We start from the raw sequence: 110812 nt of genomic DNA on the forward strand, positions 1-110812 counted from the left end.
GTGAGATTCAAGCTGCCGAACGGTCCTTCTCGCGCTCGCGGTCTCTTTCGCGTTCTCGCGCCTTGTCGTCGTAGGCCCAGAGCCGCTGGTTCGCGAACACGGCGTTCGGATACGGCGACTTGCCGCGGCTGCCGTTGTAGCGGCCGAGGGTCATGTACAGGTCGCCGTTCTCGCGGTCGAGGTAGTGGCGCAGGATCACGCAGCCAAAGCGCAGGTTGGTCTGCATGTGAAAGAGCTTGGCCGAGTCGCTGTCGCCGATCACGCGTGTCCAGAACGGCATCACCTGCATGTAGCCGCGCGCACCGGCGCTCGACACCGCGAACTTGCGGAAGTTGCTCTCGACCTGCACCAGCCCGAGCACCAGGCTCACGTCGAGCCCCGAGCGCTTGGCTTCGTACCAGGCGGTCTGCAGGAATTCCTTGCGCGAGGGCCAGTCGGCGATCTTCTTCTTGAGCCGCTCGCTCATTTCGCCGAGCCAGCGCAGGTAGGCCAGGCGCGCCTCGGTGGTCGTGAACTCGGGCACCGGCGGCGCCTTGTTGTGGATCGCCGAACTCAGCGCGGTGCGTACCGAGTCGATCAAGGGCTCTTCGATCTGTGCGCCGGCGAAAGCGGTCTGCGGCAGCGCCGCCAGCGACAGAACGCCCGAAGCCGCGGCAACACCAAGGCACTTGCGCCGCGAGATGGCTGTGCCATCCGCCGTAGCGGTTGCCCCTGGGTCGTCGTTGCAACGGCCGGTGAAGCTCATGCAGCGAGCTTGCCGGCGATGAAGTCGGCGATGTCGGCCGACGGCACCTTCGTCGCAGCCGTGTCGCGGCGATGCTGGTATTCGAGTTGGCCTTCCTTCAGGCCACGGTCGGAAATGACCACGCGGTGCGGCACGCCGATCAGTTCCCAGTCGGCGAACATCGCGCCGGGGCGCTCGCCGCGGTCGTCCAGCAGCACGTCGACACCCTTGGCGAGCAGTTCTTCGTAGAGCGCTTCGGCGGACACCTTGACCTCGGGGCTGCGGTCCATGCCGATCGGGCAGACGACCACGGTGAACGGCGCCAGCGCGTCGGGCCAGATGATCCCGCGCTCGTCGTGGTTCTGTTCGATGGCGGCGGCCGGCAGGCGGGTGATGCCGATGCCGTAGCAGCCCATCTCGAGGAACTGCGGCTTGCCGCCTTCATCGAGGTACGTGGCGTTCATGTCCTTGCTGTACTTGGTGCCCAGCACGAAGACGTGGCCGACCTCGATGCCGCGCTCGATGGCCAGCACGCCCTTGCCGTCGGGCGAGGCATCGCCCGCCACCACGTTGCGCAGGTCCGCCACGATTTCCGGCTCGGGCAGGTCGCGGCCCCAGTTGACGCCGGTCATGTGGAAGTCGACTTCGTTGGCGCCAGTGATCCAGTCGGCCAGCACGGCAGCCTCGCGGTCGGCAACCAGCTTGACTGGCTTCTTGAGGTTCAGCGGGCCGAGGTAGCCGGGCTTGCAGCCGAAGTGCTCGTCGATCTCGGCGAGGGTCGCAAAGCGGAATCCTTGGTCAAGGCCCGGCACCTTGCTGACCTTGATCTCGTTCATGTCGTGGTCGCCGCGCAGGAGCAGCAGCCAGACCTGCGAACCCTTCGGGTTGCCGGCCTCATCGACGATATCGGTGGCCAGCACCAGCGACTTGATGGTGGTCGCGAGCGGCACGCCGAGCAGCTCGGCCACGTCGGCACAGGTGCTCTTGCCGGGGGTCGGCGTCTTCTCGAGCGCCTTGGCGGCTGCGGGGCGCGGACCGGCCGGAGCGAGCGCTTCGGCCTTTTCCATGTTGGCGGCGTAATTGCTGTCGGGGCAGTAGACGATGGCGTCTTCGCCCGTGGCGGCGATCACCTGGAACTCTTCGCTCAGGTCGCCGCCGATGGCGCCGCTGTCGGCCGCCACAGCGCGGTAGCGGAGACCAAAACGGTCGAAGATGTTGCGATACGCCTGCGCCATGATCTGGTAGCTGGCCTTGGCCGCGTCGAGGTCGCGGTCGAAGCTGTAGGCGTCCTTCATGATGAATTCGCGCCCGCGCATCAGGCCGAAGCGCGGACGGCGTTCGTCGCGGAACTTGGTCTGGATCTGGTAGAAATTCTTCGGCAGCTGCTTGTAGCTGCGGATTTCCTGGCGCGCGATGTCGGTCACCACTTCTTCGCTGGTGGGCTGGATCACGAAGTCGCGGTCATGCCGGTCCTTGATGCGCAAGAGCTCGGGGCCCATCTTCTCGAAGCGGCCGGTCTCCTGCCAGAACTCGGCCGGCTGAACCACCGGCATCGTGAGCTCGATGGCGCCGGCGCGGTTCATTTCTTCCCGAACGATCGCCTCGACCTTGCGGATCACGCGCAGGCCCATCGGCATGTAGGTGTAGATGCCCGTGCCGAGCTTCTTGATCATGCCGGCCCGCATCATCAGCCGGTGGCTCGCCACCTCGGCATCGGCGGGCGCTTCCTTGAGGGTGGAGACAAAAAATCGGGAAGCTTTCATCGGGATCGTGGTGATGGAATCGCTGGATTCGACGTTCGGAAGTGGGGAACTGCTCCCCCGGAGAGACCCTGAGAGACTGGCATCGCGCTTGCCGAGGGCAACCCGGCATGCATAATCGACTCAGTTCAAAAATTGGGGTTTGATTATGCTCGACCGGGACGGCTTCAGGCCCAACGTCGGCATCATCCTGCTCAACCAGAGAAACCAGGTTTTCTGGGGCAAACGCATACGCACGCATTCCTGGCAGTTTCCGCAAGGCGGCATAGACCGCGGCGAAAGTCCCGAGCAAGCCATGTTCCGGGAACTGCACGAGGAAGTGGGGCTCCATCCGGAGCATGTGCGCATCGTGGCCCGTACCCGCGACTGGTTGCGCTACGAGGTGCCGGATCGGTTCATCCGCCGTGACGCACGGGGCCACTACAAGGGCCAGAAACAAATCTGGTATCTGCTGCAACTCGTCGGCCACGACTGGGATCTCAACCTGCGTGCAACCGACCATCCCGAATTCGACGCCTGGCGCTGGCATGACTACTGGGTGCCGCTCGACGTTGTCGTCGAGTTCAAGCGCGGCGTCTACGAGATGGCGCTCACCGAGCTTGCTCGCTACCTGCCACGGCAGGATTTCCGCAACCGCTTTCTGCGCAGCAACGTGCGCGCCCGAGAATTCGAGCGCCATTCGCTGGACGCCGGAGCTCCCGCGGGTCTGGACTTGCCGCCCGGCGGCAGTTTCGATCCGCATCCCGACATTCCTTCTGCGAGCGATGAACCTTCTCTTCCCAACGACACGCACGGCAAAGCGCCCTTCTTTCCGACGCAACGCTGAGCGCGTCCTGCTGCTTGCGTGCTTCGGCATCCTCGCCGGCTGCGCCTCCGGCAAGTACGACACCGACAACCCCGACTGGGCACAGGCGGGTTCTGCGCCTCCTCCCAAGCGGTCCGAGACGGACAAGGAATGGGAAGAAACAGCAGCACCACCGCCGCCGGCCTTCAGCGAAAGCCGTCTGCTGCCGATCGAGATGCCCCCGTACATGACCCTTAAGTTCGGCATCGATCCGGCAACGATCACGATCACGCCCGATGGCATCGTGCGCTACGTGGTGGTGGCCAGCAACCGCAGCGGCGGCGCCGTCAATGCCTTCTACGAAGGCGTACGTTGCTCGACTGCCGAGATGAAGAGCTATGCGCGCTACAACAGCGGCGCATGGCAGGAAGTGAAGAAGCAGGAATGGAAGCGCATCAACGACCTGAACTCGCGCTACACGATGGCGTTGTCCCGCCAAGGAATCTGCCGCGGCAACGCGCCGCGCAGTTCGGTCGGGGACATGGTGCAGAACATTCGCAATCCGATTCGCGAACTGCAATAAGCAGCAAATCAATGCCGAGATGAACGAACGGGGCCTCAGGGCCCCGTTTTACTTTGCCGATCAGCTGGGCATCAGCACCATGTTGTCGCGGTGGACCATCTCAGGCTCAGCGACGTAGCCCAGCAGGCGCTCGAACTCGGCAGACGGCTTGCGGCACAAGAGCCGCGCCTCGACGCTCGAATAGTTGGCCAGGCCCCGGGCCAGTTCGACGCCATCTGCATCGCGCACCGCGATAACGTCGCCGCGCGAAAACTCGCCCGACACGCCAGTCATGCCGATGGGCAGCAGGCTCTTGCCTTCGGCGCGCACCTTGGCGGCGGCGCCTGCATCGACGACGACAGCGCCACGCAGTTGCAGGTGATCCGCCATCCAGCGCTTGCGCGCCTGGTGCTTGGCCGTCTGCGCGACCAGCAGCGTGCCGATCGATTCGCCGCGCGTCAGGCGCAGCAAGGCGTCGGCCTCGCGGCCCCACGCGATCACGGTCGATGCGCCCGAACCGGCCGCGCGCTTGGCCGCAAGGATCTTGGTGATCATCCCGCCGCGGCCGATGCTGGAGCCCGCCCCCCCCGCCATGGCCTCGAGTGCCGGATCGCCGGCTGCCGCTTCATGCACGAACTTCGCGTCCGGGTCCTTGCGCGGATCGGCCGTGTAGAGGCCCTTCTGGTCCGTGAGGATGATCAGCGCATCGGCTTCGACCAGGTTGGCCACGAGCGCACCTAGCGTATCGTTGTCGCCGAACTTGATCTCGTCGTTGACGACGGTGTCGTTCTCGTTGATGACCGGCACCACGCCCAGGCGCAGCAGCGTGACGAGTGTCGAGCGCGCGTTGAGGTAGCGCTCACGGTCGGCGAGGTCGGCGTGGGTCAGCAGGACCTGGGCGCTGCCGATTTCGTTCTCGCGCAGCTTGGTCTCGTACATCTGGGCCAGGCCCATCTGGCCGACGGCCGCAGCGGCCTGGAGTTCATGAATCTCGTGGGGGCGGGTGCGCCAGCCGAGACGCTTCATGCCTTCGGCGATGGCGCCGCTGGACACCATCACGACCTCTCGCCCGTCGCGCACCAGTTGCGCGAGCTGTCGGCACCACTCACCGATGGCCGCCTCGTCGAGACCGCGCCCCTCGTTGGTCACGAGGCTGGAACCCACCTTGACGACGATACGGCGGGCATCCCGCAAGGCAGTGGATCCGGAATTCGAGGTCATTGAGGGGTGTCGCGGTCGTAAATGCTGCTGCTGATTCTGCTATCTAAGGAAGGGCATCGATTTCGATGCCATGCCGCACTCAGGCCGGATCGGGCGGGAGGGGGACAAAACGCGGATCGACCTCGACCGGCTCCTGTTCCGCCACCTGCTGGGCCTTGACCTGCTGGTAGACAGCCTGCACCAGATGCTCGCAGCCCTCGCGCGTGAGCGCCGATATCTCGAACACCGGGCCCTTGAAACGCAGGCGCTTGACGAAATCCTTGACCAGCGCCGCGCGCTCGTCGCCGGGCACCATGTCGAGCTTGTTCAGCACCAGCCAGCGCGGCTTGTCGTACAGCGCCGCGTCGTACTTTTTCAGCTCGCCCACGATGGCCTTGGCCTGGGCGACCGGGTCGATGGCGTCGTCGAACGGCGCCATGTCGACTACATGCAGCAGCAGCCGGGTGCGCTGGAGATGGCGCAGGAAGAGGTGGCCGAGGCCGGCGCCTTCGGATGCACCCTCGATCAGGCCGGGCAGGTCCGCCACCACGAAGCTTTGCTCCGGACCAACGCGCACAACGCCGAGATTCGGATGCAGCGTGGTGAAGGGATAGTCCGCGATGCGTGGCCGCGCGTTCGAGATGGCGCTGATCAGCGTCGACTTGCCCGCATTCGGCATGCCGAGCAGGCCAACGTCGGCAAGCACCTTCAGTTCGAGCTTCAGGCTTTTCTTTTCACCGGGCCAGCCGGGCGTCTTCTGGCGCGGCGCACGGTTGATGGCACTCTTGAAGCGCATGTTGCCGAAGCCGCCGTCGCCGCCCTTGGCAATGGTGATGACTTCGCCTTCGGTCAGGAGCTCATACAGCACTTCGCCCGTTTCGGCGTCGCTGATGATCGTGCCGACCGGCACCTTGAGCGTGATGTCGTCGCCGGCCGCGCCGAACATGTCGGAGCCCATGCCGTGCTCGCCGCGCTTGGCTTCGTGCCGGCGCGAATAGCGGAAATCGACCAGGGTGTTGAGGTTCGAGTCGGCCACCGCGAACACGTGGCCGCCGCGGCCGCCATCGCCGCCGTTGGGGCCGCCGAATTCCTTGTACTTCTCATGACGGAACGACACGCAGCCGTTGCCGCCATCGCCGGCAGCGATGTCGATGAAGGCTTCGTCGACGAACTTCATGGGATGTCCAGTTTACAAATGAAGAAGCCCCGGCAAAGCGGGGCCTCGGGCTGATCGAAGTGACGCGAGGCTTACGCCGCGGGAGTCACGTTGACCATGTGCTTGTTGAGCGCACCTTTGTGACCGAACGACACGTGGCCGTCGACCAGGGCGAAGAGCGTGTGGTCCTTGCCCACGCCGACGTTCACGCCGGGGTGGAACTGGGTGCCGCGCTGGCGCACGATGATCGAGCCTGCGCTGATCAGTTCGCCGCCGAAGGCCTTCACGCCGAGCATCTTGGGCTTGGAATCGCGCCCGTTTCGCGTTGAGCCGCCGCCTTTTTTCTGTGCCATGGAATGTGCTCCTGTGCCGGATTAAGCGGCGATCGCGCCGATTTGCAGTTCAGTGAACTGCTGGCGATGGCCTTGACGTTTCTGATAATGCTTGCGACGGCGCATCTTGAAGATGCCGACCTTGTCGTGCTTGCCGTGCGACAGTACCGTGACTGTCACCGTTGCGCCGGACACCAGGGGCGTACCAACCTTGATTTCAGCGCCGTTTCCGACAGCCAGAACCTGGTCGATCACGATTTCCTGGCCTACGTCCGCAGCAATCTGTTCTACTTTAATTTTTTCGCCGGAAGCAACGCGATACTGCTTGCCACCGGTTTTTATGACCGCGTACATGTATAACCTCTTAGAAATGAGTCTCCGCGGCGAATTCCGCAGAGCCCAAGATTATAGCGCGGTTTGCGGCCGCTAACACCCATCGCCTCCGCCGAGCCCCGGCATGCAGGCAGGCCTCCCTATAATTTGCGCCTTCCGGCCCCTGGGCCGCCCTCATCTTCAGCAGCGCCCCGCGCCTCCGCTTTGCCAGTCCCCGCCGCCGACACCTCCCCCACCGCCACCGTGCTGGACCTGATTGCCGGCGACATGGTCGAAGTCGACCGCGTAATCGCGCGCCGCCTCGATACGGGCGTGCCGCTGGTCAGCCAAGTCTCCCAATACATCATTTCTGCCGGCGGCAAGCGCCTTCGGCCTGCGCTGCTGCTCCTGATGTCGGGCGCACTGGGTTATACGGGCGAGCAGCGCTTCAATCTCGCCGCCGTTGTGGAATTCATTCACACCGCCACTTTGCTGCACGACGATGTGGTCGATGAATCGACGCTGCGGCGTGGTCGTGCAACCGCCAACGAATCGTTCGGCAATCCGGCCAGCGTCCTGGTCGGCGATTTTCTGTACTCGCGCGCTTTTCAGATGATGTTGGATGCAAACAACATTCGCGTCATGGAAATCCTGGCTGAAGCAACCAACGTGATCGCCGAGGGCGAGGTGCTTCAGCTGATGAACATGCATGACGCATCGCTGGATGAAACAGCCTACCTGCGCGTGATCCGATCGAAGACCGCCAAGCTTTTCGAAGCCAGTACCCGGCTCGCGGCCGTGCTGGCCGGCGTCACGCCGGAGGTCGAGGAAGCCTGCGCCACTTATGGACAGGCATTGGGCACTGCGTTCCAAGTGATCGACGATGTTCTTGATTACGCAGGCGACGCCCATGAAACCGGGAAGAACGTCGGCGACGACCTTCGCGAGGGCAAAACCACACTGCCCCTTATCTTTGCCATGCAGCGCGGGACCCCGGAGCAAAGCGGGTTGGTGCGCGCCGCCATCGAGGCCGGCGACACGGCGCAATTGGGCAAGGTGGTGGAGATTGTTCGCGAAACCGGTGCGCTGGATGCGTCCCGCGCAGCCGCAGCAGCCGAAGCAAAACGCGCAATCGATGCACTGCGCGACTTTCCATCCAATTCGCATGCTTCCGGTTTGCTACAATTGGCGGCTCAGTTGCTTGAGCGACGTGCCTGAAACACCTCACAAGAGTTGGCATCTAGGACGACTTCTTTTTCTTGCAACCAATCGGGGTGTAGCTTAGCCTGGTAGAGCGCTACGTTCGGGACGTAGAGGCCGGAGGTTCGAATCCTCTCACCCCGACCAGCCTTTGGCTGGCACAAATAATGGCCATGCCTGTTGCTGTGTAGCGATTTACAGCACAGGAGCGATGAGCGATGATCGTGAAGCACTTTCTCACATCTTTTGCATTCGCTGAATGGCCGCTGCCGAACTTCCAGTTAAAGAACTCTCGCAAATCGCTCTTCCGGGCTTGGCGCGTGCTCTCGTTTCGGCCGGCAAACTGCCCGCAAAAATCGCAGAGGACATTTACCAAAAGTCCCTGAGCGGCCGCACGAGTTTCATCGCCGAACTGACCGGCACCGGCGCCGTCTCGGCTGCGGACCTCGCCCACACGCTTTCCACAGCATTCGGTGCTCCGCTGCTCGATCTCGATGCGATCGATCACCAGCGCCTGCCCAAGGACCTGCTAGATCCGAAGCTGTGCCTCGCATACCGGATCGTCGTCCTCAGCAAACGCAATAACCGTCTCATTGTTGCGACGGCAGATCCGTCGGACCAACAAGCGGCCGAAAAGATCAAGTTCGCCTCCCAGATGGGGGTCGACTGGGTCATCGCTGAGTACGACAAGCTTTCGCGAATGATCGAAGCCGCTGCGGCAACTGCGGCGGAGAGCATCAACAGCATCGTCGGCAGCGAATTCGAATTCGACGACGTCAGTGCGGATACATCAGGCGATGTCAGCGAGCAGGCCGTCGCAGAAGTCGAAGATGCGCCGGTCGTGCGCTTTCTGCACAAGATGCTGCTCGACGCAGTCAGCATGCGCGCCTCGGACATTCACTTCGAGCCCTACGAGCATCACTACCGCGTTCGTTTTCGGGTCGACGGCGAGTTGCGCGAAATTGCCAGCCCGCCCACGGTCATCAAGGAAAAGCTGGCATCCCGCATCAAGGTCATCTCCCGGCTCGACATCTCCGAAAAGCGCGTGCCGCAAGACGGCCGCATGAAGCTCAAGATCGGGCCGGACCGCGTCATCGACTTTCGCGTGAGCACGTTGCCCACTCTGTTCGGCGAGAAGATCGTGGTTCGTATTCTTGACCCGAGCAGCGCGCGGATGGGCATCGATGCGTTGGGTTACGACGCCGTCGAAAAGGAACGGCTCCTCTATGCGATTGGCCGTCCCTACGGCATGGTGCTCGTGACCGGTCCCACGGGCTCGGGCAAGACGGTGTCGCTCTATACCTGCCTGAATCTGTTGAATCAACCGGGCGTCAACATCGCAACGGCCGAAGACCCGTCCGAAATCAACCTGCCGGGCGTCAACCAGGTCAACGTCAATGAACGGGCCGGACTGACCTTCGCCGCAGCGCTACGCGCCTTCCTACGCCAGGATCCCGACATCATCATGGTCGGCGAAATCCGCGACCTGGAAACAGCCGACATCTCGATCAAGGCCGCGCAGACCGGCCACTTGGTGCTCTCGACGCTGCACACCAACGACGCGCCGACCACGCTCACGCGCATGCGCAACATGGGCATCGCGCCGTTCAACATCGCATCGAGCGTGATTCTCATCACTGCACAGCGATTGGCACGGCGGCTGTGCACCGTGTGCCGCGTGCCGATCGACATTCCGCGTGAAGCGCTGCTCGATGCCGGCTTCAAGGAAGCGGACCTGGACGGCACCTGGAAGCCTTACCGCCCAGTGGGCTGCTCTGCGTGCAGCAGCGGCTACAAGGGCCGGGTCGGCATCTATCAGGTGATGCCGATCACCGAGGCCATCCAGGAAATCATCCTGCGCGATGGCAGCGCGCTCGACATCGCGCAGCAATCCGAAGCCGAGGGCGTGCGTTCGCTGCGCCAGTCGGGCCTCGCAAAAGTCAAGCAGGGCCTCACTTCACTCGAAGAAGTGGTGGCCTGCACCAATGAATAACGAACACTGAATACCGGAGATCGAATGGCAACAGTGGCATCCTCCCGCTCCTCCCAGGTCACGCACAAGGAATTTGTCTTCGAGTGGGAAGGCAAGGACCGAAACGGCAAGCTGGTGCGCGGCGAACTTCGGGCCGCAGGCGAAAACCAGGTGCAGGCCGCGCTGCGACGTCAGGGGGTGCTCGCGAGCAAGATCAAGAAGCGCCGCATGCGCTCGGGCAAGGCCATCAAGCCCAAGGACATCGCGATCTTCACGCGCCAATTGGCGACGATGATGAAGGCTGGCGTGCCGTTGCTTCAATCCTTCGACATCGTTGGACGCGGCAATGCGAATGCCAGCGTTGCGAAGTTGCTCAACGACATCCGCAGCGATGTGGAAACCGGCACATCGCTTTCGGCAGCTTTCCGCAAGTTCCCGAAGTATTTCGATAACCTGTACTGCAATCTGGTGGAGGCGGGCGAGGCAGCGGGCATCTTGGAGGATCTGCTGGACCGCCTTGCCACTTACATGGAAAAGACCGAGGCGATCAAATCCAAGATCAAGTCGGCATTGATGTATCCGACTTCCGTTGTCGTTGTCGCGTTCGTGGTGGTCGCGATCATCATGATCTTTGTGATTCCAGTCTTCAAAGAAGTCTTCACTTCATTCGGCGCTGACCTGCCGGCACCAACGCTGTTCGTGATGGCCATGAGCGAGTTCTTCGTCTCATACTGGTGGCTGATCTTTGGTGCTCTCGGTGGCGGAATCTACTTTTTCATGCAAGCTTGGAAGCGCAACGAGCGCCTGCAAAAGGCCATGGATCGCCTGTTGCTGCGCATTCCGATTTTTGGCGTACTGATCGAGAAGTCTTGCGTAGCGCGTTGGACGCGAACGCTGGCGACGATGTTTGCGGCCGGCGTCCCCTTGGTCGAAGCTCTGGATTCCGTGGGCGGCGCCTCGGGCAACTCCGTCTACGGCGATGCCACGGCCAAGATCCAGCAGGAAGTCTCGACCGGCACCAGCCTCACCGCGGCCATGACCAACGTCAATCTCTTCCCCTCGATGGTGATCCAGATGACCGCGATCGGCGAGGAATCCGGCTCCATCGACCACATGCTGGGCAAGGCTGCGGACTTCTACGAATCCGAAGTGGACGACATGGTCGCTGGCCTCTCCAGCCTGATGGAACCCATCATCATCGTGTTCCTCGGCGTGATCATCGGCGGAATCGTGGTGTCGATGTACCTGCCCATCTTCAAGCTCGGCCAAGTCGTCTGATGCCGGTTTCGCAAGGGTTCGACGCCGTCCTGGCCGGCGTGCTGGGGCTATTGATCGGCAGCTTCCTGAATGTCGTGATCTACCGCACGCCGGTCATGATGTACCGCGACTGGCTGTCCGATGCCGTCGCCAACCTGATGACGTCGAAGGATGTGCCCTCGCTCTGGTCGCTGGTCTTCGGCCCGAAGGCCACACCGCCCGAGGGACTCGAGGCGGCAGCAGACAAGGCCGCCATTGCCATAGAGAAGCTTCCACCGTTCGACCTCACCCGCCCCGCCTCGCGCTGCGGCGCCTGCGGCCACAAGATCCGCTGGTACCAGAACATCCCCGTCCTGAGCTACCTGTTCCTGCGCGGCCGCTGCGCATCGTGCAAGACCTCGATCAGCCCGCGCTACCCGTTGGTCGAACTGGTCACCGGCGCCCTCTTCGCCCTGTGTGGCTGGCGCTTCGGCATTACGCCGACCGGAGCGCTGTGGGCAGCGTTCGCCGCGCTGCTGATCTGCCAGTTCCTGATCGACTTCGACACCCAGTTCCTGCCCGATTCGCTGAACTACACCCTGCTCTGGCTCGGCCTCATTGGCGCAGCCATGGGCTGGACCGGCGTATCCCTGAGTTCGGCTGTGTGGGGCGCCGTGTTCGGCTACCTCAGCCTCTGGCTTGTGTACCATGCCTACCGCCTCGTCACAGGCAAGGAAGGCATGGGTTATGGGGACTTCAAACTGCTTGCGGCATTGGGTGTCTGGCTCGGGGCCGACTACCTCATCGCCATCATCCTTGTCTCTTCGCTGGTGGGCGCGGTGATCGGTCTCACGCTGCGTTTCGTCGGCAAGCTGGCGCACAAGGACATCCCGATCGCCTTCGGGCCCTTCCTGGCCGGTGCCGGCCTCGTCTGCTTGGTGATCGGTCCAGAACTCGTGAGGCAATGGGTTCCCTTCGCGTTCCCGCTCGGCGCGCTCCTCCATTGAGAAGCCGGGCATGGTTCGGCGCATAGGCCTGACAGGCGGCATCGGCAGCGGTAAGAGCACCGTGGCCGGGCTGCTGGTTGCTCAAGGCGCCGTGCTGGTCGACACCGACGCGATCGCGCGCAGCATTGCGCAAGCCGGCGGCATCGCGATGCCGGCCCTGGAGGCCGCATTCGGTCGCAGCGTCATCGCCGCGGACGGGGGCCTCGACCGGGCCGCCATGCGCCAGATCGTGTTCGCAGATGCGGACGCCAAGCGCCGCCTCGAGTCCATCCTGCACCCACTGATCGGCACGGAAACCCAGCGCCAGGCCGCAGCCGCCGACGAAGACGCCGTGGTGGTGTTCGATGTACCGCTGCTCGTCGAATCCGGGCGCTGGCGCGCGATCGTGGACCGGGTGCTGGTCGTCGACGCCACCGAAGCCACCCAGCGCAAGCGCGTCGTCGCGCGTTCGGGCTGGACGCCCGAAGCGGTCGATGCGGTGATCGCCCAGCAAGCCCCGCGCCGGTTGCGCCGGGCTGCCGCGGACGCGGTCATCTTCAACGAGTCATTGACGCTCGCGGAACTCGAAACCGAGGTGCGGGGTCTCTGGAAGCAGTGGGCTGCGGCCACCACGCGATAATCCGAGACCTGCCGCCGCCGCGGCTGCATAACGATTACGACAAAAAGGCGCTCGTCGCAGTGCCCTCCCCGAGATGCTTTTCAACTCGTATCCCTTCATTTTTGTCTTTTTCCCGTTGGTCCTGATCGGGTTCTTCCTGATCGGCAAGCGAAACGCCCGCGCCGCAGCCGGCTTTCTCGCACTGGCTTCGCTCTTCTTCTACGGCTGGTGGAGCGTGCAGGCCCTGCCGCTGCTCTTGGGCTCGATCTGCGTCAACTACTGGTTCGGCCTGCACCTGTCGCCCGCGCCGGGCCGCGACGACCGCAAGCGCAAGACGCTGCTGATTGCAGCACTGGTGGTCAACCTGGGCGTTCTGGCCGTCTTCAAGTACGCCAATTTCTTCCTGGAAAACGTCGACGCCGGGCTGGTCGCGGCGGGCCTCACGCCCATCGATCTGGTGCACATCGTGCTGCCGATCGGCATCTCGTTCTATACCTTCACGCAGATCGCCTTCCTGGTCGACTGCTGGCAGGGCAAGGTGCACGAGCGCAGCTTCATCCATTACCTGCTGTTCGTGACCTACTTCCCGCACCTGATCGCGGGCCCAGTGCTGCATCACGCGCAGATGATGCCGCAGTTCGCGAACAGCGCCACCTACCGGCTCGACCCGAACAAGGTGGCGATCGGCATCGCGATCTTCGTCTTCGGCCTCGCCAAGAAACTCCTGATCGCCGACCCGCTGGGCCAGTACGCCGACATGATGTTCAACGGCGTGCACAAGGGCATCGAGCCCACGCTGTACACCGCGTGGTTCGGTGCGCTGGCCTACACGCTGCAGATCTATTTCGACTTCTCGGGCTATTCGGACATGGCGGTGGGCCTGTCGCTGTGCCTGGGCGTGCAGCTGCCGCTCAACTTCCGCTCGCCCTACAAGTCGACCAACATCATCGAGTTCTGGCGCCGCTGGCACATCTCGCTGTCGACGTTCCTGCGCGACTACCTTTACGTGCCGCTGGGCGGCAACCGCAAGGGCCCGGCGCGGCGCTACTTGAACCTGTTCCTCACGATGCTCCTGGGCGGCCTCTGGCACGGTGCGGCGTGGACCTTCGTGATCTGGGGCGCCCTGCACGGCATCTTCCTCATGATCAACCACCTCTGGAACGCCAAGGTGCGGCGCAACGCGACGCCCGGCCGCATCGCACGGGTGCTGGGCTGGCTCCTCACCTTCCTCTGCGTGGTGGTGGCCTGGATCGTCTTCCGCGCCGACGGCATGCACACGGCCATGGCCATCTACAAGGGCATGCTCGGCCTGCACGGTGCGCCGACGTCGGCGTTCAGCGAGCTGGGCCCGGTGCCGTTCCGCAAGCCCGAGTTCTTCCAGACCCTGCTGGTGGGCATCGTCATCTGCCTGGCGCTGCCGCCGACGATCACGCTGGAGCGTTGGATTCCGCATCCGAAGGCCGTGGCAGGCCGCCCGGTCATGGCGTGGCTCTGCACCGCGGTCCTGGCCATCGGCACCTTCGCGCTGTTCGCCTGGTGCGTCTCGAAGCTGGGCAACTACAGCCCGTTCCTCTACTTCCAATTCTGATTCGACATGACGATGCCCGCGAAAGTCTGGCTGCGGTTCTTCTTCATCGGCTACATCGTGCTGATGGGGCTGTGGATCGTTTCGCTGACCAGCCCCATTCCCTACGGCGACCTGACGCGCATCGGGCGGCTGTCCGAGCGTGAATTCGGCTGGACCGCCCCGCCGCCCAAGGTCGACCCCGCATTGCTCAAGGGCACACCGGTCGATCAGGCCGACATCATGGTCATCGGCGACAGCTTCTCCATGACCTTCCGCTGGCAATCCAAGCTGGTTGCGGCAGGCTATCGCGTCTCGACCAGCTACTGGGGTCAGTACGAAAACGCGCTGTGCGGCGACTTCGACCAATGGATCCAGCGCTCGGGCTTCAAGGGCAAGCTGATCATCATCGAGAGCGTCGAGCGCCTGCTGGGCGACCGCACCAAAGACAGCGCGAAGTGCCAGAAGATGCGCATGCCCTACGACGCCATGCCGCATCCGCTCGTCAATCCGGACGAGACCGTGCCCAACCCCGCGCCCAATTGGAACGTGCAGTTCATGACCGGCATCACCACGTACTACAACACGTGGAAAGCGAAAAAGTCTGCAACCGACACCTACTTCGACTGGAACACCTGGGTGCGTCCGGTGCCGAATGGCTGCAAGTACCTCTCGCACCACGCGTGCGACAAGATGCCGTTCTTCGCCGAAGACGAGGACAACGGTCCACTGACCCTCGCGCACCTCGAGTGGATGAAGAACTTCACAGCGGCGCACACGGCCATCCCGATCATGTGGATGGTGATTCCCAACAAGACCACCGTGTACCTGAAGCCCGACTACTCGAAGGATTTCGAAACGGGCTTCCGCGAATCGAAGTTGACGGGACCCGACCTCTTCGCTTTTACACGTGGGAAACACTCTCAGGTTCGCGATTTCTATTTCTCGAACGACACTCACATGTCGATGCACGGACAGCTCCTGCTCGGCGACCGCATGCTGGCCGCCGTGCGCGAGGTGCTTCCGACGCCCCCTTCCAAATCACCCTGAAGTTATGATCCCGCGACAGGAAACCGGCAAACACGCGTGATCCTTTACGAGTACCCCTTCAACGAGCGCATCCGCACCTACCTGAGGCTGGAACACCTGTTCCGTCGCCTCGGGGAACTGGTGCCCTCGGAATCGCCACTGTCCCATCACTACGCCCTGGTCACGATCTTCGAGATCATGGACGTGGCGGCGCGCGCCGATCTCAAAGCCGATGTGCTGCGTGATCTCGACAAGCACAAGAACGTCTTCAACAGCTACCGGGGCAATCCGGCAATTGCTGAAACCGTGCTCGACCAGGTGGTCGGCCAGCTCGAAGGCAACTTCGCGGCGCTCAACGGCGTCACTGGCAAGGCCGGCCAGTCGCTGACGGAGAACGAGTGGCTCATGAGCATCCGCAGCCGTGCCGGCATTCCGGGCGGTACCTGCGAGTTCGACCTCCCCGCCTACTACGCCTGGCAGCACCGCACGCCGGTCAGCCGCCGCGCGGACCTGGAGCGCTGGTCGAACACGCTCTCGCCCCTGGCCTCCTCCATCTACCTTTTGCTCAAGCTGCTGCGCGATGCGGATGTGCCCTACAAGGTCATTGCGACACACGGGCAGTTCCAGCAGAACCTGCCGCAGGGGCGCAGCTTTCAGTTGCTGCGCCTGCGCATCGATCCCCGGCTGGGCCTGGTCCCCGAAATCAGCGGCAACCGACTCATGGTGTCGGTCCGGCTCATGCGGCACGAGGCCGACGACCGTTTGCACCAGAGCACGGAAGACGCGCCCTTCGAACTGACGCTTTGCGCATGACCGGGAAGGTGAACGACAAAGGCGAGCGGGTCGTCCGCTGCCCCTCGTGCGGCGGCGACAGCGTCTACGCACCCTCGAATATCTACCGGCCGTTCTGCAGCGCGCGCTGCAAGGGCGTCGATCTCGGCGCCTGGGCTAGCGAGGAATTCCGGATGCCCGCCGAAGCACCGCCCGACGACGATCCGTTCGGCGACCCGAAACTCCAGTAAGCAGAGCGTCGCCGCTTCAGCGGCCGCCGTCCCCGAGAAACACCTTGTCCAGATAGCCCGCGTGCTCCCGCACGTAGAAGGGCCGCAGGTGCTCGCGGTCCTTGTAGACCGGCGTGCCGTCCGGCATGGACCGAACGCACTCACCCGATTTACAAAGCTGCGCCAGCACGTCGATGGCCTCCGCGCCGCTCGATTCGGCAATGCGCTTCAACCGCTCGTTGAGCTGCGCCTGCTCGGGCGGCAAGGGGCCGGTCGTGGTGCTGGTCAGCGCCGTCATCTGCCCCATGCGGCTGCCTTCGATCAGGCGGCGCGGCTCGAACTCCACGCTGCGCGCGTTGTCCAGTAGCAGATACACCTTCTTCTTGCTCTGGACCAGCGTGGTCAGCAGCTTCTCGAGCGCGTCGAGCGAACGCCCGAGACCCGGGCCGCCGTTGTTGATCGGATAGGCCGAGGTGCCGTCCTGGAAGTAGAACGCCAGCGGGAAATTCCCGGTGAAGTAGCAGTTCCAGCAGGCGCCCACGACGACCGCGTCGATCTGCGGATCAAGCGCCAGTTCGAGCATGCCGGTGCGCGCCTTGTCGCAGCCTTCGTTGCCATCGGACAGCACGCCCGGCACGGGCGGGCAGGCGCCGTAGGTCGCGAAGTACGCCGTGGCCATCTGCCCCGGCGCGCTGCGTGCGAGTTCCAATGCGCGCGGCGCGTACTGCTGCACATGGCTGTCGCCGATCAGCAGCACCTTGCGCGCGCCGTTGCCGGTGCGCTCGACCTTGTGCGCGCCGAGCTTTTCCTGCTTGAAGCCGTCGTAGTAGTTGTCGTCCACCGTGGCATCGGTCACCTTGCGCAGCAGGTCGCTGCCGTTGCGCGGCGGCATGCCGCCCAGCGCCAGCACGCCGACCAGCGCTACCGCCACGCCGGAACCCGCCAGCGTGCGCAGCATGCCGACGCTCGTGCGCGCACGGGTGAAACGTTCAAGAAAACGGTAGGTGGCCCAGGCCAGCAAGACGCTCGCGACCACCGCGCCCGCACGCACCCACGCCGACGGATGGCCCTCCTCCACGATCCGCGCGTACACCAGGAGCGGCCAGTGCCACAGGTAGAGCGGATAGCTGATGAGGCCGATCCACACCATCATCCGGTTCGACAGCACGTACTTGTTCAGCACGCCGGTCGGGCCAGCCGCGATGCAGCTCACCGCCCCCAGCGTCGGCAGGAGCGCCCACCAGCCCGGGAAGGCCTTGTCGCTGCGCGTCATCACGAGCCCCAGCACGATCAGCGCTACGCCGAGCACCGACTGCAGATGGCTGCGCCACACGTTCGACGCGACAGGCCTCAGGCGCATGCACGCCAGGATGCCGCCTACCATCAGCTCCCAGAAGCGCGACAGCGGTGAATAGAAGGCCGCCTCGCGGAATGGATGGATCGTCGTCACATTGACCAGGAACGACGCCACTGCGATCACCCACAGCAGCCGCACGATCGGCCAGCGCCGCCGCCATGCCACGCCCAGCAGCAGCGGCCAGAAAATATAGAACTGCTCCTCGATGCCCAGTGACCAGAGATGCAGCAGTGGCTTGGTCTCGGCCGCGGTATCGAAGTACCCCGACTCGCCCCAGAAGATGAAGTTGGCCACGAAGGCGGCACCGCCCGCCGCCTGCTTGCCGAGCTCGGCAAACTCCCGTGGCAAGAGCGCATACCAGCCGAAGGCCAGCGTGGCGGCCAGCACCAGCATCAGCGCCGGGAAGATCCGCCGGATGCGCCGCGCATAGAAGTCGCGGTAGCTGAAGTCGCTCGCCGCGTGGCTCTGCATGATGATCGTCGTGATCAGGAAGCCCGAGATCACGAAGAAGATGTCGACCCCGATGAAGCCGCCGGGCAGCGCATCGGGGAACGCGTGGAACGCCAGCACCGACGCGACGGCGACGGCGCGCAGGCCATCGATGTCGGGGCGGTACTTGGGATGCATCTTCGGGGTCAGGCCTCGGGCGACGTCCGGCCGTGGTGCGGCCGGTCGCCCCCATCAGGCCAGCGTCGAGACGGCCAGCGCCGCCGAAGCGGGCAGGCCGCGCTCCTGCACCAGCCATTCGAGCACCGGCAGTGCGCCCGGCAGCACAGGCGCCACGTCGAGCGGCAATTGCTGCCACGCCATCGCCTGGCCTTCGCGCATCTCGAACTCGCCGGTCCACGCCGTCACCTTGCACCAGTGCAGGCGCACCAGCGCATGCGGATAGTCGTGCTCCGTGACCTTCCAGACCGAAGCGCCTGCTATGGTGATGCCGAGCTCTTCCTGCAGCTCGCGACGCAGCGCCCCTTCGACCGTTTCACCCGCTTCGATCTTGCCGCCCGGAAACTCCCAGTAGCCCGCGTAGGCCTTGCCTTCGGGTCGGGTCGATAGCAGCAGCGCATCGTCGGCGAGACGGATCAGCACACCGACCGCGACCTCGGTGTGCTTGCGCGCACCCTTGCCGTCTGCGCTCACGCGGCACCCCGGCCCGCGTAGTCGCGGGCGAACTGGTAAGCCACCCGGCCGCTGCGCGAACCGCGCTCGAGCGCCCAGACCAGCGCTTCGGGCCGCGCCGCCTCGATGGCGGCTTTGTCCACGCCGAACGACGAGAGCCACTGCCCCACGATCGTCAGGTATTCGTTCTGGCTGAATGGGTAGAAGCTCACCCAGAGGCCGAAGCGCTCGGACAGCGAAATCTTCTCCTCGATCACCTCGCCCGGATGGACCTCGCCGTCCTCGGTGTGGGTATAGCTGAGGTTGTCCTTCATGTACTCGGGCAGCAGGTGGCGCCGGTTGCTGGTCGCGTAGATCAGCACATTGGGCGTCGATGCCGCGATCGAGCCGTCAAGAATCGACTTGAGCGCCTTGTAGCCCGGCTCGCCCTCGTCGAAGCTCAGGTCGTCGCTGAACACGATGAACTTCTCGGGACGCTGCGAGACCACCTCGACGATGTCGGGCAGGTCGACCAGCTCGGCCTTGTCCACCTCGATGAGGCGCAGCCCCTGCGGCGCATAGGCCTGCAGGCAGGCGCGAATCAACGACGACTTGCCTGTGCCGCGCGCGCCCGTCAGCAGCACGTTGTTGGCCGGCTTGCCTTCGACGAACTGGCGCGTGTTGCGCTCGATCTTTTCCTTCTGGACGTCGATTTCCTTCAGCGAATCAAGCGCCATCGCGGCCACGTGTTTCACTGGTTCCAGCACGCCGTGGCCGGAATTGCGGCGGCGGTAGCGCCAGGCGATGGAAGCGTTCCAGTCCGTCGGCGCCGACAGCGGTTGCGGCAGGATCGATTCGATGCGGGTAATGAGCTGCTCGGCGCGCTCGATCAGCTTCTGGAACTGCTCGTTCATGACCGGTAGTCGGCGTTGATGGTCACGTATTCGTGGCTGAAGTCGCAGGTCCAGACGGTCTCACTGGCGTTGCCGCGGCCGAGGCCGACGCGCACCGTGATCTCGCTCTGCTTCATCACGCGCTGGCCGTCTTCCTCGCGGTACGAGGGGTTGCGCCCACCCTTGACCGCCACGTGCACGTCGTCCAGGAACAGGTCGATGCCGGTCTGGTCGAGGTCGGCAATGCCCGCATAGCCGACCGCTGCCAGGATGCGGCCCAGGTTCGGGTCGCTGGCATAGAAAGCGGTCTTCACCAGCGGCGAATGGGCGATCGCGTAAGCCACCTGCTTGCACTCGGCAGCGTCACGGCCGCCTTCGACCTGGATGGTGATGAACTTGGTTGCGCCTTCGCCGTCGCGCACGATGGCCTGCGCCAGGAGGCGCGCCACGTTCTGCATGGCCGCCACGAGTGCCTGGCCGTCAGCGGATTCGAGCGAGGTGATGGTCGCGTGCGCCGCCTTCTGCGTGGCGATGACGACGAACGAATCGTTGGTCGAGGTGTCGCCGTCGATGGTCACGCGGTTGAACGAGGCATCGGCCAGCAGCTTGGCCAGCGGCTGGATCAGCGACGGATCGATCTTCGCGTCGGTCGCCATGAAGCCGAGCATGGTCGCCATGTTCGGGCGGATCATGCCGGCGCCCTTGCTGATGCCGGTGATGGTGACGGTGGCGCCGCCGATCTGGACCTTCTGGCTGAACGCCTTGGGGATCGTGTCGGTGGTCATGATGCCTTCGGCGGCACGTGCCCAGTGGTTTTCCGATGCGTCGGCGAGCGCTGCGGGCAGGCCCGCTTCGATGCGGTCCACCGGCAGCGGCTCCATGATCACGCCCGTCGAGAACGGCAGGATCTGCTCGGGCGCGATCTCCAGCTTGCGCGCGAGCGCGATGCAGGTGGAGCGGGTGCGCATGAGGCCGTCTTCGCCCGTGCCTGCGTTGGCGTTGCCGGTGTTGATCACCATCGCGCGAATGCCGTAATTGGCCGCCAGGTGATCGCGGCAGACCTGCACCGGCGCCGCGCAGAAACGGTTCTGGGTGAACACCCCACCGACCGCCGAGCCTTCGTCGATCAGCACGACGGTCAGGTCCTTGCGGTTGGCCTTTCGCACGCCCGCTTCGGCCACGCCGATGCGGACGCCAGGCACCGCGAACAAGGCGGCGGGATCAGGGGCGGACAGGTTCACGGGCATGGGGGTTCTCTCAATGAAAGGTTCGGGACGTCAGCTCAGCTTGCCGTGGCACTGCTTGTATTTCTTGCCACTGCCGCAAGGGCACGGGTCGTTGCGGCCGACGCGCGCGAAGGCGGCGGCTTCGGCGCTCAGGGCGCCCGCACCGATGGCCGCGAGGCGGCGCTGGTTGTCCTCGTCGACGCGCACCTCGACCTCGCCGGTCTCGGTCGGCGCGCTGTAGGTGATGTTGGCCACGTTCTCGCCGCGGCTTTCCATGGCTTCGGCGGCTTCCTCGAGCTGCTCGCCCGACTGCACGCGCACCGTCATCAGTTGGCGCGTGACCTCGTTCTTCACCGAGTCGAGCAACTGGCCGAAGAGCTCGAAGGCTTCGCGCTTGTATTCCTGCTTGGGCTGCTTTTGCGCATAGCCGCGCAGGTGGATGCCCTGGCGCAGGTAGTCGAGCGAGGCCAGGTGTTCGCGCCAGTGGGTGTCGATGCTCTGCAGCAGCACCATGCGCTCGAACTGGGTGAAGTTTTCCTGGCCGATCAGCGCCACCTTGGCGTCGAAGGCTTCGTTGGCGGCCTTGACCACCTTTTCGAGCACGTCTTCGTCGGAGATCGCGTCGGAGGCCTCGACCTCCTTCTTGATCGGCATGTCCAGGCCCCACTCGTTGAAGAGCGCCTTCTCGAGGCCTTCCAGGTCCCACTGCTCCTCGACCGATTCGGCCGGCACGTACTGCCGCACCACGTCCATGAAGCAGCCTTCGCGCAGCGCGGCGATCTGCGCCGTGAGGTCGGTGGCATCGAGGATGTCGTTGCGCTGCTGGTAGATCACCTTGCGCTGGTCGTTCGACACGTCGTCGTACTCGAGCAATTGCTTGCGGATATCGAAGTTGCGCGCCTCGACCTTGCGCTGCGCGCTCTCGATGCTGCGGGTGACGATGCCGGCCTCGATGGCCTCGCCGTCGGGCATCTTCAGGCGATCCATGATCGCCTTCACGCGGTCACCCGCGAAGATGCGCATCAGCGGATCGTCCAGGCTCAGGTAGAAGCGCGAAGAACCCGGGTCGCCCTGTCGGCCCGAACGGCCGCGCAGCTGGTTGTCGATGCGGCGCGACTCGTGGCGTTCGGTGGCAATGATGCGCAGGCCGCCGAGCGACTTTACGAATTCATGGTCCTTGGTCCACTCGGCACGCACGTGCGCGATGTCGGCCTGCTTGGTCGCTTCGTCGCGGCCTTCGTCGTTCTCGATGGCCTCGATCATCTTCTCGATGTTGCCGCCCAGCACGATGTCGGTGCCGCGGCCGGCCATGTTGGTCGCGATGGTGATCATCTTCGTGCGGCCGGCCTGCGCCACGATGTCGGCTTCGCGCGCATGCTGCTTGGCGTTGAGCACCTGGTGCGGCAGCCCCGCCTGCGTGAGCAGGCCGTCGATGATTTCGGAGTTTTCGATGGACGAGGTGCCCACCAGCACCGGCTGGCCGCGTTCGTAGCACTCGCGGATGTCCTGGATGGCGGCCTCGTACTTCTCGCGCGTGGTCTTGTAGACGCGGTCGAGCTGGTCTTCGCGCTTGCTGATGCGGTTCGGCGGAATGATGACCGTCTCGAGACCGTAGATTTCCTGGAACTCGTAGGCCTCGGTGTCGGCCGTGCCGGTCATGCCGGCCAGCTTGCCGTACAGGCGGAAGTAGTTCTGGAAGGTGATCGAGGCCATCGTCTGGTTCTCGGCCTGGATCTCGACGCCTTCCTTGGCTTCCACGGCCTGGTGCAGGCCGTCGCTCCAGCGGCGGCCCGTCATGAGGCGGCCGGTGAACTCGTCGACGATGGTCACTTCGCCCTGCTGGACCACGTAGTGCTGGTCGCGGTGGTACAGGTGACGTGCGCGCAGCGCCGCCGTCAGGTGGTGCATCAACGTGATGTTGGCCGGGTCGTAGAGCGACGCGCCCTCGGGCAGCAGCTTGAATTCGCCCAGGATGCGCTCGGCGTTCTCATGGCCGTCTTCGGTCAGGAAGACCTGGTGCGTCTTCTCGTCGACCGTGAAGTCGCCCGGCACCGTGACGCCTTCGCCCGTGCGCGGGTCGGCTTCGCCTTCCTGCTTCTTGAGCAGCGGCACCACCTTGTTGATGGCGAGATAAAGATCGGTGTGGTCTTCGGCCTGGCCGCTGATGATGAGCGGGGTGCGGGCTTCGTCGATCAGGATCGAGTCCACCTCGTCGACGATCGCGAAGTTCAGCACACGCTGGACCCGGTCGCCCGGCTCGTACACCATGTTGTCGCGCAGGTAGTCGAAGCCGTACTCGTTGTTGGTGCCGTACGTGATGTCGCTGCCGTAGGCTTCCTGCTTCTCTTCCCGCGGCATCTGCGGCAGGTTGATGCCCACCGTGAGGCCCAGGAAGTTGTAGAGCCGGCCCATCCACTTGGCGTCGCGGCTGGCGAGGTAGTCGTTCACCGTGACCACGTGCACGCCCTTGCCGGACAGCGCATTCAGGTACACCGGCAGCGTGGCGGTCAGCGTCTTGCCTTCGCCGGTGCGCATTTCGGAAATCTTGCCGTTGTGCAGCGCCATGCCGCCGAGCAGCTGGACGTCGAAGTGGCGCATCTTCATGATGCGCTTGGAGCCTTCGCGCACCGTGGCAAAGGCCTCCGGCAGCAGGGCGTCGAGCGATTCGCCCTTGGCCGCGCGGTCCTTGAACTCCTGCGTCTTCGCGCGCAGCGCGTCGTCACTGAGCTTCTCGAACTCGGGTTCGAGCGCATTGATGCGTTCCACCGTCTTGCGATACTGCTTGAGGAGCCGGTCGTTGCGGCTGCCGAAGATCTGGGTCAGGAAGTTGGTTGCCATTGGGTGGAGATGGGCGGGCGCCTGACACGACAGGCACTGCGACCGGATTCCCTAAGATATGGTGAAAGCAGTTGGGCGCGCTCGTTTCGAAATCAAGTTCGGCCTCGAGCAGCCTTTTTCCCGGCGCGAACGCCGGCAAACCGGGCATTTTAGCTGTCTTGTTTCTGTCCTCAGGATTACTCATGTATCGCCGCCTCGCCCCCGCCATCAGCCTGCACCAGGCTGCAGAAGGCTCGCCCACGCTGGGCGGCCTGATGGCGCGCGCGCGCGACAGCGCCGAGCGCCTGAAAGCCGTGGAAGGACTGATTCCGCCCGCCATGCGCGGCGCCGTGCAGGCCGGCCCTGCCGAGGGCGACGTGTGGTGCCTGCTGGTCAAAGGCAGCGCCGCGGCCGCCAAGCTGCGCCAACTCGCTCCGATGCTTGTCACGCGGCTCAAGAACAGGGGTTGGGATGTGGCGACGATCCGCATCAAGGTGCACACGGGCCGCTGATCGACCGGCAGGCGCTTTGAATTGATTTTTCGTCTGGAAGTAGATAATATTTCCAGATGACACCCTCGACGTCGCCCGCCGACGCACTCCTCCTGCTGCTCGACAAGCACCAGGTCAACGCCCTCCTCTCTCCCGACGACGTGCTTGATGCCGTGCGCGAGGCCTTCGTTCTTCACAGCGACCGCGAAGGCCGCGTCTTCCCGGTCGTGCGCGAACCGCTCGCCACGGGCGGCGTGTTCGGCATCAAGTCGGGCGACGTACAGACGCAGGGCCTGCTCGGCTTCAAGGCCGCCGGCTTCTGGCCCGCCAACCGACAGCGCGACGGCGAGCCGCACCAGGCAACGATCCTCCTGATCGACCCCGCCACGGGCCGGCCGCTGTGCGTGATCGACGGCAATGCGATCACGACCGTGCGCACCGGCGCGGCGGGCGGGCTCGGCCTCCAGCAACTTGCGCGGCCCGACAGCACGCGGCTTTGCATCTTCGGCACCGGCGTGCAGGCGCGCATCCAGCTCGACTTCGCGCTGCGCCTATTGCCCACATTGCGCGAGGTGCGCTACGTGAGCGCCAATGGACAGCGCAACGCCGCGTTGGAGGAAAACTTCGCGGACCGCTGCAACATCGCGTCCGCCACCGACCGCAACGCCGCGGTCGCAGAGAGCGACATCGTGATCACCGCGACACCGGGCGGTGGCGCACTGTTCGATCTGGACGCGCTTCAGCCCGGCACGCACCTGAACTGCGTCGGTGCCGACACACGCGGCAAGCGCGAACTCCCCGAAGGTTTGCTGACGCGCGCCCGCCTCTTCGTCGACGACCGCACGCAGGCGCAGCAGATCGGTGAAACCCAATGGGCGCCCGATACAGAAAGCACCGAACTGGGCGACCTGCTGAGCGGCAAGACCTCGTTAACTCGCGCTGACGGCGACATCACCGTCTTCGACATGACCGGCCTCGCGCTGCAAGACCTGACAGTCGCGCGCCTGCTCCAAGAGCGCGCGATTGCCACGGGCACAGGCACGCGCCTCGCCTGGCCCTGGTAATTCAGGCGGCAGCGCCGCCGAAGAGCTCGGTCATGAACTGCGTCGACTTCAGGCCGGTGCCCGTCAGCAGCACGACCGTGGTTTCACTCGCCCGGATGTCGCCCCGCTCCGCCAGCACATCGATGGCCGCAGCCGCCGTCGCGGAAGTCGGCTCGGCATAGAGCCCCGTCGAAGCCAACCGGCGCACCGCTGCCGCGATCTGCTCTTCGGTCAGCGCCACTGTCTTGCCATTCGTCTCGCGCAGCGCCTGAAGGATTTCCTGCAGGCGCACAGGCCGCTTGATCGCCGTGCCTTCGGCGATCGTCGGCTTCACGATGCGATCAACCAGCGTGTCCACGCCCGCCACAAAGCTCGCATCCACCGGCGAGCAGTTCAACGGCTGCGCCACGAAGATCCGCGGCAGCTTCGCGATCTGCCCCGCGGCCAGCAGTTCCTTGAAGCCGATCCAGCACCCGAGCACATTACTGCCCGCGCCGGCCGGAATCACCACGTTGTCGGGCGCGACGAAGCCCAGGTCTTCCCAGAGTTCATAGGCCAGCGTCTTCGTGCCCTGCAGGAAGAACGGATGCCAGTTGTGGCTCGCATAGAAGATCGATTCCGACTGGCGCACCGCCTCGTATTCCGACTCCTCGCGCGGTCCCGGCACCAGTTGCACCTCGGCGCCGAAAGCGCGGATCTGCGCCACCTTGGGCGCCGGCGTGTAGCTCGGCGCGAGCACCTTCACCTTGATGCCCGCCGCCGCGCCCGCCGCGGCGATGGCCGCGCCGCCGTTGCCCGAGCTGTCTTCCAGCACCGCGTCGACGCCCAGTTGGCGCAGGAACGAAATCATCACGGACGCACCACGGTCCTTGAAGCTGCAGGTCGGGTTGAACCACTCGAGCTTGAAGTGCGGCTCGAATGCGCCCCAGCGCTTCTGCACAAGCGGCGTACAGCCCTCGCCCATGCTCGCGGGCTGGTCGATCACGACCGGCAGCGCCGCGCGATAGCGCCACACCGAGCGCTCGCGCGCATCGATGTCGTCGCGCGTGATGCCCGGCAGCGGCGTCACCATCATCGGATTGCCGTCGTCGGAGCGCCAGCGGCGTTCCGAAAGGTCGTGATACCGGCCGGTGCGGAGATCGATATAGCGTGCGGGTTCCTGGCGTGTCATGCGCGGTTCTCCTGGAGAATCTTTCTGGATTTGGATAATACATCCAGATATGGACTTTCTGTACAACTTGGATTCTTCGTCCAGAATTGGATACATTCCCGCCATGAAGAAGAAGTCCAACAAGCAGCTCCTGGAAATGCTGCGCAACATGGCCGAAGGCCTCGGCGAAACCTTCGCGCCTTTCTGCGAAGTCGTGGTGCACGACCTCAGCAATCCGAAGAACGCGATCTACGCGATCGAGAACAACCTGAGCGGCCGCGAGGTCGGCCAAGCGGTCACCGAGCTCGGCCTTGCCCGCATCCGCGACCCCGAGTACCCGGCGGTGATTTCGAACTACGCCAACACCTTTTCCGACGGCCGCAAGGTCAAGAGCACTTCCATCGGCGTGAAGGACGAGAGCGGCGAGTACGTGGCCGCGCTGTGCCTGAATGTCGACCTGACACTGTTCCAGAGCTTCCAGGGCGCGATCTCGCAGTTCACGCGCATCGACGAGCGCGAGGTACACGAAAGCCTGGACACCGGCGCTGGCCATTCGGAGCGCATCCATGCGCGCATCGACGAATTCGCCGCGTCGCGCGCCACCAGTTCGCGGTCACTCAAGCCCGCGGATCGGAAGCAACTCGTGCAGGAACTGAAGAAAGCCGGTTTCCTGGAGATTCGCCGTGGCGCCGAGATCGCCGCAGCGCACATGGGCGTCTCGCGCGCCACCGTGTACAGCGACGCCAAGTAATAAATAGAGCGAGAGCGGCCGGGCTTACTGCGGCTGCAGGCCGACCTCGTGCGCCACTTTCTGCCAGCGCTCCGCCTCCGAGCGCAGAAACGCGCGCAGCTCGCCCGGCGTCGAGCCCTTCATCTGCACGCCCAGCACCGCCATCCGCTCCTTCACCGAGGGATGCTCGAGCGCCGCGATGGCTTCGCGGCGCAGCTTCTCGATCACCTCGAGCGGCGTGGTGGCCGGCGCCACCATGGCCCACCATTGGTCGATTTCCATGCCCTTGAGGTTGTTCTCCGCGAGCGCGGGCACGTTCTGCAGGCCGGCGATGTTCACGCGCTGCGTGCTCGTGACGAGCAGCGGCCGGATCCTGTTGCCGCCCGCGAGGCTGGAGCCGCTGGCCAACGTTGCGAAGTGGCCGGCCACCGTGCCGGCCGCCACGTCGGTCAGCGCCGGTGCAGAGCCCTTGTACGGAACCATGTTGAAACGGATGTTCGTGCGCCTCGCGAGCATCTCGGCCGCGAGATGGCTCACAGTGCCCGCACCGCTGTGCGCGATGGCCGGTGGCGACGACTTGGCGGCGGCCGACTTGATGAAGGTCTTGAAGTCCTTGCTGTCCCCGTCCATGCCCGCGAAGAACACCAACGGCGAGGTGCCGATCATGGTCACGGGCGTGAAGTCGCGCAGCAGGTCGTAGGGCAGCTTCGCCGTCACCGCCGGCGCGATCGCATGCGGCAGCTCGACGATTGCGATGGTGTAGCCGTCGGGCGCCGCCTTGGCGGCCGCATCGGTGCCGATCATCCCGGCCGCGCCGGGCCGGTTGTCCACGATCACCGGGCTGCCGATGGTCTGGCCCATGCGCTGCGCCATGGCGCGTGCGATGGCGTCGGTGCTGCCGCCCGCGGCCCATGGCACGACGAGCTTGATGGGCCGTTCGGGGTAGGCGGCCCATGCAGGTCGCGCTGCAGCGAGCAGGGCTGTAGAGCCGGCGGCCAGAAAGGCCCGGCGATGAATCGTCGGCATGGTGGGTTCCTTGGGTTCAGACGGCCGGATCGGGCCAGCTCGGATCGCTCGACGCGTTGGCCGTGAGCATCAGCACCACATGCGCGTCGGCGGCGATGGCACCGCTCTCGCGCAGTTGCCGCAGCGCGGCCAGGCCGCCGGCCGCGCACAGTTCGGCGCTCACGCCGGCAGCCGTGAGCAACCGCCGCGCCGCACGCGCCTCGTCGTCGCTCACCACCACCGCGCCGCCGCCCGTGGCGCTGGCGGCCTGCCACTGCAGGTAGGTCACGGTGGCGCCCGCCGTCGAGAACTGCGCGGTGTGGCCGGGATAGCTGCCGTTGATCGCGCCACCCGCGAACACGCGTGCGAGGCGCGGAAACGGCTCCACCAGCCAGAGCCGCGGCAGGCGCGGAATGCGCCCCGCGGCCAGCAGGTCGCGAAAGCCCGCGTAGATGCCCCAGGCGAGGTCGCCGCGCGCGGTGGGAATCACGATGTGGTCCGGCAGGCCGGCGTCGGCCACGCACTCGGGCGCAATCGTCTTGTAGCCCTCGATGGCCAGCGGCGCACTGCCGAGCGCAGGCAAACGGTAGTTGGTCAGCGCGAAGTAGCCGGGGTACTGCGAGCGCTCGCGCACGAAGGCCCAGCGGCCGGCGTTGTCGGCGAACACATAGCGCCGCGCGCCCAGCGCATCGAGCTGGCGCGAATAGGTCGCCGGCATGCCTTCGTAGGTCGCGACCTCGCAGCGCAGGCCCGCCGCCCACGCGTAGTGCGCCGCCGACACCGCGGCATTGCCCGACGATGCGAGCACCAGCGTGTGGGCGCCGAAGTCCAGCGCCTGCGCCACGCCCACCGCCGTCATCCGGTCCTTGTGCGAGCCGGTGGGGTTGCTCGATTCGTCCTTGAGGCCGAGCCGCGCGACGTCGAAATGCCGCGCAAGCTCCGTCATCTCCAGCATCGGCGTCTGGCCCTCGCCGAGGGTGAAGCCCGACGCATAGGGCATGGGGATCGCATCGTGGCCTTCTGCTCGCTCTGTCTGGTTCCCCAGGTCGGGCAGGTAGCTCGCGCGCAATGCGACGTGAAAGCCCGCGCGCTTGCAGGCGGGGCAGCCGTCGTGCGTCAGCGTGACCGGGTAGAGCGCATCGCAGCGCAGGCACTGCAGGCCCCGCAAGCGCGGATTGCGCACCGGCTTGAGCGTGCGGGCCAGGGCGGAGGCGGCGGGATTCCCCGAACGATGGGCCGAGGGGTCCGCTGGCAAGGCGGCGAACTTGAAGTCCAGAACTGGCGAGGGCGTCACAGCGAGGGGATGGGGTTGGAGGTTGTGCCTAAATCTTATGCATTCGGAAATAAAATTACGCACCTTTAGATACTCAATCGATAAATAAACTTATCGGTGGCCATCCATGCGATTCGCCGAAATAGAGACGTTCCGGGCGCTGATGCGGGGCAGCTCCACCCGCAAGGCCGCGGCCTTGCTGCATGTGACGCAGCCCGCCATCAGCCAGTCGCTCAAGCGGCTCGAAGCGCAGGCCGGCATGCTGCTGTTCCAGCGCACGGGCGGGCGGCTGGTGCCCACGCCCGAGGCGCGCGCGCTGTGGATCGAGGTGGAGCGCGTGTTCATCGGCATGGACGCCATCGAGCACCGCGTGAAGAGCCTGCGCGACTTCGGCCTCACCCAGCTGGAACTCAGTTGCTTTCCGGCCTACGGCCTCGGCTTCATGCCGCGCGCCCTCGCCCGCCTGAAGGCGCACCGCGGCGCGAGCCCCTGGCCGCAGGTGTCGCTGCAGGTGCTCAGCTCCAAGGACGTGCGCGACCGGGTGGCGATGGGCATCTCCGACTTCGGGCTCATGGCCGACGAACTCTCGCTCGAAGGCATCGACCACTCGACCTTCTCGCGCTTTCCCGGCGTGGTGGTGATGCCCGAGGGCCATGCGCTCGCGCGCTTCAAGACCATCAAGCCCGAGCAGTTGGCAGAGGCAGCCTTTCTCGCGCTCAACCCCGAAGACCCCTCGCACCAGCGGCTCGAGGCGGCGCTGGCGCCCTACGGCGTGGCGCTGCGCGTGCTGGTGCAGACGCCTTATGCGGCCAGCGTGTGCGAGATGGCGCTGCGCGGCCTGGGCGTGGGGCTGGTCAATCCGATCACCGCGCTCGACTACGCGGAGCGGGGCCTGGTGGTGCGCCGGCTGTCGATCGACGTGCACTTCACCTGCATCCTGGCGCTGCCGGCGGGCAAGGTGCTCTCGGCCACGGCACGCGACTTTCTCTCGCTCATGCGCCTGCAGCTGGCCGAGGACGAGAAGCGCATGCAGCGCTATCTGCGATAGGGCCTGTTCACTTCCAGCTGAACTCGTGGTTCAGCCCGACCACGAACCCGGTTACGCCCCTCCCGCCCACCGGCCGGCTGCGCGAGGCGCTGATGTCCACGCTGATCAGCGGCGTGAGGCTGAAGCGCCCACCGATGCGCGAGGTCCAGATGCCCGAGGCGCGACTGCGCTCGGCGATCAGCGACACGGCATCGTCGAGCGCCCACTCGGCGGCCAGGCCACCGCGCGGCGTGCGCACGCCGGTGCCGAGCGCCCAGTCGGCGCCGAGGTTGGCGTGCAATTGCAGGCTGTCGACGGGCCGCCAGGTCACCGGCACCACGAACTGCCCACCCATGCGGCCACCGCGCCGGAGATCGGACACGGTGCCCATCGACACCGCCGCGCTGAGCGGCGCATCTGCGGCTTGGCCCAGGAACGTCCACTTGAGCTGCGGCCCGGCGCTGATCGTGTGAACGCGTTGTACGTCCTGAACCGAGAGGCGGTCGACGTTCAGCCCCAGCTCGACAGGCCCGACGCGGCACGACGGCCCGATGTGAAAACCCGTGACCGGCTCGACCCCGGTGCGGCCCCACCAGGTCTCGTACTGGCACTGGCCCGGATCGAGCGTGCCCGCGTCGTCGACGTCGAAATGCCCCGCGGCCTCGGCGCCCATGCTCACCAGCGCGCAGGAAGCCATCCACAGCCAGCCGGGATGCCAGCAGCGGCTCGTTCGTCGGATTGTTGTTCTCTTGCTGCTGTTCTTCATCGCGCACCCCAAGGCCCTCGGACCATTCTAGGGAGGCGGAAAGTCGGCGCGGTGACGCACCGCAGCACGGCTGCGAAGCCTTCTCAGATTTCGAACTGCGGCTGCAGCTCGCGGATGCGCTTGATCGCCACGCCGGCCGCGGCGGTGCGCGTCTCCACACCCAGCTTCACGTACACCCGCTCCAGGTGCTTCTTGGCCGTGGCCGGGCTGCTGCCGAGGATCTCGCCGATGTCCTTGTTGGTCTTGCCCTTGACCACCCAGTACAGCACCTCGGCCTCGCGTGCGGTGAGCTTCAGGCTCAGGCTCATCGCCTCGATCACCCCGGTGTCGGACACCTCGCGCATGATGATCATCCACTCGTCGCCGTCGTCGTCCTGCCCGGTCTGCTGGTGCAGGCGCAGCGTGAGGCTGTTCGCGCCCTGCGCGATCGAAAGCGCCGGCGGCTCGATGCCGCGCTGGCGCGCATCGGGCGTGTGGCGCAGCAGCCATTCGAGCACCGCGGGCGGCGTCTCGGGGGCACGCGTCTCGCAGTAGCGGTGCAGCAGGTCGCGCGCGAGCGCCGTCTGCCAGATGAGGCGCCCCTCGGGCAGCCGCACGGTGATGCTCGCGTAGCCGAAGGCATCGAGCGCATTGCGCGCCTGGCCGGCCTGCCGCGCGTCCTGCCGCGCGCGGCGCGCGCCCTGCAGGTGCACGTTCATGCGCGCGAGGACTTCCTTGGGCTTGATGGGCTTGGTGACGTAGTCGACGCCGCCGGCTTCGAGCGCGGCCACGAGGTGCTCGGTTTCGGTGAGGCCGGTCATGAACACGATGGGAATGTGCGCGGTCGCAGCATCGGCCTTGAGCCGGCGCGCCACCTCGAAGCCGTCGATGCCCGGCATCATCGCGTCGAGCAGCACGATGTCGGGCCGCGCCTGCGCGGCGCGCTGCAGCGCCTGCTCGCCGTTGGTGGCGATGAGCACGGTGTATCCCGATTCGTCCAGCGCGTCGTGCAGCACCGCGAGGTTGTCGGGCACGTCGTCCACGATGAGCACGAGGTCGGCGTTGACGCCCTCGTCGCGCAAGCTTCGTGCGAGGGGCGATGGTTCGGGAGGCGGGGTGGTTGTCATGGCGCACTCACTGCTTCGGCCAGCGCCCGGCTCATGGCCTCGAACTGGAACTGGCGCGCCAGCACGCGCTGCGCCTCGGTCCATGCCATGCACTCGGGCTGTTCGGTGTCGATGTCGTCGAGCTGGTTCATGATGCCGCGGAAGTAGCCCAGGCTCACCGCTTCGTCGAGTGCGCGCAGGCGCTCGCGCGAGGGCGGTTGCATCGTCTTCGGCGCGGCCGGCGCGGGCAACGCGGCTGCGGTGTCGGTCCACTTGAGGCCGAGCCGGCGTTCGAGCCAGTCGAGCAGTTCGGTGTGGCGCACGGGTTTCACGAAGAAGTCTTCGGGCGCGATGCCCACGTCGTTGTCCAGGCCCTTGTCGAACGCATTGGCCGAGACGATGGCCACGGCCTCGTCGGTCAGGCCGAGCTTGCGCGCGCGGCGGATCGTTTCCCAACCATCGATGCCGGGCATCGCGAGGTCGACGAACATCGCGTCGGGCCGGTAGCCGGCGGCGATGAGGTCCAGCGCATCGTGGCCGCTGGCCGCAGTGCGCAGCTCGAAACCCAGCGGCGCGAGCACGTGCTCGAGCAGGTCGCGGTCGGCCTCTTCGTTGTCGACCACCAGCAGACGTCGGCGCGCACCTTCATAGCCGCGGCGAGCGCGCGCCACAGGCACCGGCCGGCTCGCGCCCACCGCCGTGTCGTGCACGCGCGGCAAGAAGAGCCGCACGCAGAAAAGCGAGCCCACGCCCGGCGTGCTCTGCACTTTCATCTCGCCGCCCATCAGGTCGGTCAGCATCTTGGCGATGGTGAGGCCGAGGCCCGCACCCGGCGCCGACGAGGCCGCCGCGTTGCCGCGCGCGAAGGGCTCGAAGATGCGGTCGATGTCCTCGGTCGTCATGCCCGGCCCGGTGTCCTCGATCTCGATGGCCGCGAACTCACGTGCATACGCCAGGCGCAGCGTGACCTGCCCCGCCGCTGTGAACTTGATCGCGTTGCCCAGCAGGTTGATGAGGATCTGCCCCACCCGCTTCTCGTCGGCGCGCACCACCTCGGGCAAGGCGCCTCCGGCTTCGAAGCGGAACTGCAGCCCCTTCTCGGCGGCCTGCAGCTCGAACATGTCGGCCAGCTCCCGCATGGTGTCGGCAAAGCGCATCGGCCGCGCATGCAGCGTGAGCTTGCCGGCCTCGATGTGCGCGATCGCCAGCGTGCCTTCGATGAGCGACAACAGATGCTCACCGCCGCGCTTGATGACCGCCACCGCCTGCTGGCGATGCGGCGGCACCGAGTGGTCTTCGCCCATCAGCTGCGCATAGCCGAGGATGCTGTTGAGCGGCGTGCGCAGCTCGTGGCTGATGGCGCTGATGTAGCGGCTCTTGGCCTGGTTGGCCTGGTCGGCGGCGCGCTGGGCCTGCTCGGCGACGGCCCTCGCCTCTTCGGCCGTTTGCTTGGCAGCCTGCAGGGCGCGGTCGGTTTCGCGGTGCAGCTCGATCTCGCGCAGCAGCAGGTGGGTCTGGCGGTTCGACTCTTCCTGCGCGACCTTGCGGCTCTGGTGCGCGAGCACCAGCCACCACGCCACGATGCCAGCGATGACCAGGAGCGCCATGTACGCCTTGAGAAACCCCGAGCGCAACGCCGACTGCTGCACGCCTGCCCAAACCTCGGACACGCCGGCCTGCGACGCGAGCTCGACCGCACTCTCGGCCAGCGCCCGCAGCTCCTGCTGATAGAGCACGCCGAACACCACCGCCAGCAGCGGCACGATGATCAGCATCAGCAGCAGGAAGTGCCCCAGGCCGGTGTCCAAGTAGCGCCAGCTGCGCCGTGGCAGCAGCCAGCGCAATGCGGCCGACCACTGCGACGACAGGCTCGCATGCGGCTTGCACAGGTCGCCGCAGCGCGCATCGAGCGTGCAGCACAGCGAGCAGATCGCGCCCTGGTAGGCCGGGCAATGCGCCATGTCCGGCCCTTCGTACTCGCGCTCGCAGATCACGCAGTGCTGCACCTTTAGGCGCTGGTAGTTGCCGCTTTCGTCCGATTCGACCTTCGCCCAGCGCACCGCGCGGCCACCCGCTGCCGGGGTGAACGGCACGGCGCCCGTCGCATCGGAGGCCCGCGCCAGGTAGTACTTGCCGCCGGTCGCCCACGCCAGCAGCGGCGAGGCGATGAGCGCGGTGCCCAGCGCGATCAGCGCCGAGAACGCTTGCGCCAGCGGCCCGAACACGCCCAGGTGCGCGGTGATCGACAGCACCGAAGCCAGCGCCATCGCGCCCACGCCCACCGGGTTGATGTCCCACAGGTGCGCGCGCTTGAACTCGATGCCCGGCGGCGAGAGCCCCAGCGGCTTGTTGATGACCAGGTCGGCCACCACCGACATCATCCAGGCGATGGCGATGTTGGCGAAGAGGCCGAGCACATCGCCCAGCGCCTCGAACACGTTCATCTCCATCAGCATGAAGGCGATGAGCGCGTTGAACACCACCCACACCACCCGCCCCGGATGGCTGTGCGCCACGCGTGAGAAGAAATTGCTCCAGGCCAGCGACCCCGCATAGGCGTTGGTCACGTTGATCTTGAGCTGCGAGATCACCACGAACAGCGCCGTCGCGGCCACTGCCCAGCCGTAGTTCGGAAACACGTACTCGTAGGCCGCGAGGTACATCTGGTTCGGATCGACCGCGCGCTCCACCGGCACCATGTGCGTGATGGCCAGGTAGGCCAGCAGCGCCCCGCCCAGCATCTTGAACACGCCCAGCACCACCCAGCCCGGGCCGCCGGCCAGCACGCCCGCCCACCAGAGCCGCCCGGTGGTGGCGGTGCGCGCGGGCATGAAACGCAGGTAGTCGGCCTGCTCACCCATCTGGGTGATGAGCGCGATGCCGACCGTCAGGGCCGCGCCAAACAGGTGCAGATCGAAGCCCTTGGTGCCGGTCTTGACCCCGTTGTAGTGCACGATGCCAGCGAACGCACCAGGATCGCGCACGAGCACGAACACAAAAGGCACCACCAGCATCAGCAGCCAGAGCGGCTGCGTCCAAAGCTGCAGCCGGCTGATGGCCGAAACGCCATGCGTGACCAGTGGAATGACCACCAGCGCGCACACCAGATACCCCCAGACCGGCGGAATGCCCAGCGCCAGCTCCAGCGCATAGGCCATCACGGCCGCTTCGAGCGCGAAAAAAATGAAGGTGAAGCTCGCGTAGATCAGCGAGGTGAGCGTCGAGCCGATGTAGCCGAAACCGGCGCCGCGGGTGAGCAGGTCCATGTCGACGCCGTAGCGCGCCGCGTACACGCTGATCGGCAGCCCCGCCAGGAAAATGATGAGCCCGGTGACCAGGATCGCCCAGAAGGCATTGGCAAAGCCGTACTTCACCAGCAGCGTGGCGCCCACCGCCTCGAGGATCAGGAACGACGCCGCCCCGAAAGCCGTGTTGGCCACCCGCCATTCGGACCACTTGCGAAAGCGCTGCGGCGTGTAGCGCAGCGCATAGTCTTCGAGCGTTTCGCTCGCGACCCAGCTGTTGTAGTCGCGCCGGACCTTGACGATGCGCTGGGGGGCGTCATCGGGGGTGGTTGGCGTATCGGCAGCGTTCACACCGTTTCGGTGCATCTTTCGTGCCATCCGTACGACGTTTGGCGAACAGGGCACGACTGTTGCAAAGAAGAAGGCTTGCCCATAATGGCCGACCCTTCCCCAGCCACCCGATGCCGCTCCCATGGAACTGACCCCGCGCGAAAAAGACAAGCTGCTGATCTTCACCGCGGCGCTGCTCGCCGAACGCCGCAAGGCCCGCGGCCTGAAGCTCAACTACCCTGAAGCCATCGCGCTGATTTCCGCCGCCGTGATGGAAGGCGCCCGCGACGGCAAGAGCGTCGCCGAACTCATGAGCGACGGGCGCTCGGTGCTGACCCGCGCCGACGTCATGGACGGCATCGCCGAGATGATCCCGGACATCCAGGTCGAAGCCACCTTTCCGGACGGGACCAAGCTGGTCACCGTCCACCAGCCCATCGTCTGACCCGACCGCAAAAAAGAACCGTCATGCGCCAAACCACTTCCAAGACCCTCGCCCTGCTCGCCCTCCTCTTGCCGCTCGCGGCCAGCGCCCACACAGGCGTCGATGGCGGCCTGCATCACGGCTTCACCACCGGCTTCCTGCACCCGCTGACCGGCGCCGATCACCTGGCCGCCATGGTCGCGGTCGGTTTCTGGAGCGCACTGGCCGCGCGCCGCGCCTGGCCCGACCTGCTGTGGGCGCCGCTGGCGTTCGCCGGCATGCTGCTGGTGGGCGCGCTGATGGGCCTCGCCGGCGTTCAACTGCCAGCCGTCGAACCGATGATCGCGGCCTCGCTGCTGGTGCTGGGCCTGCTGGTGGTCACGCGCACTCACCTGCCGGCGGCTGTTGCGATGGCGGTGGTCGGCGTGTTCGCCGTCTTCCACGGCGTGGCCCACGGTTACGAGCTCGCAAGCGAGCAAGGCGCCGCACTCACGCTGGCCGGCATGGTCAGCGCGACCGTGCTGCTGCACCTCGCCGGCATCGCGTTCGGCTGGGCCTTGCGCCACGCCAACGCCTGGTTGCCCCGCGTAGCGGGCGCCGCCGTGGTGGTGCTGGGTGCAACGCTTTTGGCGCAAGCCGTCTGATCGCAATGACCCCCGGCGAACTCCTCACCGACAACGGCGACCACACGCTCAACCCCGGCCGCCGCACCCTCACCCTGGTGGTGCAGAACACCGCCGACCGGCCGATCCAGGTCGGCTCGCACTATCACTTCGCCGAGACCAACGGCGCCCTCGGTTTCGACCGCGAAGCCGCGCGCGGCATGCGCCTGAACATCGCCTCGGGCGCCGCGGTGCGCTTCGAGCCGGGGCAGCAGCGCACGGTCGAACTCGTCGATTACTCGGGCGATCGCATCGTCTACGGCTTTCGCGGCCTGGTTCAAGGAAAGCTCTAAAACATGGCCACCATCGGGCGACGCGCCTATGCAGAAATCTTCGGCCCCACCGTGGGCGACCGGGTCCGCCTTGCAGACACCGAGCTGCTGATCGAAGTCGAGGCCGACTACACGCTGCGTGCCGGCGGCTACGGCGAAGAAGTGAAGTTCGGCGGCGGCAAGACGATTCGCGACGGCATGGCGCAATCGCAGCGCACCCGCGCGCAAGGCGCCGTCGACACCGTGCTCACCAACGCGCTCATCCTCGACCACTGGGGCATCGTGAAAGCCGACATCGGGCTCAAGGACGGCCGCATCGCCGCCATCGGCAAGGCCGGCAACCCCGACGTGCAACCGGGCGTGGACATCGTCATCGGCCCGGGCACCGAAATCATCAGTTGCGAAGGCAACATCGTCACCGCGGGCGGCATCGACAGCCACATCCACTTCATCTGCCCGCAGCAGATCGAAGAGGCGCTGTCTTCCGGCGTGACGACGATGCTCGGTGGCGGCACCGGCCCCGCCACCGGCACCTTCGCGACCACCGCCACGCCCGGCCCCTGGCACATCGAGCGCATGCTGCAGGCGGCCGATGCGTTCCCGATGAACCTGGGCTTCCTCGGCAAGGGCAATGCGAGCCTGCCGGATGCGCTGCACGAGCAGATCGAGGCCGGCGTCATCGGCCTGAAGCTGCACGAGGACTGGGGCACCACGCCCGCGGCCATCAGCAATTGCCTCGATGTGGCCGACGCCACCGACACGCAGGTGGCGATCCACAGCGACACGCTCAACGAATCGGGCTTTGTCGAGAACACCATCGCCGCCGTGGGTGGCCGCGCGATCTGCGCGTTCCACACCGAAGGCGCGGGTGGCGGCCATGCACCGGACATCCTGCGCGTGGTGGGCGAGGCGAACTTCCTGCCGTCGTCCACCAACCCCACGATGCCCTACACCGTGAACACGCTCGACGAGCACGTCGACATGCTCATGGTGTGCCACCACCTCGATGCAGGAATCGCCGAAGACCTGGCCTTCGCCGAGTCGCGCATCCGCAAGGAAACCATCGCCGCCGAAGACGTGCTGCACGACCTCGGCGCAATCAGCATGTTCAGCTCCGACAGCCAGGCCATGGGCCGCGTCGGCGAGGTGATCATCCGCACCTGGCAGACCGCGCACAAGATGAAGGTGCAGCGCGGCACGCTCCCCGAAGACAGCGAACGCAACGACAACTTCCGCGCGAAGCGCTACGTCGCCAAGTACACGATCAACCCGGCGATCGCGCACGGCATCGCGCACGAGGTGGGCTCGCTGGAAGTCGGCAAGTGGGCCGACATCGTGATCTGGAAGCCCGCCTTCTTCGGCGTGAAGCCCTTCACCATCCTGAAGGGCGGCACGATTGCGATGGCCGCGATGGGCGACCCGAGCGCGTCGATCCCGACGCCGCAGCCGGTGCACTTTCGCCCGATGTTCGGCGCGTACGGCGGCTCGCTCGCGAAGAGCTCGCTCACCTTCGTCTCGCAGGCCGGGCTCGCCTCGGGCATCAAGGAGCGCTACGGTTTAGCCAAGCACCTCTGCGCGGTGAAGAACATCCGCAACGTGCGCAAAGGCGACCTGATCCACAACGGCTATACGCCGAAGATGGAAATCGATGCGCAGACCTACGCGGTGCGCGCCGACGGGCATCTGCTGACCTGCGAGCCGGCGAAGCTGCTGCCGATGGCGCAGCGGTATTTCCTGTTCTAGATGCTGCGGGCCTCAGGGCGAGCGAGGTGCCATGTGGCCTCGGATCCAATTGGCGAAGCTGCTCTCGTTCATGGCGCTGGCGGCGACGTCGAGCATCACCAGCGTAGCCTCGGCCTGCGTCGCCACCAGTCGCTGGCCGTTCAGGGCAAGGAACAGACCAACGGACAGGAATGCCGCGCGCTTGTTGCCGTCGATGAACGGATGGTTCTTGGCCAGTCCCACGCCGTAAGCGGCCGCGAGGTCTGCCGCGTCGGGCGACTCGTAGCTCACGAGGTTGAGCGGACGCGCAAGCGCGGACAGCAGCATCGTTTCGTCGCGCAGGCCGGAAGCTCCACCATGCTCGGCGAGGCTTTCGTCATGCAACAGGATCAAGGTGCGCCTGTCGATCCAGCGCCAAGTGCTCATTTGGCGAGCTGGTGGAAGGTGTCGCGGAATTCGCGCATGAATTCGCGGCCAAGCTTCAGTTGTTCTTCGATCTCGGGGTCGTATGGCGTCAGGGTAACGCCGTTGGCGGCCTCGGTCAGGAACAGCGTGTCGCCCTTTTCTACCTTGAGCCGCGCCAGCACTTCCTTGGGAAGAATCACACCGACGGAGTTGCCGATCTGGGTCAATTTGAGTGCCGACATGAAGGCCTCCGAAGTTATAACAGACGTTATATTACCGACGTCTCACCGCTAAAAGCAAGTCACCATGCTCACCGCCAACAAACTCATGCCACAGGGCCGGGGCCTCGCGCCCGTGCTGCTCAAGCGCGCCGCCACCATCGAACTCGAATGGGACGTCCGCCAGAAAAGCCGCTTCGACGCCACCGACTCGCAGGGCCGGCAGATCGGCATCTTCCTCGCGCGCGGCACCGCGGTGCGTGGCGGCGATGTGCTGGTGGCCGAAGACGGTTCGCTGATCCGCGTCATCGCAGCACCGCAGCCCGTGCTGCGCATCACGCACTGCACGGCCCACGGCACGCCCTTCGACCTGACGCGCGCGGCCTATCACCTGGGCAATCGGCACGTGCCGATCGAGCTCAAGCCCGACCACCTGAAGATCGAACCCGACCACGTGCTGGCCGACATGCTGCGCTCGATGCACCTGATCGTCGTCGCCGTGGAGGAAGCCTTCGAGCCCGAGGGCGGCGCCTATGGCTCGCACGAGCATTCGCATGGCGGCGGTCATGACCATGCCCACGATCACGGCCATTCGCACGGCGCCAGCAAAGGCCCGAAGCCACTCGTGCTCGCGCCGGAATTGCTCGACGACCATGCCGACCATCCGCACGGTCACGACCACAGCCACCACGGCCACTCCCACTGACATGCCCGAACCGGCCAGCGCCCACAGCCTCCTGCAACTCATCTGGCTGGCCTCCCCCGCCCTGCCCGTGGGCGGTTTCTCGTACTCCGAGGGCGTCGAGGCAGCGGTCGAATGGGCCGGCATCGACTCCGAAGCCAAGGCCGCCGAATGGCTCGCCGACCAGCTGCACCTGAGCTTCGCGCGCGGCGACCTCGCGCTGGTCGCGCAGGCCATCCCCGCTTGGCGGGCGAACGACACACCGCGCATCCGTCAGCTCAACGAATGGGTCATGACCACCCGCGAATCCGCCGAGTTCTTCCTGCAGACCGAGCAGATGGGCCGCTCCTTCGTCGAGTGGCTCAAGCTGCATCACGCGGACACGGCCGAGGTCTTCAAGGACCTGCCCGCGAGCTACCCCGTGGCCTTCGCCTTCGCGCTCGGCCGCAGCGGCGCCACGGTGCACGACGGCTGCCTCGCCTTCGCCTTCGGCTGGGCCGAGAACATGGTGGCCGCCGCCGTAAAAGCCGTGCCGCTCGGCCAGAGCGCGGGCCAGCGCATCCTCGCGCGGCTGGCAAACGAAATCCCCGCGGCCGTCGACCGTGCGATGCAACTGGGCGACGACGAACGCCAAGCTTTTGCGCCCCTCCTGGCCGTGCTCTCGGCCCGCCATGAAACACAATATTCCCGCCTCTTTCGAAGCTGACCGAACCGGACAACGCCCATGACCTCCGCCCTGCACCACATCCCCCACCGCACCAAGAGACTGCCCCCGCTGCGCGTGGGCATCGGCGGCCCCGTCGGCTCGGGCAAGACCACGCTGCTCGAAATGCTCTGCAAGGCGATGCGCGACAAGTACGACCTCGTGGCCATCACCAACGACATCTACACCAAGGAAGACCAGCGCCTCCTCACAGTGGCCGGCGCGCTGCCCGCCGAACGCATCATGGGCGTGGAAACCGGCGGCTGCCCGCACACCGCGATCCGCGAAGACGCATCGATCAACCTCGAAGCCATCGACCGCATGCTCGAGGACTTTCCGGATGCCGACGTGGTGTTCGTCGAATCCGGCGGCGACAACCTCGCGGCCACCTTCAGCCCGGAGCTCTCGGACCTCACCATCTACGTGATCGACGTGGCGGCCGGCGAAAAGATTCCGCGCAAGGGCGGCCCCGGCATCACCAAGAGCGACCTCTTCGTGATCAACAAGATCGACCTTGCACCCTACGTCGGCGCGAGCCTGGAAGTGATGGAGCAGGACACGCAGCGCATGCGCCGCCAGCGGCCCTACGTGATGACGAACCTCAAGACCCACACCGGCGTGGCCGAGGTGGTGGCCTTCATCGAGCAGCGCGGCATGCTCACCGAAGGCTGACAGGCTCTTTCAGCGCTCAGAGTTCGCTGCCGTCCCGCAACTGCCGCGCCTTGTAGACGAGCCGCACGCTCGCACGGCGCGGGTCGCTGACCTGCTGCACATAGACATCGGCGTCGCCGCTCGTCCACGCGGCGTAAGCGCTGCCCGGATCGCGCGACGCGAGTTCGTTGCCGAACACGCCGCGGCCCCATTGCACTAGCTGCCCGAATGCGGAGGCGCCGCTGTCGGGCGCGGACTGCGCCGTGGCCACGTATTCGACGCGCCGCAACTCCGACGCCGCAAAGAAGAAGGTCGGCTCGAACATCAACCCCGCCATCTCCACGGGCGCTGCGCGCCAGCTTCCGAGCAGGCCACCGGTCAGCCGCTTCGGGCGGTGCACGCGCTCGGCGGCGGGTAGTGCCGCCTGCAGTTCATCGGCCGTCATGCCGAGCCGCACGCCTGGCGGCAAGGCTTGCGCATGCAGCGCGCCGGTAGCGAGAAAAATCGCGCTCGCGGCGAGCAGACGAAGAAGAGACAAGGGGGCTGAAATTCGCACGTTCGGCATCGAAAGGAAAAGCGGCGGCACCGTGGGACCGCGAGTATGACGCGGAGTTCCACGGCGCGGCAGCGCACGCCCTTCAAGCCCCAGCGATGGACTCGTGCAAAGGCAGCCGCAGCGTCAGGCCCAGTGCGCCATCGGCGTGCGGCGCCGAATAGATCCGCCCGCCATGGCGGCTCGCAATGCGTTCGCAGGCGCGCGCACTGGCTTGCGACGCGGCGTCGAGGGCATCGAAGAACCGCGCGAGCGGCGGCCGCACATCGTCTGCATCGAGATCGCGCCAATGGACGACGGCATGCCCTCGCTCCACGCGCGCAGAGACCTGCAGCGTGGCACCGGCACGCATCACGCTCGCCGCATGCGCCGCGACCTTGGACAGCAGTTCGCACAACTCCGCCTTGATGGCGAAGACGTGCACGGCTTCAGGCGGAAGCTGGATGTCGAAGCGGATGCCCGCCAAGTCCGGCGCCACACCGAGCAGCGGCCGCAGGTCCTGCACGCTGCTGGCCAGCAGCTTCTGCCTCACATCGTCGCGCGCCTGCTGCGCCATGGTGCGGGCCGATGCGCCCGCCCGCATGTTCACGACGAAGAGAGAACCCATCATCGCGACCACGCCGGCAAGGCCCAGCGCAATGGCCACCGCAATGAAGAACCCAAGACTGCCGGAATACATGTGTGTGCGGCCTTTCCTCAACGCGGCCCGGGCGCACGAAACTCGAGCGCGCCCGAGGCACCGCGCTCGCAGCTTCCCGGCAATGCATCCGCACGCGGCCCCGGCAGCGCAGGCCGCGCACCTTCGGGCTGGCCTTCGCACAGATCCCATCGCGCCATCGGCGGCCCGTGATGCTCTAAGGACATCGGGAAAGGCGGCGGTCCGCCGCGAAACATCGGCGGCGGCCGGAGTGGCATGGGCGGCGGCAGCATGATGCAGCCCGACAGGCCGGCCGCTGCCAGCGCGCCCGCGAAGTGATGGATTCGTCGCGTCATTTTTTGAATCGATTCAAAGCGTTGGCCGCCCGGCCGGTGCGACAGGGCGAACGCCCCGTCGCACCGGCCGGGCCCGTCGTCAGAACGCGTGGCGGATGCCGAAGTCGTAGCCCGTCGACGAGCGAGGCAGGCCCGTGTAGCCCACGCCCGTGCTGCCGTAGCCCGTGGTGGCCGCGGCCGTCAGGCTGCCGGTGTAGGCCGCGTCGTTGCGGTTGTTCACGCGTGCAACGGTGGCGTACAGCGCGGTGCGCTTGGAGAGGTTGTGCACATAGCCGATCGCGAACTTGTTGACGCGCGGGTCGTCGCCGGTGATGCCGACGGCGCCTTCGTTGTATCGCACCGTGGAGTACGACGCGCGGACGAGGCCCGCGCCCACCGGCATGCTCGCACCGATGAGGTAACCGTTGTAGCTGTCGTGGCTGTTGCCCACGGCGAGCGCGAACTTGTTCTGCACGTTCGAGAGTTCGCCGAAGAGCTTGACGGGCCCGAAGTCATACGACGCGCCGAGGTTGATGGTCTGCACCTTGCGCGTGAGCGAAGTGGTGTCGACCGCGACGTTCTGGCCCACCGCCAATGCGACATCGAGCGGTCCGTTCGCGTAGCCGAAGCGTCCACCGACGTAGCGGCCCGCGCTGCTGCTGGTCGCGGCGGTCGTGTCGGTGGCGCTGGTCTTTGTGTTCTCGTTCAGGCTGTACTGGACCTGGCCATAGAAGCCACCGAGGTTCGGCGGCAGGAAGTAGCCGACCATGTTGCTCGCGCGCACATAGTTCGAGTTGGCAAGGCCCGCGCTGCTGCTCACCGAATAGATCGCGCTGGAGCCCGAACCGTTGGTGCCGAACGGATCGAACACCGTGTCGTTCCAGAAGGTGGCCGTGTAATCGCGGCCCAGCCGCAGCTCGCCGAAGCCACCGGAGAGGCTGACGGTGGAGCGGCGGTTGAAGCTCGCGATGCCGGTGGCGCCGTCGTCGTTGCTGATCGGCGATTCGAGCCAGAAGCTGGCGGCCAGGCCACCACCCAGGTCTTCCGTGCCGCGAAAGCCGATGCGGCTGGAGTTGTAGCCGGAGTTGGCAAGACTCCATTGGCTCTGCTTGCTGCTCGCACCCGTGACCGGGGCACGCGACGTGGCGCTCTGGTAGCTCACGCCGGCATCGATGACGCCGAACAAGGTAACGGACGATTGGGCAGAGGCCAGGCCGGTGACGGCCAGCGCGGCGAGTGCCGTGAGGGATTTCTTCATTCAGGTTTCTCCGGGTTTTCAGCTGCTCTACATCGAGCGGCTGAACGGATGGTCTCGTCCAAATTTGGAGGAATCTGGTGGACGCCGCGTGCTTTGCATGCGGTGTTGTTTTGAGCGCACTCACCACGATGCAAGCGGCCGGCACAGCGGGGTTCGCAGCGCCGCAGCGCAGACCGCGCGCCTCCCCAAAGCAAGCACGTACTAAAAGTCTCCCAAAAGCCCAGCAATGCTTCGCCATCCCGAAGGAGTCCACATGACCATTGTTTTGCAAAGCACCCTTGCCGCATCGCTGGGCATACAGCAACTGTCCAACGCGTTCACACCCGCCTTCTCTCACCTGCGCATTCTTCGCAACCTCATCATCCCGATGCCTTCGGGATGCGCGGTTCCCACAGCGCGCATCGACGCCGTCATCGTGTGCGAGACCGGCGTGTACCTGTTCGAGATCAAGGCGTGGCGCAACGCCTTCGTCTATCGGAAGAAATCCGACGAAGCCCCGCCGCGCTGGTTCCTTCGACTCAACGGATGCACGAGAGCACGCGAAGTGAAAGACCCCGCATGGCAAGGCGGCCGCAAGACAACGCAGCTGCGCAGCCTGCTGTCCGACGACCTGCGCCTGCAGTACTTCGTGCTCCTGCCCTGCGAAGGCGTGGCGCTCGAAGGCGTCATGCCTGCCGCCGTCATCACGCAGCAAGACCTGCCCTACATCGCACGCCTCGTGCGCAACAACGGACGCACCGCGCGCACCTATCCGCTGCTCGATGCCCATGCCGTCGAACGCACCGTGCAGCGGCTGCTCGACATCCAGGGTGACCTGTCGATGGAGACGCATCTGCAGAACTGCCGCGAAAGAAGCGAGCAGCAACCGCCGATGCGGTGGCCCGTCATGCGTGCAATGGGATTGCAGTAGCAGCCTTTACAGGCTTTACCAAAGGCGCTGGGGAGCGTCCCATATTTCTCCGACATTGGCGAAGACCATGCGGCGATGCATCTCCCCAAGTCCCTCGCGGCCATCGCTGCACTGCTCGTTTCGATGGCCGCCGTCCCCGCATGGGCCGTCGACCCTTTCACCGTTCGCGACATCCGGCTCGAAGGCCTGCAGCGCGTCGAACCCAGCACTGTTTTCACCACCCTCGGCATCAAGGCCGGCGACAACTACAGCGACGAGCGCGGCAGCGCCGCCATTCGCGCGCTGTTCGAGCTGGGCCTGTTCAAGGACGTGCGCATCGACGTCGACGGCAACGTGCTTGTGGTCATCGTGGAAGAGCGCCCCACCGTCGCCGATGTCGATTTCGTCGGCACCAAGGAATTCGAGAAATCCGCGCTCCAGAAGGCCTTGCGCGAGATCGGACTCGCCGAAGGCCAGCCCTACGACAAGGCGCTCGCCGACCGCGCCGAGCAGGAGCTGAAACGCCAGTACGTGAGCCGCAGCCTCTACAACGCAGAGGTCGTGACCACCGTCACGCCGCTGGAGCGCAACCGCGTCAACCTCACGTTCACCGTCGTCGAAGGCGAGTCAGCACGCATCAAGAGCGTGCGCGTCGTCGGCAACAAGGCTTTCAGCGAAAGCACGCTGCTCGACCTGTTCGACCAGGACAGCGGCGGCTGGCTCGCCTGGTACACCAAGTCGAACCAGTACTCGCGCAGCAAGCTCGCCGCCGACCAGGAAACGCTGCGCTCCTACTACCTCACGCGCGGCTACCTGGAGTTCCGCATCGACTCCACGCAGGTCGCCATCTCACCGGACCGGCAGTCGCTGGACCTCACGCTCAACATCACCGAGGGCGAGAAGTTCGCAGTCGCCGGCGTGCGGCTCGAAGGCAACTACTTCGGCCGCGAAGACGAGTTCAAGACCCTCGTGACAGTGCGCCCCGGCGCGCCCTACAACGGCGAGGACGTGGCCGCCACCACCAAGGCCTTCACCGACTACTTCGGCACCTTCGGCTACGCGTTTGCGCGCGTGAAGGCCGAGCCCGAGATCGACCGGGCCAACAACCGCGTGACGTTGGTGCTGAAGGCCGAGCCCGCGCGCCGCGTGTACGTGCGGCGACTGAACATCGGCGGCAACGCGCGCACGCGCGACGAGGTGATCCGTCGCGAGTTCCGGCAGTTCGAAGGCGCCTGGTACGACGGCAACAAGATCAAGCTCTCGCGCGACCGCGTCGACCGGCTCGGCTACTTCACCGAAGTGAACGTGGAGACCACCGAAGTACCCGGCAGCAACGACCAGATCGACCTCACGGTCAACGTGGCCGAGAAACCCACCGGCTCGCTGCAGCTGGGCGCGGGCTATTCGTCGACCGACAAGGTCTCGCTCACCTTCGGCATCACGCAGGAGAACGTGTTCGGTTCGGGCAACTACCTCGGGCTGCAGGTCAACACCAGTTCGTACAACCGCACGATCTCGCTCACCGCGACCGATCCGTACTTCACGAAGGACGGCATCTCGCGCACGCTCAACGTCTTTCACACCACCACGCGGCCCTACTACGAGGCCGACGGCAACTACAAGCTCGCGAGCGATGGCGGCTCCGTGCGCTTCGGGCTGCCGGTGGGCGAGCTGGACACGGTGTTCCTGGGCATCGGCGTGGAGCGCTATTCGTTCACGCCCGGCACCAACGGTTCGTACACGCTGGTCGATGGCTCCTACGTCTACACCGGCACGCCGCAGGCTTATCTCGACTACTTCAAGTGCACCGGCACCGCGCCGAGCGTGGTGTGCACCGGCAGCAACGTGGTGGGCATTCCCGCGACGGTGGGCTGGTCGCGCGACGACCGCGACAGCGCGCTTGTGCCGACCACCGGGCGCCTGCAGCGCGCGAACCTCGAAGTGGGCGTGGGCAGCGCGCTGCGCTACCTGAAGACCGACTACCAATACCAGCAGTACTTCGCGCTTTCCAAGCAGTACACGCTGGCCGTCAACGGCCAGCTCGGCTATGCAAAGGCGCTGGGCGGCAGCACCTTCCCGATCTTCAAGAACTTCTACGCGGGCGGGCTCGGCTCGATCCGCGGCTTCGAGCAGAACTCGCTCGGGCCGGTCGATGCGGTCACGGGCGGTTCGCTCGGCGGTACGCGCAAGGCGATCTTCAACATGGAGTTCAGCACGCCCTTCCCCGGGGCGGGCAACGACCGGTCGCTCAGGCTCTACACCTTCATCGATGCGGGCAACGTGTTCGCCGACCGCACGGCCAGCATGACCGATGCGCAGTGGAAAGCGCAGAACCGCATCCGCGCCTCGGCGGGCCTGGGCATCAGCTGGATCTCGCCGCTGGGGCCGCTGCGGCTCGCGTATGCGGTGCCGCTGGCGTACCAGAAAGCGGACACCGCCAACGGCATCGCGGCGGACCGCACGCAGCGCTTCCAGTTCCAGATCGGCACCTCCTTCTGAAGAAAGAAAGGACAACGCCATGAGCCGCATCCTGATGGTCGAAGACGGGCGCGACAGCGCCTTTGCGCTGCTGGACCACCTCTGCAACGCGGGCCACGAGGTCGAGCACATCGGCGACGGCGCGGCGGCGCTCGACCGCATCCTGAGTTCGCCGCCTGCGCTGACCTTGCTCGACGTGGTGCTGCCTCGAATCGACGGCCTCGAGGTGCTGCAGCAGGTGCGCTCGCACAGCGACCATCCGATCATCATGCTGACGGCGCGCACGCGCGAGGTCGATCGCCTGCGCGGGCTCGACCTGGGCGCCGACGACTATGTCTGCAAGCCGTTTTCGCCGCGCGAAGTGGTGGCGCGCGTGCACACGGTGCTGCGCCGGCATGCGCAACGCGATGGCGCTTGCGGGGCGCCGTCGAAGTCGGTGTCGTTCCGGGACGCGCACGGCGGCGCGCACCTGGAGGGGCACGCGCTCGATCTCACGCGCCGCGAACTCCTGCTGCTGCGCACGCTGTCGCGGGATCCAGGGCGGGTGTTCACGCGCTCGAAGCTGCTGGAGGCGGCGTTTCCGGAAGCGTTCGATGTGAACGAGCGCGCGGTCGACGGGCACATCAAGAACCTGCGCAAGAAGCTCACCGCCGTGGCCCCCTCGCACGGCTGGATCCGCTCGATCTACGGCGTGGGCTTCAGCTTCGCGGACCGGCCGGCCTGAGCACGGCACACGGCATCGCGCGGTGTGGCGGGGCCGGTGCGCATGATCGGCGCGAGGGTCGAGAGACTCGCGCTGCGCCCCTCGGCCGGATGGCGCTCGCTGCATCCCCCACGCGCGGCGATGCAGGCGCCCAGCGCCAGGCCGCCGAAGGCCAGCAGGCCCATGAAGCGCTGCATCAGCGGCAACCCGCCAGTTGATGGTGTCGCCACGGGATGCACCCAGGCGGTTTCGCTGTGAGACGGCATCGCGGTGTGCAACGCTCAGTCTTCGGTGGATTGCGCGAAGCCACTCATGCGCTTTCCTTCTCGGCTTCGGCGCCCGGCTCCACCGCGCGCGTGGCGCGCGCCTCCGCCCAGACGACCAGCAGCGTCCACACATGGGTGACCACCCAGAAGATCGCCGTGAGCCACAACAGGACCAAGCCCATGCCGTCCTCGGACCAGGCATCGGCCCACGACCAGGCGGGGCGCGTCGGCGCGCAGTGCGCCGGGCTGGCCCAGGCCAGCACGGCGGCCGCGAAGGCGGGGAGGAACTTTTTCGGTGAGCTAAAGGTGGCCGGGTTCATGGGCCCGCATCGTGCGTTTCGAATCGGGAGAAATGTGGGAGGGCCACACCACCGGATTCCATCCGGATTCCTCCCAGATTTCTCCCCATTTGGCCGCCATGATCCGCCGCTTGCCTATGACGCCCGCCTGCCCGAAACGCATGTCGCAGAATGCGGCCATGCCTGCCCAGAGCCCATGCCGCGTCTGACACTCTCCCGCAAGATCTTCCTGGCGCTGGCCGCCTTGCTGGTCGTGTTGCTGCTCAGCTTCGTGGGCTTTTCCATCATCGCGCTGCAGCGGGGCCTGGGCGCCTACGTCGCCGAGATCGAGATCCGGCGCATGGACTGGCTCTCGCAACTTCTCTTGAAGCACTACGCTGCCAACGGCGACTGGAAGAAGCTGCGCGACAACGACGAGGCCTGGCATCGCCTCCGCATGGGCCAACTGGCGGGTGTGCTCGATGGCGCGGCCAGCCCCGACGACCGGCGGCTTCCGCCCTGGTACGAGCGCCGCGCGCCAGGCACGGGCCGGGTCGAAGGCGATGCCGACAACGGCGCACCGCCGCCGGCTCCGGCTTCCTCGTCGCCCACCGGCTCGCCGCAACTCGATCTTCTGCCACGGCGCTTCTCGATGCCGCCGCCGCCCTGGTTCTTTCCCGACCCGCGCGGTGCGGCCGATTCGATCTACCAGCGCCTGGCCGTGCTCGATGCGCAAGGCGCATTGGTGGTCGGCGCCTCCATCGATCTGGAGAATGCCGCGCGCATGCCGATCCGCCGCGGGCGCTCGGTCGTCGGCTATCTCGCGCTTGCGCCGATGGAAGGCCTCGAGAGCGAGGCCGACCGCGCCTTCATCGCGCGCCAGTCGGGCGTGATCGCGCTCACCGGCCTGTGCGGACTCGCCTTCGCGCTCGTGCTGTCGTGGCTGCTCGCGCGCCGCTGGTTCAAGCCCATCGACGCGCTGACGCAGGCCGCGCAGGACGTGGCGCGCGGGCGGCTCTCCACGCGCGTGGCCGTGCATGGTTCCGACGAACTCGCGCTGCTGGGCAAGACCTTCAACGACATGGCGCAGCGCCTGGACAAGGTCGAGGCCTCGCGGCGCGCGTGGCTCGCCGACGCGGCGCACGAGCTGCGCACACCGCTCGCTGCGATGCGCGCGGAAATCGAAGCGCTGCAGGACGGCGTGCGCACCTTCGACGAACGCACCGCCCTGCGCATGCACCGGCAGGTGATCCGCCTCGGCCAGCTGGTCGACGACCTGCGCAGCAGCATGCGCGAGCCGCAGAACGATCTGCTCACCACCGCCGTGTTTCCGCTCACGCTGCTGAAGGAGGCGCTGGACCACACGCGCGACCGCTTCGCGCAGCGCGGCATCGCGGTCGACCGGGAAGCGATCGACCGCATCGCCGCATCGGCCCAGCCGGTGATCGACGGCGACGCGCACCGGCTGCACCAGGTCTTCATGAACCTGCTGGAGAACACGCTGGCCTACACCGACGCGGGCGGCCGGCTGCGCATCGACGTGACCATCGAAGGCGCGTGGACCGGCAACTGCCTCACGCTGCTGTTCGATGACAGCGCGCCGGGCGTGTCCGAAGAAGAAATCCCGCGGCTCTTCGACCGCCTGTTCCGCGGCGAAACCTCGCGCAGCCGCGCGCTCGGCGGCTCGGGCCTCGGCCTCTCGATCTGCCGCGCGACCATCGAGGCGCACGGCGGCAGCATCGAGGCCGCCCCATCGCCGCTCGGCGGACTGCGCATGACCCTCACCCTTCCACTGGCGGCATCCGCATGACACGCATCGTCGTCGTGGAGGACGAGATCGACATCGCCTCGGTGGTGCAGGACTACCTGCGCCACAGCGGCTACGAGACCGCGCACTTCGCCGACGGGCAGAGCGCGCTCGAAAGCATCGTCGCCGCGCCGCCCGACCTGACGCTGCTGGACATCATGCTGCCGCGGCTGGACGGCATCGAGGTGCTGCGCCGCGCGCGCGAGCACACGGCGCATCCGATCATCATGCTCACCGCGCGCATCGAGGAGGTCGACCGCCTGCTCGGCCTGGAGCTCGGCGCGGACGACTATGTGTGCAAGCCCTTCTCGCCGCGCGAACTGGTGGCGCGCGTGCGTGCCGTGCTGCGGCGCACGGCACCAGGGAATGTGCCGGGGGTGCCCGGGCAAGCCCCGCAGAGCGAAGGCCCGGGCCTCGTGCTCGACGACGTGCACTGGCGTGCATCGCTCGAAGGCACGCCGCTGAACCTCACGCGCCGCGAGTTCGGACTGCTGCAGGTGCTGTCGCGGCACCCGGGGCGCATCTTCTCGCGTGCGCGGCTGCTGGAGCTTGCCTACGACGACACGGTGGACGTGACAGAGCGTGCCATCGACAGCCATGTGAAGAACCTGCGCCGTAAGCTCGGTGCGGTGTCGCCTGCGCACGACTGGATTCGCTCGGTGTATGGCGTGGGGTTTGCTTGGGAAGCGCCGCCACAGCCCTGACTGAACGGCCTGGACGTTCGCGGCCTCGTGGCATGCATCGTGCAAGATCGCAGCCATGCTCCCCCTGTCTTCCGATGCGCTGCGCCAGCGCCTGCGTTCCTTTGCCTCCCGCGCGCAGCCGCTGCGCATTCTTCTCACCCTTGGCAGCCTGATGGCGGTGTGCAGCTACACCGGCCACACCGATGCGGTGATCCCCTTGTTCCTTGGCGCCATCGCCAGTGCGCTCGCCGAAACCGACGACAGCTGGCGCGGCCGCTTTCGCGCGCAGCTCGTGACGCTCGCCTGCTTCGCGGTGCTGTCGTTCTCGGTGGAGACGCTGTTCGGCCGGCCGGTGCTCTTCATCGCCGGGCTGGCGTTCGCGGCCTTCTGGCTCACGATGCTGGGCGCGGTGGAAGCGCGCTACAAGGCCATCGCCTACGCGACGCTGATCCTCGCGATGTACGCCACGCTCGGCATCGAGAACCAGGGCGCGCACGGCCACGACAGGGGGCGCGAATCCTTGTTGCTGCTGGCCGGTGCCGCTTGGTACGGCGTGTTCTCGGTGCTCTGGTGCGCGGCCTTTCCGGCGCAGCCGGTGCAGGCGCGGCTGGTGACGCTGTTCACCGTGCTCGGCAACTTCGTGCGCTTCAAGGCGTCGCTCTTCGAGCCGCTGCGCGGCATCGACATCGAACAGAAGCGGCTCTCGCTCGCGCAGCTCAACGCCGAGGTGGTGAGCGAGCTGAACGCCGCGAAGGAAAGCATCTTCCGCCGCATCGGCGCGCGGGCGCCGACCGGTCGCATCTCGCGCTACCGCGGGCTCTACCTGATCGCACAGGACGTGCACGAGCGCGCAAGCTCCTCGCACGACGACTACAACGCGCTGGCCGACGCCTTCTTCCACAGCGATCTGCTCTACCGCTGCCAGCGCGTGCTCGGCCTGCAGGGCCTGGCCTGCCAGCGGCTTGCAAGCTCGATCGCGCGGCGTGAGCCTTTCGAGGTGGGCGAGGAAACCGTGCAGGCGCTGGCCGACCTGCGCGGCGCCATCGAACACGAGCGGGCACGGGCGACCACGCCGGAGCGCCTCGCGCTTCTTGCATCGGTGGAAGCGCTGGCGCGCAACCTCGCGCAGCTCGACGGGCAACTCGCTGGAGCAAGCCAGCCATCCGCCCGCGCCGGACGGACCGAGATGGGCCTCTTCAACCGCTCGCCGCGTTCGTGGCGGGACGCGGTAGAGCGCGTGCGGCGGCAGCTCACGCCGCGCTCGCCGCTGTTCCGCCATGCGCTGCGGCTGGCGATTGCGCTTGCCGTGGGCTACAGCGTGATGCACGTCATCCATCCCGCGCAGGGCTACTGGATCCTGCTGACCACGCTGTTCGTGTGCCAGCAAAGCTTCGGCGACACCATCTCGCGCATGGGCCAGCGCATCGCAGGCACCGCGCTGGGCGTGGTTGCGGGCTGGGCGCTGTTGCAGCTCTTTCCGCAGCCGCTGGTGCAGTCGGTGATCGCGGTGGCGGCGGGCGTGCTGTTCTTCGCGACGCGCGCCACGCGCTACCTGCTCGCGACGGCCGCGATGACGCTGCTGGTGCTGATGTGCTTCAACCAGGTGGGCGACAGCGGCTTGCTGCTTGTGCCGCGGCTGGTCGACACCGCCATCGGCAGCGCCATCGCCGGCCTCGCGGTGCTGCTGGTGCTGCCGCACTGGCAGGCGCGGCGCATCAACGAACTGGCGGCCACGGCGATGCGCAGCCATGCGGGGTATCTGCGCCGGATCGTCGAGCAGTACGGCACGGGGCCGCGCGACCACCTCGACTACCGCCTCGCGCGGCGCAACGACCACAACGCCGATGCGGCGCTGTCGACGGCGGTGTCGGACATGTTCCGCGAGCCGGGCTATGTGCGGCCGCGCGCGGGCATCGCGCTGCGCTTTCTTATCCGGTCGCACACGCTCCTGAGCTATCTGTCGGCGCTCGGCGCGCACCGCGCCGCGTTGCCCGATTCGCCGCACATGGCGGTGCTGCGCGACGCGGCCGAAGCTGCGGCTGCGGCGCTCGATGCGCTGGCCGGCGGGTTGCAGGGCGGCGCGATCGGGGACGACCCTGCTAACGAACCCGCCGTCCGCGCGGCCCTCGCGGCGGCCGTGGCCCCGGCCGGCGATGCCGGCGCGGCTGAACGCACCATCCACACCGAACTGGCCCAGGTCTGGCTGCAGATCGACGCGCTGCGCATCCATGCGCGCGAGTGGCTGCAGCCGGGCGACGACGCGGCGCCCGCCACCCTGGAAACCTGAAACGTCCGACCGCTTGGCTGGGCGAAACAACCCGCCAGGAGGCTGGTCAGGTTGCGCCGGGTAAAATCGCGGCTTCATGTCACGCTGGTTCGCCGCTACTGTCCTCACCCTCATGTTGTCCTGCTACGGCCTTGCCGTGTTCGCGCAGGGCCTGATGGGCGCCGGGCATCACGCGCATGCGGGCGCCGACATGCAGACCTGTGCAACCACCAGCATGTCGTTCTCCGATGCATTCGTGAGCGACGCCATGGACCTGGCGGACGAACTCCCCTCCCATGACGAGGCGGGTTCCGAGCACGTCGAACTGGTCGATGCCCGGCATCCCCTGGCCGTGCCCCTTTTCCTCTCTGAGCAGCCGCGCGGACTCGCCCTGACGCCCGCGCTCTCACCGCTCCTCGATCGGCCCAAGCGGCCACCCCGCGCCGCCGCCCTGGTCGCCTAAGGCTCCGCCGCGACTGGAGCCTTTGCGGCTCCTGCCTTTGTCTCGATTCGACCGCGTCGCCGCATTCCGGCAACCGAGCTCGCATCGCGAACACACCGCTTCTCCCGTGCCACACCGCGTTCCCGCACCGCCGGAACGCCCGATCAAGGAATCAGAATGAACAACGGACAACCCACCTACCACCCCGGCTTCGACGCACCCATCGCATCGGCCCAGGAACGCAACCGCGTTCTTCGCAACACCTACTGGCTGCTCGCGCTGTCGATGTTGCCCACCGTGCTCGGCGCCTGGATCGGCGTTACCACCGGCCTCGCACGCGCCATGTCCCCGGGCATCGGCCTCATGGTGTTCCTCGGGGGCGCCTTCGGCTTCATGTACGCCATCGAGAAGACCAAGAACTCGGCCGCCGGCGTGCCGGTGCTGCTGGCCTTCACCTTCTTCATGGGGCTGATGCTCTCGCGCCTCGTGGGCTCGGTGCTGGGCCTCTCGAACGGCGCGAACCTGGTGATGACGGCCTTCGCCGGCACCGGCGCGATCTTCCTGGGCATGGCGACGCTGTCGTCGGTCATCAAGCGCGACCTGTCGGCCATGGGGAAGTGGCTCTTCATCGGCGCCGTGCTGCTCTTGGTGGCGGGCATCGCCAACTTTTTCATCCAGTCGAGCGCGCTGATGATGACGCTGGCCGTCGCCGCCATCGGCATCTTCTCGGCCTTCATCCTGCATGACCTCAAGCGCGTGAAGGACGGCCTGGAGACCAACTACATCTCCGCCACGCTGGGCGTCTATCTCAGCATCTACAACGTGTTCCAGGCACTGCTCGCCCTCTTGGGCATGGGCGGCGGCCGGGACGAGTAACGTCAAGAAGGGAGCCTTCCATGCGCCTCACCACCAAGGGCCGCTTCGCGGTCACCGCGATGATCGACATCGCCCTGCACGGCCGCTCGGGCCCGGTCACGCTGGCCTCGATCAGCCTGCGCCAACGGGTCTCGCTGTCGTACCTGGAGCTGCTGTTCGCCAAGCTGCGCCGAAACGATCTGGTCGAATCGACCCGCGGTCCGGGCGGCGGCTATTCGCTCAGCCGCAAGGCCGCGCTCATCAGCGTGGCGGACATCGTGCTGTCCATCGAGGACCACGGTAACGAGACCACGCGCCGGCGCGCCGGCGCGGATGTGGACGACAGCGGCCGCTGCGAGGTCGAGGAGCTCTGGGCCTCGGTCAACCTGCGGGCGGTCGAGTTCCTGAAATCGATCTCGCTGCAGAGCCTGGTCGACGAACAAAAGGCCAAGGGCGTGCAGGCCGCCACCAGCGTGGCCGGCAGCAGGCGGACCACCGTGGTCGGCACGCCGGTGCGCAAGCCGTTCGTCGTGGACGCGCCGAACTCGGTGTTCGCACTGGGCCGGCGCCAGCAACGCGCCGGTTAGTTACAGTTCTGCCTCGCCTCGCGAGCGGCGAAGCCGAAGTACCCCATAGCCAGACCGCCGGCCACCGCGCCGGCGCCCCCGCCAACGATCCGGGCAGCCGCAAGGCTGTGCCAGCGTTGGCTTTTTTTCGTTTGCTTGCCTCTACAGAAAGCCGAGCCATGCGGCGTATCGCGCCGCGGCACCCCAGGCAGAATGCACCATTAAGGTGCGAAATCGATGCGCAACCGGGGGTTCCTGGCCTGCGCCGGACAGCGTCGCACCGCGATTCCAGACACTCATGACCTCCAAGCTCCTGCTCTCCCTTTCCCTGCTCGCCTCCCTCGCGCTCGCGGCCTGCGGCGGCAAGCCGGCCCCCGCAGCCGCCGACGCACCGGGCGAAGTCGGCGTGGTGACGCTGCACGCGCGCGACGTGCCGGTGCTCACCGAACTGGCCGGCCGCACGGCCGCATTCCGCGTGTCGGAGGTGCGTCCGCAGGTCAACGGCATCGTGCGCAAGCGCCTCTTCGAGGAAGGCGGCATGGTCCGCGCAGGGCAGGTGCTCTACGAGATCGAGCCCGGCCCCTTCGAGGCCGCGCACGAGCAGGCCGAGGCCTCGCTGGCCACCGCGCAGGCCGGCATCGCGAGCCTGCGCAGCAAGGCCGAGCGCCATGGCGAGCTCGTCAAGGCCAATGCGGTCAGCCGGCAGGAGCACGACGAGGCCCAGGCCGCGCTGGCGCAGGCCCAGGCAGGCGTGAAGGCCGCGCAGGCGGCGGTGAAGGCGGCGCGCATCAACCTCGAATTCACCCGCATCACCGCGCCCATCGCGGGGCGCATCGGGCGCTCGGCCATCACCGAAGGCGCGCTCGTCGCGCCGGGGCAGGCGACGGCGCTGGCGACGATCCAGCGGCTCGATCCGATCTACGTCGACGTCATCCAGTCGAGCCTGGAACTCACGAAGCTCAAGCGCCGTTTCATCTCGGGCGACATGGCGCCGGCCAGCACGCGCGTGACGCTGCGCATGGAAGACGGCCTGCCCTATCCGCACGAAGGCATGCTGAAGTTCACCGAGGTCGGCGTCGATGCCGCGACGGGTTCGGTCACGCTGCGCGCGGAATTTCCGAACCCGCAAGGGCTGCTGCTGCCCGGCATGTACGTGCGCGCACAGGTGGAGGCCGGTGTGGAGCGCCACGCCATCCTCGCCCCGCAGCGCGGCGTGGGCCGCAACGAGAAAGGCGAGCCGACCGCGCTGGTGGTCGGCGCGGGCGACAAGGTCGAGCTGCGGCCGCTCGAAGTGCGCGGCGCGTCGGGCGACCAATGGATCGTGAGCAAAGGCCTGCGCGAAGGCGACCGCCTCGTGGTCGACGGCCTGCAGCGCGCGCACCCCGGCGAGAAGGTGAAGCCTGTGCCGGTGTCCCTCGAGGCGGCCACGGCTGCCACCACGGCCGCCGAATGAAACACAAGACAAGCAGACAGCAGTGATCGCGAATTTCTTCATCCAGCGCCCGGTCTTCGCCTGGGTCATTGCCATCCTCATCATGCTGGCCGGCGGCGTGGCCATTCGCACCCTGCCGGTGTCGCAGTACCCGGACATCGCGCCGCCCACGGTCGTGGTCTCCGCCAACTACCCCGGCGCCTCGGCGCAGGCGCTGGAGACCAGCGTCACGCAGGTCATCGAGCAGCAACTCAAGGGCATCGACGGCCTGCTGTACTTCAAGTCGACCAGCAGCTCCGCCGGCTGGGCCGAGATCAGCGTCACCTTCCGCCAAGGCATCGACCCCGACACCGCGCAGGTGCAGGTGCAGAACAAGGTCAGCCAGGCCACGAGCCGCCTGCCGCAGGCGGTGCAGCAGCAGGGCCTGACGGTAGCGAAGTCGCAGAACAACTTCCTCCTGATCGTGGCGCTCTACGACCAGACCGACCAGCGCACCGACACCGACATCGCCGACTGGATGGCCAGCAACCTGCGCGACCCGATCAGCCGTGTGGACGGCGTGGGCTCGGTGCAGGCCTTCGGCGCCGCGTATGCGATGCGCATCTGGCTCGATCCGCACCGGCTCGCGAGCTACCAGTTGATGCCCTCGGACGTGACGGCCGCCATCGCCGCGCAGAACACGCAGGTGTCGGTGGGCGAGATCGGCGCGCGGCCCTCGTCGGCGAAGCAGCAACTCAACGCCACGGTCACCGCGCTCTCGCGGCTGCAGACGCCCGAGCAGTTCCGCGACATCGTGCTCAAGACGCAGGCCGACGGCGCCGTGGTGCGGCTGGGCGACGTGGCACGCGTGGAGATCGGCAGCGAGTCGTACACCGAAACCACGCGCCTGAACGGCCATCCGGCCGCGGGCTCGGCCGTGATGCTGGCGCCGGGCGCCAATGCGCTCACCACCGCGAACGCGGTGAAGGCGCGCATCGCCGAACTCGAGGCCTCGCTGCCCGCGGGCCTGCGCGTGGCCTATGCGGAAGACACGACGCGCTTCGTGAAAATCTCGATCCAGTCGGTCATCAAGACGCTGCTCGAAGCCGTCGCGCTGGTGGTGGTCGTGATGTTCCTGTTTTTGCAGAACTGGCGCGCCACGGTGATTCCCGCGATCACCGTTCCGGTGGTGCTGCTCGGCACCTTCGGCGTGCTCGCGGCCTTCGGCTACTCGATCAACGTGCTGACGCTGTTCGGCATGGTGCTGGCCATCGGCCTGCTGGTGGACGACGCGATCGTGGTGGTGGAGAACGTCGAGCGCGTGATGCATGAAGAAGGGCTCGACGCGAAGGCGGCCACGATCAAGTCGATGGGCGAGATCACCGGCGCGCTGGTGGGCATCGCGGTGGTGGTGTCGGCGGTGTTCCTGCCGATGACCTTCTTCGGCGGCTCGGTGGGGGTGATCTACCGGCAGTTCTCGGTGACGATCATCGCGTCGATGGCGCTCTCGGTGGTGGTCGCCATCGTGCTGATTCCCGCTCTGTGCGCGCGCTTCCTGAAGGCGGGCACGGCGCCGCGCACACGCGGCTTCCTCGGTGCGTTCAACCGCCGATTCGACGCGGCGCAGGGGCGCTATGTCGGGCTCTTGGGCCGCATGCTCGGCAAGCCCTGGCGCTTTGCCGCCATCTACCTGGCCATCGTGGCCGGCATGGGCGCGCTCTATCTCAGCCTGCCCGGCGGCTTCCTGCCCGAGGAAGACCAGGGCAGCGTGATGGTGCAGCTGACGCTGCCGGCGGGCGCCACGCACGGTCGCACCGATGCGGTGAACCGTGCCGTGGAGAAGCACTTTCTCGAAACCGAGAAGGACACCACCGACACGATCTTCACGATCTCGGGCTGGAGCTACAGCGGCTCGGGGCAGAACCAGGGCATGGCCTTCGTCTCGCTCAAGGACTGGTCGGAGCGGCGCGATGCAAGCAAGCGCGCACAGGCCATCAGCGAACGCGCCGGCACCGCGCTCTCGGCGCAACAGCGCGACGCCGAGGTCCATGGCATGGTGCCGCCGCCCATCGAAGGGCTGGGCGAATCCAACGGCTTCGAGTTCTGGCTGCAGGACACCTCCGGCATGGGCGCCACGCGGCTCGTGCAGGCGCGCGAGAAGCTCGTGCGCGACGCGAAGAAAGACACGCGTCTTCAGTCCGTGCGCGCCAACAGCATCGCCAACACGCCGCAGTTGCAGGTCGACATCGACCAGCTGAAGGCCTCGGCGCTGCGGCTCTCGCTGGACGACGTGAACAGCACACTGGGCACGGCCTGGGGCGGCAACTACGTGAACGACTTCATCGACCGCGGTCGCGTGAAGCGTGTGTACGTTCAGGCCGATGCACCCTACCGCTCGGCGCCGGAAGACATCCGCCAGTGGTCTGTGCGCGGCGCGACCGGCGCGATGACGCCGTTCTCCGCCTTCGCCACCACGCGCTGGAGCCAGGGTGCTTCGCAGCTGGAGCGCTACAACGGCGTGCCGGCCGTGCAGATCCAGGGCGCCGCCGCGCAGGGCATGAGCTCTGGCACGGCCATGGCCGCCATCGAGACGGTCGCGAAGAAGCAGAGCGGCACGGGCTACGCATGGAGCGGGCTCTCCTACCAGGAGCGCCTGTCGGGCGGGCAGGCGCCACTGCTGTTCGCGCTGTCGATCCTCGTGGTGTTCCTGTGCCTCGCGGCGCTCTACGAGAGCTGGTCGGTGCCGTTCTCGGTGATGCTGGTCATTCCGCTGGGCGTGCTCGGCGCGGTGATCGCGGCGGCGCTGCGGGGGCTGTCGAACGACATCTACTTCCAGGTCGGCCTGCTCGCGACCATCGGGCTGTCGGCCAAGAACGCGATTTTGATCATCGAGTTCGCGGAAGCGGCGCTGCGGCGCGGCGTGCCGCTGCTCGAAGCGGTGGCCGAAGGCGCGCGCCTGCGGCTGCGGCCCATCCTGATGACATCGCTCGCCTTCCTGGCCGGCGTGATTCCGCTGGCGCTCGCCACCGGCGCGGGTTCGGGCAGCCAGACGGCGATCGGCACCGGCGTGTTCGGCGGCGTGCTCGCGGCGACGGCGCTGGGGATCTTCTTCGTGCCGCTGTTCTATCTGCTGGTGAAGCGGGCGGCTGCGCGATGGGGCAGGCCGAAGACGAAGGCGGTGCCTGCGGGCTGATCGACTGCGCAGGTCGGCGCAGGTCGGCGCGGTCTCAGCGCGGCCGGGCTGCGGCGGCACCGCGTGACAAACCGGGCAGTTGCCATCCGAACGTCAACCATTGCGAGGCGGCTGCCGCCGCTGAGGCCGCCGGAGATTCCCGGCCGCTGAACGCCGCCGCGCCTGCGGCGAGGGTCATCAGGGCGCGAAGCCCGAGCGGCGCACCACCGGCTCCCATTGCTGGCGGTAGGTCTTGAGCATCTGCGCGGTCTCCGCGGCGGTGCTCACGACCGGCGTGATGTAGAGCGCATCGGCCGCCTTCTGCAGGCCCGGGTCCTGCATGACTTCGCGGATCTTCGTGGCCAGCAGTTGCACCTTCGGCTGCGGCATCGTGCTCGGCGCAAAGAAGGTGTTCCAGCCGTCGGCATCGATCTTCATGCCGGCCTCGCGAAAGGTCGGCACGTTGGGCGCGAAGCTCGCGCGCTTCTTGCCCGACACGGCCAGGATGCGGATCTTGCCGGCCACGTGCTGCGCGTAGAGCGAGTCCATGGTGTCGATGGCGATCGGCAGCGAGCCGCCGCTCAGGTCGGCCGCGAGCGGCGCCGAGCCGCCGTAACCCTTGATCTGCGGCTGCACGCTCAGCGCATCGCCCACCATGAGGCCGAAGAAGTGCGGCAGGCTGCCGGTGGCCGGAACGCCGAAGACCGCTTCTTCCGGATGCGCCCAGAGCCGGCCCACGAGGAACATCGCGCGGTCGAGCTGCAGCTTGTTGCCCACGGCCAGCGCGAAGTCGTAGCTGCTGACCTGGGAGACCGGCACGAAGTCCTTGTCGGGGTCGTAGCCCAGGTCCTTGAACACCAGGGGCGCCACCACCATCACCGCGGGGTTGCCGAGCATCAGCACGTTCTCGCCGGCGGGTGCGCGCTTGATCTGCTTGGCCGCGAGCCGGCCGCCTTCCCCGGGGCGGTTCTCGACCGTCACGGGCACGCCGAGCTTGGGGCTCAGGCGCTCCGCGATGAGCCGCGCCATGCGGTCGGTGCTGCCGCCGGGCGCATAGCCGACGACGAGCACGAGCGGTGCATCCAGGTTTTCCGCATGCGCGGGCACGAAGGCGCCGCAAGCCGCGAAAGAGGCAAGAGCGGCGACGCACCATGCGGTGATTTTTCGCCGGGAAAAAAGAATGGCCACGAGATGTCCTGCTTCCGGCGACAGACCGGTTTCTGTTACTTTGTTTATACGCAGGTAACAAATAGTTGATCTAATCCACCATCGACCGCCGAGGCGGCGCAGCCACAACCCTTGCGATCTCCCCATGTCAGTTTTTCCCGATGCGGGCGCGTTGCGCGCTCCCCGTTCCCTGGACGACCTGCTGCTCTATCGGCTGTCGCGTGCGGCGCGCGCCGGCAGCGGCATGGTGACCCGCATGGTCGAGGGCGGCTTCGGCATCACGCGCCGCGAATGGGGAATGATCGGCACGCTCGCGGAGGTCGGCGAAATCACGCCCTCGGCGCTCGCGCAGCGGCTCGACCTGGACCGCGTGCGCACCTCGCGGGGCCTGCGCAGCCTCACCGAAAAGAAGCTCGTCGAGCGCCGCCAGGACACCGAGGACCGCCGCGAAGTGCATGTGCGCCTGAGCCCTTCGGGTCGGCAACTCTTCGGCGAGCTGTTTCCCCGCGTCGCAAGCCTCAACAGCGAACTGCTCGAAGGCATCGATGCCGCGCACATCGATATCTTTCTCCAGTGCCTGCGGCGGCTCGAAGTGCGCGGCACCGAACTGAGCGCGCAAGGCGTGGTGCCCGAAAAGGCCGACCGCCGCGCGGGCGGCACGCGCCACCACTGGCCCAAGCGCGGCAATTGAGCGGCGCGCGTTCGCGCCCGAAGCCTCGCGCGCCTGCTCATGCACCGGCACATCCCGGTGCTGGTGCTGCTTCAGACCTTAGGCGACGGCCTTTCCAAGCGCCGCCACCACCGCATCGCCCATCTCCTCGGTGCCCACGCGGGTGCAGCCCGGCTGGAAGATGTCGCCGGTGCGCAGACCGTCGGCCAGCACGCGGCGCACCGCGCCTTCCACGCGCTGTGCATTGCCGGGTTGATCGAACGAGAAGCGCAGCATCATCGCCATCGACAGGATCGAGGCCAGCGGATTCGCGAGGTTTTTCCCCGCGATGTCGGGGGCGGTGCCGTGCACCGGCTCGTACAAACCGAAGCTGCCTGCCGCCATCGACGCCGAAGGCAGCATGCCGATGGAACCGGTGAGCATCGCGGCGGCGTCCGAGAGGATGTCGCCGAAGATGTTGCCGGTGACGATCACGTCGAACTGCTTGGGCGCGCGCATCAACTGCATCGCGGCCGCATCGACGAAAAGATGCGTGAGCTCGACGTCGGGATATTCCTTGCCCACGCGCGTGACCACCTCGCGCCAGAGCTGCATCACCTCGAGCACGTTCGCCTTGTCGACCGAACAGAGCTTCCGGCCGCGCGTGCGTGCGGTGCGGAATGCGACGTGCGCGATGCGCTCCACCTCGGGTTCCGAATAGCGCATCGTGTTGAAGGCTTCGCGTTCGCCGTCGGCATTGAGGCCGCTGCCGCGCGGCTCGCCGAAATACACGTCGCCGGTGAGTTCGCGCAGGATCATCAGGTCGAGCCCATCGACCACCTCGGGCTTGAGGGTCGAGGCGCCGATCAGCTCGGGGAACAGGAAGGCCGGGCGGAAGTTGGCGAAGAGGCCCAGTTCCTTGCGCAGGCGCAGCAGGCTCGCACCGGGCCGCATCATGAACGGGATCTCCTCGTCGCCGGGCATGCCCGCCGAGCCGAACAGGATGGCATCGGCCTTCTGCGCAATCTCGCTCGTGGCCGCGGGCAGCGGATCGCCGGCGGCATCGATGCCGGCCTGCCCGATCGCCGCTTCCACCAGTTCGAGCGATTGGCCATGGCCCACCACTGCCTTGAGCACCTTCACGGCCTGCGCCGTGACCTCGCGGCCAATGCCGTCGCCCGGCATCACTGCAATCTTCATTTCAAACCTTTCAGGATCACTGCTTCAAAGAGGAGCCGCGCCGCGTGCGCGGCCTTGCTCGAATGCGTCGATGGCGGCGTGCTGCGCCAGCGTGTAGTCGATCTCGTCCAGCCCTTCGAGCAGGCACTGGCGCGGAAACGGATCGATGTGGAAGGGCTCGACGCGGCCGCCCGGACCGGTGACGGTCTGCGTGCGCAAATCGACGGTCATGCGGGTGCCCGGCGCCGCGAGCAGGTCGTCGAGCATCCGCTGCACCACGGCTTGGGGCAGGCGCACCGGCAAGAGCCCGTTCTTCAATGCGTTGCTGAAGAAGATGTCGCCGAAGCTCGGCGCGATCACCGCGCGAAAACCGCCGTCGTACAGCGCCCAGACCGCGTGCTCGCGCGATGAGCCGCAGCCGAAGTTGGGCCCGGCCACCAGGATGCGCGCATCGGCATACACCGGCGCGTTGAGCACGAATTCGTCGCGGCGACGGCCGTGCACGTCGTGCCGCACGTCGTGGAAAAGATAGTCGCCGAAGTTGTCGGACCGCGGCTTCTGCAGGTAGAGCGCGGGCACGATCTGGTCGGTGTCGATGTTGGCGCGCGCCAGCGGCACCGCCAGCGCGTCGAGTCGTGTGAAGGCTTCCATGGGAGTTGCTGTTCGGTGTTGTCTGTCAGTGCGCGGCGAGCAGGCTGCGCACGTCGGTCAGCCGTCCGGTGATGGCGGCGGCCGCGGCCATCGCCGGGCTCATGAGGTGCGTGCGCGAACCCGGCCCCTGGCGGCCGACGAAGTTGCGGTTGGAGGTCGAGGCGCAGCGCTGGCCCGCGGCCACCTGGTCGCCGTTGGTGCCCAGGCACATCGAGCAGCCGGCATGGCGCCACTGCAGGCCCGCCGCCAGGAACAAGGCATCGAGCCCCTCGGCCTCGGCCTGCTGCTTCACGAGGCCGGAGCCGGGCACGACCCAGGCTTCGACGCCCTCGGCCACGCGCCGCCCGCGCACCACCTCGGCGGCGCTGCGCATGTCCTCGATGCGGCCGTTGGTGCACGAGCCGATGAAGACGCGATCGACCGCCACCTCGTCGAGCATCTGCCCCGCTTCAAGGCCCATGTAGGCGAGCGTGCGCTGCATCGATGCGCGGCGCTCGGCGGTGGCGGCTTCGGCCGGGTCGGGCACGCGGCCGGTGATCGGCAGTGCGTCCTCGGGGCTGTTGCCCCAGGTGACCATCGGCGCGATGTCGCCGGCGGAAAGACGCAGTTCGGTGTCGAACACCGCGCCCTCGTCGCTGGGCAACTGGCGCCAGCGCGCGACCGCCTCGTCCCACGCGGCACCCTGCGGCGCCTCGGGCCGGCCGGCCAGCCATTCGAAGGTGGTGTCGTCGGGCGCCACCATGCCCGCCCGCGCGCCGGCCTCGATCGACATGTTGCACACCGTCATGCGCCCGGCCATCGAGAGCGCGCGGATCGCCTCGCCCGCGTACTCGATGACGTGCCCCGTGCCGCCCGCGGCGCCGAGCCGCGCGATCACCGCGAGGATGATGTCCTTGGCCGAGACGCCGTCGGACAAGCGCCCATCGATCGTCACGCGCAGCGTGCGGGGCTTGCGCTGCCACAGCGTCTGCGTGGCGAGCACGTGCGCCACTTCAGAGGCACCGATGCCGAAGGCCAGTGCACCGAGCGCGCCATGCGTGGCGGTGTGGCTGTCGCCGCAGACGATCACGCTGCCCGGCAGGCTCAGGCCCTGCTCCGGCCCCACCACGTGCACGATGCCCTGGCGCAGGTCGTCGAGGCCGAAGAAGCGGATGCCCGCGGCCGCGCTGTCGTCCCGCAGCGCCTCGGCCATCGCGCGCTTCTCGGGGTCGGCAATGTCGGCGAGCGCGCGCGAACCTGTCGGCACGTAGTGGTCGGGCGTGGCGAAGGCGCGGTCCGGACGGCGCACCGGAAGGCCGCGCTGGCGCAGCATCTCGAAGGCGGGCGCGGAGCCGTCCTGCACCAGGTGGCGGTCGACGTACAGCAGGCTCTGGCCGTCGTCGCGCTGCATCACCACGTGCGGCTGCCAGATCTTGTCGAAGAGGGTGCGGGGAGCGAGGGACATGGGGAAAGAAAGAGATGAAGGAGTGATCAGTCGAGCTTCACGCCGGAGATGCGCACGATCTCCGCATAGCGCCTGGTCTCGCTCGCCATGAAGCGCCCGAAGTCCTCGGGCGTGCCGCCGCCGACCTCGGCGCCGAAGGCGGCCATGCGCTTGTGCAGCTCGGGCGACTTGAGCACCGCATTGGCCTCGGCGTTGAGCTTGTCGATGATGGGACGCGGCGTGCCGGCCGGCGCCGAGAGGCCGTACCACGACGAGGCGTAGACGCCCTTGAGGCCCACCTCGTCGAAGGTCGGCACGTCGGGCAGCGCGGGGTTGCGCATCTTGGATGCCACGGCCAGCGCGCGCATGCGGCCGCCGGCGATGAAGGGCAGGCAGGTGGTGGTGTCGAGCATCAGCGACACATGGCCCGCCGCGAGGTCGGCCTCGGCCGGCGCGGTGCCCTTGTAGGGCACGTGCACGATGTCGATCTTCGCGGCCGCGGCGAACTGCACGGCAGCCAGGTGCTGCGACGAGCCGATGCCGCCCGAGCCGTAGTTGAGCTTGCCCGGGTTCGCGCGCGCCGCATCGATCACGTCCTTGACGGTCTTGAACGGCGAGTTGGCCGGCACCACGAGGATGTTGGGCACGGCCGAGACGTAGACGATCGGCTCGAAGTCCTTCACCGGATCGAAGCCGAGCTTGGTGTACAGGCTGATGTTCACCGCGTTCGGGCTGATCGAGGACATCAGCAGGTTGTAGCCATCGGGCTTCTGCCGCGCCGCGAGCTCGGTGCCGATGTTGCCGCCCGCCCCTGCGCGGTTGTCCACCACGAAGGGCTGGCCGAGGCGATGGCCGAGCAGCTCGGACACGATGCGCGCGGTGGTGTCCACGCCGCCGCCGGCGGGCCACGGCACCATCAGCTTGATGGGCTGCGAGGGATAGTTCTTCACGGCCGCGTCGTCGGCCGACGACGCGGCGTGCGCGCCGAGCAGCACGGCGGTCATCAGGCAAGAACGCATGCAGGCATGCAGTTTCTTCATCGTCATGGCGGTGTCTCCTGTCTTTGTAATGAGCGCATGCTATGCCTCGACCCACCCGCCTCGCAATCACAATAAAGGCATGCAGGCATGAGTAAACTTCATACCCCATGACACGCAAACTGCCCCCGCTCAACGCCCTGCGCGCCTTCGAGGCGGCGGCGCGCTGCGGCAACTTCACGCGCGCCGCGCAGGAGCTGTTCGTGACGCAGGGCGCCGTGAGCCGGCACATCGCCACGCTGGAGGACTGGCTCGGTGTGCAGCTCTTCGAGCGCGGACGGCACGGCATCCGCCTCACGCCCGCCGGCGAGCGCTATTTCGCGAGCATGCGGGTGGCGCTCGACCAGATCGAGCACGGCACCCGCCAGTTGCAGCAGCAAAGTCCCGACGAATGGCTGCTCCGCATCAAGCTGCCGCCGACCTTCGCGATTCGCTGGCTGATTCCGCGGCTCGCGCGCTTTCATGCGCTGCATCCGCGCATCGATGTACAGATCACCACTTCGCACAAGCCGACCGACTTCGACCGCGACGACATCGACGTGAGCATCCATTCGGAGCCGAGCCCGCCGGTCGGTCCGGGCTACCGGCTGCTGTTCCGCGAGACGCTGCTGCCGGTGTGCGCGCCGGCGCTGCTGCGGCGCGAACCGCCGCTCGAGCAGCCGAGCGACCTCGCGCACCAGGCGCTGCTCAGTTCGCTCAACCGGCCGAACGACTGGCAGACCTGGCTCGCGGCCGCCGGCGCGCCCGGCATCGACACGCGGCGGGGCCTGCAGTTCGAGAACGCCGCCATGGCCTACCAGGCGGCCGCCGAGGAGCTGGGCGTGATGGTCGGGCTGCTCGCCTTCGTGCGCGACGATCTCGCCAGCGGCCGGCTGGTCGCGCCCTTCGACCTGCGCGTTCCCACCGAGGGCGGCTACTTCATGGCCTGGCGCGCAGACCGGCCGGTGCCGCAGCGGGTGCGGGATTTCGAGAGCTGGATCGCAGCGGAAGCGGCGACCAGCGAGGCTTGAGCGACCTGCGCTACGAGGAGATGCCCGGCGCCTTCATGTCGTAGGAGATCCGCCCCGCCGGCAGGTAGAACAGCGCGATGACCGCGCCGCCCTTCGCCTCCGGATAGTGATGGCTCCCCGGCGCGGGCGCGGTCCATCCGCCGTAGCACCATCCGTTGGGGCCCGCCAGGGCGGCGCCGTCATTGAGCGGCACCACCATGTTGAATTCGCCGTAGGGGTGCGCGTGGTAGTCGCCGCGAAAGCTCTCTTCGGGGTTGCCTTGCGTGTTGCCGGTGCTGTCCATGTAGACCGCGGTGATGCTGAAGTTGAACGTGCGCGCGGATGGATCGCACAGCCGCGCGCGCCGGTACTTGCGTCCCTGAATCTCGAGATTCGCGGCCCAGCCGTCGCGCACGCCGGCCTTCACCAGCCTGGCCAGCTCGTCGTAAAGCGGCGAGCCCGGTGGATACGTGGCGTTGAGCCATTGCTCCACCTCGGTCCCCGTGGTCATGTTCTGGATTTCCGCGAGAAACGGGAGGCTGGCTTCGATCAGTTGTTCCTGGTCGGTCATGGGTGGTTTTTCCTTTTTTGCTTCGAGAGTTCTTCTTGGCTGCTTCACTCGTCGGCCCGGAATCCGGAGGCCGCGACCACCGGCTTCCATCGCTCCCGCTCGGTGGCGATGAGGCGGGTGCAGTCGGCCGGCCCGAGGTAGGCGGCTTCCAGGCCGATCTGCGACAGGCCCGCAATGAGCGTGCTGTCGCGCGATGCGGTTTGCGTGGCTTCGGCGAGCGCCGCCACGGTTTTCTCCAGCGTGGCGGCGGGCGCGTAGACGCCATAGCTCTCGAGCCCGGTCACGGTGTCGAAGCCCTGCTCCGCGAAGGTCGGCACGCTCTTCAAGAAGCGCGAGCGGCGCTCGCTGCTCGCGGCCAGGAGGCGCAGCTTGCCGCTCTCCAGGTACTGGAGAAAGTCGCCCACGAAGCCGATGTAGGCGGGGATCTGTCCGCCGAGCAGGTCCTGCACCGCGGGCGCGGAACCGCGATAGGCCACATGCGTGAGCGGCACGCCGGCCGCCTGCGAGAAGCGATAGCCCAGGAACTGCGCGAGCGAGCCGGCCGCGGGCGATGCGTAGGTGCGACCCGTCTCCGTTTTCTTGAGCCAGCGCACGTAGTCGGCCAGCGTCTTCACTTCGGGCGGCACGGCCGTGCTCACGGCCAGCACGCAGGTCGCGGAGGCCAGCAATGCGACGGGCCTGAAATCCTTCGCGGGGTCGTATGCGAGGTTGGCGTAGACGTGCGGGTAGATCGTCATCGCCGAGGTGTGCGTGCACAGCAGCACGCTGCCGTCCGGTTTCTCGCGCTTGAGCTGCGCATTGGCGATGCGTCCGGCAGCGCCGGGCCGGTTGTCCACGAGGTACGGCCGGCCCTGCGTGCGCCACGATTCGGTGAGGCGGCGCGCGGTCTGGTCGAGCGTGCCGCCGGGCGGATAGCCGACGATGAGCCGCCCCATCGCTGCATCGGTCTGCGCGATTGCAAGTGCCGGCAACAGCGCCGCGCCCGGCACGAGGCACGCGGCGCGCGCTGCGAAAGTCCGCCGTGAAATGTGATGCACCATGATCGATTGCTCCAGTTGTTTGTCTCGCCCATGTCCCGCCAGGAACGCATGGACGAACGGTGCCACCGCGCATCTGCCACTGGAAGCGATCAATCTGCAACACGACAATGCAGCGCGTGCAACATGAGGAGAAAAAGATGGCCACAGTGAATCCGAACCGCATGGACCTCAATCTGCTTCGCGTGTTCGACGCCGTCTTCGAGGACCAGAACCTCCTGCGTGCCGGCAAGCGCCTGCACCTGAGCCAGTCCGCCATCAGCCATGCGCTGGCGCGCCTGCGCGAAGCGCTGCAGGACGAGCTGTTCATCCGCACCGCCCGCGGCATGGAGCCCACCGCGCGCGCACTCGCAATGGCCGCGCCGCTGCGGGAGGCGCTGCGCAGCATCCACGACACGCTAGGCGTGCAGCCCTTCGACCCCGCGACGGCCTCGCGCACCTTCGTGCTGGCCGCGAACGACTACGTGACCTCGGTGCTGCTCGTCGGCCTCAGCCGCCGTGTGGCCTCCATCGCGCCGGCGGTGAACCTCGTCGTGCGGCCGTCCACGCGGCTGGACCTCGCCGAACAGATCGACGTGGGCCGCATCGACCTGGCCATCGGCATCTTCGCGGAGGTGCCGCCGCGCTTCCAGAGCGGCCCGGTGTGGACGCAGGAAGACGTGCTGGTCATGCGCAAGGGCCATCCGCTGCGGCGGCGCCGGCTGCGCGTCGACGACCTCGCGGAATTTCCGCTGGTGACCGTGTCGCTCGGCGGGCAGGAGGAAGGCGCGGTCAGCGGCTACATCGTCGAGCGCGGGCTCGCGCGGCAGTCCGAGATGTTCGACCGGCAGGCGCTGGAAGATGCGCTCGCGGCCATTGGCCAGCGTCCGCGCTACCGCGTCACCGTGCCGCATTCGCTCGCGGTGCCCGAGCTCCTCGTGGACAGCGACATGCTTTCCATCGTGCCGGCACCGCTCGCACAAGCCTTCGCAAGCCGCGGCGACGTGCATGCGAAGCCGCTGCCCTACGAGGTGGCGAACGTGAGCCTGCGCGCCATATGGCATCGGCGGCACGAGCACGATCCGGCCCATGTCTGGCTCCGGGAACAGCTCGCGCAAATCGCGGAATCGACACGCGGCGAGCAAGGCGCGCGTCAGGGCTGACCCACCCAAATCCGACGCCGTGCATACCCATGCTGCGCAAGTTTCAATGGGCAGCCGCGCACCTGCGTGCGAGCATCGCGCCATGATGAAAGCATCCCCTAAGGACGGCGCAGCGCGAGACGCCGTCGACGCGGTCATCCGCTCGCGCGCGGCGGTTCGCGCCTTCCAGCCGACGCCGGTTCCCAAGGCGCTCGTCGTGGAAATGCTCGAGGTCGCGCGTTGCGCGCCGAGCAACTCGAACACGCAGCCGTGGTTCGTGCACGTGCTCGAAGGCGACGCCAAGCGCCGGTTCAGCGAGGCGCTGCTGCGCTCGCACGAACGCGACGAACTCCCCGCCTCACAGCACTTTCCACCCGAGTTGCCCGCCGAATGCAAAACGCGGCAGGCGGACTTCGGCGCGCGCTACTACGCGGCCCTGGGCATCGACCGCGCGGATGCGGCGGCTCGCTACCGGCAGACGGCGCAGAACTACCTGTTCTTCGACGCGCCGGTGGGCCTGATCTTCACGATCGACGCGCGGCTGATGCCGCACAGCTGGGCCGACTTCGGCATGTTCCTGCAGACCTTCATGCTCGCCGCGAGAGCGCGCGGGCTCGACACCTGTCCGCAGGTGTCGTTCGTGCGGCACGAGCCGGTCATCCGCGAATGCCTGCCGTTGCCTGAGGGCCAGACCGTGGTGTGCGGCATGTCGCTCGGCTGGGCGCAGCCGGGTTCGGCATTGCACCGTCTCGGGATGCCGAGGGAGCCGGTGGAAGCGTTCACCGTTTTCCACGGCTTCGATGGCGGCGCAACCGAGGCATGAATCGGGACTGAAAACGCGTGGAGATTCGGGCAGGCGCCTTCGGACGGACAATCGCAGGAGCCCCATCCGAAATCAAAGCCACGACCATGCCCCGCCTCGACGACCCCCTCCACGACGCCGAAATCGGCTCCCGCGACAGCACGCTCGACACCACACGCATCGACGACGTGCGCATCGGCGCCGTTCGCCCGCTCATGACCCCCGCGCTGCTGCAGGAGCGCGTGCCGGTGCGCGACAACACGCTGGCGCTGGTCGAGAGCAGCCGCGCGGCGATCGCCGATGTGCTGCACGGCCGCGACGACCGGCTGGTGGTCGTGGTCGGCCCCTGCTCCATCCATGACCACGACCAGGCCATCGAATACGCACAGCGCCTGAAGAAGGTCGCCGACTCGCTGCAGGACGACCTCGTCATCGTGATGCGCGCCTACTTCGAGAAGCCGCGCACCACCGTCGGCTGGAAGGGCTACATCAACGACCCGCACCTGGACGGCAGCTTCGCGATCAACGAAGGGCTGGAGCGCGCGCGGCGCCTGCTGCTGGAGCTGACCACGCTGGGCCTGCCGACCGGCACCGAGTTCCTCGACCTCTTGAGCCCGCAGTTCATTGCCGACCTGATCGCCTGGGGCGCCATCGGCGCGCGCACCACCGAGAGCCAGAGCCATCGGCAACTGGCCTCGGGCCTGAGCTGCCCGGTCGGCTTCAAGAATGGCACGGACGGCAGCGTCAAGGTGGCGGCCGACGCCATCCTCGCGGCCCGCGCGCCGCACGCCTTCATGGGCATGACCAAGATGGGCATGGCCGCGATCTTCGAGACGCGCGGCAACGACGACTGCCACGTCATCCTGCGCGGCGGCAAGGCGCCCAACTATTCGGCCGCGGACGTGGAGTCCAGCTGCCAGGCGCTGCTGGCGAACGGCCTGCGGCCGCAGGTGATGATCGATGTCTCGCACGGCAACAGCAGCAAGCAGCACCAGCGCCAGATCGTGGTCGCCGAAGACGTGGCGGCGCAGATCGCGGGCGGCGAGCATCGCATCACGGGCCTCATGATCGAGAGCCATCTCGAGGAAGGCCGGCAGGACCTGAAGCCCGGCGTTGCGCTCAAGCACGGCGTGTCGATCACCGATGCCTGCATCGGCTTTGCGCAGACGGTGCCGGTGCTCGAGGGACTGGCTTCGGCGGTCAAGGCGCGGCGCAAGCTGTCGAAGGCTTGAGACCGAAGGCCTGAATGGAAGAAGTCGTTCGCGGAGTCAGCGTGATGTGGGCCGACGAGAGCCTGCGTCCACTGCTGCTGGGCGCCATCGCGACGGCCATGGTGATCGGCGTCCTGGTGGCCGCCATGCGTCTGTGGGCACAGCACAGAGACCTGGACGATGCGATCGGACACCGGGTGCATCCCGCCATACGTTTTGCGATATCGCTGCTGCTCGGACTGGGGTGCGCCGCGGTGCTGGTACGCGGCGATGTAGCGTGGCCGATCCCCGTGGCCGGCATTGCGCTCTCGCTCTGCTTCATGGCGTATTTCGGACTCAGGGCCTTGCGCGGCCAACCTGAGTAGAAGCGGCCGGACCGACGCGCGTCAGATCGGCGCGTAGCTGCCCGTGCCGCCGGGCCAGGCCGTCAGCACGTCGTATCCCTCGGGGGTTACCGCCACCATGTGTTCCCACTGGGCGGACAGGGACCTGTCCTTCGTCACGACGGTCCACCCATCGGGCAATTGCCTGACGTCACGCTGGCCCGCGTTGAGCATCGGTTCGATGGTGAAGACCATTCCCGCTTCGAGCCTGAGCCCCTCCCCGCGCCGCCCGTAGTGCAGCACCTGCAGGTCCTCGTGATAGACCCGGCCGATGCCGTGGCCGCAGTATTCGCGCACCACGCTGAAATGCTCCCGCTGCGCGACCGACTGGATGGCATGACCCACATCGCCCAGCGTCGCTCCGGGCCTGACCTGGCGGATGCCCGCGAGCATGGCTTCGTAGGTCGTCTCCACCAGGCGACGGGCCAGCACGCTGGGAGAGCCGACGAAGTACATGCGGCTGGTGTCGCCGAACCAGCCGTCCTTGATGACCGCGACATCGATGTTGACGATGTCGCCCTTCTTCAAAATCTTGTCGGGCGAAGGAATCCCATGGCAGACCACCTGGTTGACGGAAGTGAGGATGGTCTTCGGATACCCCTGGTAGCCCACGTTGGCCGGTATGGCGCCCTGCACATTCACGATGTGGTCGTGGCAGATGCGGTCGAGCGCTTCCGTGCTCACACCCGGCACGACGTGGGGCTCGATCATGGCGAGCACCTCCGCGGCCAACTGGGCGGCCCGCCGCGACATCTCGATGTCCTCGGCGGACTTGATGACGATGTCGCGCGCCATCAGCGTTTTCCGTTCGCAGCCGCAGGTGAGCGAGGCTTGCCGGCCTGGGCCGTGACGGCCGAGGCGATGTCCAGCCCTCCGGCGAGTTCAGCCTGTATGAGCAGTTGGCAGACTTCCCGGTAGTCCAGTTCCGGGTGCATCTCGGTCAGCATGCCGACGCGCATCCAGTGCTCGGCCTGCGAGTTGATGGACCGGCTGAGGGCGTTGCCGGCCACTCGCAGGTTCTCGTGCATCAGGTCTGAAATCTTTACGATGCCCATCGGCGGCCTCTATATGGAATATGCGCGAAGTATATATGCTTCGTATATCCCTGGCGTGCTCCAGACACCGGGGGTGTTTGTGCCTACAGGGGAGCGCGCCGACACACCCATTGCATCTTCATGAACACCTTCTCGCGGCGTCGGACGACACACGCCAGGCACCACCGCGGGCACCTTCCACGCAAGAAGGAGCAACGTCATTCATGGATCGCCTGTTCGCCTTGTTCGCCAACAAGACCGCGCATGTCGCGGGCAGCCCGCTCACCTTCCTGGTGTGCGTGGCCGTGGTCGTTGCCTGGGCGGTGGCCGGACCGTTCTTCGGCTTCTCGGAAACCTGGCAGCTGGTCATCAACACCGGCACCACCATCGTGACCTTCCTCATGGTGTTCCTGATCCAGAACACCCAGAACCGCGATGGCGTGGCGCTGCAGACGAAGCTCGACGAGTTGATCCGCTCGTCCAACGCCCAGAACGAATTCATGGGCATCGAGAAGCTCACCGACCATGAACTGACCGCGCTGCACGAGAAATGCGAGGCGGCGGCCAGGAGCAACCAGGCCACGCTGGATCGCACCCGCGCCGAGCGCCGCCGACGCGGTCACGACGGCGAAGCCGCGACCAAGTCCTGAGGCCCGATCCGGCCTGCCTATGACACGGAGGTGACGGGGACGCCCGGCCTCTGGCACTCCGCGCGAAATTCACCCGGCGTCATGCCCTTGATCCGCCGGAAGTGCCGGTTGAAGTTCGAGATGTTGTTGAAGCCCACCTCGTAGCAGATGCTGCTCACCTGCTGGCGCGTCGATGCCAGCAGGCGGCAGGCACGCGCCACGCGCAGGCCAATCACGAAGTCGGTGAAGGTCTGGCCCGTGGCACGGCGAAAGCTGCGAGAGAAAGCGTTCTCGCGCATGCCCACGATCGCGCCGACCTCGGCGAGCGAGAGTTCGTCCACGTAGTTGTCGCGGATGTGGTCGAGCGCCTTGTGGATGCGCGTCGCAGCCATGTGCTCGCCCAGCGAATCGTCGGTGAACGCGGCATCGGCCAGCAGCCGGTACTCGGACCATTGCGAGAGCTCGTTGAGCAGCACGGTGAATTCCGCGAAGCGTGCGAGGCCTTGCAGCATCTCGATGCGCCGCAGCCGCGAAACGATGCCTTCGTTCAGTCCCACGAACTGCACGCCCTGGCGCGCGCGCCAGGAGCGGCGCCGCGTCGCGAAGCTCGGGAAACAGCTCCATGCCGCGGCGCAGCGGCTCGTCGCCGAAGCGCAGCACCAGGCTGCCGGCATTGCCCGCGCCATGCAGCGGGCGGTGCTCGAACACAAGGCTGTGCGGCAGCCGCGGGCCCAGCAGCACCACGGTGCCAGGCGCGAAGCGGTGGGTTTCCTCGTCGATGCCACTGCCCACGCGCAGGCGCGCCGGCGCGGCCCCGATCAGGTGCAGCTCGTGCTCGTGCAGGCAGTTCGTCTCGTTGCCGCGCACCGAGGCCGCAGGAGAGGTCTCGCAGTGGATGGTGGCCCGGGTCTCCTCCGGTGCGGGCACCGCGGGCTCGGATGCCGCGCCGCGCCGCGCATCGAGTGGGCGGGGACGCGCGTTCGTGTACGAGCGCGCGGCGGCCGCATGCGTGCGGGAGGCGGAGGCCGGCGGGATCGTGTTCTGCAAGACCAAATCTCCAACGGACGACAACGATGAACGGTGGGTGGCGGGCGTCAGCTCTTGCGGGCCGGCGGCGGCATCGCCGTCTGCTGCTGGAACGCGGCGAGCAGCCGGTATTCCTCGCCGAGCTTGCGAGGCAGCGACAGGTACACCGGCAGCAGCTGCCGGTAGAGCGCCGCGTTCTTCGCATTGGGCGTGTGGCGGTGCGTGGCGCCGACCATGCCCGCGACCACGTCGAGCGAATCGACATGGCCCAGCGCATAGAGCCCGAGCACCGCGGCGCCCAGGCACGAGCTCTCGAAGCTCTCGGGCACCACCACCTCGCGGTCGAACACGTCGGCCATCATCTGGCGCCACATGCCCGAGCGCGCGAAGCCGCCGGTGGCCTTGATGTGGGCGCTGCGCCCGGCAATCGATTCGACCGCCGGCAGGATGCTGTAGAGGTTGAAGATCACGCCCTCGAGCACCGCGCGGATCATGTGCTCCTTGCGGTGGTGGATGCCCAGCCCGAAGAAGGAACCGCGCAGGTCGGCGTTCCAGTAAGGCGCGCGTTCGCCGGTGAGGAAGGGATGGAACACCAGCCCCTCGCTGCCGGCCGACACGCGCTCGGCGATGCGCGTGAGCACCTCGTAGGTGTCGATGCCCAGGCGCTTGGCGGTCTCGGCCTCGGCCGAGGCGAATTCGTCGCGCACCCAGCGCAGGATGATGCCGCCGTTGTTCACCGGACCGCCCACCACCCAGCGCCGCTCGGCGAGCGCATAGCAGAAGGTGCGGCCCTCGGGGTCGGTCATCGGGTGGTCGACCACGGTGCGCATCGCGCCGCTGGTGCCGATGGTCACGGCCACCTCGCCGGGCGCCACCGCGTTCACGCCGAGGTTGGAAAGCACGCCGTCGTTGGCGCCGATGACGAAGGGCGTGTCGGTTGCCAGGCCCAACTGCGCCGCGACATCGGCCGCAAGGCCCTCGATGTGCCAGGTGGTCGGCACCGGGCGCGACAACTGGTCGGCGCGCACGCCGGCCAGCGCGAGCGCGCCTTCGTCCCAGTCGAGCCGCTCGATGTTGAAGAGCCCCGTGGCCGAGGCGATCGAATGGTCGACCTGCCACTGGCCGAAGAGCCGGAAGAACACGTATTCCTTGATGCCGACGAAGCGCGCCGCACTCGCGAAGAGTTCGGGCCGCTCGTGGCGCAGCCACACCAGCTTGACCAGCGGCGACATCGGGTGGATCGGCGTGCCGGTGCGGCGGTAGATCGCCAGCCCGTCCCATTCGTCGCGGATGCGCTCGGCCCAACGCGCAGCGCGTTGGTCGGCCCAGGTGATGCTGGCGGTCAGCGGCGCGCCCGCACCGTCGACCAGGATCAGGCTGTGCATGGCCGCGCTGAAGGACACGGCGAGCACGTCGGCGGGCGCGGCCTTGCTCTCCTGCACGCAGCCCGCGATGGCCGCGAGCACCGCCTGGAAGATCTGCTCGGGATCCTGCTCGGCGGCGCCGGCTTCGGGCTGCAGCAGCGGGTAGTCCACCGCGTGGTGGGCCAGCACACGCCCCGCGGGCGTGAAGGCCACCGCCTTGGTGCTGGTGGTTCCGATGTCGACGCCGATGACGGTGCGGCCCATGGCTTGTCTCCTTAAGTGATCACATTCAGGCGAACACGATCAGACGAACATGCTCAGCAGCATGATGAACGCAAGGGCCACGACCGAGATCAGCGTTTCCATCACCGTCCAGGTCTTGAAGGTCTCTGCCACCGTCATGTTGAAGTATTGCTTGACCAGCCAGAAGCCCGCGTCGTTGACGTGCGAGAGGATCAGCGACCCCGCGCCCGTGGCCAGCACCAGCAGCTCGAGGTTCACGCCCGGCACCAGGGTGGCGAGCGGCGCGACGATGCCCGCGCCGGTGATGGTGGCGACCGTGGCCGAACCCGTCGCGATGCGGATCAGCCCCGCCACCAGCCAGGCCAGGAGGATCGGCGAGACCTGCGCATTCAGCGCCATGTGCCCGATGGCATTGCCCACGCCGCTGGTCACCAGCATCTGCTTGAAGCCGCCGCCCGCGCCGATGATCAGCACGATGGCCGCGGTCGGTGCGAGGCTGTCGTCCACGAACTTCATGATCTGCTTGCTGGTGAAACCGCGCGCAAAGCCGAAGGTGTAGAGCGACAGCAGCAGTGCCGCCAGCAGCGCGGTGATCGGGTGGCCGATGAAGTCCAGCCACTGGCGCACGACGTTCTTGTCGTCGAGCGCCACGTCGGCAAAGGTCTTCAAGAGCATCAGCGCGACCGGCAGCAGGATCGTGACCAGCGTGATGCCGAAGCCCGGCAGCTCGCGCGCCTCGGGTTCGCGCGCCAGTTGTTCCATCAGTTCGGGCGAGGCCTCGCCCGGCACGTACTTGGAGATGTACTTGCCGAAGATCGGGCCCGCGATCATCGCGGTGGGCAGGCCGACAAGCAGGCCGTAGAAGATGGTCTTGCCGATGTCGGCGCCGAACACGCCGATGGCCAGCAGCGGCCCGGGATGCGGCGGCACCAGGCCGTGCACCACCGACAGGCCCGCCAGGAGCGGAATGCCGATGCGGATCAGCGACACGCCGGTGCGCCGCGCCACGATGAACACCAGCGGAATCAGCAGCACGAAGCCGATCTCGAAGAAGAGCGGAATGCCCACGAGGAAGGCCGCGGACATCATGGCCCAGTGCACGCGCTCCTTGCCGAAGGCATCGATCAGCGTGCGCGCGATGCGGTCGGCGCCGCCCGACTCGGCCATCATCTTGCCGAGCATGGTGCCCAGGCCGAGCACGATGCCCACGAAGCCGAGCACGCCGCCGAAGCCCTCCTGGAAGGACTTCATCACCAGGTCCACCGGCATGCCCGAGGTGAGGCCGAGGAAGCCCGCGGCCAGCGTCAGCGCAATGAAGGGGTGCACGCGCCAGCGCGTGATCAGAAGGATCAGCCCGAGGATCGCCACCAGGGCGTCGACGAGCAGGAAAACCTCTTTGCTCATTCCGAACATGTGTGTGTCTCCTGAAACCGGCTGCCGCAACAGGGGCCGCCGGCGAGTGGGACAGCGCTATCCTGCGCGGTCCAAAAAAACAGCACTCTGGGCGCGCTCGGGTTTGTCCCGAATCGGCGCAGGGCTGGACAGCGCTATCCTAGGACAGCGCTGTCCAATTCAAACTTGGTAATAACCCTTAGAAATCGCCCATGGCCGACGCCCCCGACCGACCCCGCCCCCGTTCCTCCAGCCAGGTGACGCTCGACGATGTGGCCCGCGCCTGCGGCGTGAGCCCGATCACGGTGTCGCGCGCCTTGCGCGGCGCGCGCAATGTGGCGCCCGAGCTTCAGGCGCGCGTGCAGGCGGCGGTCGACCAGCTCGGCTACATCCCCAACGTGGCGGCCCGCGCGCTGGCTTCGGCGCGCAGCTCGCATGTGGCGGTGCTGATCCCGTCACTGACCAACCAGCTCTTCGTGGAACTGCTGGAGGCGGTGCAGGACGCGCTCTCGCCGCACGGTTTCCAGTCGCTCATCGGCGTGACCCACTACGACCCTGCGCAGGAAGAAGCGCTGCTGCGCAGCTACCTCTCGCAGCGGCCGGCGGGCGTGCTGCTGACCGGCTTCGACCGCAGCGAGGCGGCCCTGCGAATGCTCGAGCGCAGCAATACGCCCTGCGTGCACCTGATGGAAACCTCCGACGCGCCCGGCGTCTACAGCGTCGGCTTCTCGCAGCGGGACGCGGGCCGCACGATCGTCGAGCACCTGCTGCAGCGCGGCCGCCGGCGCATCGCCTATGCCGCCGGCCAGCTCGATCCGCGCGTGATGATGCGGCTGGAGGGCTATCGCGAGGCATTGCGCGCGGCCGGCTGCCACGACCCGGCGCTCGAGCTGCTGGTGCCCGGCCCGACCTCCATTGCGCTGGGCGGCCGGCAGTTCGAGGACCTGCTCGCGCGCCACCCCGACGTGGACGCCATCTTCTATTGCAACGACGACCTCGCCCAGGGCGCGCTGCTCGCCGCGCTGCGCACCGGCGTTCCGGTGCCGCAGCGCGTGGCCATTGCGGGCTTCAACGACCTGGGCGGCAGCGACCAGATGCTGCCGCCGCTGACCACGGTGCGCACCCCGCGCCGCGAGATCGGCCGGCGCGCAGCCACCATGCTCTTGGCGCTGATGCGCGCGGCGCCGGTGCCCGAGCGCACTGTCGACCTGGGCTTCGACCTGGTGGTGCGGCGCAGCAGTTGAGGCGAAGGGCGGCGCGCCGCAGCCTCAGCCTCAGCGCGTTTTTTCCATCAACGTGTTCGACGGCAGCGTCTCGTCCAGCAGCTTGCGCGCCGTCTCCACGCCCGCGACCGGCAGCAGCTTCGGATCGAGCAAGCCGACCTGCACCAGCACGCTCGCCTGGTCCCAGTAGATGTGCTCGTGATAGAGCTTGTCGCCGCGGAACTTGATGACCGCGAGCAGCGGAATCTCCACGCGTTTGCCGGTCGGCGCCACGCCGGGAAGCATCCACGGGATTTCGGTCGTGTGCGTGAAGCAGAACAGCATTTCGTCGACCACTTGCGAGGCGCCCACGGTGCGCGAGATCGGCACCAGCGAGGTGTCGGGCGGGTTGCTGTTGACGAAGTGGTTCGTATAGAAGGCGTGCAGCGCCTTGTAGCCCACGCCGCCGGTCATGGTCGGGATGTGGTTCACATACGGCTCGGCCACCATGGTGCCCATCGTGTCGTCGACGTTGCGCGTGCCGAACTCGTACTCGCAATGCTTGTCCCAGAGCGCCGACAGGTCGTAGTTCGGGCCGATCGCGCCTTTCAGCGCCGCGATGCTGCGCTCGTGCGCCATCAGCGCCGAAGGCTTGTGGAAGTGCTCGCCGCCGTGGCGTGCGAAGGCGTGGTCCATGCCGGGGTACACGTAGAGCGAAACACCCGGGCGGCCCTGCAGCGCCTGCACGATGCGGTCGCGCGCCTCGGGCGGGCAGAACTTGTCGAGCTCGGCGATGTGCAGCGTGAGCGGGCGCTTGATGTGGTCGGCTTCGCCAAGCGCGGCATCGATGCCCACGCCGTAGTAGCCGACGGCCACGTCCGCATCGGTGCGGCACGCAGCCAGGTACGCGAGCTTGCCGCCGAGGCAGAAGCCGAGCACGCCGACCTTCTTGTCCTGCACCTCGGGCCGCTGGCGCAATGCGGTGATCGCGGCCTGCATGTCTTCCATGCCCTTGGCCTCGTCGAAGCCGCCGTAGAGCGCGAAGGCGCGCTGCCAGTCGGCCTCGCTGTAGCCGAGTTCGACATCGGGCTCCTGGCGCCAGAAGAGGTCGGGCACCAGCACCACGTAGCCTTCTTCCGCGTAGTAATCGGCCACCTCGCGCATCGTGTAATTGATGCCGAAGATTTCCTGCGCGATCACGAGGCCGGGGCCGCTGCCGGCTTTGGGCAATGCGAGGTAGCCGTTGAAACTGCCGCTGCCGTCGGTGGCCTGGATGCGGATTTTTTGCTGCATGTGAACTGCTCCGTGGATGAGGTGGGGTGGTGAAGCGGGCCGCGTGCTCACTGCTGCATGCATTCCGGATGCCTTGTCGTCACCTGGTAATAGCCTGAATGAAAGACCAGCGGCTCGCCGTCGAAGCGATCGTAGCGCTCGACCTCGCCAATGAAGATCAGATGGTCTCCGCCGTCGTACTGCTTCACGTTGCGGCAGGTGAAGCGGGCGATGACGCCGTCCAGCAGCGGCACGCCGGCTGTGCCCTCACAGCAGTCCACACCGCCGAACTTGTCGGCTTGCGGTGTGGAGAACTGCCGCGACAGGTGATGCTGGTTCGCGGCCAGCACATTGATCGCGAAGTGGCTGGCACCGGTGAAGTCGGCCAGGCTCGGCGCTTGTCGCGCGAGGCTCCACAGCACCAGCGGCGGATCGAGTGACACCGACGAGAACGAATTGGCGGTCATGCCCACGCGGCGGCCGTCGATGGCTCGCGTGGTGATGACAGTGACGCCGGTGCTGAACTGGCCGAGCGCCTTGCGGAAGTCACGCCGGTCGAAGCGGTCGACCACGGCCTCGCGCGCCCGCGCCTCCAGGAAGCGGTCGGCCTCGGCGGCGTCGAACCACCAGGGCGCGAAAGCGCGCGGATCGTCGAAGCCGTTGACGATGGTGCTCGCCACCGCGGGCATGTGGGTCGCGCTCTGCAGCAGCTTCAGGAGGTGCGGCTTCGGCGGTGCGAGCAGGCTGTTCGTCCAGTCGGTGGCCCAGCGCGCATAGCCTTCCCAGTAGCGGTCGAAGGTCTCCTGCATCCATGCGGCATCGAACGGTGCGTCGCCGTGTTCGAGGATGCGCTTGAGGTAGATGTCCGCGCACTTGGCCGCGTTGTTCGCCCCCTGCCCCGTGATCGGATCGTTGAGCACCACCGCATCTGCCAGGCCCAGTACCTGGCGACCCGAGGGCAGCGTGGCGACGGGCTTGCGCACCGTGGGCGTGAAGCGTCCGGTGAGGATGCCGTTGTCGTCGGTCAACTCGATGTGGGTGCAGCGCTCGGCCTCCCACGGCAGGAAAGTTTCGAGAATCCATTTGCTGCGCGCGAGGTGTTCCTGCGGCGTCTTCACGTCAACCCAGCAATCCATCGGCCCGCCGGGCACGCCTTCGAACACCATGATCTCGCACGGCCCCGAGGTGGTCAGCGCCGGGAACACGAAGTACTCGCCCACGCCCGGAATCAGGTTGAAGCACACGCGCGCATACGGCTCGGCGGGCTTCATGCCCTTCACATAGGTGAGCGCCAGCGCGCGCTGCGGCTGGTCGCACGGGGAGCGCGCCTCGTCGCGCTCGAACAGTTTCGAGATCTCGCCCTTGCCGCTCGCCACGACCACGAGGTCGTGCAGTGGCGCGCAGGTCTCCAGGTCGTCGAGGCCCACGTCCTTCAACACCAGCCGGCCGCCGCGTTTCTCGAACTCGTCCATCCACGCGGGAATCTTCAGCCGCTGGTCGACTGACTGCGCCGGCCCGTCGAGCCGCGAGTGCCATTCGATCGCCTTGCCGCCTTCGGGGTTGCGCACCGCGATGCCGATGCCTTCGATGGCGGGGCATTCGTCTGCCCACCCGTCCAGGCCGAGTTCGCGCTCGGTCTGCAGCGCGGTCTCGAACATGCACTGGCTGGACATCACCGGCCCTTCGAGGATCTCCCGCGCCGAGCGGTTCGAAAAAACCGTCACCTCGTGCCCCGCGCGCTGCAGGCCGAGCGCGAGCTGCATGCCGGACTGTCCGGCGCCGACGATGGCCACGCGTTGCTTCATGGGTTCGCTCCGGGCTACGCGACAGCCGCGCAAGTGGCGATGTAGCGCTCCGATTCCGCGGCATCCGCGAACCACGGGAAGAAGGTGCGCGGATCGTCGAAGCCGTTGGCGAAGGCGCTCGCCAGCGGCGGCACCGCGCCGGCACTGCCGAGCAGGTTGAGCACATGGGGCGGCGGCGGCGCGAGCAGCATGTTGGTCCACTGCGTGACCCACTGCGCATAGCCGAACCAGTAGCGGTCGAAGGTCTGCTGCATCCAGGCCGCATCGGCCGCGCCGTCGCCGCGCGCGAGGATGCTCTTCAGATAGGTGTCGGCGCACTTGGCCGCGTTGTTGGAGCCCTGCCCCGTGATCGGATCGTTGAGCACCACCACATCGGCCAGGCCCAGCACCTTGCGGCCCGAGGGCAATGTCGCGACGGGCTTGCGCACCGTCGGCGCGAAGCGGCCCGCGAGGATGCCGTTGTCGTCCGTCAGCTCGATGTCCTTGCAGCGCTCGGCCTCCCACGGCGTGAAGGTGTCGAGGATCCACTTGCTGCGCGCGAGATGCTCCTCGGGTGTCTTCACGTCGGCCCAGCAGTCCATCGGGCCGCCAGGCACGCCTTCGAACACCATGATCTCGCACGGCCCCGTCGTGGTCAGCGCCGGGAACACGAAGTACTCGCCCACGCCCGGAATCAGGTTGAAGCAAACCGCCGAGAACGGCTCGCGCGGCGCCATGCCCTTCACATAGGTGAGCGCCAGGGCACGCTGCGGCTTGTCGTAGGGCGACTTGTGCGCATCGCGTTCGAAGAGCTTCGAAATCTCGCCCTTGCCGCTCGCCACCAGCGTGAGGTCGTGGCTCTGCGTGCAGGCTTCGAGCTCGTCGATGCCCGCATCCTTGAAGACGAGCTCGCCGCCCTTTTTCTGGAACTCGTCCATCCACGCCGGGATCTTCAGGCGCTGGTCGACCGACTGCGCGCTCGCGTTCAGCCGCGCGGCCCAGTCGATGACCTTGGCGCCCTTCTGCTCGGGATGCGGCACGGCCAGGCCGATGCCGTCCACCGTGGGGCAGTCGCTCGCCCAGTGGTCCAGGCCCAGGTCGCGCTCGATCTGCAGCGAGGTGTCGAACATGCACTGGCTCGACATGACCTTGCCGCGGCGGATGTCCTCCCCCGTGCGGTTGCTGAACATCGTGACCTCGTAGCCTGCCGCGAGCAGGCCGAGACCCAGTTGCAGGCCCGACTGGCCCGCGCCGACGATGGCGATTCGCTTCATTGCTTTGCTCCTTGATGCTCCGCGAGGAGCTAGTCCATCAACAGGGGAATGGCGGGCGCGGCCTGCTCGGGGCCCATGGCGGAATAGCCGCCGTCCACCGCGTAGTCGGCGCCGGTCACGAAGCTCGCGTGGTCGGAGCACAGGAACAGCACCACCTGCGCCACCTCGTCCGGATCGCCCACGCGCCCGAGCAGATGGAAGGGCGCGGCCACGCGGTCGGTCTTGGCGCGGTCGTTGCCGCTCAGGCGCTCCATCACGGCCGACCAGGTCCAGCCCGGCGACACGCTGTTCACCCGGATGTTGTCCTGCGCGAGGTCCATCGCCATGTTGCGGGTGAGCTGCGCCATCGCGGCCTTACTCACCGGGTAGAGCCAGCGCCCCGTCTGCGCCACGCGCGACGAGATGCTCGTGAAATTGACCACCGCGCCGCCCCCGGCCGCCACCATGTGCGGGTGCGCCGCCTGCAGCATCGCCACCGCGCTCGCCACGTTCACGTTGAACGAGGTGAGCCAGTCGGCACGCGGCGACTTGAAGCCGTCGTCCACGTACGAGCAGGCGAGGTTGACGAGAAAGTGCACGCCGCCGTGCCGCTCGGCCGCCTCGGCGACGCAGGCGTGCACCTGTGCGTCGTCGGTGATGTCGGTGCGCACGAACCGCACGCCCGCGCCGAGCGAATCGGCGAGTGCCTGGCCGTTGTCGGCATCGATGTCGGCGACGACGACCTTCACGCCGGCCGCGTGCAGCGCGCGCACCACGCCCACGCCTATCAATGTGGCGCCGCCGGTGACGATGGCGCTCTTGCCTGCGAGTCCGTTGAACATGACGCTTGCTCTCCTCGGTGGGTCGATCGGGCAGACCCGGTGGGCCTGTGTGTGGAGCGAACGTTACGAGGGGGCGGGCCTTGGGAGCATCCCGCAAACGCAGGCGATGTCCCTGGCGCGCAGGTTTTTCCGAGGGGAGGCCCGAATTGTGGGCGGGGATGGTTTTTGCTACGGTGCCTTCGCCCCATGGAAACCCTCACCACCCCCTCGTTGCCGCTGCAGCGCTACCGGCTGTTCGAGAGCCACGACATGGACGAGGCACGCGAAAGCGTCGCCCGCGTGTTCTGTCCGCACGGGCTGGTGATGCTCAAGCCGCGCACCGAGTTGGACGCCTGCCACCACAGCGCGCGGCTGCACCGGGACGTGAGCCTCAACTACGTGCAGTACGGGCCCGGCGTGCAGATCGACCCCGGGTACCTGCAGGAATTTTTCCTGCTGCAGATTCCGCTGCGCGGCGGCGCGGAGATCCGCTGCGGCGCGCAGCAGGTGGACGCCACGCCACGGCTCGCGTCGCTGCCCTCGCCCACCGAACCGCTCTCGATGCGCTGGGCCGACGACAGCCCGCACCTGATCGTGCAGCTCGCGCGCTCCGCGCTGCTCTCGCGGCTCGAATCGCTGCTGCAGGCGCCCGTCGGGCAGGCGCTGGTGTTCGACCTCGGCGTGCCGCTGGACAACCCTGTGCTGGCGCCGCTGGTGCATTTCATCGACTACCTGCGGCTCACGCTCGATGCGGGGAATGCGCTGCAGGCTGGCAGCCCGCTGGCCGAGCATGCCGAGGCTTATTTGATGTCGAGCCTGTTGATGTCGGCAGGGCACAACCACTCGCGCGCGCTCGCTGGCGATGCGCAGCGGCGACTATTGCCGCGCGTGGTGCGCAGGGCCCAGGAATACATGGCCGCGCATGCACAGGAGCCGCTGTCGCTGGCCGACGTGTGCCGGGAAGTCGGGTGCAGTGCGCGTGCGTTGCAACTGGCGTTTCGCCAGCATGCGGGGCAGGGGCCGATGGAGTTCCTGCGGGAGATGCGGCTGGACAGGGTGCGGGCCGAGCTGCGGTCGTCGGCCGGCGTCGCCGGAACCGGCGTGCGCGAGGTGGCGCAGAAGTACGGCTTCCTTCACCTGGGGCACTTCGCGGCGCAGTACCGTGCGCGCTTCGGGGAGCGGCCGTCCGAGACGCGGGGACCGCGCGGCGCCTGATGCGCACGCCCCTGCGCACAGGCGGAGGGGCAGGTCAGCGCCCGGAAATCAGGAGCCCGGCATGTGGGGCGGATGCAGTTCCACTGCCTTGGCCGCCTTCTTGCGCATCCGGATGTTGAGCAGCTCCACGCCCACCGAGAAAGCCATCGCGAAGTACACGTAGCCCTTGGGCACATGATGGTCGAAGCCCTCAGCGACCAGCACGACACCCACGACCACGAGGAAGGCCAGCGCCAGCATCTTGATGGTGGGATGGGCGGACACAAAGCGCCCGATCGGGCCCGCGAACACCATCATCAGCAGCACCGAGACCACCACCGCGGCGATCATGACGCGCACGTCGTCCACCATGCCGACCGCAGTGATGATCGAGTCCAGCGAGAACACGAGATCGATCACGATGATCTGGAGCATGACGGAGGTGAAGGTCGCCTTCGCCACGCTCGCCTTCTGTTCGTGCGCGCCCTCCAGCGACTGATGCACCTCGGTCGTGCTCTTCCAGATGAGGAACAGGCCGCCCAGGATCAGGATGAGGTCCCGCCCCGAGATCTCCTGGCTGAACACCGAGAACAGCGGCGCGACCAGCCCGACGATCCAGGCCAGCACCAGCAGCAGCCCGATGCGCATGAACATGGCCATGAACAGCCCTATCCGGCGCGCGAACTCGCGTTTGTCGGGCGGCAGCTTGTCGACCAGGATGGAGATGAAGATGATGTTGTCGATGCCCAGCACGAGCTCGAGCGCCGTCAGGGTGGCAAAGGCAATCCAGACCTGCGGGTCTGTCAGGAGTTCAAGCATCGGGGTTCTTTCAGACGGCCCCACCGGAGGGCGAAGCTGCGCGGATTCTCACCTGCGAGGGCGCATGCGGCAACGAAGAAGGGCCGCAGGTTTTCGGGGTAATTCCGTCAATGAACGAAGCGCCCTCCGGTGCCGATCATCGTCATCTCGACGAAGCGCGAGCCGCTGTGGTTGTCGGGGGTGAAGGACACGAAGAAGCCGCCCGCGTCCCACTTGTTCATCGTTTCCAGGGCGGCCAGAAGCCTCGCGCGCGTGAGATCGCGGCCCGTGCGGCGCAGCCCTTCGACCAGCGTCTTCGCGGCAAGGAATCCTTCCATCGATCCGAAGCTCATGTGCGGCACGCCGGCCTTCTGCATGGCCTGCGCATATTCGTTCTGCAGCACGGACGCCCGGCCCCATGGAAAGGGAACGACTTCGGAAACCATCACGCCCGCGCCCAGGGTGCCCAGCGCGTCGGCCAGTGCCTTGCCGCCAACGAAGGACACGCTGACGAAGCGCCCGGTGTAGCCGGCCTTCTTCATTTCCTTGATGAGTGCCGCGCTGGACACGTAGGAGCTGATCAGCGCCACGGCATCGGGACGCGCCGCCTGGAGCGCCTTGGCGGCAGCCGCCACCTCGGTGCTGTGCCGCTCGATGGCGGTGGTCGCGACGATCGGAAAGCCGCGCTTGGCCGCTGCCCTGGTCATCGCCTCGAGCCCCGCCTTGCCGTAGGCATCGTTCTGGAATAAGACCGCGACGTTCTTTGCACCGGTGACCGCCAACTGCTCGAGGATGTTTTCCGACTCGTCGAAATAACTGGCCCTGACGTTGAAGACCACGCGATTGAACGGCTGGCGCAGTGCCTCGGCACCGGTCACCGGTGCAAAGAACGGCACCTGCGCAGCCACGGCCAGGGGCAGCGCCGCCAGGGTGGTGGAGGTGCCGACATAGCCGAACAGCGCCACGGCGCGGTCCTGCTCCAGCAGGTCGGCCGTGTTGCTCGCGGTCATCTTCGGGTCGTAGGCGTCGTCCTTGGCGTGCAGCTCGATCTTTCGTCCGTGGACGCCGCCCGCCTCGTTGACCATCTGGAAGTAGACGCGCGCACCCACGTTGAACTCCGTGCCCAGTTGCGCGGAAGGGCCGCTGAACGGCGCGGACTGGCCGATCACGATGGTCGCGTCTTCCACTACCTTGTCCTTGGCGACACCCGGCAGGCTGGCAAGCCCCAGCGAGGCGGCTACGCCGGACACCAGGAGGAAACGGCGGGTCCGTGAAGCAGACGGCTTCTCAGGAAAGGGGATACGGCTGGAAGGCATGAGATGGCAGTTGGGTTTTCGAAAGGGAATTCAGCCACTGCCTCATTGCGTGTGGGGCAGGGCATGCATGCGGCGCTACCAGCGCGCCCGCAGGCCGGCAGCCCCTTGCAGCGAGGAACGTGCGAGCGCGTTGCCGCCCAGCGCAAGAAGACGGCCCAGCTAGCCATAAACGCTCGCGACCGGCGAAAGCGGCCAGGTGGAACCACCCGCCAGCGCCACGCTTCGCAGCGTGTTTTTCGATGGTCCGGGGGTGCGGTGCTCAGAAGTCCAGTTGCTTGTCCGCGTCCTGCGTCTTGCGGCGAGCCAGCGCGAGGTTGGAGCGCAGCTTGTCCAGCACGACGTAGATGAACACGCCTTCCTTGGAGACCGAGGGGCGGATGATGTGGTACTGCTTCCCGAGGGTGATCAGGATGTCTTCGACGACGTCGTTCAGGCCGAGGGCCCGCATCGTCTTGAGCTTGGTGCGCACGACCTCGGTGTTGCCGGCCGCGGCGATTTCCAGGTCCAGGCCCGAGCCCGCGGAGCCCAGGATCATTCCGCTGCCGGAATCGACGATCGCCGCGCACATGGCGCCGTCCAGCGACAGGATTTCTTCGAGGGTTTGCTTGATGGATGCCAATTCGTTCTCCAGTTAAAAATAAAAAAGTCTCAGAAAAAAATCAGGTGTCAGGCATGAAAGGGGGACGCGTCGGCAAGCGTCCTGGCGAGCTGGGCGGTCCGGTACGACACCAGCGCCAGCACAGCCGAGTCGCGGGCGATCACGTTGATGACCAGTTCGACATCGCGCCGGTACACGCTGCAGAAAACCGCGAAGCCCGACTCGGTCTGCACGATCACGCTCTTTTGGCGCCCGAGGCGCGCCTCCTCGGACACCACCTCGCTGATCGCCACGATGGAACTGGCCATGGCCGCTACGCGGGCGGGGTCCACGTCGCCGGTGACCGCGGAGGCCACGCTGAATCCGTCGATGGTGGCGATCACCGCGGCGGTCACGCCGTTCAGTTCGTCGACCAGCTTGCGCGCCTCGCGCTGCGCGAGCGCAGTGGCGGTCTTCGACAGGCCATGTGAAACAGTCATTCGTTCTCCCCTCCCAGATCGGCTTCGAGTTGCATGAGCAGCGTGTCGAGCAACAGGATCACGTCGCTGCTGTTGCGCACGTCCACGCTCAAGATCGGAAACACCCGGCCCGTGCCGGCGATCGCCTGCGCGTAGTCGTCCAGGCTGGGCACCGGATGGGTCTCCATGCGGCCCACGCCGACGGTGCAGGGAATCGTGCGCAGCGCCTCGGAAAAGCCGTTCATGTAGAGGGCCAGGTCGGCCAGCGGATCGGGGCGCGAGTTGTCGATGAGGACGACCAGGCCCAGCGCGTTGCGAACGAGGATCTTCCAGAGAAACGCGAAGCGCTCCTGCCCGGGCGTGCCGAACATGCGAACGCGGTCTCCGTTGTCCAGCGTGAGTTCGCCGAAATCCAGGCCGACGGTGGTGCGCTCCTTGGCGATCGACGTGTCGGAATTCCGCACGTCGGTCATGACCGGCGGCACATCGCTCACGCTCCCGATCGCCGTGGTCTTGCCGGCACCCACGGTGCCGGTGAAAAGGATCTTGTATTCCCTCATGACGTACCCAGCCCCAGGTGCCGGCGGATGCCGCTGATGAGGCTGCGCGCGAACGCGCCGCGCACCGGCGCGGACAACCCCTGGGCGCGCGGCAGGTGGTCCGCATGCAGCCGCGCGCTGGACGGCACCACGTGCAGCTCCAGCACGCCCGCCGAGCGCAGCGTCTGAAGAAAGGTGACGCAGCGCGACAGCGGGATCTCGCCCAGGTCGGACAGTTCGGTCGCACTCAATGCACGGCGCACCAGCAGGCTGGCCATCCGCACTTTTTCGGGGTCGTTGCGCAGCAGCAGGGCCGAGGGCCAGCGGCGCAGCGTGAAGCGCACCGACTCGGAGACCTCGATCTTCGGCACCATCTGCTCGGGCGTTACCGCTGGCACGGGCGGCACCGCCAGCAGGGTGCGCTCGGTGCTCTTCAACCATTGCTGCAGCCGGTCGGCGCGTATCGGCCGCTCCAGCGTGTGCGCATGGCTGCCGGAGTTCCTGCGCGTGAGGGTGAGCAGCGAGCCGGCCATGCGGGCAAAGCCGGCGCGCTCGGCCGCGGTTGCGCTCTCGTCGACGAGCAATGCGTCGTACGGCGGCGCGGTGACGAAGGTCCACGGAAAGGAAAGGTCGCTCGCGTAGAGCTGCACGATGGTCCGGATCACGGCGGCCTCGGCCGCCGGCAATCCGTACACACCCATTCTCAGAACGGACATGTCTTGCCCCCCGGTTGCATGAGGGTTCGCATCAGTTCACCGCCGGGACTTCGCGCCAGTTCAGGAGGCGCAGCGAGATGCCCTTGGACAGATCGGCTTTCACGGGCACCGGCCTCCCGTCGGTGCCGACGACGATGCGGGTCGACCCGTCCACGCTCACGAATCTGAGGTCGGTGACGGCGCTCGGGAAGCTCTGGTAGGCGGTTCCGGCGGGCAGCAGCACCGAGCCCCCCGTTCCGTAGTTGATGGCGTAGACCCGGCTCTGCCCCGAAGGACTGCAGGCATCGCCGGTGGTCAGCAGGCTGGAGAAAGCCACGATGCCGTTGAAGGCCGCCGGGCTGGACACAAGACGCCAGCCGACACCGGTGTCCACACCCAGGTCCAGATACCAGCCCGGTGAAGTGTTCGAGAGGCTGATGCCCTTGAGCACATCGTCCACCTTCGTGAGCTGGCTGCGCGTGATGGGCGTGGTCACTGCATTGAAGCCCCCTGCCGTTCCGTCCACGATGGCGTAGAACGACTGCGGTGCCTTCGAATTCACGTCCGAGGCGTCCAGCAGCTTGCCGGTACCGAGCAGCACGAAACGCTTGCGTGTGACGGGGTTGATCTCGATCAGCGGCGCGGTGGTGACCGGTTGGGCGTTGCCCGATGCGTCGGTCAGCGTGGCCAGCAAGGTCGGCGCCGGATAGCTGCTGCCCTTGGCGGCGGTGAGATCGAAGCGCCAGAGCTGCCCGTCGAGATCCGCTGCATAGACGGCATCCGCGGTGTTGTCGGCATGGTCGGCCACGTAGGCGGACGCCTGCGCGAGACCGTTGGAGGCGGTGGGCGTTCCCATCTTCTCGAGCAATGCACCGGTCCTCGGATCGACGATGTACAGGTAGCCCTTGCCGTCGCTGTTGTTGTAGCCCGAGGTGAGGATCACGACCCAGCCGTACTTATCCGTCTTCACGGCCATGGGTGCGCCATAGCTGTAGCCCATGGTGGCGTCGGTGAATTCCCATTTCACCTTGCGTGCCACCGCGGTTTCGCTGTCCATGTTTGCCGGGTCGGTCACGTCGATGGCGTAGTAGCTCTTGCCGCCCTTGCCCAGCCCGCCGACCAGCAGGCTGTGCCACTTGGTGCTGTTGCCGTTGCCGTTGCCGTTGCCGTTGCCGTTGCCGTTACCGTTGCCGTTGCCGTTACCGTTGCCGTTGCCGTTGCCCTTGGTGGTGGAGGCGCCGCCGGCGTTGTTCAGGTCGATGTCGAACACCAGCGGCGTCGCATCCACGTAGTAGCGGTGGGCGTACTTGGGACTTCCAAGCTGCGCCAGTCCATCCACTTGCGGCGTGCCGTTCGGCCCCTGGAACAAGGCGCTCGGCACATAGGCGAACTGCTCGGTCCCGGAGTTGGTGCCGTCGAGGGCGCCATTGAATGCATGCAGCATGCCGTCGTTGGCACCGACGTAGACCATGGTGGGGCGCGCGGCCCACTTGGTCTTGAAGGCCGTGTAGCCCGGGTTGCTCTTCTCCGAGAAACTGGTCGCGGGCGGCCCGACAGGCATGACCTTCGAATTGACGATGTCGCCCAGCAGCAGGGACCGGCTGCGCAGTGCCCGTGTGCTTTCGGCCGCCGTCGAGGTGCCTTCGTTCTTGCGATCGCCGCGCAGGTAGTTGAGGTAGTCGGTGCTGCTCGTGGTGCTGGCGTAGGCGGGCGCGAGGGCGGCCAGTTGTGCCGACGTCACGCTGCCGGCGCGGAAGGCCACGCCCTTGTTGCCGTCCCATGTCGCGACGCGGCGCGCCGTGTCCCAGCCGCCATTGGCCAACTGGGCTTCGAGCGTGGTGCTGGTGGTCCAGACGGGTGCGGCGGACGGCGTACCGTCGCTGGCGAAGGTGAGCTTGCTGGCGGTGACCACGCCCGTCCATCCCTTGGAGTCGTACTGCGATGCATAGGAGGCGCTGCCGGTGGAGGCCGCCTGCGCCGTGGAAAGCGAAAAGGACGTGGTGTAGGCCTTGATGGCGTTGGCGATGTCGGTGAACGCCGCCCTGAGGCCGCTCACCATCTGCCCGGCATTGCCGGCCAGGAAGTAGTTGTCGGGCCGCAGGCGCTTGTTGCCGTTCATGTCGATGCTGTCGCCCGAGGTGTTCCACCATTCCTGCGCGAGCGGCGTGGTGGTGGCCGGGTCGTAGTTCGCGGGCACGCTGAAGCCGCCGTATTTGGTTGCCAGGTAGTACGGGTTCAGGTCTTCGGCCCGCTGGTACTCCATGACGTCCATCCAGTAGGTGGAGATGTTCTGCATGCCGGCCAGATCGGGGCGGATGTCGTTCACGTGCGCGCCGTAGGCCAGGCCGGCGATGTAGTAGGTCGTATCGCTGCCGCCGGTCTTCCACCACGGCGTCGGCGCCTTGAAGCCTTCCATCACCTGCAGGTTCTTCGTCCAGGCATCCGCCTTGTTCAGCGAGTCCGCGGCGACCGTCGCGGGATTGCCTCGCCAGCTCGTCACCGCGCTTCCGCCCACGTTGTAGTCGTAGTGGGTGTGGTCGTCGCCGATGCCCAGAATGAAATTCTTCTGGCACGAATAGGAAATGGGGTCCTTGCCGCTCCAGTCGGTCACTGCGGGAAAACCGTCGAGCTTGGCCTCCCTGCCCTCCACGTTGGCCGCCACCGAGTTGGTCCATTCAGGGACGTTGCCCAGGTTCTCGAAGTACCGCACGGCAGCGTAGTAGAGCTCGCTGACGTTGTCGTACGTCATGTAGTTCTTGGCGGACTGGCCGAACTTGTTGAGGTAGTTCATCACCCCGCTCTGCACGACGCCGCTCGCCGTGGCCGACACCGCGTCGGGGTTGGTGTTCATGATGCCGGTGGCGGCATCCCACTCGCCGCGCGTGTTGGTGACCACCGCGGTGGACAGCGGCTGCGGATACGTCGGGCCGATGAAGCCCATCGGCGCGCGCATCACGCCGCCCTGCTGCGAGATGCCGCCGGCGTTCAGGAACGAGAAGGTGCCGTAGCGGATCTTGTTGGCGTTCTGCTGCAGCAAGCCTTCGGGCTTGTAGTTGGTGCCGTACTTGACGCAGTTGGCCTCCACGCCGCCGGCACCGGCCGAGGTGTCGCAGACCTTGACGCGCACATAGACCTGGTAGATGGCGTCCGTCTTCTTCGCGTCGTTGGCAGCGCCGACATCCTTCAGGTCGCCTCCCGTGCCGTTGGGGTTGCCCGTCCCGGTGAACACCATGGTGTTGCCGCGCGACCAGATGCTCGTATTGAAGTTGCTCCAGTTGCCGAACGGCGTGACCGAGGAAATCGATGCCTTCGGCAGCTTGTGCCCGCCTCCCTGATCGGTGCCGCGCAGCGGGAAATTGGTGATGTTGCCCTGGGCGGAGCCCCAACCCTTCTCCAGGATGGTTTCGCTCGTGGTGTCCACGCTTCGATAGCCGCCCGAGAGCGCCCAGCGGAATGGGTCGATGGTCTGCATCGTGGCCCAGTTCATGAAGTTGCCGCTCCACTGTCCCGAACAACTGTGCTTGTTGGTGCCGGTGGACGCGCCGGCCGGCTGGAAGTAGCTGGCGGATGCAGCGCTGTCCTTCACCGCCGGCGCGACGTAGGTGTACGTGTAGCACTTGCGCGGATCGAAGTAGCCCAGGTACTCCGTGGCGTCGGCGTAGTCGTTGAGGTTGGCCACGCTGATCGCGGTGGGGTATTCCACCGACAGCGCCAGCGCAAGATTTCCCGGCACGTCGGACGAGGCGAACACGGGCTGGTCCGACAGCTTGGCGGTGGTCGCCAGCGCGGCCGGCGACGACAGGCCCAGGCAGATGGCCGCGATCGCCCCGATGCTGGAGACCACGGTCGATGGACGACAAAAAGCGCTTGTCATGGGGATGCGGTGCTTTCGTGCTCTGGCTTGGTGAACGTCGATTGCGTGAACACCTGCGTGTCGCGCGGGCCGGTGACGCGCAGGCTCAGGCGGTAGATCGTGGCGGTGGGTGGCGTCGGGGGCGGCGTGGGACTGGCCGTGCCGCCGGCCGGAGCCGCGGACGACTGCACGCAGCCGGTGCTGGTGGCCGGGCCGGTGCTGGTGCAGAGGCGGTCGATCACGTAGCGGATGCTGATCTGCGCCGCCGCGTCGGTGATGTCGTTGGAATCCTTGCCCACGGCGCCGAAGGCCTTGTCGTCCAGCAACGCCAGCGGTACGCCCTGCGTGTTGGTGTCGAGCTTGGTCGCCTTGAAGTTTTCGCCCGGCAGATCGTCGGTCGCGTTCGCAAGCGCACCGCCGCTGGCCAGCTTGTTGGCCAGCACGAGGGACACGGCCCGCTCGCCCTGGTTCACCAGGTCGCGCCGGAAGGCCAGGTTGCCGGCGGAGGTCAGTGACGTGTTCATGGACCGCACCACCGCGACCCCGCCGGCCAGGAGGATCACGAGCACGATGAGGCACAGCAGCAGGACGACGCCGCGCTGGTGTCGCCTCCGCGGAAAGAAGCTTGGATTCTTCATGGCAGCAGCAGCATGTTGCGCAGCGGGACGGTGAATTCGACGATCCGATGGCGGTAGTGCTGGTCGTCGTCGCCCAGCGTCACGGTCTGTGAAATTGGATTCTTCGCGGCGTCCTGGAAGTCATCGCCGAAGAGCTTCAGCTTGGCGGGCGACACCGCCTCTTTTTCCCTGTTCGCGCTGCGCATGACCAGCGCCACGCGAACGGCGACGATCTTTCGCATCGTCTCGGGCGTCTGCATGACGGTGGCGATGTCGAAGCCCGCGGCGCCCGGGTCCGTCCAGTTGTCGAGCATGCCGTCGCCGTTGGTGTCCACGCCGTAGATGGCGTGCAGTTCGGCCACGCCGTCGGCCAGCGCCTGTGTCGCACCGCCGGCGCCCAGCAGCAGGTCGTAGCCGACGAGCGTGCGGTTGTCGCCCACGCCGAAGAGCTGGAACTGCACGTTGCCGTTCGCGGGATTGCCCAGCGGCGTGACGTAGGTGGAGGTGCTGGCCGCCAATGTCTCCATCGACGTGGACTTGCCGGCCGTGTAGTAGGCACCGCCCAACGTCAGCACCTTCGCCGTGGTGCCAGAGACCTGTTCGAGCAAACAGTCCGTCGTGCCTTGCTGGCTGACCAGCACGAGGTCGCCCGCGGACACGCCGACCGTGTTGTCCATCGCGAGCGTCGTCGCGCTGCCCGGGTCCGTCAGGCCGCGCGGCACGCCGCCGGCCACAGCATCGCCGCCCATGACCACCAGCACGTCGGAGCCGGTATCGGACTGGCTCTTGCCGATGAGCACGGGCGCCACGCGCAGGTCGGACGTGGTGCCGGGCAGAAAGGCCTTCTTGAACGGTGCGGGGAAGGCGCCGGTGGGCAGCAGGGCCGCCGCATTGAGCTTGCAGCCGAACACGCCCCGGTCGGTCGGCTGCACCGACTGGACCAGGCTCGAGCCAGCACTGCGCAGCGCACGATCGAGCACATAGGCCGCATAGGCGCCGGCCTGCTCCATGTCGTTGGTGGAGGTGGTGACGCGCCGATGCGCCTCGCCCACCACGACAATGCTGGCCACGGCCAGCGTCACGATCAGGCCGATGAGCATCGCGACCAGCAGTTCGATCAGTGTGAGACCGCGCTGCTTCATGGGAGCGTCACCCGCGTGGTGAGCGTGCTGCTCTGTTGTTCAGCCTTCGCACCTGAGCGGCCGGGCGCCTTCCAGGTGATGGCGATGTCGGCGCTGTTGGTGGTGCCCGATACCGCGGTGACGGTCACCGCGCCGTTCGGCAAGCCTGCGCTGGCGACGTCGCTCACGCGTTTCTGCCAGGTCGAACCGGCGCCCGTGTTCACTGCAACCGACTTGCCCAGCCACATCGTGCTGGCGATGTCGTTGGCCAGCAGAGCGGCGCGGTTGCGGTCCTGCGCATCCGTCGACAGGCTGATGGCGCGCGCCTGCAAGCCGATCAGCCCGAGGATGCCCAGCGAAAACAACAGGACGGAGACCAGCACTTCCAACAGGGCGACGCCGGACTGCCTCGCGCCGGAGGGCTTCTTCAAAGAGAACTTCTTCATGGGCAACCGTCGGGAGAATCTGCAAGCTTTCGGGCCGGATCGCACATGCGCACCTGCCCCCCCAGGCCGAGCAGCACGCGCAGCGGGCGGTCCGAGCCATTCGCGGCGATGTCGTACGCAAAGACCGGTGAGTCGGTGTTGCAGCTCGCGCCGTCCACGCCGGTATCGCTGTTCGCCACGAGGCGGCCCATGGCGTTGAAGCAGACGGCCGCTGCGCCCTTGACCTGCGCGCCGGCCGCCACATCCGACAGCACGCCGGCCTGCACGAACACGTTGCTTGCGTCCAGGCTCGACTTGGCAACGTTGAGCGACCAGTTGCTTCCGTTAGCCGCGGCGGTCAGGCCGTTCTGCGGCGCGGCGCTGTTCGTGAGCGAGAAGACCATGGGCCGGCTTCGGCGCAGGGCCTCGGTCTGTGCAAGGCGCAAGCCGTTCTGCAGCGAGTCGCTCACCGTGCGGACCTTGTTGTTGGCGATCCAGGTCGTGAACGACGGCATGGCCAGCATCGTCAGGATGCCCAGCAGCGTGACGGTCACCATCATCTCGATCAGCGTGAACCCCAACGCGTGGCGCCGGTGATTGTTCATGTGGGGCACGCCTGGCCTCGCTTGGTCACCCAGGCCTTGTCGCAGCCCTTCCAGCCGGAAACGCTCTCGATCGTGGTGCTTTGAAGACCAAGTTGGTCGACCGTGAAAGTGAACCCCTTGGTGGGTCCGCTGCCGACGGCCTGCAATGTGTAGGTGGTCGATGTGGCAGCGGGCGCCGACGCGCACGACAACTGGAAGGTGCCCGAGACGTTGGCTCTGCTGGTGGTGGCGGTGCAAGGCGGCACGAACGAACCGGTCTTGAGATAGGTCCGGTTGTCCTGGTAGTAGCGCTCCATGTCCGCGCGCATGGTCGCCAGACCGTTGGTGCCATCGACCAATTGGCCGCGCAGCACGTAGTCGCGGTAGCTGGGCAGCGCGATCGACGCGAGGATGGCCACGATGGCCACGGTGATCATTACCTCGATCAGCGTGAAGCCGGCAATGCTCCGGCCCGCGACCACGGCCGCATGTGGCCGCCTCGCCGTCCTCAAGATTTGTATTTGCATTGCTGTTTTCCAACCACAAAAAACCTGACTCTCGTCGGTGTCACGAAGAAACTGATGTGACAATTGTTTGCAGCAACGAATGCTTTCGACTAGATCGATGAATGAAATGCAGCCACTCAGTTTTCAAGGCAATGCCGTGGCTGAACGCTATGCACCAGATGTGGGCGCCCAACCCTGCTGGCTCAGTTTTTCCACCGCCATGTCGGCGAACATCGAAACGGCCAGCGGACGCTGCTGGCGGCTGGGGTAGACAACGCTCAGGCCGCGGCCGGCCCGCGTGTACCCGGGCAGCACCCGCACCAGCCTGCCGGCGGCGATTTCGGGGGCCGTCAGGATCGAGGGCAGCGCGGCAATGCCCAGGCCCGCGCATGCGGCCTGGCGCAGCACCGACTGCGTGTTGCTGTTGAAGCGCCCTTTCACGCGCACGTCCTTCTCCACGCCTTCCGCGTCCTGCAGGCGCCAGATGGCGTTGCCGCTCGCATCGGGCTGCACCACGCACTCGTGCTCGCCGAGGTCCTCCAGGGACATGGGCACGCCATGCGCCGCCAGATATGCCGGGCTGGCGGTCAGTTCGCCATAGCTCGCGAAGATGCGCCGGGCCACATAGCAGGAGTCCTGCAGCGGGCCGCCGCGGAATGCGATGTCGATGCGATCGGCAATCAGGTCGACCAGCAGATCGCTGAGCACGAAGTCCAGGCGCACCTGGGGATGCTCGGCCAGGAACGTGTCCACCCATTCCATCTGGAAGAAATCGAAGAAGCTGGTCGGCGCGGTCACGCGCACCGTGCCGGACGGCTCCGAGTTGTCCGCCACGTGCAGTTGACCGGCTTCGATGAGCTCCTCGACCGCCGGGCCGCATCGCTCGTGGAAGGACTCACCTGCGCTCGTCAGCGTGAGCTTGCGGGTCGAGCGCTGCATCAACCGCGTGCCCAGCCGCGCCTCGAGTTGCTGGATGCGCCGGCTCACCGTGGCGGAAGGCACGCTCAAGCGTCGTGCCGCCTCGGCGAAGCTGCCGCTGCGAGCCACCTGCACAAACATCGCCACTTCATTCAGATCGAGCATGGGATTCTTCCTGTTGTTGTTGCCAGGTTCGAGCCGGCCTTTTTTCGATACGTCTCCAACTTTCCTGAGGGCTTGGGAAGCACCAATCAGGGGCATTCGCGGCGCATCAAAGGGATGCCGGGCGGTTCATTTGAGGTACGTCCCTCACGCAACACGCTGAACGGGAGCTGACATCCCCGGAGGGCTGATGTACTTTGCGAAAAAGCTCGCCGTTCGCAGCAAATTGCCGCAGCATGTCGTCTGTTGCCTGTTATAGAAACATAACGATCATTTGACCTAATCAATTACCGGCAGCTTCATTACGAGCCCTTATCCACATGCGAGCCCTTCCCGATACGACAGCACTGGGCGCACCGCGCGCACTGGACGACCTCTTGCTCTACCGCTTGTGGAACGCCACGCGCTCAAGCAGGGCCATGGCAACGCGCATCGTGGAGGGGGGCTTCGGCATCACGCACCGGGAATGGGGAATGATCGGCATGCTCGCGCAGGTCGGAGAGATCAGGCCCTCGGCGCTCGCCGAGCAGCTGCAGCTCGACCGCGTGCGCACATCGCGGGGCCTGCGAAGCCTCTTCGAGAAGCGCCTGATCGAACGGCGTCAGAACGCCGATGACGGCCGCGAAGTCCACGTGCAATTGAGCGACGCAGGCCAGCAACTCTTCGAAGAATTGTTCCCGCGCATTGCCGGCCTCAACGTCGACCTTCTCGAAGGCCTCGATGCCGAACACCACCATATCCTTCTCCAGTGCCTGTACCAGCTCGAGTCGCGCGGCAACGCATTGAATGCACAGCGCGCAGTGCCGGAGAAAGCCGATCGTCGCGCGGGTGGCACGCGCCACCACTGGTCCAGGCAGGTCGACATCTGCCTGATCTAGCCTGCTGCCGCACGAACAGCTGATCGCTGCTTCAAGGCGCAGCTTCCCCGGAGCGGACGACGCAAAAGCTGGATGGCCGCTTCTGCGTTCGGTACTCGGCATCCGTGCCTATTGCGCTGAACTATTGCGCTGAACTATTGCGCTGAAAACTGAGTGGCTGATTTCCATTTTCATCGCTAGTGGAAAGTACACACTTCTCCAAACAATCGATGCTCACGTTCCTGTGCGACACATGCGAGCCGTCCCTCATGTCCCCTCTTTCCGCGCATCTGCTGCGCGCCACGTTGATTCCCGCTTCTTTCGCACTGACGGCATTGGCTGCATTGCCGGTACACGCCGCCGTCGACACGATGAGCAAGATCCGCGAAACACGCACGATCGTGCTCGGTGTTCGCGAAGCAGCAGCGCCGTTTTCCTTCGTCAATGCACAGAAGCAACCCGTGGGCTATTCGGTGGACCTGTGCATGAACGCTGTCGAGGAGATCAGGCGCGAGCTCAAGCTGCCCGACATCAAGGTTCAGTACAAGCCCGTGTCCGGCCCCGACCGCATTCCCAAGCTGCTTTCCGGTGAGATCGACCTCGAGTGCGGCTCGACCACCAACACGATGGCACGCCAGGAAAAGGTGGACTTCAGCTACACCTTCTTCGTCGCGGGGATGCGCGTGCTGACGAGCCAGAACCTTCATGTGGACACGGTGAAGGATCTGCAGAAGCAGCCGGTCGCGCTGACCAAGGGCACGACGTCGGAGAAGCTTTTCAGGCAACTCGCCGAGGGTGAACTGCGCGACGCGAAGTTCACCACCTACGACAACAACGTCGAAGCCTTCAAGGCCCTGAAGGAAGGCAAGGTGCGCGCGTTCGCGCAGGACGATTCGCTCCTGCAAGGCCTCGTGTCGAACGACAAGACGATCGATACGCTCAGCCTGAGCAGGCTCGCGCTGTCGGTCGAGCCGTACGCCGTGATGGCGCGCAAGGGCGACACCGCATTGCTGGCCGCTGTCGACCGCAGCCTCGCGCAGCTGTATTCGAGTGGCGAGATCAACAAGCTCTACGACAAGTGGTTCAACACCAGCACGCTCACCATCAAGATGGGACGCCTCACACGCGACAGCTTTGTCCGGCCGAACAAGCAGCCCGGCGTTGCGATGGTGCTCGGCCATTCGATCTGAGCGGGAGTGAGTGGGCGGCAGCCCGATGACTCTTCGGGTCCGGCACCGGCTGACATTTCACGGCGCGTCGCAAGTGCCATGTGCCGCGAAACGTCAGCGGCAAGACATGCCTTGTCAGCCCGGGCGTTCTTCTTGCACCGTTTCGCCTTAAAGGCGCGCGATCGATGAGGACGAAACGCACGGCGCGCATGTTGCGGTCCACACGCATCACACATTCTTCTTCGCAATGGATTCATTCGACAACGAAAACACCGCGCCCTTGGACCGTCGCATCTTTTGCCTCAGCGCGATCAGCCTTGCCACTCTGGGCGCGACAGCTTGCGGTGGTGGTAGTGGAGGCAGCGGCTTTGTCGGCGGTGGCATCGCTGCGGGACCGGGGGTACCGACTGCGGTCGCGCCGGCTCCTCCCACAGCAGTCGATCCTTCCGGCGATCCGAGCGCTCCCGCGGTGGCTCCGCCCCCTCCTTCACCCCCTCAGGCACGCAAGTTCGTCCACCCCGGCCTTCTTCACACGGAGAGCGATTTCGAGCGCATGCGCCAGAAGGTCCAGGAGCAGGCGCAACCGTGGCTCTCCGGCTGGAATGCATTGACAGGCAACGGCCGCGCGCAGCTCGGTGCGAAGCCGCGTCCGCTGGCCACGGTGATTCGGGGGGACGTCCCGGGCCAGAACTTCGCGCAGTTCTACATCGACGTCGCGCGCGCCTACCAACTCGCGCTGCGCTGGAAGGTCTCGCAGGACACGCGCTATGCCGACCTTGCGGTGGTCTTCCTGAACGAATGGTCCTCCACGCTCAAGGAGGTCACGGGCAATGCGGACCGCTTTCTCGCGGCGGGCATCTACGGCTACGAGTTCGCGAACGCGGCCGAGATCATGCGCACCTACCCAGGCTGGGCGCCGGCCGATTTCGCGCGCTTCCAGACCATGATGCTGGACATCTTCTATCCGCTCAACAACCAGTTCCTCACCATCCACAACGGCACCCAGTACAGCAGCTACTGGGCCAACTGGGACCAATGCAGCATGGCCTCGATCTTGGCCATCGGCGTGCTCTGCGACCGGCCGGACATCTACGACGAGGCGATCAGCTACTACAAGGCCGGCCAGGGCAACGGCGCGGGCCTGCAGGCGGTCTACTACGTGCATCCCGGCTACCTCGGCCAATGGCAGGAAAGCGGGCGCGACCAGGGCCACTGCACGCTGGGCATCGGCCTTGCGGGCGCCTTCTGCGAGATGGCGTGGAACCAGGGCGACGACATCTACGGCTACGAGAACAACCGCTTCCTGGCGGGCGCCGAGTACGTGGCGAAGACCAATCTTCGCGATGGCACCGGCGCCTTCTACACGATGCCCTACTTCACCAACGTCAACAAGCAAGGCAAGCAGGCCGAGCTGTCGACGGGAGCCCAGGGCCATCGGCGAGGCATCTGGGAAAGCGTGCACAACCACTATGCCAATCGCCTGGGCATCGCGACGCCCTACACCGCCCTGCAAGCCATCCAGATGCGCCCCGAGGGAGACGGCGGCAAAGGCGACGAACTGGGCTTCGGCACGCTGACCTTCACGCGCGATCCGCTGCCGACAGCCGGGCGCCCCAGCGGGTTGACCGCGCGCTTGCGCGGCACGCAGGTTGTGCTGTCATGGTGGGGCTGCACCGGTGCGCAGAGCTACTCGGTGCGCCGCGCGGAGCGGGCCGGCGGCCCCTACAGCGTGATCGCATCGGGCATCACCGACACGCTCACGTTCAACGACACCGCGCTCAGCGCGACCGGCGCGACCGGCGCGACCGACGTCTACCACTACGTGATCGTCGCGGCCACCGCCTCGGGCGACAGCGCGCCGTCCACCGAAGCGCGGGTGTCCGTGGCGCCCGAGCTGCTGCTGCAGTGGAAGCCCGATGGCGGCGCGCGCACGCCTGTCCGCCTGCCGACGGGTCTTGCGAAGAACGCCGCCGACTTCACGGTCTCGGTCCGGGTCTTCCTGGACAGCGCCGCAACGTGGGCCCGCGTGTTCGACTTCGGCTCCGGCACGCGCCGCTACATGATGCTCACGGTCCGCAATGGCGGCGGTGTGGTCCGCTACGGGATCTCCACGGTCCACGGCTTCAACGAGGAGGGGATCGACGGCACGTCGGCGCTTGCCACCGGACGCTGGGTGCATGTCGCGGTCACCCTGTCGGGCACGCTCGGGACGCTGTACGTGGACGGCGTCGTCGACGGCACCAATGCACAGATGACGCTCACGCCCGCCGACCTGGGCGAGACGACGCAGAACTGGCTCGGCCATTCGCAGTTTGCCAAAGACCCCGATCTGCAGGGACGCGTGGACGACCTGCGCTTCTACAGCGGCGCACTCGGCGCGACAGAGATTGCCGCACTGGCGAAGGCCTGAGAAGGAAGGTGTGAACGAACCGCCCACGGAATGCAGGCGCTTCGTTCAGGCCCGGTAACGCGGCCACCGGTGGCGCGTGCCGCCCGCACTGCGACTGGCGCTTTCCGGCACCGCGCCCTTCGCGTTCAATTCGGCTGCACGCAGCTCGATCCGGCTCAGGCATTGAAGAAATATGCCGGCCTGCGCGTCGTCGATGCCGGCCACGAGCTCGGCATCGAGGCGCGCGATGCGCGGAAACAGGTCATCGAAGAGCTGCTGCCCTTGAGGGCTCAGGCGCACATGCACGCCGCGGCCGTCCTCGGCGTCGCGCCGCCGCTCCACCAGTCCCTTCTGGGAGAGGCTGCCCAGGCCGCGCGAGGTGCGCACACGGTCCCACTGCAGATGTTCGGCAAAGGCCGAAGGGGTCGCCTCGCCGATCTGCCTGAGCGCGGCGATCAGCTCCCATTCGCGATGCGTGATGCCGAAGCCCTCGTCGGCAATGCGCGTCGCCATGCCGACGACGGCGCGTATGGCGCACGGCAGCCTGAACAGGAAGAGATCACCCAGGGAACCGGGGGCGGGCGCCCCACCCGCATCGGAGAAAGCTGGCATACGAATCAGAGAGTGGAGGTGCCAGGTCACCGAAATGAGTGCCCGGTAGGAAGCGCCGGATCGCACCGGCTTCCCGACTTGCGCCGCATGGCCCTGGCGGCTCATGCATGCGGGGCCAACGATACGCATCGGTGCGGCCGGGATAAACGTCGCGCTGCGCAATTGCTTATCCCGGAATCCGGAACAAAGGGCTGTCGATGGATCGATTGAGTGCCATGCAGGCCTTCGTGGCGGTGGTGGAGGCCGGCAGCTTCGTGGGTGCAGCCGACGCACTGGGAATTTCGAAGACGTCGGTCTCGCGCCTGATCGTCGACCTGGAGTCGCACCTGGGCACGCGGCTCCTGCAAAGAACCACCCGCCGGGTGCGCACGACGGAAGCGGGAGAGCGCTTTTTTGCGCGGGCGAGCCTGCTGTTGTCCGACCTGGAGGAAGCAGAGTCCGAAGTCACGTGGCGCACGCTCACGCCGCACGGCGTGCTGCGCGTGAGCGTTCCACTGTCGTTCGGGCCGCGCTACCTCGCGCCGCTTCTTCCCCTGTATCGAAACCAGTATCCCGACGTCGAACTCGAGGTTTCCTCGACCGATCACCTGGTCGATCTGGTGGACGACGGTTTCGACCTCGCCATCCGTGGCGCCTGGCAGCACGGAGAGACTTATGTGGCACGGCACCTGGCGCCGCTGCGAATCGTGATCTGCGCGTCGCCGGGCTACGTGGCCATGCATGGCGCGCCGCCGACGCCCGATGCATTGGCCGCGCACAACTGCCTGACCAAGATCTCCGGTGCCGTCTCCGAAACATGGACCTTCTCTCGCACCGGCGACACCGTCGCCGTTCCGGTGCGGGGCAGCATGCGCGCGGACAGCGACGACATCCTGCTGACGGCGGCGCTGGCGGGCGAAGGCATCGTCGCAATGCCGACCTTCATGGCCGGCGACGACATTGCGAAGGGCGACCTGGTGCCGCTGCTGCTCGATTGGCAGTACCCGCCGGCGACCCTCATGGCCGTCTATCCGACCCGGCGCTATCTGTCGGCCAAGGTCCGCACCTTCGTGGAGTTCATGCAGAAGGCTTTCGCGGGCGACCCGGCCTGGGATCGGTGGATGGACATGTTCCCCGAGGCGCGGAAAGACCACGACGCCCCTGGAGCCGCCCTCCCGCCAGGAGGCTGAAGGCCCTCAGGCCACCTGCTTCGGACGATAGCCCGCGAGCTCGTGCTTGGCGATCGCGTTGCGGTGCACTTCGTCCGGGCCGTCGGCCATCCGCAGGTGGCGGGCGTAGGCCCAGAAATTCACCAGCAGCGTGTCCTGGCTCAGGCCCATGGCGCCGAAGGCCTGCATCGCATCGTCGATCACCTGGATGCAGTTGTTGGGCGCGATCACCTTGATCATCGCGATCTCCTTGGCCGCCACCTTGTTGCCCACGGTGTCCATGCGCCAGGCCGCGTGCAGCACCATCCAGCGCGTCTGGTCGATCAGCATCCGGCTCTTTGCAATGCGCTCGCGCCACACGCCCTGCTCGGCCAGCGGCTTGCCGAAAGCCACGCGCGAGACGACGCGCTCGCACATCATCTCCAGCGCCGACTCGGCCATGCCGATCATGCGCATGCAGTGGTGGATGCGCCCGGGACCGAGGCGCCCCTGCGCGATCTCGAAGCCGCGGCCCTCGCCCAGCAGGATGTTGTCCACCGGCACGCGCACGTTCTCGAACAGCACCTCCGGATGGCCGAAGGGCGCGTCGTAGTGATTGACCAGCGCCATGTCGCGCAGCACGGTGATGCCGGGCGTGTCGGCGGGCACGATGATCATCGACTGCTGGCGGTGGCGATCGGCGTTGTCGAGGTCGGTCTTGCCCATCAGGATGAAGAGCTTGCAGCGCTCGTTCATCGCGCCGGTGATGTACCACTTGCGGCCGTTGATGACGTACTCGTCGCCCTCGCGCCGGATGCTGCACGAGATGTTCGTGGCGTCAGACGATGCGACCGCGGGCTCGGTCATCGCGAACGCGGAACGGATCTGCCCATCTAGCAGCGGCTGCAGCCAACGCGCCTTCTGCGCGGCCGAGCCGTAGCGCTCGATCACCTCGGTGTTGCCCGTGTCCGGCGCGCTGCAGTTGAAGGCCTCGGCGCTCCAGTAGCGCCGGCCCATGATCTCGCACAGGGGTGCGTATTCGAGGTTCGTGAGCCCGGCGCCGTGCGCGGTCTCGGGCAGAAACAGGTTCCACAGGCCGGCTGCCCGGGCCTTCTCCTTGAGCTCTTCCAGCAGCGGCAGGCCGGTGTAGAAGCCGCCATTTTTCTGCGCGTTCAGGTAGGACTGGTGCGCCTCCTCCGCCTGGCGCTTTTCGTTCGGGTAGATGTGCGCGTCCATGAAGGCGACGAGGCGCGTGCGCAGTTCCTGGACCTTGGGCGTGTAGGCGAATTCCATGCGGATGTCTTCCGGGTTGGGGGTGATGGGTCGGGGAACGGTTGCGCCATGGTGCCCGGCCCGGGCCCGTCCGTCTGTCTCCTGCATGACGGCGCGCGCCTCGCGCATGCACGCATCGACACCCGCGACCTGGTCTTTGAATTCAGCTAAGAGGCCGAGCGGCCATGCCGGATCGCCTCTCAACGCCTCAGGGCTTGATCGTCCATTGCAACGCGGCCAACAGGTTGCTGTGGTCGTCGGTCCACGTCGCGACGCCGGTGGCATCGATGGCCTCGCCGCGCTCGCGGACGACCGGGTCTTGCAGGAAGCGACCGTCGTTCGTCAGCAGCACGTACTCCGAGGCGTGCTCCAGCGTCGGGTTGCCGGGCGCAGGCTTGAAACCGATGCGCACCCCCTGCATGCCCACGTCTTCGGCCAGGCGCTTGACCACCGGCGCGAGGGCGAGGTGCCGGTTGCTGATGTGGAACGCGATCACGCCCGTGGGCAGCAGGTGCCGGCGATAGAGCGCCATCGCCTCGCGCGTCATCAGGTGCATGGGAATCGCATCGCCCGAGAAGGCGTCGACCACGATCACGTCGAAGCGCTGCGAGCCGTGCGCCTCGAGCTCCTGCTGCATCAGAAGGCGCGCATCGCCCTGTGCGATCTCGACCGTCGCGGCCGAGTCGGCGAGGTAGGTGAAGTGCGAGCGCGCCGCCGCCGTCACGCGCGGATTGATCTCGTAGAAGCGGAACGTATCGCCGCTGCGCCCGAAGGCCGCGAGCGTACCCACGCCCAGGCCGATCACGCCCACGCGCTGCGATGCACCGCGGTTCGTGAGCAGCGCGAGCCCCGCTCCGGATTCCGGCCCGTAGTAGGTGCTCGGCAGGCGCCGCTGCACCGCGCCCTGCAATTGCTCGCCGTGCGAGATGACGCCGTGCATCAGCCGGCGCGACGCGGTCGGCGCGCCCGGAATGCCGAACTGCTCCACGCGCAGCGCGCCGTAGAAGTTGCGCACGCGCAGCATCGTGCGGTTGTCGGCTTCGCGCACGCTGGCGATCGAGAGCCAGGCCACGATCGCCGACACCAGCACACCCGCCAGCCCCGCGCCCGCCGCCCATGAACGCGCACGCCATGCGGTGTAGAGCACCGCCAAACAGGCCAGCGCGGCGATCGAGGCGTAGAAGACATTCGTCGACACCGCGACCGCGTCCATGCGCAGGAACGCGGCAAAACCCACCACCACGGCGAGCGCGAACCCGAACCACACCCACTGCTGGCGCCCGCGCACCAGCCACAGCAGGATCAACCCCGGTGCCGCCAGGCTCGCCGGCAGCTCCCAGTACCCGTTGAAGAAATGCGGCGCGACCACGCCCGCGAAGATGCCGCCCAGCGCGCCGCCGAGCGACAGCAAAAGGTAGAAGCGCGTAAGCCGAGCGGGGCCGGGCCGCGCCCGCGCGAGTTCGCCGTTCGAGACCATGCAGATCGCGAACAGCCCAGCGCAGAAGAGCCCGATGGCCGCGGGAATCGGCAGCGAGCGCTGCGGCGTGTTGAGGTACCAGCCCATCACCGGCGCCAGCACCAGCACCGCGGGCCAGAAGAGCCAGCGCCGATACCAGAAGTCGCTGTCGAAGCACAGCACGAAGCTCAGCAGGTAGAGCGCGAGCGGCACGATCCACAGCATCGGCACCGAGGCGATGTCCTGCGTGATGAAGGCCGACACCGCGAGCAGCGCCACCGTGCCGAGTGCGGAGAGCATGAGCCACAGGGCCTGGTCCGCCCATGAAAGCGGCGATGCCGGCACCGCGGCAGGTGCGTGGATGGCGGCCGCCACCGGCGACGGCTTCGCCCTCGCCACCGCGAGCACCGACACGATCGCCAGCACCGCGAACAGCCCGAAGCCAGCGGACCATGCGATGGCCTGCGCACGCAGCGCGAATACCGGCTCCAGCACGAAGGGATAAACCACAAGAGCGAACAGCGCCGCGAGGTTCGACAACGCGAACAGCCGGTAGACCTTCGCCTGCCGCGGCGCATCGCCGGCATGCAGCCGCGCGACCCAGCTCTGCACCAGCGGCCCGGTGGTGCACACCGCAAGATACGGCAGCCCGATGGTGGCGGCCAGCACGGCGAGCACGCCCGTCGCCGGGTCGCCCTGGCCGGTCGGCTTCCACGCCGCATCGGGAATCACCGGCAGCATCGCGCAGGCCGCAAGCAGCAACAGCGCATGCACGATGGCCTGCGTGCGCAGCGGCCGGCGCGAAAGCCAGTCGGCATAGAAATACCCGACGAGCAGCACGACCTGAAAGAACACCAGGCACAGCGTCCACACCGCGGCCGAGCCGCCGAACCAGGGCAGGATCTGCCGCGCGATCAGCGGCTGCACCAGGAAGAGCAGGAACGCCGAGACGAAGATCGTCGATGCGCAGTGGGCAAGCGCGCCGGAGCCTTCTCCCGCCCTTCTCGTCTCCGCCATCAAGACCCTGCCTGGTTCGGGTTGGGCACCTTGTCCAGCTGCTCCCTGACCGCGTCGCCCCAGAGCGCCGGACAGAAGGAATTGCCGTCGCCCACCTTGTCGGCCAGCGCGTCGACGCCGCGCGCCAGCAACTGCGTGGCCCACTCGGTGCTGCTGTTGCGCACGAAGGCGTAGACGTTGGTCATCAGGTCACCGGGCGCCTCCAGCACGTTGTTGCCGACGTTGGCGCTCCACGCCGGGTCCCACTGCGACTCGATGCTGCGGTCGCCCGTCGGGCCGAACGAATAGAACGGGTGCCAGTACATCGGCGACTCCATGCCCACCACGCCCTCGGCCACCAGCGGGATCTTGCCGTTGGCGATGTAGTAGGCGTCGAGCTGGTTGAGGCGGAAGTCGGTGCCCGGTGCCGCCGCACCGTCGGTGGACAACAGCCGATACCAGGCCTCGCCCACGTATTTGTAGCCCTCCAGCGCCAGGAGGATGATCTTGTTGGCCACCGGAATGCCCAGCCGGTAGCCGTAGTGCACCCGCAGGTGCAGCACGCTCGATTCGCCCAGCGTCTTGTTCGAGGTGGTGCCGCGCAGCTCGGCATCGGGCGGCAGCGGGTCGTTGATGCCCGCGGCGCTGCCCATGGCCTTGGCCTTGTATTCGTAGGGCAGGGGCTTCCGGTAGCGCATGGTGTCGTTGGGGATCTGCAGGATCCAGCGGTTCTCGCCGAAGTTCTCGATGAAGGCCCAGTCGATGAAGGTGGTCTGCGTGGGGTTCAGGTATTCGATGCAGGCCGAATCGATCAGGTCCTTGTTGGTGGCGACCCAGCCCTTGAACATGCCGCCGACGCTCGGGTCGGCCACGTTCAGCGGCATCATTCCCTTGACCAGCCCCTGCCACACGCTGCCGCGGGTGAGCGCGTTGGTGGTGAGCTCCAGCGCCGCGCTGTTGAGCTTGCCCAGCCCCGGCGCCGCGCTGCCGATGCGAAAGACGAAGGGCAGCGGCATGCCGTTGTTGAGCGAACCCGCGCGCGCCGCCTCGTGCGCCGCATATTCGAGCGTGAGCCGCGCGCGGTAGATGAGGCCGAACTGCACCACGCACATCACGAACAGGATCAGCACCGGCAGCGCGATCACGGTCTCGGTCATCGAGATGCCGCGCTGATGCCGCCGATGCCTGTGCCGCTCGGAGCAGCGCGATGAATGAAGGGTGCGATGCATGTCGTTCTCCCGGGGCCGCCTACCAACCCGACAACTTGAGGCCCGGCATCAGCGCCAGGTGGCGTGCCTGGCCGGCGTTCAGCTCGAGCACCCTGGCCGCGCCGGGGCACCAGGCCATGCGCATCGGCTTCAGGCGCTCGACGATGCGAACGATCTGGCCGCTGCGGTCCAGGAAGACGACGTCGATCGGATAGCGCATGCCCACCGTGTGCACCGAGCTGCATCGCGCGATGAGCAGGCCTTCGCTCGCGGCCAGCCGCGGCCGCCCGAGCAGCCCGCGCGTGCGGTCCCAGCCGCGCTCGGCCACGCGCACGGGACCGAAGGGCTGGGCCTGGGGAGAGCGGAGGGAGACGATGCGCATGGTGGTTCCGGAAGCTTCCTGGCGTCCTAGCGTTGGGTCTGGAGAAACTGCATCACCAGCGGAAAGAAGATGATGATGAAAGTGACCGGGAAGATGAAGATCACCAGCGGGCCGATCATCTTCACGGGCGCCTCCATCGCGAGTTTCTCGGCGTGCTGGAAGCGCTCGGTGCGGCGCTGGTCGGAGATTGCCGAGAGCGTGTCCGCCAGGCTCGCACCGAGCGACTCGGCCTGCGTGAGGTTCGACACCAGGCTCTTGATGTGCTTGTTGTCCAGGCGCTCGGCCATGGCGTTGAGCGCGTCCATGCGGCTCACGCCGGTGCGCATCTCGCGCATCATGCGGTCGAACTCGATGCCCAGTGCGCCGCCCGGCCCCTTCTGCACCGCCTGCGCGATCGCGCCGGTCAAGCTCAGGCCCGCCTGGCAGCACAGCGTGATCATGTCCAGGTAGCCTGGCAGCGTGCGCAGGATGTTCTTCTCGCGCTTCTTGCGACGGTCGCGCATCCACATCACGGGGTAGTACCAGCCCATCGCGCACGACATCAGCGTGACCCACACCTTGGTGCCCGCCATCGCGCCGAGGAGGCCCGCCGTCCAGAGGCCGAGCGCGGCCACGACAACCAGCGACACCACCTGCACCGCGATGAACTCCTCGGCCTTCAGCACGAACTCCAGCCCCGCGAGCTGCAACTGGCGCTTGCGCTTGACGAGCATCGAGGTAGGCGCGATCTCCGACACATGGAACTGCAGGATGTTCACCACCGGCCACACCAGCCGCAGCATGCGCGGCAGCGGGTCCATGTGGGTCCGCTCCGAAGGCTTGGCCTTGCGGATCAGCGAGATCATGTAGAGCAGCAGGATCACGCCCACGGTCGCGCACAGGAAGATGATGGCCAGGAGGATCAGCGAGCGCATGGCGATCTCAGATGTCGATGGCCACGATCTTGCGGATCATCGCGTAGCCCAGGAACAGCATCACGCCGATCACGAACAGCACGGCCCAGCCGATC

Annotated in this window: 107 protein-coding genes, 1 tRNA gene and 1 pseudogene (1 of these 109 only partly in view); 47 read left to right on the forward strand and 62 right to left on the reverse strand. The window is 66.8% G+C overall.

Annotated features, from left to right (window positions below; genetic code table 11):
- Window positions 1-7: 7 nt before the first annotated feature.
- Both VARPA_RS24055 and VARPA_RS24060 read right to left on the reverse strand, forming a co-directional pair.
- Window positions 8-745, reverse strand: a complete 738-nt coding sequence (locus tag VARPA_RS24055) for a lytic transglycosylase domain-containing protein (RefSeq protein ID WP_013543192.1) — start codon at window positions 743-745, stop codon at window positions 8-10.
- On the reverse strand, window positions 742-2487 hold the full coding sequence (locus VARPA_RS24060) for a proline--tRNA ligase (RefSeq protein WP_013543193.1): 1746 nt from the start codon (window positions 2485-2487) through the stop codon (window positions 742-744). Before VARPA_RS24060 ends, VARPA_RS24055 begins: the two co-directional genes overlap by 4 nt.
- 145 nt (window positions 2488-2632) lie before the next feature.
- Between VARPA_RS24060 and VARPA_RS24065 the strand changes: the two genes are divergently transcribed.
- Together VARPA_RS24065 and VARPA_RS24070 are read left to right on the forward strand one after the other, a co-directional pair.
- Entirely contained in the window at window positions 2633-3310 is a 678-nt protein-coding gene (locus VARPA_RS24065; RefSeq protein ID WP_013543194.1) for an RNA pyrophosphohydrolase, read from the forward strand.
- On the forward strand, window positions 3249-3851 hold the full coding sequence (locus VARPA_RS24070; protein WP_013543195.1) for a CNP1-like family protein: 603 nt from the start codon (window positions 3249-3251) through the stop codon (window positions 3849-3851). The genes VARPA_RS24065 and VARPA_RS24070 overlap by 62 nt, the downstream gene beginning before the upstream one ends.
- A gap of 60 nt (window positions 3852-3911) precedes the next feature.
- On the opposite strand, the gene proB is transcribed toward VARPA_RS24070, so the two are convergent.
- The 4 genes from proB to rplU form a co-directional block, all read right to left on the reverse strand.
- The gene (gene proB, locus VARPA_RS24075) at window positions 3912-5051 is read right to left on the reverse strand and encodes a glutamate 5-kinase (protein WP_041943027.1); all 1140 of its coding nucleotides are present in this window, start codon (window positions 5049-5051) and stop codon (window positions 3912-3914) included.
- Window positions 5052-5130: 79 nt separating this feature from the next.
- Complete coding sequence (gene cgtA, locus VARPA_RS24080) at window positions 5131-6207, reverse strand: Obg family GTPase CgtA (protein WP_013543197.1); 1077 nt, start codon at window positions 6205-6207, stop codon at window positions 5131-5133.
- Between the two features lie 71 nt (window positions 6208-6278).
- Window positions 6279-6539: a 50S ribosomal protein L27 gene (gene rpmA, locus VARPA_RS24085; protein WP_013543198.1), complete on the reverse strand. Its 261-nt coding sequence runs from the start codon at window positions 6537-6539 to the stop codon at window positions 6279-6281.
- A gap of 21 nt (window positions 6540-6560) precedes the next feature.
- A complete protein-coding gene (gene rplU, locus VARPA_RS24090; RefSeq protein WP_013543199.1) occupies window positions 6561-6872 on the reverse strand; it encodes a 50S ribosomal protein L21 in 312 nt (103 codons plus the stop codon).
- A 183-nt stretch (window positions 6873-7055) separates the two neighbouring features.
- Here rplU and VARPA_RS24095 point away from each other — a divergent pair, with 183 nt between their 5' ends.
- The 10 genes from VARPA_RS24095 to VARPA_RS24140 all read left to right on the forward strand — a co-directional run bounded on the left by VARPA_RS24095 (window position 7056) and on the right by VARPA_RS24140 (window position 16458).
- Window positions 7056-8048, forward strand: coding sequence for a polyprenyl synthetase family protein (locus VARPA_RS24095; RefSeq protein WP_013543200.1), 993 nt, complete (start codon window positions 7056-7058; stop codon window positions 8046-8048).
- A 52-nt stretch (window positions 8049-8100) separates the two neighbouring features.
- Window positions 8101-8177, forward strand: a tRNA-Pro gene (locus VARPA_RS24100).
- Window positions 8178-8289: 112 nt separating this feature from the next.
- Window positions 8290-10023, forward strand: a complete 1734-nt coding sequence (pilB, locus tag VARPA_RS24105) for a type IV-A pilus assembly ATPase PilB (RefSeq protein WP_013543201.1) — start codon at window positions 8290-8292, stop codon at window positions 10021-10023.
- 24 nt (window positions 10024-10047) lie between these two features.
- Entirely contained in the window at window positions 10048-11280 is a 1233-nt protein-coding gene (locus VARPA_RS24110) for a type II secretion system F family protein (protein WP_013543202.1), read from the forward strand.
- Window positions 11280-12245, forward strand: a complete 966-nt coding sequence (locus tag VARPA_RS24115; RefSeq protein ID WP_013543203.1) for a prepilin peptidase — start codon at window positions 11280-11282, stop codon at window positions 12243-12245. The genes VARPA_RS24110 and VARPA_RS24115 overlap by 1 nt, the downstream gene beginning before the upstream one ends.
- Before the next feature lie 10 nt (window positions 12246-12255).
- Entirely contained in the window at window positions 12256-12864 is a 609-nt protein-coding gene (coaE, locus tag VARPA_RS24120) for a dephospho-CoA kinase (protein WP_013543204.1), read from the forward strand.
- A gap of 73 nt (window positions 12865-12937) precedes the next feature.
- Entirely contained in the window at window positions 12938-14431 is a 1494-nt protein-coding gene (locus VARPA_RS24125) for an MBOAT family O-acyltransferase (RefSeq protein WP_013543205.1), read from the forward strand.
- A gap of 12 nt (window positions 14432-14443) precedes the next feature.
- Window positions 14444-15457 (forward strand): hypothetical protein, encoded by a 1014-nt coding sequence (locus VARPA_RS24130; RefSeq protein ID WP_234974826.1) that lies wholly within the window; start codon window positions 14444-14446, stop codon window positions 15455-15457.
- 36 nt (window positions 15458-15493) lie between these two features.
- Complete coding sequence (zapD, locus tag VARPA_RS24135; RefSeq protein WP_013543207.1) at window positions 15494-16249, forward strand: cell division protein ZapD; 756 nt, start codon at window positions 15494-15496, stop codon at window positions 16247-16249.
- Window positions 16246-16458 (forward strand): DNA gyrase inhibitor YacG, encoded by a 213-nt coding sequence (locus tag VARPA_RS24140; protein WP_013543208.1) that lies wholly within the window; start codon window positions 16246-16248, stop codon window positions 16456-16458. Before zapD ends, VARPA_RS24140 begins: the two co-directional genes overlap by 4 nt.
- A 16-nt stretch (window positions 16459-16474) precedes the next feature.
- Here VARPA_RS24140 and VARPA_RS24145 read toward each other — a convergent pair whose 3' ends face one another.
- From VARPA_RS24145 to secA, 5 genes are read right to left on the reverse strand one after another with little or no spacing between them, the layout of a single operon-like run.
- Entirely contained in the window at window positions 16475-18421 is a 1947-nt protein-coding gene (locus VARPA_RS24145) for an acyltransferase family protein (protein ID WP_013543209.1), read from the reverse strand.
- A 54-nt stretch (window positions 18422-18475) separates the two neighbouring features.
- Window positions 18476-18934: an NUDIX domain-containing protein gene (locus VARPA_RS24150; RefSeq protein ID WP_013543210.1), complete on the reverse strand. Its 459-nt coding sequence runs from the start codon at window positions 18932-18934 to the stop codon at window positions 18476-18478.
- Complete coding sequence (locus VARPA_RS24155; RefSeq protein WP_013543211.1) at window positions 18931-19806, reverse strand: ATP-binding protein; 876 nt, start codon at window positions 19804-19806, stop codon at window positions 18931-18933. Before VARPA_RS24155 ends, VARPA_RS24150 begins: the two co-directional genes overlap by 4 nt.
- Window positions 19803-21032 carry a bifunctional glutamate N-acetyltransferase/amino-acid acetyltransferase ArgJ gene (argJ, locus tag VARPA_RS24160; RefSeq protein WP_013543212.1) on the reverse strand — a complete coding sequence of 410 codons (1230 nt, stop codon included), beginning with the start codon at window positions 21030-21032 and terminating at the stop codon, window positions 19803-19805. The genes VARPA_RS24155 and argJ overlap by 4 nt, the downstream gene beginning before the upstream one ends.
- A 30-nt stretch (window positions 21033-21062) precedes the next feature.
- Entirely contained in the window at window positions 21063-23849 is a 2787-nt protein-coding gene (gene secA / locus VARPA_RS24165) for a preprotein translocase subunit SecA (protein WP_013543213.1), read from the reverse strand.
- Window positions 23850-24031: 182 nt separating this feature from the next.
- On the opposite strand from secA, the gene VARPA_RS24170 reads away from it, so the two are divergent.
- Together VARPA_RS24170 and VARPA_RS24175 are read left to right on the forward strand one after the other, a co-directional pair.
- Window positions 24032-24340: a hypothetical protein gene (locus VARPA_RS24170; protein WP_013543214.1), complete on the forward strand. Its 309-nt coding sequence runs from the start codon at window positions 24032-24034 to the stop codon at window positions 24338-24340.
- 56 nt (window positions 24341-24396) lie between these two features.
- On the forward strand, window positions 24397-25383 hold the full coding sequence (locus VARPA_RS24175; RefSeq protein WP_013543215.1) for an ornithine cyclodeaminase family protein: 987 nt from the start codon (window positions 24397-24399) through the stop codon (window positions 25381-25383).
- A 1-nt stretch (window position 25384) separates the two neighbouring features.
- Here the strand turns inward: VARPA_RS24175 and VARPA_RS24180 are convergent, their stop codons facing one another.
- Complete coding sequence (locus tag VARPA_RS24180; RefSeq protein WP_013543216.1) at window positions 25385-26533, reverse strand: threonine synthase; 1149 nt, start codon at window positions 26531-26533, stop codon at window positions 25385-25387.
- 103 nt (window positions 26534-26636) lie between these two features.
- On the opposite strand from VARPA_RS24180, the gene VARPA_RS24185 reads away from it, so the two are divergent.
- On the forward strand, window positions 26637-27263 hold the full coding sequence (locus tag VARPA_RS24185; RefSeq protein WP_041943028.1) for a helix-turn-helix transcriptional regulator: 627 nt from the start codon (window positions 26637-26639) through the stop codon (window positions 27261-27263).
- Between the two features lie 24 nt (window positions 27264-27287).
- Here the strand turns inward: VARPA_RS24185 and VARPA_RS24190 are convergent, their stop codons facing one another.
- On the reverse strand, window positions 27288-28268 hold the full coding sequence (locus VARPA_RS24190; protein WP_013543218.1) for a Bug family tripartite tricarboxylate transporter substrate binding protein: 981 nt from the start codon (window positions 28266-28268) through the stop codon (window positions 27288-27290).
- Between the two features lie 16 nt (window positions 28269-28284).
- Window positions 28285-29541, reverse strand: a complete 1257-nt coding sequence (locus tag VARPA_RS24195) for a threonine synthase (protein WP_013543219.1) — start codon at window positions 29539-29541, stop codon at window positions 28285-28287.
- 106 nt (window positions 29542-29647) lie between these two features.
- Here VARPA_RS24195 and VARPA_RS24200 point away from each other — a divergent pair, with 106 nt between their 5' ends.
- Window positions 29648-30568 (forward strand): LysR substrate-binding domain-containing protein, encoded by a 921-nt coding sequence (locus VARPA_RS24200; protein WP_013543220.1) that lies wholly within the window; start codon window positions 29648-29650, stop codon window positions 30566-30568.
- A gap of 7 nt (window positions 30569-30575) precedes the next feature.
- Here VARPA_RS24200 and VARPA_RS24205 read toward each other — a convergent pair whose 3' ends face one another.
- From VARPA_RS24205 to VARPA_RS24215, 3 genes are all read right to left on the reverse strand, one after another.
- Complete coding sequence (locus VARPA_RS24205; RefSeq protein WP_013543221.1) at window positions 30576-31244, reverse strand: hypothetical protein; 669 nt, start codon at window positions 31242-31244, stop codon at window positions 30576-30578.
- A 152-nt stretch (window positions 31245-31396) separates the two neighbouring features.
- Window positions 31397-32419, reverse strand: a complete 1023-nt coding sequence (locus tag VARPA_RS24210) for a response regulator transcription factor (RefSeq protein WP_013543222.1) — start codon at window positions 32417-32419, stop codon at window positions 31397-31399.
- A complete protein-coding gene (locus VARPA_RS24215; protein WP_013543223.1) occupies window positions 32416-36009 on the reverse strand; it encodes an ATP-binding protein in 3594 nt (1197 codons plus the stop codon). The genes VARPA_RS24210 and VARPA_RS24215 overlap by 4 nt, the downstream gene beginning before the upstream one ends.
- Window positions 36010-36115: 106 nt before the next feature.
- On the opposite strand from VARPA_RS24215, the gene VARPA_RS24220 reads away from it, so the two are divergent.
- Genes VARPA_RS24220 through ureC form a run of 4 tightly spaced genes read left to right on the forward strand, consistent with a single transcriptional unit; the run spans window position 36116 to window position 39074 of the window.
- Window positions 36116-36418 carry an urease subunit gamma gene (locus VARPA_RS24220; protein WP_013543224.1) on the forward strand — a complete coding sequence of 101 codons (303 nt, stop codon included), beginning with the start codon at window positions 36116-36118 and terminating at the stop codon, window positions 36416-36418.
- Window positions 36419-36441: 23 nt separating this feature from the next.
- Window positions 36442-37041 (forward strand): HupE/UreJ family protein, encoded by a 600-nt coding sequence (locus VARPA_RS24225; protein WP_013543225.1) that lies wholly within the window; start codon window positions 36442-36444, stop codon window positions 37039-37041.
- A gap of 5 nt (window positions 37042-37046) precedes the next feature.
- Complete coding sequence (locus VARPA_RS24230) at window positions 37047-37352, forward strand: urease subunit beta (RefSeq protein WP_013543226.1); 306 nt, start codon at window positions 37047-37049, stop codon at window positions 37350-37352.
- A gap of 3 nt (window positions 37353-37355) precedes the next feature.
- The gene (gene ureC, locus VARPA_RS24235; RefSeq protein WP_013543227.1) at window positions 37356-39074 is read left to right on the forward strand and encodes an urease subunit alpha; all 1719 of its coding nucleotides are present in this window, start codon (window positions 37356-37358) and stop codon (window positions 39072-39074) included.
- 12 nt (window positions 39075-39086) lie between these two features.
- Here ureC and VARPA_RS24240 read toward each other — a convergent pair whose 3' ends face one another.
- On the reverse strand, window positions 39087-39479 hold the full coding sequence (locus VARPA_RS24240) for a type II toxin-antitoxin system death-on-curing family toxin (protein ID WP_013543228.1): 393 nt from the start codon (window positions 39477-39479) through the stop codon (window positions 39087-39089).
- Entirely contained in the window at window positions 39476-39700 is a 225-nt protein-coding gene (locus VARPA_RS24245; protein WP_013543229.1) for an AbrB/MazE/SpoVT family DNA-binding domain-containing protein, read from the reverse strand. The genes VARPA_RS24240 and VARPA_RS24245 overlap by 4 nt, the downstream gene beginning before the upstream one ends.
- A gap of 64 nt (window positions 39701-39764) precedes the next feature.
- On the opposite strand from VARPA_RS24245, the gene ureE reads away from it, so the two are divergent.
- From ureE to ureG, 3 genes are read left to right on the forward strand one after another with little or no spacing between them, the layout of a single operon-like run.
- Entirely contained in the window at window positions 39765-40382 is a 618-nt protein-coding gene (ureE, locus tag VARPA_RS24250) for an urease accessory protein UreE (RefSeq protein WP_013543230.1), read from the forward strand.
- A gap of 1 nt (window position 40383) precedes the next feature.
- Window positions 40384-41064, forward strand: coding sequence for an urease accessory protein UreF (locus tag VARPA_RS24255; RefSeq protein WP_041943029.1), 681 nt, complete (start codon window positions 40384-40386; stop codon window positions 41062-41064).
- An 18-nt stretch (window positions 41065-41082) separates the two neighbouring features.
- Window positions 41083-41733: an urease accessory protein UreG gene (ureG, locus tag VARPA_RS24260; RefSeq protein WP_013543232.1), complete on the forward strand. Its 651-nt coding sequence runs from the start codon at window positions 41083-41085 to the stop codon at window positions 41731-41733.
- A gap of 16 nt (window positions 41734-41749) precedes the next feature.
- Here ureG and VARPA_RS24265 read toward each other — a convergent pair whose 3' ends face one another.
- The 4 genes from VARPA_RS24265 to VARPA_RS24275 form a co-directional block, all read right to left on the reverse strand.
- Window positions 41750-42250: a hypothetical protein gene (locus tag VARPA_RS24265; protein ID WP_234974828.1), complete on the reverse strand. Its 501-nt coding sequence runs from the start codon at window positions 42248-42250 to the stop codon at window positions 41750-41752.
- Window positions 42251-42350: 100 nt separating this feature from the next.
- Complete coding sequence (locus VARPA_RS24270; RefSeq protein WP_013543234.1) at window positions 42351-42944, reverse strand: hypothetical protein; 594 nt, start codon at window positions 42942-42944, stop codon at window positions 42351-42353.
- 17 nt (window positions 42945-42961) lie between these two features.
- Window positions 42962-43258 carry a hypothetical protein gene (locus VARPA_RS30805; protein WP_080559411.1) on the reverse strand — a complete coding sequence of 99 codons (297 nt, stop codon included), beginning with the start codon at window positions 43256-43258 and terminating at the stop codon, window positions 42962-42964.
- Window positions 43259-43337: 79 nt separating this feature from the next.
- Complete coding sequence (locus VARPA_RS24275) at window positions 43338-44495, reverse strand: porin (RefSeq protein WP_013543235.1); 1158 nt, start codon at window positions 44493-44495, stop codon at window positions 43338-43340.
- 253 nt (window positions 44496-44748) lie between these two features.
- On the opposite strand from VARPA_RS24275, the gene VARPA_RS24280 reads away from it, so the two are divergent.
- From VARPA_RS24280 to VARPA_RS24290, 3 genes are all read left to right on the forward strand, one after another.
- Entirely contained in the window at window positions 44749-45405 is a 657-nt protein-coding gene (locus tag VARPA_RS24280) for a nuclease-related domain-containing protein (RefSeq protein WP_013543236.1), read from the forward strand.
- 75 nt (window positions 45406-45480) lie between these two features.
- Window positions 45481-47883: an outer membrane protein assembly factor BamA gene (gene bamA / locus VARPA_RS24285; RefSeq protein ID WP_013543237.1), complete on the forward strand. Its 2403-nt coding sequence runs from the start codon at window positions 45481-45483 to the stop codon at window positions 47881-47883.
- A 19-nt stretch (window positions 47884-47902) separates the two neighbouring features.
- Entirely contained in the window at window positions 47903-48586 is a 684-nt protein-coding gene (locus tag VARPA_RS24290; protein WP_013543238.1) for a response regulator, read from the forward strand.
- Here VARPA_RS24290 and VARPA_RS24295 read toward each other — a convergent pair.
- Window positions 48547-48831 carry a hypothetical protein gene (locus VARPA_RS24295; protein ID WP_013543239.1) on the reverse strand — a complete coding sequence of 95 codons (285 nt, stop codon included), beginning with the start codon at window positions 48829-48831 and terminating at the stop codon, window positions 48547-48549. The two genes, VARPA_RS24290 and VARPA_RS24295, sit on opposite strands and share 40 nt — an antisense overlap.
- A 44-nt stretch (window positions 48832-48875) precedes the next feature.
- Window positions 48876-49151: a hypothetical protein gene (locus VARPA_RS24300; protein ID WP_013543240.1), complete on the reverse strand. Its 276-nt coding sequence runs from the start codon at window positions 49149-49151 to the stop codon at window positions 48876-48878.
- Between the two features lie 175 nt (window positions 49152-49326).
- Between VARPA_RS24300 and VARPA_RS24305 the strand changes: the two genes are divergently transcribed.
- From VARPA_RS24305 to VARPA_RS24340, 8 genes are all read left to right on the forward strand, one after another.
- Window positions 49327-50919 (forward strand): ATP-binding protein, encoded by a 1593-nt coding sequence (locus tag VARPA_RS24305; RefSeq protein ID WP_013543242.1) that lies wholly within the window; start codon window positions 49327-49329, stop codon window positions 50917-50919.
- A complete protein-coding gene (locus tag VARPA_RS24310; protein WP_013543243.1) occupies window positions 50916-51620 on the forward strand; it encodes a response regulator in 705 nt (234 codons plus the stop codon). Before VARPA_RS24305 ends, VARPA_RS24310 begins: the two co-directional genes overlap by 4 nt.
- A 55-nt stretch (window positions 51621-51675) precedes the next feature.
- Window positions 51676-53886: a YccS family putative transporter gene (yccS, locus tag VARPA_RS24315; protein ID WP_013543244.1), complete on the forward strand. Its 2211-nt coding sequence runs from the start codon at window positions 51676-51678 to the stop codon at window positions 53884-53886.
- Between the two features lie 112 nt (window positions 53887-53998).
- Window positions 53999-54328, forward strand: coding sequence for a hypothetical protein (locus tag VARPA_RS24320; RefSeq protein WP_013543245.1), 330 nt, complete (start codon window positions 53999-54001; stop codon window positions 54326-54328).
- A 156-nt stretch (window positions 54329-54484) separates the two neighbouring features.
- Entirely contained in the window at window positions 54485-55183 is a 699-nt protein-coding gene (locus tag VARPA_RS24325; protein WP_013543246.1) for a Bax inhibitor-1/YccA family protein, read from the forward strand.
- Between the two features lie 20 nt (window positions 55184-55203).
- A complete protein-coding gene (locus VARPA_RS24330; protein ID WP_013543247.1) occupies window positions 55204-55749 on the forward strand; it encodes an Rrf2 family transcriptional regulator in 546 nt (181 codons plus the stop codon).
- 277 nt (window positions 55750-56026) lie between these two features.
- Window positions 56027-57181, forward strand: coding sequence for an efflux RND transporter periplasmic adaptor subunit (locus tag VARPA_RS24335; protein ID WP_013543248.1), 1155 nt, complete (start codon window positions 56027-56029; stop codon window positions 57179-57181).
- Window positions 57182-57206: 25 nt separating this feature from the next.
- Entirely contained in the window at window positions 57207-60332 is a 3126-nt protein-coding gene (locus tag VARPA_RS24340) for an efflux RND transporter permease subunit (protein ID WP_167330576.1), read from the forward strand.
- 177 nt (window positions 60333-60509) lie between these two features.
- Here VARPA_RS24340 and VARPA_RS24345 read toward each other — a convergent pair whose 3' ends face one another.
- The gene (locus VARPA_RS24345) at window positions 60510-61499 is read right to left on the reverse strand and encodes a tripartite tricarboxylate transporter substrate-binding protein (RefSeq protein ID WP_013543250.1); all 990 of its coding nucleotides are present in this window, start codon (window positions 61497-61499) and stop codon (window positions 60510-60512) included.
- A 124-nt stretch (window positions 61500-61623) separates the two neighbouring features.
- Here VARPA_RS24345 and VARPA_RS24350 point away from each other — a divergent pair, with 124 nt between their 5' ends.
- Window positions 61624-62169: a MarR family winged helix-turn-helix transcriptional regulator gene (locus VARPA_RS24350; RefSeq protein ID WP_013543251.1), complete on the forward strand. Its 546-nt coding sequence runs from the start codon at window positions 61624-61626 to the stop codon at window positions 62167-62169.
- Window positions 62170-62247: 78 nt separating this feature from the next.
- Here VARPA_RS24350 and leuB read toward each other — a convergent pair whose 3' ends face one another.
- Genes leuB through VARPA_RS24370 form a run of 4 tightly spaced genes read right to left on the reverse strand, consistent with a single transcriptional unit; the run spans window position 62248 to window position 66426 of the window.
- Window positions 62248-63327, reverse strand: a complete 1080-nt coding sequence (gene leuB, locus VARPA_RS24355) for a 3-isopropylmalate dehydrogenase (RefSeq protein ID WP_013543252.1) — start codon at window positions 63325-63327, stop codon at window positions 62248-62250.
- A 24-nt stretch (window positions 63328-63351) separates the two neighbouring features.
- Window positions 63352-63957 carry a 3-isopropylmalate dehydratase small subunit gene (gene leuD / locus VARPA_RS24360; protein WP_013543253.1) on the reverse strand — a complete coding sequence of 202 codons (606 nt, stop codon included), beginning with the start codon at window positions 63955-63957 and terminating at the stop codon, window positions 63352-63354.
- 25 nt (window positions 63958-63982) lie between these two features.
- The gene (leuC, locus tag VARPA_RS24365; protein WP_013543254.1) at window positions 63983-65401 is read right to left on the reverse strand and encodes a 3-isopropylmalate dehydratase large subunit; all 1419 of its coding nucleotides are present in this window, start codon (window positions 65399-65401) and stop codon (window positions 63983-63985) included.
- 26 nt (window positions 65402-65427) lie between these two features.
- On the reverse strand, window positions 65428-66426 hold the full coding sequence (locus VARPA_RS24370) for a Bug family tripartite tricarboxylate transporter substrate binding protein (protein ID WP_013543255.1): 999 nt from the start codon (window positions 66424-66426) through the stop codon (window positions 65428-65430).
- A 101-nt stretch (window positions 66427-66527) separates the two neighbouring features.
- On the opposite strand from VARPA_RS24370, the gene gcvA reads away from it, so the two are divergent.
- Window positions 66528-67427, forward strand: a complete 900-nt coding sequence (gene gcvA / locus VARPA_RS24375; RefSeq protein WP_013543256.1) for a transcriptional regulator GcvA — start codon at window positions 66528-66530, stop codon at window positions 67425-67427.
- Window positions 67428-67437: 10 nt separating this feature from the next.
- Here the strand turns inward: gcvA and VARPA_RS24380 are convergent, their stop codons facing one another.
- Window positions 67438-67977: a DUF4863 family protein gene (locus VARPA_RS24380; RefSeq protein WP_013543257.1), complete on the reverse strand. Its 540-nt coding sequence runs from the start codon at window positions 67975-67977 to the stop codon at window positions 67438-67440.
- A gap of 44 nt (window positions 67978-68021) precedes the next feature.
- Window positions 68022-69017: a tripartite tricarboxylate transporter substrate-binding protein gene (locus VARPA_RS24385; RefSeq protein WP_013543258.1), complete on the reverse strand. Its 996-nt coding sequence runs from the start codon at window positions 69015-69017 to the stop codon at window positions 68022-68024.
- A gap of 137 nt (window positions 69018-69154) precedes the next feature.
- Here VARPA_RS24385 and VARPA_RS24390 point away from each other — a divergent pair, with 137 nt between their 5' ends.
- The 4 genes from VARPA_RS24390 (at window position 69155) to VARPA_RS24405 (ending at window position 72513) form a co-directional block, all read left to right on the forward strand.
- A complete protein-coding gene (locus tag VARPA_RS24390) occupies window positions 69155-70156 on the forward strand; it encodes a LysR substrate-binding domain-containing protein (RefSeq protein WP_013543259.1) in 1002 nt (333 codons plus the stop codon).
- An 82-nt stretch (window positions 70157-70238) separates the two neighbouring features.
- Window positions 70239-70958, forward strand: a complete 720-nt coding sequence (locus VARPA_RS24395; protein ID WP_013543260.1) for a nitroreductase — start codon at window positions 70239-70241, stop codon at window positions 70956-70958.
- 86 nt (window positions 70959-71044) lie between these two features.
- Window positions 71045-72169 (forward strand): 3-deoxy-7-phosphoheptulonate synthase, encoded by a 1125-nt coding sequence (locus VARPA_RS24400; protein WP_013543261.1) that lies wholly within the window; start codon window positions 71045-71047, stop codon window positions 72167-72169.
- 14 nt (window positions 72170-72183) lie between these two features.
- Window positions 72184-72513, forward strand: a complete 330-nt coding sequence (locus tag VARPA_RS24405) for a hypothetical protein (RefSeq protein WP_144299031.1) — start codon at window positions 72184-72186, stop codon at window positions 72511-72513.
- A 21-nt stretch (window positions 72514-72534) separates the two neighbouring features.
- On the opposite strand, the gene map is transcribed toward VARPA_RS24405, so the two are convergent.
- Entirely contained in the window at window positions 72535-73326 is a 792-nt protein-coding gene (gene map, locus VARPA_RS24410; protein ID WP_013543263.1) for a type I methionyl aminopeptidase, read from the reverse strand.
- Window positions 73326-73586 carry a ParD-like family protein gene (locus VARPA_RS24415; RefSeq protein WP_013543264.1) on the reverse strand — a complete coding sequence of 87 codons (261 nt, stop codon included), beginning with the start codon at window positions 73584-73586 and terminating at the stop codon, window positions 73326-73328. Before VARPA_RS24415 ends, map begins: the two co-directional genes overlap by 1 nt.
- A 203-nt stretch (window positions 73587-73789) precedes the next feature.
- Between VARPA_RS24415 and VARPA_RS24420 the strand changes: the two genes are divergently transcribed.
- Window positions 73790-74215, forward strand: a complete 426-nt coding sequence (locus tag VARPA_RS24420; protein WP_013543265.1) for a low affinity iron permease family protein — start codon at window positions 73790-73792, stop codon at window positions 74213-74215.
- Between the two features lie 17 nt (window positions 74216-74232).
- Here VARPA_RS24420 and VARPA_RS24425 read toward each other — a convergent pair whose 3' ends face one another.
- From VARPA_RS24425 to VARPA_RS24435, 3 genes are all read right to left on the reverse strand, one after another.
- Window positions 74233-74868 (reverse strand): helix-turn-helix domain-containing protein, encoded by a 636-nt coding sequence (locus tag VARPA_RS24425; protein ID WP_234974830.1) that lies wholly within the window; start codon window positions 74866-74868, stop codon window positions 74233-74235.
- Between the two features lie 420 nt (window positions 74869-75288).
- On the reverse strand, window positions 75289-76848 hold the full coding sequence (gntK, locus tag VARPA_RS24430) for a gluconokinase (protein ID WP_013543266.1): 1560 nt from the start codon (window positions 76846-76848) through the stop codon (window positions 75289-75291).
- A gap of 39 nt (window positions 76849-76887) precedes the next feature.
- Window positions 76888-78240 (reverse strand): GntP family permease, encoded by a 1353-nt coding sequence (locus tag VARPA_RS24435; protein ID WP_013543267.1) that lies wholly within the window; start codon window positions 78238-78240, stop codon window positions 76888-76890.
- Window positions 78241-78431: 191 nt separating this feature from the next.
- On the opposite strand from VARPA_RS24435, the gene VARPA_RS24440 reads away from it, so the two are divergent.
- Window positions 78432-79463, forward strand: coding sequence for a LacI family DNA-binding transcriptional regulator (locus tag VARPA_RS24440; protein ID WP_013543268.1), 1032 nt, complete (start codon window positions 78432-78434; stop codon window positions 79461-79463).
- 30 nt (window positions 79464-79493) lie between these two features.
- Here the strand turns inward: VARPA_RS24440 and VARPA_RS24445 are convergent, their stop codons facing one another.
- From VARPA_RS24445 to VARPA_RS24460, 5 genes and pseudogenes are all read right to left on the reverse strand, one after another.
- A complete protein-coding gene (locus VARPA_RS24445) occupies window positions 79494-80714 on the reverse strand; it encodes a dienelactone hydrolase family protein (RefSeq protein WP_013543269.1) in 1221 nt (406 codons plus the stop codon).
- A gap of 47 nt (window positions 80715-80761) precedes the next feature.
- Complete coding sequence (locus tag VARPA_RS31740; RefSeq protein WP_234975120.1) at window positions 80762-81289, reverse strand: flavin reductase family protein; 528 nt, start codon at window positions 81287-81289, stop codon at window positions 80762-80764.
- Window positions 81266-82498: pseudogene (locus VARPA_RS31915) on the reverse strand (styrene monooxygenase/indole monooxygenase family protein); the annotation flags it as partial. The gene VARPA_RS31740 and the pseudogene VARPA_RS31915, both read right to left, overlap by 24 nt.
- A gap of 14 nt (window positions 82499-82512) precedes the next feature.
- Complete coding sequence (locus tag VARPA_RS24455; RefSeq protein WP_013543271.1) at window positions 82513-83751, reverse strand: styrene monooxygenase/indole monooxygenase family protein; 1239 nt, start codon at window positions 83749-83751, stop codon at window positions 82513-82515.
- A 29-nt stretch (window positions 83752-83780) separates the two neighbouring features.
- Complete coding sequence (locus tag VARPA_RS24460) at window positions 83781-84572, reverse strand: SDR family oxidoreductase (RefSeq protein ID WP_013543272.1); 792 nt, start codon at window positions 84570-84572, stop codon at window positions 83781-83783.
- A gap of 186 nt (window positions 84573-84758) precedes the next feature.
- Here VARPA_RS24460 and VARPA_RS24465 point away from each other — a divergent pair, with 186 nt between their 5' ends.
- Entirely contained in the window at window positions 84759-85766 is a 1008-nt protein-coding gene (locus tag VARPA_RS24465; RefSeq protein WP_013543273.1) for an AraC family transcriptional regulator, read from the forward strand.
- A gap of 48 nt (window positions 85767-85814) precedes the next feature.
- On the opposite strand, the gene VARPA_RS24470 is transcribed toward VARPA_RS24465, so the two are convergent.
- The 13 genes from VARPA_RS24470 to VARPA_RS24530 form a co-directional block, all read right to left on the reverse strand.
- Window positions 85815-86564: a TerC family protein gene (locus VARPA_RS24470; protein WP_013543274.1), complete on the reverse strand. Its 750-nt coding sequence runs from the start codon at window positions 86562-86564 to the stop codon at window positions 85815-85817.
- A 107-nt stretch (window positions 86565-86671) separates the two neighbouring features.
- On the reverse strand, window positions 86672-87793 hold the full coding sequence (locus VARPA_RS24475) for an ABC transporter substrate-binding protein (protein WP_234974832.1): 1122 nt from the start codon (window positions 87791-87793) through the stop codon (window positions 86672-86674).
- Between the two features lie 325 nt (window positions 87794-88118).
- Window positions 88119-88478, reverse strand: coding sequence for a hypothetical protein (locus VARPA_RS24480; RefSeq protein ID WP_013543276.1), 360 nt, complete (start codon window positions 88476-88478; stop codon window positions 88119-88121).
- A 47-nt stretch (window positions 88479-88525) separates the two neighbouring features.
- A complete protein-coding gene (locus VARPA_RS24485; protein WP_013543277.1) occupies window positions 88526-88936 on the reverse strand; it encodes a roadblock/LC7 domain-containing protein in 411 nt (136 codons plus the stop codon).
- Window positions 88933-89475, reverse strand: a complete 543-nt coding sequence (locus VARPA_RS24490; protein WP_013543278.1) for a GTP-binding protein — start codon at window positions 89473-89475, stop codon at window positions 88933-88935. Before VARPA_RS24490 ends, VARPA_RS24485 begins: the two co-directional genes overlap by 4 nt.
- Window positions 89472-90170 (reverse strand): hypothetical protein, encoded by a 699-nt coding sequence (locus VARPA_RS24495; RefSeq protein WP_013543279.1) that lies wholly within the window; start codon window positions 90168-90170, stop codon window positions 89472-89474. The genes VARPA_RS24490 and VARPA_RS24495 overlap by 4 nt, the downstream gene beginning before the upstream one ends.
- Window positions 90171-90201: 31 nt before the next feature.
- Window positions 90202-94023 (reverse strand): pilus assembly protein, encoded by a 3822-nt coding sequence (locus VARPA_RS24500; RefSeq protein ID WP_013543280.1) that lies wholly within the window; start codon window positions 94021-94023, stop codon window positions 90202-90204.
- A complete protein-coding gene (locus VARPA_RS24505; protein WP_013543281.1) occupies window positions 94020-94640 on the reverse strand; it encodes a hypothetical protein in 621 nt (206 codons plus the stop codon). Before VARPA_RS24505 ends, VARPA_RS24500 begins: the two co-directional genes overlap by 4 nt.
- On the reverse strand, window positions 94637-95761 hold the full coding sequence (locus VARPA_RS24510; protein WP_013543282.1) for a PilW family protein: 1125 nt from the start codon (window positions 95759-95761) through the stop codon (window positions 94637-94639). Before VARPA_RS24510 ends, VARPA_RS24505 begins: the two co-directional genes overlap by 4 nt.
- Complete coding sequence (gene pilV / locus VARPA_RS24515) at window positions 95758-96186, reverse strand: type IV pilus modification protein PilV (RefSeq protein WP_013543283.1); 429 nt, start codon at window positions 96184-96186, stop codon at window positions 95758-95760. Before pilV ends, VARPA_RS24510 begins: the two co-directional genes overlap by 4 nt.
- Window positions 96183-96770 (reverse strand): GspH/FimT family pseudopilin, encoded by a 588-nt coding sequence (locus VARPA_RS24520; RefSeq protein WP_013543284.1) that lies wholly within the window; start codon window positions 96768-96770, stop codon window positions 96183-96185. Before VARPA_RS24520 ends, pilV begins: the two co-directional genes overlap by 4 nt.
- Entirely contained in the window at window positions 96767-97276 is a 510-nt protein-coding gene (locus VARPA_RS24525) for a type IV pilin protein (protein WP_013543285.1), read from the reverse strand. The genes VARPA_RS24520 and VARPA_RS24525 overlap by 4 nt, the downstream gene beginning before the upstream one ends.
- Before the next feature lie 147 nt (window positions 97277-97423).
- Window positions 97424-98338: a LysR family transcriptional regulator gene (locus tag VARPA_RS24530; protein ID WP_013543286.1), complete on the reverse strand. Its 915-nt coding sequence runs from the start codon at window positions 98336-98338 to the stop codon at window positions 97424-97426.
- A 317-nt stretch (window positions 98339-98655) separates the two neighbouring features.
- Between VARPA_RS24530 and VARPA_RS24535 the strand changes: the two genes are divergently transcribed.
- The 3 genes from VARPA_RS24535 (at window position 98656) to VARPA_RS24545 (ending at window position 102771) form a co-directional block, all read left to right on the forward strand.
- The gene (locus VARPA_RS24535; protein WP_013543287.1) at window positions 98656-99213 is read left to right on the forward strand and encodes a MarR family winged helix-turn-helix transcriptional regulator; all 558 of its coding nucleotides are present in this window, start codon (window positions 98656-98658) and stop codon (window positions 99211-99213) included.
- A gap of 248 nt (window positions 99214-99461) precedes the next feature.
- On the forward strand, window positions 99462-100382 hold the full coding sequence (locus VARPA_RS24540; RefSeq protein WP_144299032.1) for an amino acid ABC transporter substrate-binding protein: 921 nt from the start codon (window positions 99462-99464) through the stop codon (window positions 100380-100382).
- Between the two features lie 532 nt (window positions 100383-100914).
- Complete coding sequence (locus VARPA_RS24545) at window positions 100915-102771, forward strand: LamG-like jellyroll fold domain-containing protein (protein WP_234974834.1); 1857 nt, start codon at window positions 100915-100917, stop codon at window positions 102769-102771.
- 45 nt (window positions 102772-102816) lie between these two features.
- Here the strand turns inward: VARPA_RS24545 and VARPA_RS24550 are convergent, their stop codons facing one another.
- On the reverse strand, window positions 102817-103467 hold the full coding sequence (locus VARPA_RS24550) for a MarR family winged helix-turn-helix transcriptional regulator (RefSeq protein ID WP_013543290.1): 651 nt from the start codon (window positions 103465-103467) through the stop codon (window positions 102817-102819).
- Between the two features lie 92 nt (window positions 103468-103559).
- Here VARPA_RS24550 and VARPA_RS24555 point away from each other — a divergent pair, with 92 nt between their 5' ends.
- Window positions 103560-104531, forward strand: coding sequence for a LysR family transcriptional regulator (locus VARPA_RS24555; RefSeq protein WP_013543291.1), 972 nt, complete (start codon window positions 103560-103562; stop codon window positions 104529-104531).
- A gap of 6 nt (window positions 104532-104537) precedes the next feature.
- Here the strand turns inward: VARPA_RS24555 and VARPA_RS24560 are convergent, their stop codons facing one another.
- The 6 genes from VARPA_RS24560 to VARPA_RS24590 form a co-directional block, all read right to left on the reverse strand.
- Complete coding sequence (locus VARPA_RS24560) at window positions 104538-105782, reverse strand: acyl-CoA dehydrogenase family protein (RefSeq protein ID WP_041943033.1); 1245 nt, start codon at window positions 105780-105782, stop codon at window positions 104538-104540.
- A gap of 187 nt (window positions 105783-105969) precedes the next feature.
- Entirely contained in the window at window positions 105970-108234 is a 2265-nt protein-coding gene (locus tag VARPA_RS30295) for a fused MFS/spermidine synthase (RefSeq protein WP_013543293.1), read from the reverse strand.
- Window positions 108234-109442 carry a TadE family protein gene (locus tag VARPA_RS24575; protein WP_013543294.1) on the reverse strand — a complete coding sequence of 403 codons (1209 nt, stop codon included), beginning with the start codon at window positions 109440-109442 and terminating at the stop codon, window positions 108234-108236. The genes VARPA_RS30295 and VARPA_RS24575 overlap by 1 nt, the downstream gene beginning before the upstream one ends.
- A gap of 19 nt (window positions 109443-109461) precedes the next feature.
- Entirely contained in the window at window positions 109462-109803 is a 342-nt protein-coding gene (locus VARPA_RS24580) for a DUF192 domain-containing protein (RefSeq protein ID WP_013543295.1), read from the reverse strand.
- Between the two features lie 26 nt (window positions 109804-109829).
- On the reverse strand, window positions 109830-110717 hold the full coding sequence (locus VARPA_RS24585; RefSeq protein WP_013543296.1) for a type II secretion system F family protein: 888 nt from the start codon (window positions 110715-110717) through the stop codon (window positions 109830-109832).
- A 7-nt stretch (window positions 110718-110724) separates the two neighbouring features.
- Window positions 110725-110812, reverse strand: the 3' end of a protein-coding gene (locus VARPA_RS24590; protein WP_013543297.1) for a type II secretion system F family protein. Its footprint extends 770 nt past the window's final position; only the last 88 of its 858 coding nucleotides appear in the window; the start codon falls outside the window, past its right edge — the gene reads right to left on this strand; its stop codon occupies window positions 110725-110727.

It is taken from the genome of Variovorax paradoxus EPS (assembly GCF_000184745.1).
GTDB lineage: Bacteria > Pseudomonadota > Gammaproteobacteria > Burkholderiales > Burkholderiaceae_C > Variovorax > Variovorax paradoxus_C.

What these genes read in the sequence shown, in the direction of transcription:
- gcvA (WP_013543256.1), top strand. Translation starts at nt 66,528, where the DNA reads ATGACACGCAAACTGCCCCCGCTCAACGCCCTGCGCGCCTTCGAGGCG.
- VARPA_RS24210 (WP_013543222.1), bottom strand. Translation starts at nt 32,419, where the DNA reads ATGACAACCACCCCGCCTCCCGAACCATCGCCCCTCGCACGAAGCTTG.
- VARPA_RS24400 (WP_013543261.1), top strand. Translation starts at nt 71,045, where the DNA reads ATGCCCCGCCTCGACGACCCCCTCCACGACGCCGAAATCGGCTCCCGC.
- VARPA_RS24070 (WP_013543195.1), top strand. Translation starts at nt 3,249, where the DNA reads ATGAACCTTCTCTTCCCAACGACACGCACGGCAAAGCGCCCTTCTTTC.
- VARPA_RS24305 (WP_013543242.1), top strand. Translation starts at nt 49,327, where the DNA reads ATGCCGCGTCTGACACTCTCCCGCAAGATCTTCCTGGCGCTGGCCGCC.
- VARPA_RS24230 (WP_013543226.1), top strand. Translation starts at nt 37,047, where the DNA reads ATGACCCCCGGCGAACTCCTCACCGACAACGGCGACCACACGCTCAAC.
- rplU (WP_013543199.1), bottom strand. Translation starts at nt 6,872, where the DNA reads ATGTACGCGGTCATAAAAACCGGTGGCAAGCAGTATCGCGTTGCTTCC.
- VARPA_RS24185 (WP_041943028.1), top strand. Translation starts at nt 26,637, where the DNA reads ATGAAGAAGAAGTCCAACAAGCAGCTCCTGGAAATGCTGCGCAACATG.
- VARPA_RS24585 (WP_013543296.1), bottom strand. Translation starts at nt 110,717, where the DNA reads ATGCGCTCGCTGATCCTCCTGGCCATCATCTTCCTGTGCGCGACCGTG.
- VARPA_RS24530 (WP_013543286.1), bottom strand. Translation starts at nt 98,338, where the DNA reads ATGCTCGATCTGAATGAAGTGGCGATGTTTGTGCAGGTGGCTCGCAGC.
- VARPA_RS24445 (WP_013543269.1), bottom strand. Translation starts at nt 80,714, where the DNA reads ATGCAGCAAAAAATCCGCATCCAGGCCACCGACGGCAGCGGCAGTTTC.
- VARPA_RS24550 (WP_013543290.1), bottom strand. Translation starts at nt 103,467, where the DNA reads ATGAGCCGCCAGGGCCATGCGGCGCAAGTCGGGAAGCCGGTGCGATCC.
- VARPA_RS24405 (WP_144299031.1), top strand. Translation starts at nt 72,184, where the DNA reads ATGGAAGAAGTCGTTCGCGGAGTCAGCGTGATGTGGGCCGACGAGAGC.
- ureE (WP_013543230.1), top strand. Translation starts at nt 39,765, where the DNA reads ATGCTCACCGCCAACAAACTCATGCCACAGGGCCGGGGCCTCGCGCCC.
- VARPA_RS24170 (WP_013543214.1), top strand. Translation starts at nt 24,032, where the DNA reads ATGTATCGCCGCCTCGCCCCCGCCATCAGCCTGCACCAGGCTGCAGAA.
- leuB (WP_013543252.1), bottom strand. Translation starts at nt 63,327, where the DNA reads ATGAAGATTGCAGTGATGCCGGGCGACGGCATTGGCCGCGAGGTCACG.
- VARPA_RS24485 (WP_013543277.1), bottom strand. Translation starts at nt 88,936, where the DNA reads ATGACTGTTTCACATGGCCTGTCGAAGACCGCCACTGCGCTCGCGCAG.
- rpmA (WP_013543198.1), bottom strand. Translation starts at nt 6,539, where the DNA reads ATGGCACAGAAAAAAGGCGGCGGCTCAACGCGAAACGGGCGCGATTCC.
- VARPA_RS24455 (WP_013543271.1), bottom strand. Translation starts at nt 83,751, where the DNA reads ATGAAGCGAATCGCCATCGTCGGCGCGGGCCAGTCGGGCCTGCAACTG.
- VARPA_RS24255 (WP_041943029.1), top strand. Translation starts at nt 40,384, where the DNA reads ATGCCCGAACCGGCCAGCGCCCACAGCCTCCTGCAACTCATCTGGCTG.
- VARPA_RS24470 (WP_013543274.1), bottom strand. Translation starts at nt 86,564, where the DNA reads ATGCTTGAACTCCTGACAGACCCGCAGGTCTGGATTGCCTTTGCCACC.
- VARPA_RS24245 (WP_013543229.1), bottom strand. Translation starts at nt 39,700, where the DNA reads ATGTCGGCACTCAAATTGACCCAGATCGGCAACTCCGTCGGTGTGATT.
- ureG (WP_013543232.1), top strand. Translation starts at nt 41,083, where the DNA reads ATGACCTCCGCCCTGCACCACATCCCCCACCGCACCAAGAGACTGCCC.
- VARPA_RS24065 (WP_013543194.1), top strand. Translation starts at nt 2,633, where the DNA reads ATGCTCGACCGGGACGGCTTCAGGCCCAACGTCGGCATCATCCTGCTC.
- VARPA_RS24385 (WP_013543258.1), bottom strand. Translation starts at nt 69,017, where the DNA reads ATGGTGCATCACATTTCACGGCGGACTTTCGCAGCGCGCGCCGCGTGC.
- VARPA_RS24380 (WP_013543257.1), bottom strand. Translation starts at nt 67,977, where the DNA reads ATGACCGACCAGGAACAACTGATCGAAGCCAGCCTCCCGTTTCTCGCG.
- VARPA_RS24290 (WP_013543238.1), top strand. Translation starts at nt 47,903, where the DNA reads ATGAGCCGCATCCTGATGGTCGAAGACGGGCGCGACAGCGCCTTTGCG.
- VARPA_RS24190 (WP_013543218.1), bottom strand. Translation starts at nt 28,268, where the DNA reads ATGCCGACGATTCATCGCCGGGCCTTTCTGGCCGCCGGCTCTACAGCC.
- VARPA_RS24140 (WP_013543208.1), top strand. Translation starts at nt 16,246, where the DNA reads ATGACCGGGAAGGTGAACGACAAAGGCGAGCGGGTCGTCCGCTGCCCC.
- cgtA (WP_013543197.1), bottom strand. Translation starts at nt 6,207, where the DNA reads ATGAAGTTCGTCGACGAAGCCTTCATCGACATCGCTGCCGGCGATGGC.
- yccS (WP_013543244.1), top strand. Translation starts at nt 51,676, where the DNA reads ATGCTCCCCCTGTCTTCCGATGCGCTGCGCCAGCGCCTGCGTTCCTTT.
- coaE (WP_013543204.1), top strand. Translation starts at nt 12,256, where the DNA reads ATGGTTCGGCGCATAGGCCTGACAGGCGGCATCGGCAGCGGTAAGAGC.
- VARPA_RS24575 (WP_013543294.1), bottom strand. Translation starts at nt 109,442, where the DNA reads ATGCATCGCACCCTTCATTCATCGCGCTGCTCCGAGCGGCACAGGCAT.
- VARPA_RS24465 (WP_013543273.1), top strand. Translation starts at nt 84,759, where the DNA reads ATGGAAACCCTCACCACCCCCTCGTTGCCGCTGCAGCGCTACCGGCTG.
- VARPA_RS24320 (WP_013543245.1), top strand. Translation starts at nt 53,999, where the DNA reads ATGTTGTCCTGCTACGGCCTTGCCGTGTTCGCGCAGGGCCTGATGGGC.
- argJ (WP_013543212.1), bottom strand. Translation starts at nt 21,032, where the DNA reads ATGCCCGTGAACCTGTCCGCCCCTGATCCCGCCGCCTTGTTCGCGGTG.
- VARPA_RS24220 (WP_013543224.1), top strand. Translation starts at nt 36,116, where the DNA reads ATGGAACTGACCCCGCGCGAAAAAGACAAGCTGCTGATCTTCACCGCG.
- pilB (WP_013543201.1), top strand. Translation starts at nt 8,290, where the DNA reads ATGGCCGCTGCCGAACTTCCAGTTAAAGAACTCTCGCAAATCGCTCTT.
- VARPA_RS24495 (WP_013543279.1), bottom strand. Translation starts at nt 90,170, where the DNA reads ATGTCCGTTCTGAGAATGGGTGTGTACGGATTGCCGGCGGCCGAGGCC.
- VARPA_RS24145 (WP_013543209.1), bottom strand. Translation starts at nt 18,421, where the DNA reads ATGCATCCCAAGTACCGCCCCGACATCGATGGCCTGCGCGCCGTCGCC.
- VARPA_RS24205 (WP_013543221.1), bottom strand. Translation starts at nt 31,244, where the DNA reads ATGGCTTCCTGCGCGCTGGTGAGCATGGGCGCCGAGGCCGCGGGGCAT.
- gntK (WP_013543266.1), bottom strand. Translation starts at nt 76,848, where the DNA reads ATGGGCCGCACCGTCATCGGCGTCGACATCGGAACCACCAGCACCAAG.
- VARPA_RS30805 (WP_080559411.1), bottom strand. Translation starts at nt 43,258, where the DNA reads ATGACGCGACGAATCCATCACTTCGCGGGCGCGCTGGCAGCGGCCGGC.
- VARPA_RS24325 (WP_013543246.1), top strand. Translation starts at nt 54,485, where the DNA reads ATGAACAACGGACAACCCACCTACCACCCCGGCTTCGACGCACCCATC.
- VARPA_RS24525 (WP_013543285.1), bottom strand. Translation starts at nt 97,276, where the DNA reads ATGCAAATACAAATCTTGAGGACGGCGAGGCGGCCACATGCGGCCGTG.
- VARPA_RS24175 (WP_013543215.1), top strand. Translation starts at nt 24,397, where the DNA reads ATGACACCCTCGACGTCGCCCGCCGACGCACTCCTCCTGCTGCTCGAC.
- VARPA_RS24500 (WP_013543280.1), bottom strand. Translation starts at nt 94,023, where the DNA reads ATGACAAGCGCTTTTTGTCGTCCATCGACCGTGGTCTCCAGCATCGGG.
- VARPA_RS24520 (WP_013543284.1), bottom strand. Translation starts at nt 96,770, where the DNA reads ATGAACAATCACCGGCGCCACGCGTTGGGGTTCACGCTGATCGAGATG.
- VARPA_RS24240 (WP_013543228.1), bottom strand. Translation starts at nt 39,479, where the DNA reads ATGAGCACTTGGCGCTGGATCGACAGGCGCACCTTGATCCTGTTGCAT.
- VARPA_RS24415 (WP_013543264.1), bottom strand. Translation starts at nt 73,586, where the DNA reads ATGGGCATCGTAAAGATTTCAGACCTGATGCACGAGAACCTGCGAGTG.
- VARPA_RS24535 (WP_013543287.1), top strand. Translation starts at nt 98,656, where the DNA reads ATGCGAGCCCTTCCCGATACGACAGCACTGGGCGCACCGCGCGCACTG.
- VARPA_RS24115 (WP_013543203.1), top strand. Translation starts at nt 11,280, where the DNA reads ATGCCGGTTTCGCAAGGGTTCGACGCCGTCCTGGCCGGCGTGCTGGGG.
- VARPA_RS24215 (WP_013543223.1), bottom strand. Translation starts at nt 36,009, where the DNA reads ATGCACCGAAACGGTGTGAACGCTGCCGATACGCCAACCACCCCCGAT.
- ureC (WP_013543227.1), top strand. Translation starts at nt 37,356, where the DNA reads ATGGCCACCATCGGGCGACGCGCCTATGCAGAAATCTTCGGCCCCACC.
- VARPA_RS24560 (WP_041943033.1), bottom strand. Translation starts at nt 105,782, where the DNA reads ATGGAATTCGCCTACACGCCCAAGGTCCAGGAACTGCGCACGCGCCTC.
- VARPA_RS24275 (WP_013543235.1), bottom strand. Translation starts at nt 44,495, where the DNA reads ATGAAGAAATCCCTCACGGCACTCGCCGCGCTGGCCGTCACCGGCCTG.
- VARPA_RS24130 (WP_234974826.1), top strand. Translation starts at nt 14,444, where the DNA reads ATGCCCGCGAAAGTCTGGCTGCGGTTCTTCTTCATCGGCTACATCGTG.
- VARPA_RS24225 (WP_013543225.1), top strand. Translation starts at nt 36,442, where the DNA reads ATGCGCCAAACCACTTCCAAGACCCTCGCCCTGCTCGCCCTCCTCTTG.
- leuC (WP_013543254.1), bottom strand. Translation starts at nt 65,401, where the DNA reads ATGTCCCTCGCTCCCCGCACCCTCTTCGACAAGATCTGGCAGCCGCAC.
- VARPA_RS24435 (WP_013543267.1), bottom strand. Translation starts at nt 78,240, where the DNA reads ATGTTCGGAATGAGCAAAGAGGTTTTCCTGCTCGTCGACGCCCTGGTG.
- proB (WP_041943027.1), bottom strand. Translation starts at nt 5,051, where the DNA reads ATGACCTCGAATTCCGGATCCACTGCCTTGCGGGATGCCCGCCGTATC.
- VARPA_RS24180 (WP_013543216.1), bottom strand. Translation starts at nt 26,533, where the DNA reads ATGACACGCCAGGAACCCGCACGCTATATCGATCTCCGCACCGGCCGG.
- map (WP_013543263.1), bottom strand. Translation starts at nt 73,326, where the DNA reads ATGGCGCGCGACATCGTCATCAAGTCCGCCGAGGACATCGAGATGTCG.
- VARPA_RS24335 (WP_013543248.1), top strand. Translation starts at nt 56,027, where the DNA reads ATGACCTCCAAGCTCCTGCTCTCCCTTTCCCTGCTCGCCTCCCTCGCG.
- VARPA_RS24420 (WP_013543265.1), top strand. Translation starts at nt 73,790, where the DNA reads ATGGATCGCCTGTTCGCCTTGTTCGCCAACAAGACCGCGCATGTCGCG.
- VARPA_RS24060 (WP_013543193.1), bottom strand. Translation starts at nt 2,487, where the DNA reads ATGAAAGCTTCCCGATTTTTTGTCTCCACCCTCAAGGAAGCGCCCGCC.
- VARPA_RS24270 (WP_013543234.1), bottom strand. Translation starts at nt 42,944, where the DNA reads ATGTATTCCGGCAGTCTTGGGTTCTTCATTGCGGTGGCCATTGCGCTG.
- VARPA_RS24490 (WP_013543278.1), bottom strand. Translation starts at nt 89,475, where the DNA reads ATGAGGGAATACAAGATCCTTTTCACCGGCACCGTGGGTGCCGGCAAG.
- VARPA_RS24370 (WP_013543255.1), bottom strand. Translation starts at nt 66,426, where the DNA reads ATGACGATGAAGAAACTGCATGCCTGCATGCGTTCTTGCCTGATGACC.
- VARPA_RS24155 (WP_013543211.1), bottom strand. Translation starts at nt 19,806, where the DNA reads ATGAACGAGCAGTTCCAGAAGCTGATCGAGCGCGCCGAGCAGCTCATT.
- secA (WP_013543213.1), bottom strand. Translation starts at nt 23,849, where the DNA reads ATGGCAACCAACTTCCTGACCCAGATCTTCGGCAGCCGCAACGACCGG.
- VARPA_RS24460 (WP_013543272.1), bottom strand. Translation starts at nt 84,572, where the DNA reads ATGTTCAACGGACTCGCAGGCAAGAGCGCCATCGTCACCGGCGGCGCC.
- VARPA_RS24110 (WP_013543202.1), top strand. Translation starts at nt 10,048, where the DNA reads ATGGCAACAGTGGCATCCTCCCGCTCCTCCCAGGTCACGCACAAGGAA.
- VARPA_RS24540 (WP_144299032.1), top strand. Translation starts at nt 99,462, where the DNA reads ATGTCCCCTCTTTCCGCGCATCTGCTGCGCGCCACGTTGATTCCCGCT.
- bamA (WP_013543237.1), top strand. Translation starts at nt 45,481, where the DNA reads ATGCATCTCCCCAAGTCCCTCGCGGCCATCGCTGCACTGCTCGTTTCG.
- VARPA_RS24295 (WP_013543239.1), bottom strand. Translation starts at nt 48,831, where the DNA reads ATGCCGTCTCACAGCGAAACCGCCTGGGTGCATCCCGTGGCGACACCA.
- VARPA_RS24555 (WP_013543291.1), top strand. Translation starts at nt 103,560, where the DNA reads ATGGATCGATTGAGTGCCATGCAGGCCTTCGTGGCGGTGGTGGAGGCC.
- VARPA_RS24055 (WP_013543192.1), bottom strand. Translation starts at nt 745, where the DNA reads ATGAGCTTCACCGGCCGTTGCAACGACGACCCAGGGGCAACCGCTACG.
- VARPA_RS24125 (WP_013543205.1), top strand. Translation starts at nt 12,938, where the DNA reads ATGCTTTTCAACTCGTATCCCTTCATTTTTGTCTTTTTCCCGTTGGTC.
- VARPA_RS24545 (WP_234974834.1), top strand. Translation starts at nt 100,915, where the DNA reads ATGCGCCAGAAGGTCCAGGAGCAGGCGCAACCGTGGCTCTCCGGCTGG.
- VARPA_RS24425 (WP_234974830.1), bottom strand. Translation starts at nt 74,868, where the DNA reads ATGCCGGCAGCCTGGTGCTGCGCTTCGGCGACGAGCCGCTGCGCCGCG.
- VARPA_RS24310 (WP_013543243.1), top strand. Translation starts at nt 50,916, where the DNA reads ATGACACGCATCGTCGTCGTGGAGGACGAGATCGACATCGCCTCGGTG.
- VARPA_RS24280 (WP_013543236.1), top strand. Translation starts at nt 44,749, where the DNA reads ATGACCATTGTTTTGCAAAGCACCCTTGCCGCATCGCTGGGCATACAG.
- pilV (WP_013543283.1), bottom strand. Translation starts at nt 96,186, where the DNA reads ATGAAGAAGTTCTCTTTGAAGAAGCCCTCCGGCGCGAGGCAGTCCGGC.
- VARPA_RS24440 (WP_013543268.1), top strand. Translation starts at nt 78,432, where the DNA reads ATGGCCGACGCCCCCGACCGACCCCGCCCCCGTTCCTCCAGCCAGGTG.
- VARPA_RS24300 (WP_013543240.1), bottom strand. Translation starts at nt 49,151, where the DNA reads ATGAACCCGGCCACCTTTAGCTCACCGAAAAAGTTCCTCCCCGCCTTC.
- VARPA_RS24510 (WP_013543282.1), bottom strand. Translation starts at nt 95,761, where the DNA reads ATGAAGCAGCGCGGTCTCACACTGATCGAACTGCTGGTCGCGATGCTC.
- VARPA_RS24390 (WP_013543259.1), top strand. Translation starts at nt 69,155, where the DNA reads ATGGCCACAGTGAATCCGAACCGCATGGACCTCAATCTGCTTCGCGTG.
- leuD (WP_013543253.1), bottom strand. Translation starts at nt 63,957, where the DNA reads ATGGAAGCCTTCACACGACTCGACGCGCTGGCGGTGCCGCTGGCGCGC.
- VARPA_RS24505 (WP_013543281.1), bottom strand. Translation starts at nt 94,640, where the DNA reads ATGAAGAATCCAAGCTTCTTTCCGCGGAGGCGACACCAGCGCGGCGTC.
- VARPA_RS24395 (WP_013543260.1), top strand. Translation starts at nt 70,239, where the DNA reads ATGATGAAAGCATCCCCTAAGGACGGCGCAGCGCGAGACGCCGTCGAC.
- VARPA_RS24200 (WP_013543220.1), top strand. Translation starts at nt 29,648, where the DNA reads ATGCGATTCGCCGAAATAGAGACGTTCCGGGCGCTGATGCGGGGCAGC.
- VARPA_RS24580 (WP_013543295.1), bottom strand. Translation starts at nt 109,803, where the DNA reads ATGCGCATCGTCTCCCTCCGCTCTCCCCAGGCCCAGCCCTTCGGTCCC.
- VARPA_RS30295 (WP_013543293.1), bottom strand. Translation starts at nt 108,234, where the DNA reads ATGGCGGAGACGAGAAGGGCGGGAGAAGGCTCCGGCGCGCTTGCCCAC.
- VARPA_RS24350 (WP_013543251.1), top strand. Translation starts at nt 61,624, where the DNA reads ATGTCAGTTTTTCCCGATGCGGGCGCGTTGCGCGCTCCCCGTTCCCTG.
- VARPA_RS24330 (WP_013543247.1), top strand. Translation starts at nt 55,204, where the DNA reads ATGCGCCTCACCACCAAGGGCCGCTTCGCGGTCACCGCGATGATCGAC.